The following is a 112,283-nucleotide window of genomic DNA, read 5'->3' as shown; positions in this document are numbered from 1 at the left end:
AGGAGTCATTAGCGCACGGAAAAATAATAAATATTTTCGACATTGCCGTTGGCGATATTGTTTTAAGAGTAGATTATCCCGCCCAGTCTAACGGCAAAAAGCCAGGAGATCACGCCGGGATTTACACAGGTAAAAATAAGGCAGGCATCCCGTTATATATCTCAGGTAACACCGTCTCCACAAATCCTGTAGTCACCGATGAAACTAGCTCATATGTTGATGAACATCAGATGAAGCATTTAATTACGCAGCTCGCTTTTGGTAACGCGAAGTCTTAAAGATGCTTTGAGAAATAGAGACATTGCTATTACCACACCTTCCGGCCGACGACTGTTTCACCAGGCATCGGCCCCTTTCCCCATACCGTCCCTGCCTCCCGCCTTTTCAGCCCGAAGCCGACCTCACCCTGCGCCGGACAGTCCCGCCATATGGACGATAAGCCCTACCGCGGCGGCGGCGGCCAGTACCCAGGTCAGCTTCCACTTATAGCGAAACAGCAGCCCGGCGGCGGCGAGAGCAATGGCCGCAGACCATGGGTCGAAACCGGATGGTCCCCAGACGCTATGCCAGATAAAAAACAGTGCCAGATTCAGGATAACGCCCACCACCGCGGCGGTAATGGCGGTCAACGGCGCGGTAAATCCCATTTTATTATGCGTGGTTTCAATAAACGGCCCGCCGGCGAGAATAAAGATAAACGAGGGTAAAAAGGTAAACCATGTCACCAGGCACGCCGCCGCGATGCCCCCCAGCAGCACATCATCAACGCCCAACACCGCTTTGGTGTAGCCGCCGACAAACCCGACAAAGGTCACCACCATGATCAACGGTCCGGGGGTGGATTCCCCCAGGGCGAGGCCGTCCATCATCTGCCCTGCGCTCAGCCAGCCATAGTGGGTCACCGCCCCCTGGTAAACGTAAGGCAAGACGGCATACGCCCCGCCGAAAGTCATCAACGCGGCTTTGGTAAAGAACCAGCTCATCTGGGTCAGCGGGTGTGCCCAGCCCAGCATTAGCGCCAGGGTGGCCATCGGCACCAGCCACAGCAGTATCCCGGCGATCAGCACCCGGGCAGTGCGCCGCCAGCTGAACAGAGCGTGGGCTGGAATCGGCGTCGCGTCATCAATAATGGCTGCCCCGCCCGGCTGACTCTGCGCGCGATGGGCGTCGGCTTTGCCGAAGGTCGCCGGTGCCACCCGTCCGCCGATAAACCCGACGATCGCCGCGGTCAGGACGATCAGCGGAAAAGGTACGTTCAGCGCAAAAATAGCGACAAAGGCTGCGGCGGCAATGGCCCAGTAGGCGCCATTTTTCAGCGCCCGCGAGCCGATGCGGTGCGCCGCCTGCAGCACGATCGCCGCCACGGCGGGTTTGATGCCATAAAAAATTCCCGCCACCACCGCGACATCTCCCCAGACGAGGTAGATCCACGCCAGCGCGATGAGCAACACCAGCGAGGGCAAAATAAACAGCACCCCGGCGATGATGCCTCCCCAGGTTTTATGCATCAGCCAGCCGATATAGGTCGCCAGCTGCTGGGCCTCCGGGCCCGGCAGGACCATACAAAAGTTGAGCGCGTGCAGGAATCGCCCTTCCGAGATCCAGCGTCGGTTATCCACCAGCTCCTGGTGCATCATGGCGATCTGCCCGGCAGGCCCGCCGAAGCTGATAAAGCCGAGCTTCAGCCAGAAGCGAAATGCCTGCCAGAAGGAGACGGAAGCGACGATGGAAGGGCTGTCAGTCTGCGGAAGAACGACCGTTTTGCTCATGATTACCAGACCTCATTTCACAGGACTTCAGTAAGCCGTCGAACAGCGAGCAGGCTGCCGCCAGCAGTTGGTCATCGTCCGTAATGGTTTCCCGCAGCCCTGCAAGAATGCTTTCCACCCCCGCCGCCTCCGGGGTGGATACCCCACCGACGTCCAGGAAGTGGATCAGCCGGCCCAGAGCGTCGGGGATAGCGGCCTCCAGAGCAAAGCGCCGGACCAGAACTTCGAAGGTCACCCGCGTGCCAACATGGCTGAACGGCGCTCCGTCATAATCAAAACCAACCGCCGTCGCCGGACAGTCCTCAGGCGCGGCCAGCCACAGGAATCGCGCCTCAGGGTCGATAAAGCGCTGAATTAGCCAGGCGCTGGCCAGACGATCGACCCACGGTCGTCGGCGGGTGGCCCACAAACGGCCGCGAAAGTCCTCTCTATCCAGAAGGCTCAGTTCGCCCGCAACCGCCTGCGGCTCGTCCGGCGATAGCCGCTGATTAATCGCTTGCTCGAGGGTGGCCAGTCGCTCAGCGGCCTGCTCCCGGGCGGCCCCCGGGAAAAAATCGATAGCCGCGATCCGCTGGTAGTCACGCTGAATTTTACGCAGCTGTTTGAGCTGAGCCGCCAGTCCGTCGGCGGATAACGCCCCCTGCAGCACCAGCAGATCCTGCAACAGCGCATCATACTGTTCGCGACGATCGAATAGCGGCCTGAGCGCCTCCTCTTCCGCCGACTCAATCGTAAACACATACCCGGCCCCGCCCTCCGCGCGGATCGCCTGGCAGGTGCTGAGGAAAATGTCATAGCCCTGGCGCATGTCGGGCAGCAGATAGACCCCGTCGCGCAGGACCGCCGCCCCGCTCTGCTTCAGGGTTCGCCAGACACGCATGCGCAGCGTGGCTTGAGACGTCGTCAGGTTAAGGATCAAGAGATGCATTGTCATGATGTAGAGATTACTACAGCATGTAGCGTGTGTGACGTTCATTCGCGCGCAGGTTAAGATGAATTTCAGCAATGCATAGCTAAAAAGCACAAAACGAGGGCCCGCGCAGCGGCAGGCCAGGCGCTAAGCGCGGGGCGGCGATAACGGGCGCAGCAGCAGGGTGAACAGCGCCAGCCCCACCGGCGCCAGGGATCCCCACAGCACCGCGTTCCAGCCGAAGGCGTTGAGCAGAACGCCGGACGAAAACGAACCCACGATCATCACGCCGAAGACCAGAAAATCGTTGAGTGACTGAACCTGGGTCTTCTCTTCCGGGCGGTGGAAATCGATGATTTTCGCCGAGGCGCCGGTGAAGCCAAAGTTCCAGCCGATGCCGAGCAAAATCAGCGACAGCCAGTAATGATACACCCCGACGCCGCTGAGACCGACCGCCACCGAGGCGCCGGTGATCAGCAATCCCGCCGCCGCCATGCGCGCTGCGCCGAAGCGCTGGATCAGCCGGCCGGTGACAAATCCCGGACCGTACATCGCCATCACATGCCACTGGATCCCGAGGTTGGCGGCCTGCTGGGAAAGGCCGTGCATATGCATGGAGAGCGGCGCGGCGGTCATCAGAAAATTCATTACCATATAGGCCACCGCGCCGCTGAACACCGTGGTGGTAAAGCCCGGCTGGCGGACAATCTCGCGCAGCGGCCGCCCTCCGCGAACGCTGGCCGCCGCGGGCTCTGCTGGCGTCACGCCTGCCAGCAGAATGGCGGCGAGCGCCGCCACCAGCGCCTGAGCGAGGAAGGTGAAGGCGAAGGTATGAGTCGGCCAGAGGTGCATGGTGCCGGTGACCAGCATCGGGCCAATGATCCCGGCGGCCACGCCGCCGCCCATGACCAGCGACAGCGCGCGGGCGCGACGTTCCGGAGCGACGCCGTCGGTGGCGGCAAAGCGAAAACTGAGCGCCACCGCGGCATAGGCGCCGCCAAGCATCGCGGCGAAGCAAAACAGCAGAAAAGAGCCCAGCACCACCGCCAGAGCGGCCGCCAGACCGGTAACCACCCCGGCGCCGGTACCGGCCATAAACGCGGCTTTGCGGCCCCGCTTACGCGCCAGCGCGCCGAAAGGCAGAATCGAGGCCGCCATCCCCAGCACAAACAGCGTGATAGGCAGCGTGGCCAGCGACGGGCTGGGGGCGATAGTATTGCCGACGATAGCGCCGGTGGCGTAGAACACCACCGAGTTGGCGCCGGCCAGCGCCTGAGCGACGGCCAGGCGGATGATATTGTTGTTCTGCGCCGCCAGCGGCAGCATCTGTTCGCTAGACATCCGTTGTTTTCACCAGTTTGAGAGTGGCGCCAGGCGGGTCGTCTGGCATCGCGCCCTGTTTGTTGGGTTCCCTGACCGTTACCTTAGCTGCAAAATACGCTTTTGCACCATAGTGAATAGCAATATCACCCGGCGACCTGGCCCTCTTCTGCGCCAGATCGCCGGGCCGGGCTTCACAGCCCGCTTTTTTCAGGGGATCAGTCGCGCCGCGCCGCGGCGAATTTAGCCGCAATCATCGCGGCCGTCGGCTGGACGCCCCCCAGGCTCCACTGCTCCGGGTCATGTTCATCAATGCGGATCCACACCGACTGGCGGAACTGCGGATCGCCCTGCCCCTCAATCTCCACCAGCAGATCGGTCATCCGCCGCAGCAGTTCACTTTTCTGTTCCGCGGTCATGATCCCTTTAATGGTTTGCACGTTAACAAATGGCACGCTATGCTCCTTAGCATCTAAGTCTAAATTTCAAACTCAAAGTAGAAGGCCAATCTCATGATGTCAAAAAATAAATCATTGCCCTACCTCGATCCTGAGCTGTGCGGCCTGGCGGAAGGAGCCAAAATACTGGGCGACCGCTGGGTGCTGCTGATCCTCCGCGAGGCGTTTTACGGTGTGACGCGCTTTGAAACGATGCAGGCGCATACCCATATCACCCGCCAGACGCTCACCACCCGGTTGAAAACCATGACCGAAATGGGCTTGCTTCGCAAAGTCCCCTATCGGGAAGCGGGGGCTCGCGAGCGCTATGAATATGTTCTCACCGAAAAAAGCCGTAGCCTGGCGCTGGTGCTGTTCGCCCTGATGGAATGGGGCCACCAGCAGGTGCTGCACAGCACGCCGCATATTGCGCTGGTGGACAGCGCCAGCGGCGAGGCCGTCCATCCCGGGTTCGTCACCGCCAGCGGCAGCGTGGCGAATCCCGCCGCGCTGCAGATCGTTAAGGCAGACGAACGCTGAGAGCGGCGCGGTTGCCCTGATACAGAACTTTCGTAGGCCTCTGGCGGAAGCCGCGACGAGCAGGTATGTTGCATTGCCACGTTACCCGACGACTGGGTGACATTTTGGTTTCATCGAACGGTGCGATAAAGAATGAGGCTCTCTGCCGGGTCCGATCCCGGCTATTATTCGTGGCGCACGCCATGACCGCCCTGGTCCGCCGCTGATCCGCGGATCGTTCATGCTAAAGGAAGAAAATGTCGCTTCGTTCACTGCGGGCTTTATGTTTGACCAGCTTCTTTATCGCCGACGTTCGCGACGGCCTCGGCCCGTTTCTGGGGATCTTTCTCACCCAGCGTCACTGGCAGGCGGAGGACATCGGCCTGTTGATGACCGTCGGCGGCGTGGCCGGCCTGCTGGCGACCCTGCCCGCCGGCTTCATCACCGACACCACGCGGCATAAGCGCGTGCTGTTGGCCGGGGTCTGCCTGGCGATCACCCTGACCACCCTCCTGCTCTGGTTCAGTCAGAAGACCAGCGTGGTAGCCCTTACACAGGTTGCCAGCGGGATCTGCGCGGCCTTTGTCGGACCGTTAATCGCCGGGATCACTCTTGGGCTGACCCGACAGCGCGGCTTTAGCGCTCAGATGGGAAAAAACGAAGCCTTCAACCACGCGGGGAATTTCTTCACTTCGCTGATTGCCGGGGCCATCGCCTGGTACTGGGGCATCGGCGGCATTTTCATCCTGATGGCCTGTACCACCCTGTTTACCCTGATCGCCCTGCTGGCAATCCGCAGCAGCGATATTGACGATGACGCCGCCCGCGGCCTCGAGTCGGCCGTCACGCCCGCTGTGCCTGGGTTTGCCATCCTGTTCCGCCATACGCCGCTGCTGATCGCCGGCGTGACCCTGATGCTGTTCCATCTCGCCAACGCCGCGCTGTTGCCGATGCTCAGCATGCGGATCGCCGCCGCGCCGGGACACCTCAATCCGGGGCTGTTTGCCGCCGCCACGGTGATTATTTCGCAGGTGGTGATGATCCCGGTGGCCATCCGGGTCGCCGGCAGCATCGACAAATATGGTTACTGGCGATGCATTCTGCTGGCGCTGCTGATCATGCCCATCCGCGCGGCGCTGGCGGCCGCCAGCGACGCCCCGGCGATGATGGTCCCGGTGCAAATTCTTGATGGTCTGGCGGCAGGGATTTTGGGGGTGGCGGTGCCCAGCTTTATCGTCTCGCTGCTGCGCGGCAGCGGGCACGTTAACGCAGGACAAAGCGTGGTGATGCTAATGCAGGGCGCCGGGGCGGCGATGAGTCCGGCGTTAACCGGCGCTATCGCCGGGCGCTACTCTTTTGCTACCGCCTTCGGCGTGCTGAGCGTTATCGCGCTGGTCGCGCTGATAGTGTGGTGGCGCAGCGCCCCGCTGCTCACCAACTCGGTGTCGCCGCCGATCGGCGAGAGCGGCCAGTAAAGAAAGGATATCGTCAGGCGGACAACAGCCCCCTGCTGCCTGCCTGACGTGGGAAAGGCGTTAATTCATCTGCGGATTCAAGGTTATTTGCCGCAGAGCGTTCGCCATTTCGAGCTGAATCAGCTCTTTGACACCTTCGCGCTTAATAAACTGGCTGCGGTGTTTACTTTTTACCTCTTCAAGACTTTTTTTGATCTCCTGCGCCGGCAGTTTATACCAGCCGCGAGCCTGTTTCTCTCCGCCCATTTCCAGCCACAGCGATGAATAACTGGCTTTCACCAGATCGCTTTTCACGTGGTAATCGGAATCGATCGCGTAGACCGTAGTGATGCCGAAATAACGCAGGAAACCATACAGCACGCTCATGATGATATTTTTCGGCCGCGCGCCATGCAGCTCTTTGGTCAGCACCTTCACCTCATCATTGGTGATATCTTTCCCGCCCTGTATTCCGCCGATATAAGCGCGGCCATCGTCGGTACAGGAAAAACAGACGCTATAAACGCGCCGGTCGCCGAGAAACAGCTGCAGCATCAGCTCACCCTCCTCCTGAAACGGCGATGCCAACAGCTTAACGTCAAGCTTTTCGCCATTTTTCAGAGGAATAGCAAACATCGTCCGGCCAAAATCCGCCACGTTATAGAGCTGCGGCAGCACATCGGGCTGAAACGTTTTCTCGATAAAATTCAGCGAACCGTGGGCAATATCCAGCTTGCGCCGTTTTGACATCCGTTTATTAAGATAGGCCTTAAAGGGTTTATCCTCGAAAGGCACCAGTCCCTGGGTCACGGCGGTCAATCGTGCGCACTGATATTTGGCGCAAAGTCCTTGATATTCTCTGTATTTACCTCCTGCGAGCGAGAGCTCTCTGCATTTTCGTAAGAATTTTTTATAGCTTATTTTGACCTGACCGATCACTTTATTATGTTTACGCCATTCTTTGATGGCGCCCGTAACAGTATGTTCCATTGATTAAGATCCATAGATTCATCCATAATCGCGGCCATATTAACATAAAAGCCATTCGTCAATGCTTAATTACACCTTCGTTGTCCTTTCATTTAATATTTAGGCAGGAAATTATTCTGGTGAAGATATTTAAAGCTAACGCCATCCTGTCAACGGTTATTTATGGTGGTTTTTGCCTGCTGCCGGCGGACTTAACGCTCTGTGCGTTCGGCGCGAAGAGCGGTTACCTCCGCAGGCGGTTATGCCCTATACTTCACGCTGATTCAAAACCAGCAACGATAGGTAACTTATGGAAATTGATCTCGACAACCTGGTCTTCAGCGGCCTGGATGAAGCGGAAGAGCGCAACGCGGAGCGTCTGGAAGAAGCGGACAAAAAAGCCCAGGCGATCGTTGCCGATGACGATTGCGGCGACGCCTGCAAAATCTGATTATCAAACCGGCCTGCGGGCCGGTTTTTTTTCCCCACGCCCCCTCAGGTGGGTAAATACCCTTTCAACGTATCCAGCAGCGCTTCCGCCGCCTTCGACAGCGGCAGATGTCCGGCATGGATCGCCCCAACGCACTTTTCAATCGGCGGATCGCTGAGCGGAATGCACACCGCCCCCAGCGAGGTCATCTGCGTTTTGCATAGCGCCGGCACCGCGCTGCCTCCCAGCCCGCTGGCTACCATCCTCCCCACCGTCACCAGCTGGTGGCTCTCCAGCGCCACGTCCAGCTGACGCCCGCTGCGCGCCAGCGCCTCCTCCAGCATCAGGCGCACCGCCGAGGGACGCTGGAGGGTGATAAAGTCGAGAGTTAACAGCTCCTGCCAGGTGAGCTTTTTTTTCTTCGCCAGCGGCGATTGCCGGGGAACGATCGCCACGAAGCGGTCCACCGCCAGCGGGGTAAACAGCAGGTTGTGGTTGGGCGATGGCTCGAAAGCGATGCCCATCTCTACCCGCCCCTCACGCACCATCTCGATTACCTGCTCATTGATCACATCATGCACCGTGACGTTCACCCCGGCATAGCGGTCGCGGAAGGCTTTCAGCGCCTCCGGCAGAACGTTGGCGGCGAACGACGGCATCGCGGCGACCGAGATTTTGCCGCGCTGCAGGGTAAAGCTCTGGCGCATCGCCTCCTCAACGTTATCCCAGTCGGCCAGCAGTTGACGGGCCATCGGCAGAAAGAGTTCCCCCTCCTGGGTGAGGGTCACTTTGCGGGTGCTGCGCTGCAGCAGCGCGCCCCCCAGCGCCTCCTCCAACCCTTTGATGGTCAGGCTGAGCGCTGGCTGCGACAGATTCAGCCTTTCGCTGGCGTGGGCGAAATTGAGAGTGTGAGCTACCGCTAAAAACGCGCGTAACTGTTTGACACTCATTCTCATTTTTCATCCTGTTAACTAATTGAAAGAAATTAGTTAACAGGAAATTAATTAAATTTCCAAATGAGTGAGTCACAAATTCAAAATTATCAAATCAGTCGCCCGCGCCAATGATAAGGGTATCGCAAGGCAGGAGAGACAAGATGGCAGGACTGGATAAACGCGTCGCCAGCTACGAAGCGGCGCTGGAAGGGTTAACGGACGGCATGACGCTGCTCGCCGGCGGCTTCGGCCTGTGCGGTATACCCGAGAATTTGATCGCCGAGGTGAAGCGTCGCCAGGTGAAGGGGCTGACGGTGGTTTCCAACAACTGCGGCGTCGATGGCTTCGGTCTCGGCATGCTGTTGGAGTCGCGCCAGGTCAGCAAGGTAGTGGCCTCTTACGTCGGGGAAAACGCGCTGTTTGAACAGCTGGTACTGAGCGGCGAGCTGGCGGTAGAGCTCACCCCGCAGGGAACGCTGGCGGAAAAAATCCGCGCCGGCGGCGCCGGGATCCCCGGCTTTTACACCGCCACCGGCTATGGCACGCCGGTCGCCGAAGGCAAAGAGGTGCGCCAGTTCGACGGTAAAAATTACATTCTTGAACAAGCTATTCGCGGCGATTTCGCCCTCGTGAAGGGCTGGAAGGCTGACTGGTACGGCAATGTGGTTTATCGCCATACCGCACAGAATTTCAACCCGCTGATGGCCACCGCCGGGCGCATTACGGTGGTGGAGGTGGAAGAGATTGTGCCGCCGGGCGAACTGCCGCCCTCCGCCATTCACACCCCGGGGATCTATGTCGACCGGCTGATCGTCGGGCAATTCGAAAAACGCATTGAACAGCGCACCTTGCGCGCCGGAGGGCACTGAGATGTTAACCCGCGAACAAATGGCGATGCGCATCGCCCAGGAGCTGCGCGACGGCGACTACGTCAACCTCGGGATCGGTATCCCGACGCTGGTGGCCAATTACATTCCCGCCGGCATTGAAGTGATGCTCCAGTCGGAGAACGGCCTGCTGGGGATGGGCGAGTTTCCCGATGAGCAAACTCTCGACGCCGACATGATCAACGCCGGCAAACAGACCGTCACCGCGCAAACCGGGGCGGCGATCTTCGATTCGGCCCAGTCGTTCGCCATGATCCGCGGCGGCCACGTCGATCTTACGGTTCTTGGCGCCTTTGAGGTCGACGTCGCAGGGAATATCGCCTCGTGGATGATCCCCGGAAAAATGGTCAAGGGGATGGGCGGCGCCATGGACCTGGTGGCCGGCGCGCAGAACATCATCGTGGTGATGACCCACGCCTCAAAGAACGGTGAATCCAAACTGCTGCCGCAGTGCACCCTGCCGCTCACCGGCGTGGGCTGCATTCGCCGGGTGCTCACCGACCTGGCCCTGCTGGACATTGTCGACGGGGCGTTTGTCCTGCGCGAAGTGGCCCCGGGGGTCAGCCCCGACGAGGTGATACGTAAAACGGCGGGACGGCTGATCGTCGCCGACGACGTGCGCGAAATGCGCTTCAGCTAAGGAGAGACCATGACCGATATTGCCATTGTTGCTGCCGTACGCACCCCGGTCGGCAGCTTTCGCGGCGCCTTCGCCCCGCTTTCCGCCGTCGACCTCGGCGCGGCAGTGGTGCGCAGCTTGCTTGAACGCTGCCAGCTGCCCGCCGCAGCGGTCGATGAACTGATTTTCGGCCAGGTGCTCACCGCCGGCTGCGGGCAGAACCCGGCGCGCCAGACCGCGCTGCGGGCCGGCCTGCCGGTGGACACTCCAGCGGTCACCGTCAATCTGGTGTGCGGCTCAGGGCTGAAAGCGGTTCAGCAGGCGGTGCAGGCGATCCGCTGCGGCGACGCCGAGATCGTTATCGCCGGCGGCCAGGAGAGCATGAGTAATGCTCCCTATCTGATGAATGGCGCCCGCGACGGCCTGCGTTTCGGCCATGCCAGCCTGCAGGACAGCATGATCCAGGACGGCCTGTGGGACGCTTTTAACGACTACCACATGGGCATCACCGCCGAGAACCTCGCCGATGCCTTCGACATCAGCCGCGAGCGCCAGGACGCCTTCGCCGCCAGCTCCCAGCGCAAAGCGGCGGCCGCTATCGCCGCCGGACGCTTTCGCGAGGAGATCGTCCCGGTCAGCGTCCCGCAGGGCAAAAAACCTCCGCGTGTCGTGACCGACGATGAGCAACCGCGCCCGGAGACCAGCGAGCAGCAGCTGGCCCAGCTGCGCCCGGCGTTTCGCCCGGCTGACGGCAGCGTCACCGCCGGGAATGCCTCATCGCTGAACGACGGCGCTGCGGCGGTCCTGCTGATGAGCGTCGATAAAGCGCACGAGCTTGGGCTGCCGGTGCTGGCGCGCATTGTCAGCGCGGCGGTCGCCGGGGTCGACCCGTCGGTGATGGGCATCGGCCCGGTGAGCGCCTGCCGCCAGGCGCTGCAGCGCGCCGGCTGGACGCTGGACGAGGTGGATCTGATCGAAGCCAACGAGGCCTTTGCCGTCCAGGCGCTGGCCGTCGGCCAGCTGCTCGAATGGGACAGCGAGAAGGTCAACGTTAACGGCGGCGCCATCGCCCTTGGCCATCCCATCGGCGCCTCCGGCTGCCGGATCCTCGTCAGTCTGGTGCATGAGATGCAGCGCCGGGGCGCCAGCAAAGGGCTGGCCACCCTGTGCGTCGGCGGCGGACAGGGCATCGCCATGACCCTTCAACGTTAACAGGAGCCACTATGTTTACACCACGCCTGGCGGTACTCGGCGCCGGACTGATGGGCGTCGGCATTGCCTGCCATTTCGCCCGTCACGGTCACGCCGTCCGCCTGTATGACACCGATCCGCAACGTCTCGCCGAGGTACCCACAGTAGCCGGGGCGATCCTGCGCGAGCTGGAGGCGAGCGGTCAGCAGGATCCCGCCGACCGCGACGCCGTGCTGAGCCGTTTAACCCCTACCCCGGCGCTGCAAGCGCTGGCGGACGCCACGCTGCTGATTGAAGCGATCCCCGAACGGCTGGGGCTGAAGCACGCCCTGTATGCCGAACTGGAAACGCTGATCGCCGACGAGGCGATTATCGCCAGCAACACCAGCGGCCTGCCGCCGGATCGGCTGGCGCAGGGCATGCGCCTCCCGGAACGGCTACTGATCGCCCATTTCTGGCATCCGCCGCACCTGATCCCGCTGGTGGAAGTGGTGCCCGGGAGCGCCACCCTGCCTCATCTGGCGCGCCAGGTGAGCGACTTTTGCGCCGCCTGCGCGCTGGAAGCGGTGGTGCTCAACCGCGCCGCGCCGGGCTTTGTCGGCAACCGGCTGCAGTTCGCCCTGCTGCGCGAAGCGCTGCATATCGTCCACAGCGGCATCGCGTCCCCGGAGGTGGTGGACCAGGTGATGCGCGCCTCGCTGGGCCGCCGCTATGCGATGGTCGGCCCGCTGGAGGCAGCGGACATGACCGGCCTGGCGACGGTCCAGGATATCTGCCAGCACCTGCTGCCGGAGCTGGCCAGCGGCACCGAGATGATGTCGCTGGTGGCAGAGAAAGTGGCGCGAGGCGACACCGGCGCCCGCAGCGGGCAAGGCTTTTACCGCTGGGACGAGGCCCGGCGCCAGCGCATCCAGTCGCGCCGGGAACACCAGCTGCGCTTCGCCCTGAAACCCTAGTATCTCGTTCTGTACCCCTACAATAACAATGAGAGTGAGACGTCGTGATGAGTGTGATAATAGCCCTGGCCGCGCTGGCATTACTGATGCTGGCAGCCTACCGTGGATACAGCGTGATCCTCTTTGCGCCGATCGCCGCCCTCGGCGCGGTGCTGCTCACCGACCCGGGCGCGGTCGGCCCGGCCTTTACCGGCCTGTTTATGGAAAAAATGGTCGGCTTTGTGAAGCTTTATTTCCCGGTGTTTCTGCTGGGCGCGGTATTCGGCAAGCTGATTGAGCTGTCGGGATTCTCGCGGTCGATTGTCGCCGCCGCCATCCGCATCCTTGGACGCCGCCATGCGATCCCGGTGATCGTGCTGGTGTGCGCCCTGCTGACCTACGGCGGGGTGTCGCTGTTTGTGGTGGCCTTTGCCGTCTACCCTTTCGCCGCCGAGCTGTTTCGCCAGAGCGGGATCCCCAAACGGCTGATCCCGGCCACCGTCGCCCTCGGGGCCTTCTCGTTTACCATGGACGCCCTGCCCGGCACGCCGCAGATCCAGAATATTATTCCCACCAGCTTCTTCGGCACCAACGCCTGGGCGGCCCCGTGGCTGGGGCTTATCGGCTCGCTGTTCATTATCCTCTTCGGTTTGCTGTGGCTGGAGCGCCAGCGCCGCAAAGCGCAGGCCAGCGGCGAAGGCTATGGGACCGACCTGCAAAATGAGCCGGAGACCCCGGATGACATCAACCTGCCGCATCCGCTGATCGCTATCGCCCCGCTGCTGCTGGTGGGGGTGCTGAATCTGCTGTTTACCCACTGGATCCCGCAGTGGTACGGCGCCAGCCATGAGCTCACCCTCCCGGGTCTGACGAAGCCTGTGGTCACCGAGGTGGGGAAAATCACCGCCATCTGGGCGGTACAGGCGGCGCTGCTCTCCGGCATTGTGCTGGTACTGGTCTGCGGCTACCGCAATATTCGCGGCCGGCTGGCGGAAGGAAGCCGGACGGCGGTGGGCGGGGCTATTCTCGCGGCGATGAACACCGCCTCTGAGTATGGCTTCGGCGCGGTTATCGCCGCCCTGCCGGGTTTCCTGGTGCTGTCGAAAGCCCTCGCGGCTATTCCCAATCCGCTGTTAAACGAGGCGATCAGCGTCACGGTGCTGGCCGGGATCACCGGCTCGGCCTCCGGGGGAATGAGCATCGCCCTGGCGGCGATGTCCGAGACCTTTGTCGCCGCCGCCCACGCCGCCAATATTCCGCTGGAGGTCCTGCACCGCGTCGCCGCCATGGCCAGCGGCGGCATGGATACCCTGCCGCATAACGGGGCGGTGATCACCCTGCTGGCGATCACCGGCCTGAGCCATCGCCAGGCCTACGGCGGCATTTTCGCCATCACGGTGATCAAAAGCCTCGCGGTACTGTTTGTCATTGCCACGTTCTATGTGACCGGCATTGTCTGAGACCCGACTGAAGGAGAAATATGATGAATTTAAACGGTAAAACAGCGCTGGTCACCGGCTCCACCAGCGGCATCGGCTTAGGGATCGCCAAAGTGCTGGCGCAGGCAGGCGCCCAGCTGGTGCTCAATGGCTTCGGCGACAGCAGCCACGCCCGGGCTGAAGTCGCCGCGCTGGGCAAGATCCCCGGCTATCACGACGCCGACCTCCGCGACGTCGGGCAGATCGAGGCGATGATGCGCTATGCCGAAAGCACCTTCGGCGGCGTCGATATCGTGATCAATAACGCCGGCATCCAGCACGTGGCCCCGGTGGAGCAGTTCCCGGTGGACAAATGGAACGACATCATCGCGATCAATCTCTCCAGCGTCTTCCACACCACCCGCCTGGCGCTGCCGGGCATGCGTCAGCGCAACTGGGGGCGCATCATCAACATTGCTTCAGTGCATGGCCTGGTGGCGTCGAAAGAGAAATCGGCCTATGTCGCCGCCAAGCACGCGGTAGTCGGCCTGACCAAAACCGTGGCCCTGGAAACCGCGCGCAGCGGCATCACCTGCAACGCCATCTGCCCCGGCTGGGTGCTGACCCCGCTGGTGCAGCAGCAGATCGATAAGCGCATCGCCGAGGGGGTCGACCCGGAGCAGGCCAGCGCCCAGCTGCTGGCGGAAAAGCAGCCCTCCGGGGAGTTTGTCACCCCGCAGCAACTGGGCGAAATGGCGCTGTTTCTGTGCAGCGACGCCGCCGCCCAGGTGCGCGGCGCGGCGTGGAACATGGACGGCGGCTGGGTGGCGCAGTAAGCCGCTGGCGTCGCGAAGATCAGAACATCGCCAGAAAGCGTTTCACCGTGCGCGAGCGCTCGAAGCGCCGCCAGGCGATGGCGATATCGGTCTTCAGCGGCGCCCCGCTGAGCGGGTGATAGCTGACGTTCGGCTGCTGGATGCAGGTCATTGACTGCGGGACCAGCGCGAAGCCGAACCCGGCATTGACCATGCTCAGCGACGACGAAATCTGCGACGACTGCCAGGCGCGCTCCATATCGATGCCGGCGCGCAGGCAGCTGTTGTACACCAGCTCATACAGCCCCGGAGCCACTTCCCGCGGGAAGAGGATCGGCGCCACGTCGCGCAGCTGCTCCAGGGCCAGGGTCGGCTGCGTCGCTAGCGGGTTATCGCGCGGCAGCGCGATAACCATCGGCTCCTCATCGATAATCCGCAGATTAAAGGCCTTACTGCTCTCGCACGGCAGACGGACGAAGGCAATATCCAGCTCGGCCTCGCTCAGGGCGGTCATCAGATTGGCCATGTTGTCTTCCATCTGGTGCAGGGTCACCCCGGGGTGGTCGAGCTGAAAACGGTGCAGCAGCGTGAAGATTTGCGGGTGGAAAGCATCAGAACTGGTAATGCCTAGCGACAGGCTGCCGTTCATCCCGCGCGCAATGCCCTTGGCCTTCTCCAGCGCCGCATCGCTCATGGCGAGGATCTGGCGGGCATCCTCATAGAACGACTCACCGGCCTCGGTGAGCTCCACCCCGCGGGTCAAACGCCGAAACAGCGGGGTCCCCACCTCGCGCTCAAGCCGCTGAATTTGCTGACTTAACGGAGGCTGTGAAATACCCAGTTCCTTGGCGGCCTGGGTGAAGTGCCGCGTCCTGGCGACGGCGACAAAATAGCGAAGATAACGAAGTTCCATATCGAAAACGTCTCAAACCAGCATGGTTTCTATATTGGAACTGTGAGCTGAATCGGGTCAACATTTATTTAACCTTTCTTATATTTGTTGAACGAGGAAGTGGTATATGAATCATTCTGCTGAATGCACCTGCGAAGAGAGTCTATGCGAAACCCTGCGGGCGTTTTCCGCGCAGCATCCCGAGAGCGTGCTCTATCAGACATCGCTCATGAGCGCCCTGCTGAGCGGGGTTTACGAAGGGAGCACCACCATCGCCGACCTGCTGAAGCACGGCGATTTCGGTCTCGGCACCTTTAATGAGCTGGACGGGGAGCTGATCGCTTTTAGCAGTCAGGTCTATCAGCTGCGGGCCGACGGCAGCGCGCGCAAAGCCCAGCCGGAGCAGAAAACGCCGTTCGCGGTGATGACCTGGTTCCAGCCGCAGTACCGGAAAACCTTCGACCACCCGGTGAGCCGCCAGCAGCTGCACGAGGTGATCGACCAGCAAATTCCCTCTGACAACCTGTTCTGCGCCCTGCGCATCGATGGCCATTTCCGCCATGCCCATACCCGCACCGTGCCGCGCCAGACGCCGCCGTACCGGGCGATGACCGACGTCCTCGACGATCAGCCGGTGTTCCGCTTTAACCAGCGCGAAGGGGTACTGGTCGGCTTCCGTACCCCGCAGCATATGCAGGGGATCAACGTCGCCGGGTATCACGAGCACTTTATTACCGATGACCGCAAAGGCGGCGGTCACCTGCTGGATTACCAGCTCGACCACGGGGTGTTGACCTTCGGCGAAATTCACAAGCTGATGATCGACCTGCCCGCCGACAGCGCGTTCCTGCAGGCCAATCTGCATCCCGATAATCTCGATGCCGCCATCCGTTCCGTAGAAAGTTAAGGGGGTCACATGGACAAACAGTATCCGGTACGCCAGTGGGCGCACGGCGCCGATCTCGTCGTCAGCCAGCTGGAAGCCCAGGGGGTACGTCAGGTGTTCGGCATCCCTGGCGCCAAAATCGACAAGGTATTCGACTCACTGCTGGATTCCTCCATTCGCATTATTCCGGTACGCCACGAAGCCAACGCCGCGTTTATGGCCGCCGCCGTCGGGCGCATTACCGGTAAAGCCGGCGTGGCGCTGGTCACCTCCGGCCCGGGCTGCTCCAACCTGATCACCGGTATGGCCACCGCCAACAGCGAAGGCGACCCGGTGGTGGCCCTGGGCGGCGCGGTGAAACGCGCCGATAAGGCCAAACAGGTCCACCAGAGTATGGATACGGTGGCGATGTTCAGCCCGGTGACGAAATACGCCGTCGAGGTGACCGCGCCGGACGCGCTGGCGGAAGTGGTCTCCAACGCCTTCCGCGCCGCCGAGCAGGGCCGCCCGGGCAGCGCTTTCGTCAGCCTGCCGCAGGATGTGGTCGATGGCCCGGTCAGCGGCAAAGTGCTGCCGGCCAGCGGGGCCCCGCAGATGGGCGCCGCGCCGGATGCAGCCATCGATCGGGTGGCGAAGCTTATCGCTCAGGCGAAGAACCCGATCTTCCTGCTCGGCCTGATGGCCAGCCAGCCGGAGAATAGCGCGGCGCTGCGCCGTTTGCTGGAGGCCAGCCATATTCCGGTCACCAGCACCTATCAGGCCGCCGGGGCGGTCAATCAGGATAACTTCTCTCGCTTCGCCGGCCGGGTCGGGCTGTTTAACAACCAGGCCGGGGACCGTCTGCTGCAGCTCGCCGACCTGGTGATCTGCATCGGCTACAGCCCGGTGGAATATGAACCGGCGATGTGGAACAGCGGCAACGCGACGCTGGTGCATATCGACGTCCTGCCAGCCTATGAAGAGCGCAACTACACCCCGGACGTCGAGCTGGTGGGTGATATCGCCGGCACCCTCAACAAGCTGGCGCAAAATATCGATCGCCGGCTGGTGCTCTCCCCGCAGGCGGCGGAGATCCTCCGCGACCGCCAGCACCAGCGCGAACTGCTGGACCGCCGCGGCGCGCAGCTGAATCAGTTTGCCCTGCATCCGCTGCGCATCGTTCGCGCCATGCAGGATATCGTCAACAGCGACGTCACGCTGACCGTGGACATGGGCAGCTTCCATATCTGGATTGCCCGCTACCTGTACAGCTTCCGCGCCCGTCAGGTGATGATCTCCAACGGCCAGCAGACCATGGGCGTCGCCCTGCCCTGGGCCATCGGCGCCTGGCTGGTCAATCCTGAGCGCAAAGTGGTCTCCGTCTCCGGCGACGGCGGCTTCCTGCAGTCGAGCATGGAGCTGGAGACCGCCGTCCGCCTGAAAGCCAACGTGCTGCACCTGATCTGGGTCGATAACGGCTACAACATGGTGGCCATCCAGGAAGAGAAAAAATATCAGCGCCTGTCCGGCGTCGAGTTCGGGCCGATGGATTTTAAAGCCTATGCCGAGTCCTTCGGCGCCAAAGGGTTTGCCGTGGAAAGCGCCGAGGCGCTGGAGCCGACCTTGCGCGCGGCGATGGACGTCGACGGCCCGGCGGTGGTGGCCATTCCGGTGGATTATCGTGATAACCCGCTGCTGATGGGCCAGCTGCATCTGAGTCAGATTCTGTAAGTCATCACAATAAGGAAAGGAAAATGAAAAAAGTCGCACTTGTTACCGGCGCCGGCCAGGGGATTGGTAAAGCTATCGCCCTTCGTCTGGTGAAGGATGGATTTGCCGTGGCCATTGCCGATTATAACGACGCCACCGCCAAAGCGGTCGCCTCCGAAATCAACCAGGCCGGCGGCCGCGCCATGGCGGTGAAAGTGGATGTCTCCGACCGCGATCAGGTGTTCGCCGCCGTCGAACAGGCGCGCAAAACGCTGGGCGGCTTCGACGTCATCGTCAACAACGCCGGCGTAGCGCCGTCCACGCCGATCGAGTCCATTACCCCGGAAATTGTCGATAAAGTCTACAACATCAACGTCAAAGGGGTGATCTGGGGCATTCAGGCGGCGGTCGAAGCCTTTAAGAAAGAGGGGCACGGCGGGAAAATCATCAACGCCTGTTCCCAGGCCGGCCACGTCGGCAACCCGGAGCTGGCGGTGTATAGCTCGAGTAAATTCGCGGTGCGCGGCTTAACCCAGACCGCCGCTCGCGACCTCGCGCCGCTGGGCATCACGGTCAACGGCTACTGCCCGGGGATCGTCAAAACGCCGATGTGGGCCGAAATTGACCGCCAGGTGTCAGAAGCCGCCGGTAAACCGCTGGGCTACGGTACCGCCGAGTTCGCCAAACGCATCACTCTCGGTCGGCTATCCGAGCCGGAAGATGTCGCCGCCTGCGTCTCCTATCTTGCCAGCCCGGATTCTGATTACATGACCGGTCAGTCCTTGCTGATCGACGGCGGGATGGTATTTAACTAATAAAAAATAAGCTCTGACATGGCTTGCCCCTGCTTTCGCGCAGGGGCTTTTTTGGGGTTGAGAGTAAGCATTCCGGTGAAACGAACCCTCTATTGATAGATAGCGTCCGCTCCTTGCGCTCAGGGGACTTTAACGATGTAGACGATGCGTCAGGGAACTTGTCATTATAAGTTCTTACTGCTTATTTGCGGGACCGCCGTCTGATTTGGGTTGGATCTTGACGACTAATCTTTGCGCTTTTCCTGGTTTCCCCTTTTCAAAACGCCATTTTTTCATCATTTTATCAATGATTTGATGTTCCAACTCCGGAGTCGTTGTCGATTCAAGTATCTTTACATTCTGAACTCTGCCATCTGAATCCACATCGTACTGAAGCCGCAGGAAACTCGGCAGTAGGTTTCCGTTATTATCACGAGTGGTAATTGATGTGTTTGCAGAGGAAATGCTGCCTGAAGGTGTGCTGGCGCTGGCCTCTGTGCCGGCGCAGAGTGCCAGGAACAATGGCAGAATCAGAGTGAATAGTCTGATAGCTTTCATAAATCGTCCGAACTCCAAAATTATTCATGAATCTTCACGTTACCAACGGCGCGAGTGACAGGTTACCAGCTGAGATGATTAGTGAATACCGCGTCTTCAGTAGCAATCACGTTGACCTCCTGACCAGGCGCTTCGTACTACATCCATTCCCGAGGACGTTTCGCTATCAGGACAAGTGGGCGCTGAGCGACTATATCAACGATTCTTTTGCCAGCTGTCAGCAGCGCGATCCGGTTCGCCAGAGAACATGACCGAGCTCCCCCCCCCCCCAAGTGATTAGCATTTATTCGCGTCCCGCGCTGAAGACCTTTAGCTAATCCTTTTTAACTTCGGTACTCGGGATCTCCAGCGCTTGCAGCGTTAAGAGGGTGTTCTCCGCGGGCTTAGCGGCAGCTTGCTGTGATGCTAAGGGGGAGATCCTTCAGTCATTCCTGCGACACCTGGAGATTAACCCGGAAGCGGCTGAGCATAGCGCCCGCAGGGAGAATCCCGGAGAGCGATGCGTGAGACCTTATCCCGGCTACGCTATGGGGCCGCTCTTGTGCCGTATTTTTGCCGGGTGGCGGCTGCGCCTTACCCGGCCTACAAAAACTCGCTAACTGACTGGCTTGCGCCGCGTTGAGTGGTACCTTGTGATGTCAGCGCTTTCCGCTCCTGGCATCAAGCGGACAAACCAAGTGTACACAGGTCCGCCATAAGCGAGGAGCGGGCGTGCCAGATATAATTGGTAATAAAATGAGAGTAGAACTATTCTGATTTGTTTATAAAAAACATTTATACATCCAAGGGCGAAATATTTTTTATGCTTTCTTACATGCTATCTCAATATGCCAAACTACCTGTGCCTGAATTTACCCTACATTCATGGCTAAAACAATGGTTGTCAGAGCAGGAATCGAGGTGTACAGACAGAAGTTTCTCGGCGCGATTTCCCTAGAGAGAAACTGGATAATGTCAGGAATATTTTTTACAACGAAAACTCAAAATTGATGGAAAGCAATTTCTTACTGGCCCCCGTTATCAGGGCGGAAATATTAACAAACCTTTTATTGATATTGTAGGTATGGATTCTGACCTAAATCATACTGCATTAGAACTCATTAGTAAGGAATGGTCACAACTCAGCGCTCAGTATGTCCGCATTCTTGTACCAGGCCAGCACTTCCCGCAGGGTATTCCCGACCAGTATATATATGCCACCTCTTTTTCTGAACCGCCTGAATTCAATGATAAATCTCTTACTTTGCAAGTGGCGACATACGAAGATTTTGACTGGTGTTGTCAGGCTCTGGGCGATGCCTATAAGCATACATGGCAGTCAGTTCGCGAACTGTCTGCAAGCAATTTGGTAGCAGTTGACGACGAAGAGTTGTTTGGCCATATTTCTGAGAAAGAAGTATATATTATCTATGAAAACGATGTTCGCGCTGGGTTGCTAATATGCCAGAAAGGAAACATCGCTTTTCTGAGAGGATATCGTATTACTGACAAAGTAATACTTCCTGCTTTTCGCGGTCGATCATTGTCAGCACGAGCGCAACGCCTGCTGTACCGACTATTAGCTCATTCCGATTCGGAACTATCTTTGTATATGGGCACAGTTATTCCGGAGAATATTCCCTCGATGAAAACTGCCGAAAGAGCGGGGCGAACTTGCATCCTAAGTTATCAATTTCTACCCATCTGCAGAACCCACGAGTAACAGCAATGCTAATTTATCTTCAGCCTACTTCCGTTTCTGGCATAGGGCTGCTGTTGCAGCCCTGACAACCTTAGACTTCAATCGACTCAGAGATCTCTAACGCATCATCGACTTCAATACCCAGATAACGGACTGTGCTTTCCAGTTTCTTATGACCCAACAGAAGTTGGATCACCCGGAGATTCTTGGTTTTCTTGTAGATCAGGTAAGGTTTTGTTCTTCTCATGGAATGTTTGCTGTAAAGCGAATCTTCGAGACCAGGCTTTTCTACCCAACCATGAAAGATTCGGTTGTATTGCCGGGTTGAAATGTGCTTGTTAGTTCCAACTCGAGACCGAAACAAGAAGTCTTTACTACGCAAATTGCCAATCTTTATCAATGCAGTAACAGCTTCTCTTGTCCCTTTGGTTATCTCGAATTGCACAGGGCTACCGGTTTTCTGTTGCAACACTGTTGCTCTGCTTGAAACCGAGCTGCCATATGCCACATCCGATACTTTGAGTTTGACAAGATCACAACCTTGAAGCTTACTGTCCAGGGCCATATTGAACAGAGCTAAATCGCGCGTTTTACCTTCCAGTTCAAGCCGGATTCGGCTCCCCCAGATATGAGATATCTGAAGCGGTCTTTTTTGGCAGATGATACGGTCTTTCTTCCACGGTGACGTGTTCATACTCAAATCTCCTGCAATGCGGGAGATTTGAGTATGGTTGTCCCTTATGAGCGAGAAGGGGACGTCAAGCCCTCAGCCGGCATCAAATTTGCTACGTATCAGAAAAGAAAAAGTCATAGGCGTAAACTCTATGCAGTTTTAATTTTTATATTGAAACACCAATCGGAAGCCTCTAGTTCACTGCAAGAGTTACGTCAGTCATAAAACAATGAAAAAGTCTCAAGTTAAGCTAAGAACTACTTGTCGGACGTAGCTATCCCAATTTTTATAGCATCTAACCGAAGCTGACTTTATACTTGGGGCATCATCTGTAACATCTAGCTTCTGTTTAAGCAACCACATCGATTGTGAAATTTTTTTTATTGTAGGATATGCATCTCGATTAGGGACTATAAACGAATCAAGAAAACCGCGTTGTAAATTTTTTTGGCCACGAGTATTATTTTCAACCCAATACTTCCTTTCCGTATCATTATTTGGTTGTACTGAGCCAGTTTCAAAATCATATGACCAGTTGTTAAAATCGGCTGTAACATTATCAAATAACGATTCTGAAACCACAAATAGGTCTAAATCCGAGTGGCTCCCAAAAACTGTGCCCAGTTTAGCTGGTGCCAATGACTGTCCAATTCTGGCACTTCCAGATAAATGTATTTCTTTTGGATCAACATTAAGTCGAGTCCCTAACCAAACCCTAACGACCTCGTATAGTGCAGGTGATTTCTTGAATGCAAAGGGTATACCTTCTGATAGCCACAGCCTGGCAATAGCTTCTTTGGAAGGGTTTCCACCATTTTTTGCAGCATCAATAATTAGTTGTACATCAGGATAGCTATCCAATAACGTGGATAGATGAGGGGAGACTTTAAATGGTTCCATTATTATCACCTTTTTTCATATTTTTTGGCTGTCTTGCTTCTGTATGTACGATAGCTTGTAAAAGTATATGCTTCGTTCGTGCTAAAATTTTATTATGTCGATTCTGGTTATATTTTTGTGGTTCAGGGTATTTAAGTCGAGCAACTATACTAGCTGCCTCATAATCAGTACAATTAGAAAAATCAATATTTAATCGATTCGATGCCTGAATCAACCCATTCATTCTCCATCCATAATAAGCAACAAATAGATAAAGCCTAGGTATTTCATCCTTATTTATATGTTTTGTTAAACGCATTGCTGCGTACATTTCTAACAATTTTCTACTCAGAGTCCTCTCATAGCGACCAGTCAACACTCTTACAAGTTGCATTGCGATTGTTGAAGCGCCCTCTCTTCTTCGACAAAATAATGTTCTCCATGACGCACGACAGATAGCAATAAAATCTACACCATGATGTCTATTGAATCTATGATCTTCGGCATAAATCAGCATAGTTACGAGATTCGGGGATAAAACCCAACTGTCAGACATATTTTTGATTTTTGTTAATTTCTGCCTTAGGATCAGCCAATCTTCACTTATCGTCATCTGCTTCTCAAATTCTGTACATTTTCTCAAGAGATAGTTATCTCAATTTCCATGAGCAAACTAGTTTAACCTAAGATCTACTTTATTAGTTAAAACGCAACATTTTAGATCTCATGACTTTATAATATTACGACTATCGCCTTTGATAAAGGCTTGTATCAACCTGTTGTCAGTTGATCAATGTACCATAGATGTTGGAGATGTCCGCTCTTGGCACACAGCAGACGTGAAATTCTGCAATAGCATTCGTACCATACAACATCGAGTAGCTTCAGAATGCCGCGTCTGCGGCATGACAGCGCCAGATGATGTGCATGTGACAGTCCAGCCAAATGGCGCCGAAGGCCCGGCGCAGCCGGTTGTCGGATTATAAATGCTGCCGGTCCCCCTGCCCTGATTAGACTTAACTCGCGTTCCCTCTGAAGACCCTTTTAAACTCGTTAATCGAGTTTTACCACGCTTGCGACGGAAAGAGGGGTGTTCTCCACAGCCTAAGTGGCAGCTTGCTGCTGACGCTTAGGAGGATGTACCTCAGTGATGCCAACTACACCTGGGACCCTGGCACGCTAGCGGCTAAGCGTAGCGCCAGCAGAGAAAATCCCGGATGGCGGCGCATGGCGCTACGCTGTTGTGCCTTTATTCTGCCGGGTGGCGCTTCGCTTACCCGGCCTACAAAACTGCCCGCGATTTGGCGCTCTATTCGCGCCCTTCGTAGGCCCGCGCAAGCGCAGCGCCGCCGGGCAAGGACTGCGGGCATGGAGCCGATTTTATGCCGGGTGGCGGCTGCGCCTGACCCGGCCTACAAAACTTACCCGGCCTACAAAAACAGGGCTGCCCGTACCGTCCTCGCGGCAGACCCCACGTTCAGCGCCGCCGGGCAGTTACTGCGCCTGCTGCTGCGCCTGCGCCAGCTGGCGGACGATCGCCTCGCGCCGCGCATCCCCTTCCGGCAGCCGGGCCAGCAGCGCCTGCAGGGCGGCCACGGCTTCGGGGTAATCTTCATTACGCACCGCGCTCAGGGCCAGCATCTCCAGCACCGGCAGGCTGTTCGGCTGTCGCTGATGCAGGTCACGCAGCAGCAGCTCGCCCATCCGAACCTGACCGCTATCTCCCGCCCGCACCAGCGCGCTGGCGTAATCGAAAGCCGCCGCCGGGTCATCCGCCGCCAGAGCATGCGCCCGGCCAAAGGCGCCGATCGCCGTCTCGCCATCGTTTAACAACAGGCCCAGCCGCCCAAGCAGCTGCCAGCCGGCGAGGTCGTTCGGCGTAGTCTGCAGGTGGCTGCGCAGCCCGAGCCGCAGCTCCGCCAGCTCATCCATACGCAGCGGCGCCGCCGTCGGGTCCTTAACCTGCTGCAGCAGCGCAGGATAATGCCGTTCAGCCTGCTGCCAGAGCAGCACCTGGCCAATATCGCTGGTTTTCAGATACAGGCCCAGACTCAGGACCACCAGCAGCAGCGCCCCCGGAAGCAGCGCCCAGCGGCTTAGCGGCCGTTCGCCAGGCTGTGCCTGGGGCGGGATATCGGTCAGCAGCGTGCGCTGCAGCTCGACGACCAGCGCCGGGTTGTCCTCGCCGCGCTCCTGCGTCAGCTCCTGCAGGCGCGACTGATACAGGGCGCGGTTGAGGGTATCGCGGTCCACCGCCCCGTTGCCCGTCCATGGGTAATAAAGCAGTCCCAGCGCGCCAGCTAGCAACAGCCCGGCGATAACCACCAACAGGCTCATCGTTCTTTTCCTTCTTTCAATAATTCCGCCAGCCGCTGGCGCTCTTCAGCGCTGAGCGCCGCGTCAGGGATGTCGCGACGACGCGCGCGGGCGATAATCATCCCGGCGCCCGCCAGCACGAACAGCCCCGGCCCCAGCCACAGCAGCACCGTGCCCGCGGTCAGCGGCGGCTCGTAGCTGACAAAATTGCCGTAGCGGGCCACCATATAGTCAACGATCTGCCCTTTCGTTTTCCCCTGCTGCATCAGCTCGTACACCTTCTGCCGCATATCGGCGGCAATCATCGCGTTCGAGTCGGCGATGCTGTTGTTCTGGCATTTCGGGCAGCGCAGCTGGGAGGTGATCTCGCGAAAGGCCTGCTCCTGAGCCTCATCCTTAAACTGCCAGGTATCGATGGCGGCCCACGCCTGGCCGGTCAGCATCAGCGCCAGCAGGATGCCCATTACCCCTCTCATCAGCCCGCCCCCCGGTTGTATTGATCCCACAGCGGCTGGAGCTCCTCTCGCCACACCCGTTCGTTCAGGTCACCGGCGTGCCGCCAGCGGATTATGCCCTGACCGTCGATGAGAAACGTCTCCGGCGCGCCATAAACCCCCAGATCCAGGCCGAGCATGCCGTTGCCGTCGTACAGGCTCAGCCTGTACGGATTACCCAGGCGCTGCAGCCAGCTCATCGCCTTCTGGCGATCGTCTTTGTAGTTCATCCCCACCACCCGCACCCCCTGCTGCGCCAGGCCGTTGAGAAACTGATGCTCGGCGCGACAGGTTGGGCACCAGGTGGCCCAGACGTTGAGCAGCAGCGGCTTGCCGTCAATCAGCGTCCGCCGGTCCAGCGTCTGACCGGGGGTATTCAGCGCTTCAAGGCGAAACTCCGGCAGCGGTTTGCCGATCAGCGCCGACTCGAGGGTCGTCGGGTCGTCGCCATCGGCGTTGCGCATCAGCTGCCAGAACAGCGCAGCGGCCAGCGCCAGAAACAGCGCCAGCGGGATAAACAGCAGCTTCCGGTTCATGAGGCCTCCTGCAGTTTCTTACGCATCCGATAGCGCGGGTCGAGCATGCAGCACAGACCGCCGAGGGCCATCAGCACCCCGCCGTACCAGATCCAGCGAACGAACGGTTTGTAGTACAGACGTACCGCCCAGCTGCCGTCGCTCAGCTCTTCCCCCAGCGCGGCGTACAGATCGCGGGTCAGCCCGCCGCTGATCGCCGCCTCGGTCATCATCATCCGGCTGGCGGTGTAAAAGCGCTTCTCAGCATACAGCGTCGCTTCCGGGCGTCCGCTGCGGGTCACGGCAATTATGCCTTCGCCGCCGGTCCAGTTGGGGCCGACGATATTGCGCACGCCGTTAAACACAAAGTGATAGCGATGGATATCGATACTGTCGCCGGGGCGCATCCGTACATCGCGCTCCACGCTGTAGTTCTGGCTAAAGGTGATGCCGATAACGGTCACCGCCACGCCGACGTGACCGAGCACCATCCCCCACTGGCTGCGGGTCAGCGTCCGCAGGCCGCGCCAGAAGCCGTGGCGATGAGTGGCCCGTTCGTGAACCTCCAGCAGGGCGAAGATCAGCACCCACAGGGCCATCATCAGGCCAATGACCGCCATCGCGGTGATACGATCCTGCAGCAGCCACGGCAGCGCCAGAGAAAGTGACAACGTCACCACCAGAGCGATAATCAGGCGCTTAATCTGCCTGGCGATGTCATCGCGCCGCCAGCGGATCAGCGGCCCCAGCCCCAGCAGCAGCGCAAACGGCGCCATCAGGGCGGTGAACATGGTGTTAAAGAACGGCTCGCCGATGGAGATGCTGCCGAGGCCCAGCTCTTTATGCACCAGCGGCAGCAGCGTTCCGAGGAGCACCACCAGCATCGCGGCCATCAGCAAAATATTGTTGCCAAGCAGGAACGACTCGCGCGACCACAGGGTATGTTCCACCCGCGCCCGCACCCGGCCGCCCTTCAGGGCGTACAGCAGCAGCGACCCGCCGATGGCGACAATCAGCAGCGCCAGAATAAACAGCCCGCGCGACGGATCCGAGGCGAAGGCATGCACCGAGACCAGCACCCCGGAGCGCACCAGGAAGGTGCCCAGCAGGCACAGGGAGAAGGCTGCGATGGCCAGCAGCACCGTCCAGGCGCGGAAGCTGCCCCGCTTTTCGGTCACCGCCAGGGAGTGCAGCAGCGCGGTGCCCACCAGCCACGGCATAAACGAGGCGTTTTCCACCGGGTCCCAGAACCACCAGCCGCCCCAGCCCAGTTCGTAATAGGCCCACGCCGAGCCCAGCACGATGCCGAGAGTGAGGAACATCCATGCCGCCTGGGTCCAGGGACGCGACCAGCGCGCCCAGGCAGTATCCAGCCGGCCCGCCAGCAGCGAGGCGATGGCGAAGGCGAAAGCCACCGAGAAGCCGACGTAACCCATATAGAGGATCGGCGGATGGAAAATCATGCCGATATCCTGCAGCAGCGGATTGAGGTCGCGGCCGTCAATGGGGTACTGCGGCAGGCCGCGGCTGAACGGATTGGAGGTGAAGAGGATGAACAGCAGGAACCCCAAGGCGATCATCCCCATCACCGCCAGCACCCGGGCGACGGCGTCGAGCGGCATCCGGCGGCTGAAGAGGGCGACGGCGAAGGTCCAGACGCTGAGCAGCAGAACCCACAGCAGCAGCGAGCCCTCGTGCGCCCCCCAGGTCGCCGCCACCCGATACCACACCGGCAGCGCGCTGTTGGAGTTTTCCGCCACATAGCGGACGGTAAAGTCATTGACCACAAAGGCGTGCACCAGCAGCAGGAAAGCGCCGCCGATACAGGCGAATAGCCCACAGGCCAGCGGCCGGGCCAGGGCCATCAGCCGCCGGTCCTGCCGCGCCGCGCCCCACAGGGGATAGACGCTCAGGAGCAGCGCCAGCCCCGCCGCCAGACACAGTAAAAAATTGCCCAGCTCCGGCATCATGGCTGCGCCCCCGTTTTCTCCGGCGTCATGGCGTTTTTCACCTCCGGCGGGGTGTAATTTTCATCATGTTTGGCCAGCACCTGCTGGGCGGTAATATGCCGCTCGCCGTCCAGCACGCCCTGGGCCACCACGCCCTGCCCCTCACGGAACAGGTCCGGCAGAATACCCTTATAGCTAACGTCCACCACCCCGCGGGCGTCATACAGCTTAAAGCGCACGTCGAGAGTTTGCGGGTCGCGCTGCAGGGAGCCCGGCTGAACGTAGCCTCCCACCCGAAGGCGCTGCCCGGTATGGGGTAGCGCCCGGGTTTCCGTTTTGCCGTAGATAATTTCCCCCGGGGTGTAGAACAGATCGATATTGCTGCTCAGGGCGTACAGCGTCAGGCTGACGGTGAGCCCAAGTCCGGCGAGCACCGCCAGCACGATATACAGCCGGGTTTTACGACGCGCTTGCATCCGCGGCCTCCTTGTCATGTTCGCGGGCAGCCGCGATCCGCCGCTCGCGCGCCTGCTGGCGTCGCACTTCATGGAATAGCGCCCGCCGCGCCCACAGGGTGTGCACCGTCAGCAGGCCAAAGGCGGCGACGGCCACCGCCACCGCCAGCCAGACGTACAGGGCATAGCCGCCCATATTCAGGAAGGCGGCGAACGAAGAAAAAGCGGGGCTCATCGGACGGCTCCTTTGTTAGCCAGCGCCACCACCCACGGTCGACGACGCTCCAGCTGCAGGATCAGGTTACGCAGGCGCATCAGGGTCAGGGTGACCGACAGCGCGAGGAAAGCAAAGATACAGATCCGCAGCGGCAGACGCATGCTCGGGTCGATGGTTTGCTGCAGGTTGGTCGAACCCTGGTGCAGAGTATTCCACCAGTAGACCGAGTAATGAATGATGGGCAGATTGACCACCCCGACCAGGACGAGGATCCCCGCCGCGCGCCCGGCCATCCGCCGGTCGTCAAAGGCGTGCCACAGGGCGATGACCCCGGCATAAAGAAACAGCAGCACCAGCTCCGAGGTCAGGCGGGCGTCCCAGATCCACCAGGTTCCCCACATTGGCTTGCCCCACGCCGCGCCGCTGACCAGCGCCACCAGGGTGCAGACCGCCCCCACCGGTGCCAGGCCGGCAATCGCCAGATCGGCCATTTTGATCTGCCAGACCACCCCGATGAAGGCCGCGACGGCCATCGCCAGGTACAGCCCCATCGACCACATCGCCGCCGGGACGTGAAGATACATGATCCGGTAGCTCTCCCCCTGCTGATAGTCCGCCGGGGCGAAGCCAAAGCCCCACCCCAGGCCGATGACCAGCAACAGCGCGCTCAACGCCGCCAGCCAGGGGATCCAGCATCCGCACAGGCGGTACAGCCGCTCGGGGATCGCCAGTTGATGTAACGCTTTCCACATAGACGCTTACTCACACGGTTTTGATGGCCGCACCCGCAGGCGCAGCGAATTATTGCACGGTCAGCCGCAGCGCGGCGGCGGTGGCGAACGGACACAGGGTGGCGCTGGCGGTTAAGAACGCCGCCAGCATCGCCAGATAGCCGCCGACCGGGAGCCCGGCGGCGGCGGCCTGGCAGGCCGCGGTGGCGAAAATCAGCAGCGGCACCGCCAGCGGCAGCACCAGCAGGCTCAGCAGGACGCCGCCGCGCTTCAGGCCGACGGTCAGGCCAACCCCCACCGCGCCAAGAAAACTGAGCGTCGGGGTGCCGAGCAGCAAGGTCAGCGCCAGCACGCCGGCATCGTGCACGCTCATCCCCAGCAGCAGCGCCGCCAGCGGAGAGACGATCAGCAGCGGCAGGCCGCTCATCATCCAGTGGGCGACCACCTTCACCAGCACCACCGCCACCAGCGGCGTCGGCAGAAGCAACAGCTGCTCCAGGGAGCCGTCCTGCCAGTCGTCACGAAACAACCGATCCATCACCAGCAGCGCCGCCAGCAGCGCGGCGACCCACACCACGCCCGGCGCAATCTGCGCCAGCAGCTGCGGCGCGGCGCCGACGCCGAACGGAAACAGCGTGATGACGATCAGAAAGAACCAGAGCGGATTGAGGATCTCCGCCCCGCTGCGCCACGCCAGGCGCAGTTCCCGGGCCAACAGCGCTCGCATCATTGCCCGCCTCCAGCGTCGCCGCCGAGGCGCAGGGTGCGCAACGGGCAGCGCAGCGGCCGCAGAGGCTGGTGGGTAGTGAGGATCGCGCTTCCCCCCTGCCGGGCGTGCTGCTCCAGGCGGCAGGTCAGGGTTTCCATCGCTGTAGCGTCGAGGGCGGTGAACGGCTCATCGAGGATCCACAGCTGCGCGTCGGTTAACCACAGACGGGTCAGCGCCACCCGGCGCTGCTGCCCGGCGGAGAGCTGGCTTAAGGGGAGATCTTCATAGCCCGCCAGGCCGACGGCGGCGAGGGCGCGTTCCCGCTGCTGAAGCCGGCTGGCCGGAAAGAAGAAACGCAGGTTTTCATCGGCGGTCAGCGCCGCGTTGACGCCGGGCTTATGGCCCAGCCACAGCAGCTGACGATGAAATGACTCCCGGACCTTCGCCAGCGGCTGGCCCTGCCAGCTCACCCCGCCGCTTTCCGGGCGCGCCAGGCCACAGAGGATCCGCAGCAGCGAGGTTTTCCCCGCGCCGTTATCACCGGCGACCTGCAGCAGCTCACCGGCAGCAAGGGACAGCGTCAGCTCCGCAAACAGCGGTCGATCGTCAACGATGCAGGTCAGTCGCTCTGCATGCAGCATGAAGGCAAACTCCTTGATTCAGACAGTATTTTACGTCCTGGCTAAGTATGGGTTGCGCCGCGTGGGCGACGCAACCCTGACGGTTACTGTCCGGCCCCCGGCAGCTTCGAGATATCAGCGTTGCCTAACGCCTTCTCATCGTGCGCCGCGGTCTCCTTACGCACCTTCGCCACATCGCTGGCGCTGACCGCCGGCGCGTTGTTGCCCCAGCTGGTGCGGATGAAGTTGACCACATCCGCCACCTGCTGGTCGTCCAGACGCCAGCCGAACGATGGCATGGTCAGGTTGGAGACCGCATCTTTCACCGCCGGCGTGGTGCTCCCGGTCAGAACGATATGGATAAGCGAAGTGGCATCTTCGGTCTGCACCACCGGATTGCCCTTCAGCGACGGGAAGGCGCGTTTATAGCCTGCGCCGTCGGTGCGGTGGCAGGCGGCGCAGTTATCGACGTACAGCGCGGCGCCGGTTTTGCTGTCGTTACCCTTCCACAGATCTTTCGCCACGCTGTCTTCCACCGGGGCTGGGGTCTGTTTGCCGCCGCGCGGCGGGAGCGACTTCAGATAGCGGGCGATGGCGGTGATGTCGTCATCAGAGAGATACTGCAGACTGTGCTCCACCACATCGCTCATGCCGCCGAAGACCACCGATTTATCGTTACGTCCGGTTTTCAGGAACTCGGCCAGCTCGGCTTCGCTCCAGGTCCCCAGACCGTCGCGGTTTTCGCCGCGCAGGCTGGAGGCAACCCAGCCGTCAATCGGCGCATTGCTGCCCGCCAGGTAATCATCGCCTTCGCTTTCGCTGAGCGCTTTTTCCTGCATCGTCAGGCTACGCGGGGTATGACAGGCGCCGCAGTGGCCCAGGCCTTCCACCAGATAGCGGCCGCGCTCCAGCACCGGGTCAACCTGCGGATTGGCGACAAAGTCGCTCGGCGTCGGGGCGAAGATGCCGCGCCAGAACGCCAGCGGCCAGCGCATCGACAGCGGCCACGGGATGTCGGTGTCCTTGTTGGCGACATTCACCGGCTCCACGCCGTGCATAAAGTAGGCGTACATGGCGCGCATGTCCGCTTCGCTGATCCGTGCGAACGAGGGATACGGCATCGCCGGATAGAGCGTGGAACCGTCTTTCCGCACGCCCTTGCGCACCGCGTCGTCGAACTCTTCGAAGGTGTACCCGCCAATGCCGTGTTCTTTATCCGGCGTGATATTGGTGGAGTAGATGGTGCCGATCGGCGTCTCCATCGGCAGACCGCCGGCGAAAGGTTTGCCCGCTTTGCCGTTGGTGTGGCAGGCGACACAGTCCCCCGCCCGCGCCAGATACTCCCCTTGCTTAATCAGATTGCTGTCCGCAGGCGCCTCTTCGGCGAAGGCCGCGCAGCTCAATGCCCCAAGCACCAGGGCCGATAACCATCGCATTTTCATCATCTGCCTTCCTTTATGCCTGCACCAGGGGACCCGGATTTTTCAGATACTGCTCGCGGATCGCCTTCGCTGACCAGTAGGCCAGCGCGGCCACCGTGCCGGTTGGGTTATAGCCCAGCCCCTGCGGGAAAGCGGAGGCGCCGATGACGAAGACGTTATGCACGTCCCAGCTTTGCAGATAACGGTTAACGGCGCTGGTTTTCGGATCCTCCCCCATCACCGCCCCGCCGTTCATATGGGTGGTCTGGTAGGTGGTGGTATCAAAGTGGCTGTTGGCGTTTTTCGGGCTGCCGAGGATATATTTCGGCTTCATCGCTTTGGCGATCGGCGCCATCTTATCGAACATAAACTGCGCCATCTTGATGTCGTTTTCCTGCCAGTCAAAGGTCATGCGCAGCAGCGGCTGGCCAAAGACGTTTTTGTAGTTCGGATCAAGATCGAGGTAGTTCTGCCGATAGGACTGATGCGCGCCGTGGGCATCCATCGACAGGTGATGGGTGTAGGTATCGGCCACCGCCGCTTTCCACTTGCTGCCCCACGCCGGGGTGCCCGGCGGTACCGGGAAACCGGAGATGGGCTTGGTCCCGGCCTGGTTGACCCAGAACGGCGAACCGCCGACAAAGCCGGCCGCGCCGTGGTCGAAGTTGTCGGCGTTGAAGTCATCGACGCCGACGCCGTTGCCGCCCGCGCCGATAAACGGGTTGGTATAGGTGTCTTTGTCGAAAATGGCCTTGATGGTGGTCATGTTCTGGTAGGCGAAGTTACGCCCCACCACCCCTTCGCCGGTCTCCGGATTGTACGGTTTACCGATCCCGGAGAGCAGCATCAGGTGCACGTTATGGAACTGGAAGGCGCCGATGATCACCAGGTCCGCCGGCTGCTCCATTTCGCGCCCCTGGCCGTCGACGTAGGTCACGCCGGTAGCGCGGGATTTGTCGTCGGTCAGGTTGACCTTCAGCACGTTGGCGTTGGTCCGCAGCTCAAAGCGTTTTTCCTGGCGCAGCGCCGGCAGGATGTTCACGTTCGGCGAGGCTTTAGAGTACATGTAGCAGGCGTAGCCGCTGCAGAAACCGCAGAAGTTGCACGGACCCATCTGCGCGCCATAGGGGTTGGTATAGGAGTCGGAGGTGTTGGCCGACGGCAGGTTGTAGGGATGGTAACCCACCTCGAGCGCCGCTTTTTCAAACAGCTGCGCTGACCAGGTGTTTTTCTGCGCCGGCAGCGGGAAGTCGTCTGAGCGGTCCGGGGCGAAAGCGTTGCCGCCGCGGCCTTTACCGACGACCTTGCCTTTGATCGACCAGGCGGTCCCGGAGGTGCCGAACACTTTCTCCGCTTTATCGAAGAACGGTTCCAGCTCGTCGTAGGTGACGCCGAAATCCTGGATGATCATATCCTGGGGAATGAAGTTTTTGCCGTAGCGCTCTTCATAGTGGCTGCGCATCCGCAGTTCGATGGGATCGACGCGGAAATGGACGCCGGACCAGTGCAGCCCGGCCCCACCCACGCCGGTACCCGGCAGGAAAGCCGCCAGCTGGCGATACGGCACCGCCTGCTGGCTGGTGTTATGGCGGATGGTGACGGTGCTTTTCGACAGATCCTGGAACAGCTTGCGGCGGATGTTGTAGGTCAGCTCATCAATCACCTGCGGATAGGCGCCGTCCGGCCAGGTGTCGCGCATCGGGCCACGCTCCAGCGCCACGACGTTGAGCCCGGCTTCGGTCAGCTCTTTGGCCATGATCGCCCCAACCCAGCCGAAGCCGACGATCGCGACATCGGTTTTTTTCAATACGGTGGCCATGATTACGTCCTCTCCCCATTAATTGATACCGGCGGGAAGGGGTAGCGTTCGCCCCGTTCAACCCAGTCCATAAAGTCGGCGCGCGCGCCGGGAAAATTAATCAGCGTCCAGCCGACCATGCCTTTATTACCGCCATGGATCGGGTCGCTGAAGAAGCCTTCTCGGGTGTTCTGCAGCAGATAGGTGAAGAACAGCGAGGCCGGGAGCTGTTTGAACTCGGCTTTGCCGGATTCCCACAGGCCGAGGGCCTCGTCCTGTTGCTCGTTGCTCAGTTCAGCGAAGGTCTTGTGATACTTGTCCTGACACCACGCCTCGGCGTCGGCGATCCCGAGGTTATAGATCTGTTTGGGCACCAGCGGCAGCTGATAGCCCATCTCTTTCGGCACATCGGGGTTGAAGGGCCCCTGCATATACCAGATGGAGCCGGTGGCGTAAGGGGTATTAAGCTGGCGGTCGATAAACTCCGGCACGCCGGCCTCTTTAGCGCCGGGGCCAAGTTCATCCGCTGGGATCAGGCGCGCGACGGCGGCGTTGATAAACGCCCACTCACGATCGTTGAAGAACTGCGGCTTCCAGTCGCTGGCCGCCGCCGTGTTCCCGGAGGCTGGCTCTGAAGCGGGGGCCGCCTGCGCGGTCGCGCTGGTGGCCACGCCAATGGCCCCTGCTCCCGCGCCGCCGATCACCACCGTCGGGATCAGCGCCATCGACTTCACCAGGAAATCACGCCTGGAATTGTTAGTTTTCTCGCTCGACATCATCACATTCCTGTCATTGAAAATTACTGTTTTTGTCGCTGACAAAACCAGTGAATGTCGTGCTGGAACCGATACCATTGCGCTTTTAAACCGCTTAGCGTCTGGCCCGGCCCGGCAAGTCGGATAAAACATCGCCAGAGGCGATATCATTTATAGGGTTATCGTTTGGATAGTAGACGATTCTCAACGAAACGCGGGAAATCGGAGAGAAATTCACCGGAATGTCATCGTGAGAAGGGTGCTGCCATAACCTTGAGGCGGTAAACCGGCGGCGTTCACACCGCGCTGAGCTTACCCATGCGCCAAAAAAGAGTGACTTGTATCACAAATGTTATTTTTTGTTTATGGTACATGGCAGATTAAACGTCTGTAAATACTCGTATTAGGAATAATTAAACATTTTGAGCTGTTAAAAAAGTTAATAACCGTTGTTAACTATTTTGCATCTATTTCCCGGCTAACGCGTTCGGCTGGCGATATCCCGTCCACAGGAGAAGAGAAGATATGTTCGATCATGTGAAATTCGGCGTCAGTGATTATGCCGCGAGCAAAGCGTTCTTTTTACAAGCCCTTGCCCCGCTTGGCGTAACGCTGGTCGGCGAAGGCGAGCCGACCTACGGCGCAGAGCTGGCCGGCAGCGGCGATGTCTCTTTGTGTCTCTATCAAAGTGCGGACAAACCGGCGCCGCTGCATATCGCCTTTCGCGCCGACAGCCGCGAACAGGTCGACGCCTTCTGGCAGGCGGCGCTGGCCGCCGGAGGAAAGGACAACGGCGCACCGGGGTTACGACCAAACTACCACGCCAGTTATTACGCCGCCTTTGTGATTGCGCCAGACGGGCACAATATTGAAGCCGTGTGCCATCTGGCGTCTTAACCAGCGGTCACCGCTGCGGAAAAACCCACACATCCTCCGCCGGTAGCGTCAGATGACAGTGTTCGGCATCGCGCAGCGCCGTTCCGTAGGCGCGCAGCGGGAAATCGTCGCCTTCGGTGCGGAACAGGTACTCCCAGCGGTCGCCGAGGTACATGCTGGTCAGCAGCGGTAGCTGGAGACTGTTATCCTGCGCCGCGCCGTCCAGACGCAGGCGCTCGACGCGGATCACCGCCGTCGCCGGCTCGCCGACGCTAACCCCCTCGCCCGCTCGCCCCCACAGGCTCCAGCTGGCGCCTTCGATCCGCGCCCTGCCGTTCTCCAGCGCCATTACCTTGCCGTGCAGGCGGTTATTGCTGCCCATAAACTCAGCGGCGAACAGCGTCGCCGGGCTGCCGTACATCTCCTGCGGCGTCCCCTGCTGCTCAATGACGCCATTGTTCAGCAGCAGAATACGATCGGAGATGGCCATTGCTTCATTCTGATCGTGGGTGACCATCAGCGCCGACAGGCCCAGCTTAATGATCAGCTCGCGCAGAAACACCCGCGCCTCTTCGCGCAGCTTGGCGTCAAGGTTGGAGAGCGGCTCATCCAGCAGGATCACCGGCGGGTTGTAGACCAGCGCCCGGCCGATGGCCACCCGCTGCTGCTGGCCGCCGGAGAGCTGGTGCGGATGGCGGTTGCCAAGGTGCCCGAGCCCCAGCTGATCCAGCACGCGCTGCACCCGCTCTTTTATCTCCCCGGCGGCGACTTTACGCAGCTTCAGCGGATAGGCCACGTTGTCGAACACCGTTTTGTGCGGCCACAGGGCATAGGACTGGAACACCAGCCCGAGGTTACGCTCTTCGGCCGGGATTTCGCTGCGCGGCGTGCCGTCGTACACCGTGCGGTTGCCGATGGCGATCCGTCCGCTCGTCGGCTTCTCCAGCCCGGCCACCGCCCGCAGCAGCGTGGTTTTGCCGCTTCCCGACGGCCCCAGCAACGACACCACCTCTCCCCGGCCGAGCGTCATCGACACCCCTTTCAGCACCGGGTTGTCGCCATAGGTGAGATGCAGGTTTTCTACCGATAACTCAATCATGTAATTTCACTCCAAAGCGCAGGGCGATGCCAAGGCCAATCACCACCAGCAGAATATTGATAAAGGAGAGCGCCGCGACGATATCGATGGCCCCCGCCGCCCACAGCGACACCAGCATCGAGCCGATGGTTTCGGTACCCGGCGACAGCAGATAGACGCCAGTGGAATATTCGCGCTCAAAGATCAGGAACATCAGCAGCCAGGAGCCAATCAGCCCATAGCGCGACAGCGGGACGGTGACGTGGCGGGTGATCTGCCCCCGCGAGGCGCCGGTGCTGCGCGCCGCCTCCTCCAGCTCCGGGCCCACCTGCAGCAGCGTCGAGGAGATGAGCCGCAGGCCGTAGGCCATCCATACCACGGTGTAGGCCAGCCAGACGCTGAAGATGGTGTTGCGCAGCGCGCGCAGCTGCACGATAAGGTGCTCCCGCAGCCAGTCGGCCACCGGCAGCGCCGAGAGCCAGCCGTGCTTCAGCGACTGATCGAGCCACATTGGCACAAACAGGAACACCCACAGGAAGGCCAGACCGGCCAGCAGCCCCGGGACCGCGCGCGGGACCAGCACGCTGTAGTCAAGAAAACGGGTGACGTTGTCCGCTTTGCGGTGCATGGCGATACCGACAAACAGATAGCAGATCACCGCCAGCGCGCCGCCGACGATGCCGATAGCCATCGAGTTGACGATCGCCCGCAGCAGGTTGGGCTGCTGCCAGATATTGTGGAACGTCGTCAGCGACAGCTCATCCCACAGCGACACGCCGACGCCCCAGTTGGAGATAAAGGCCCGCAGCGCCACGCCGAGCAGCGGCACGCCGATGGTCACCGTCAGCCAGGCCACCACCACCGCCCCGGCCACCCAACGCCATTTACCCAGCGGCAGCGCCCGCGCCTGCGACGCCTTGCCCTTCATGGTGACAAAGCGGTTGGCGGTGCGCATCAGCCGCCTCTGGAGCATCACCAGCGGGATGGTGATGCAGATCAGCACCACCGCCACCGCCGCCATCAGATGGTAGGAGGGGGTGCCGAGCTTGTTGGTCAGCTTGTAGAGATAGGTCGCCAGCACCATGTTGCCCTCGGGGTCGCCCAGCACCAGCATCAGACCGAAAACCTCCAGACCGAGGAAGAAGAGCAGCACGCAGGCGTAAAGAATGGACGGCCGCACCATCGGCAGACTCACCGAGGTCATCACCTGCAGCGGTGTGGCGCCGACGGTGCGCGCCGCCTCTTCCACGTCGGAACCGACGCTGCGCAGCGCCGAAGAGATATAAAGATAGGCGTGCGGCACGTGGGTTAAGCCGGCGATGACCACAATGCTGAACATCGAGTAGATATTCCACGGCACAAAGCCGATCAGCTGCTGCGCCCACTGGGAAAAGAAGCCTACCGGCCCGGCGGCCACCACGTAGCCAAAGCCCAGCACCATCGGCGAGACGAAGATCGGCACCAGGATCAGCGGCTCAATAAACCGCCGGCCGGGTAAATCGGTGCGTACCATCAGAAAGGCCAAAATACCGCCCAGTGGAATGGCGATAATCACCAGACCAAAGGCCAGAATAAAGCCTGACCTTAACGCCAGATAAAAATCCGGGTCGGTAAAAATAAAGGCGAAGGCTTCCAGGCTCCAGGATTTGGAGCGGGAAAAGAACGGCGCGGAGAGAAAACTCTGCACCACAATAAATAACAGCGGGACGTAAATCACCAGCGCCGTGATGCACACCACCACGCCGCGCGGCAGCCCCTGCCACTTTCTGCGTAATACATTCATGGTTCATCCCTTTGGTCAGGTGAATAAACCCGCCGGGTGTGAATAAGGGGCATCGGCGATGCCCCGGGGGAGGATTATTTCGCGGCGGCGCTGCGCCATTGTTTAATAAACTGCAGACGTTTTTGCGGCTGTAAATAATCCAGCAGCGTTTCGTTGACCGGGATCGGTTTTAACGCTTTGCCCAGCAGCGCGGTCATGCCGTCGATATCATTTTTACCTTCAATATCGCGACGAATAGAGGGAATATCCGCCTGGCTGGCGAGGATCTGCTGGCCTTTTTCAGACAGGACATAGTCCAGCCACAATTTTGCCGCATTGGGATGTTCGCTCTCCTGGCTAATAAACGAGACGCGGGAGAGCACCAGCACGTAATCTTTCGGATAGGCAATGCCTAAAGAGGGATCGTTTTTCGCCCGCGCTTCCGCATAGGAGCCAAGGATGTTATAGCCGATCAGGTTTTCGCCAGAGGAGACGCGCTCCATCATCGTGCCGGTGGAAGACTGCACCGTCAGGCCACCTTTGGCGATATTCGCCAGGTCGGTAAAATAGTTCGCGTCGGCCTGGCTGTCCTGCACCGCCAGCATAAAGCCGAGGCCCGATTTTTCGATATCGTAGGTGGTGACTTTGCCTTTAAATTTATCGGCCTGGCTGGCGATCAATTTTGCCAGCGCGGTATGCGAATCCGGAACCTCATTCTGCGGGATCAGCCGTTTGTTATAGATAAATACCACCGGCTCGTAGGTGGTGCCATAGGCTTTCTGCTGCCACACCGCCCAGTCGGGCAATTGCTTCACCTCCGGCGAGGCATATTGTTCCGCGTATTCGGTGGCTAATTTCAGCGCCGTATCCATCGATGAGCTCCACACCACGTCCCCGCTGCCGCCCCCGGCGGCCTGCTCGCTGATATAGCGGTTATACAGCTCGGTGCTGTTCATGTCGTTATATTCGACTTTGACGCCCGGATATTGCGCTTCGAATCCTTTAATTAACGGCCCGGCGGCTTTGGTATCGGTTGTGGAATAGATCACCACCTTGCCCTCTTTGACGGCGGCATCAACCGTTTTTTGATAATCCGCCGGATAGCCCGCAGGCACCTCCGCCCAGGCGGCACAGGCGAAAACGGCCGTCAGTGAAACCACTAAACCACTTATTTTCTTATACATGACACCAACCTTTAATCATCAATTAATAAACACAAATTTAACATATAGTGGTATCAGCTGCCCTTGCAACGCCGGGTCTGGCTTTTTTCTGGCTTTTGTGACAGTGGCAGAATTTAAAAATGTGGTGTTTATGACGTTAATTAAAACGCGATCGCGGACCGGTTTTTTATCGTCTGGCGTATAACGCAGACGCTGGCGCAGTGGCGTGACGCCCGGAGCCCCCGCCCTTGACCTTCTGCGCCGGGCGGCGCAGCATAAAACGGCAAACATAACAAAATAACAACAGACTACAGGAGAGAATCAGTGCCAACAGGACACCGCTTTCTGGCGACGGATCTGCATCAGTTTGTCGTCTCACTGTTTACCCATCTCGGCAGCCGCTCAGAAGAAGCGACGCTGGTCGCCGACCACCTGATCGCCGCCAACCTGGCCGGGCATGACTCCCATGGCGTCGGGATGATCCCAAGCTATGTGAAATCCCATGCCGGCGGTTTTCTGCAGCTCAACCGCCACGCCACGGTCACCAAAGATGCCGGCGCCGTGGTCACCCTCGACGGCAACGCCGGCTTCGGCCAGGTAGTCGCCCACGAAGCGATGCAGTTAGGTATCGAAAAGGCGAAGCAGCACGGCATGGCGGCTATCGCCCTGCGCAATGCGCATCACGTCGGGCGCATCGGCTACTGGGCCGAGCAGTGCGCCGCCGCCGGACTGATCTCCATTCACTTCATCAGCGTGATCGGCGACCCGATGGTCGCTCCGTTCCGCGGAAAAGACAGTCGCTTCGGCACCAACCCCCTGTGCGTGGTGTTTCCGCGAGAGGGCCATCCGCCGCTGCTGCTGGACTACGCCACCAGCGCCATCGCCTTTGGAAAAACCCGCGTCGCCTGGCACAAAGGGGAAGCCGTGGCCCCCGGCTGCCTGATCGACGCCGAGGGGTTGCCCACCACCGACCCGGCGGTGATGCAAACCTCGCCGCTGGGCGCCCTGCTCACCTTCGCCCAGCACAAAGGCTATGCCCTGGCGACGCTGTGCGAAGTGCTCGGCGGCGCGCTCTCCGGGGGGCAAACCACCCATCAGGAAAGCCTGCAGACCAGCGTCGACGCCATCTTTAACTGCATGACCACCGTGATCCTGCGCCCGGACGCGTTCGATGCCCCGGACAGCCAGGCGCAGACGGAGGCCTTTATCGCATGGTGTAAACAGTCGCCGCACGATCCCGATGCCCCGGTGCTGGCCCCTGGCGAATGGGAAGCCGCCAACCGCGAAGCGCGCCTGGCCGAGGGGATCCCGCTGGATACGGGCAGCTGGCAGGCAATCTGCGCCGCCGCACGCGACGTCGGCCTGAGCGAGTCGCATATCACCCGCTGCCGCCCTCTCGCGTAGCGGCGTTTTCCCCCGCAGAGCGTCTGACGTCGGCGCTCTGCGTCATCGTCATTAGTGACGAGGTCACGCTCCCGTCATCATCCATCTGAAGTTTTTCATTATAAATCAACACATTAAAATCTGGCACGAGACCTGCATAGCGCAGCGGGCCTGCGTCCGCATCACCACCAGGCGATACCGCGATCGTTGCCCGTCGGGCCCGGCGCGACAGCGATCCTCTGTTCACTGTTAACAGGTCTGTTACTGATGAAAAAAATCACGAGCGTGTGCCCCTACTGCGGGGCGGGTTGCAAACTTAAGCTGGTTGTCGACAACAATAAAATCATTCGCGCGGAAGCCGCCGACGGCGTCACCAACCAGAACCAGCTGTGCCTGAAAGGCTATTACGGCTGGGATTTTCTGAACGACACGCAGCTCCTGACGCCCCGTCTTAAACAACCGATGATCCGCTACCAGAAAGGCGGCGCCTTTACGCCGGTCAGCTGGCAGGAGGCGATTCGCTATACCGCCAGCAAGCTCAGGGAGATCAAAGAGAAGCATGGCCCGCGCGCCATCATGACCACCGGCTCCTCGCGCGGCACCGGCAACGAAACCAACTATGTGATGCAAAAGTTCGCTCGCGCGGTGCTGAACACCAATAACGTCGACTGCTGCGCCCGCGTCTGCCACGGCCCTTCCGTCGCCGGGCTACAGCAGGCGCTGGGCAACGGGGCGATGAGCAACTCGATAAGCGACATCGAAAACTCGAAGTGCCTGCTGGTCTTTGGCTACAACTGCGCCGACTCCCATCCCATCGTCGCCCGCCGGGTGATCAAAGCCCGGGAAAACGGCGCTAAGATCATCGTCTGCGATCCGCGACGCATTGAAACCGCACGCATAGCCGACCGTCATCTGCAGCTCAACAACGGCAGCAATATGGCGCTGGTGAACGCCTTCGGCTATGTCCTGCTGGAGGAGGAGCTGTACAACAAAGCCTATGTCGAACGCTACACCGAAGGGCTGGACGCCTACCGCGAGGCGGTGAAGGATTACGCCCCGGAAGCAGTGGAAGAGATTGTCGGGGTCAGCGCGCAGGCAATTCGCGAGGCGATGCGCATGTTTGCCGCCGCTCCTTCCGCCACCATTATGTGGGGCATGGGGGTCACCCAGTTTGGCCAGGCGGTGGACGTGGTGCGCGGCCTGGCAAGCCTGGCGCTGCTCACCGGCAACCTGGGGCGGGCGAACGTCGGCGTGGGCCCGGTTCGTGGGCAAAACAATGTGCAGGGTGCCTGCGATATGGGCGTGCTGCCGAACCTGTTCCCCGGCTATCAGGAGGTCACCGACCCCGCCGTGCGGGCCAAATTCGCCGCCGCCTGGGGGATCGACCCGGCGCAGATGGATGACCAGGTCGGCACCCGCATCACCGAAGTGCCGCATAAAGCGCTGACCGGCGAGATCAAAGCCTACTACATCATGGGCGAAGATCCGCTGCAGACCGAAGCCGACCTCGGCCTGGTGCGCAAAGGCATCGAGGCGCTGGACTTCGTGGTGGTGCAGGATATCTTCATGACCAAAACGGCGGAGATTGCCGATGTCCTGCTGCCGGCCACCTCCTGGGGCGAGCACGGTGGCGTCTTCACCTGCGCCGACCGCGGGTTTCAGCGGTTTGAACAGGCAATCCCTCCGGCGGGGAATGTGAAGCGCGACTGGGAGATCATCAGTCTGCTGGCCAGCGAAATGGGCTATCCGATGCACTATGAGAACAACCAGCAGATCTGGGACGAGATGCGCGAGCTCTGCCCGCTTTTCTACGGCGTGACCTGGGAGAAAATGGGCGATATGGGCCATGTTCAGTGGCCGTGCCCGACCCTCGACCACCCTGGCACGCCGTGGCTGTATAAAGACAACCGCTTCGACACCCCATCGGGTAAAGGGCAGCTGTTCGCCACCGCCTGGCGCGCGCCGGCGGAGCGTCCGGATGATGAATGGCCGCTGGTGCTCTGCACGGTGCGGGAGGTGGGGCACTACTCCTGCCGCTCAATGACCGGCAACTGCGCCGCGCTGCAGTCGCTGGCCGACGAGCCGGGACGGGTGCAGATGAATCCGGTGGATGCGCAACGGCTGGGGATCGCTGACAAACAGCTGGTGTGGGTCAGCTCCCGACGCGGGAAAGTCATCACCCGCGCCGACCTCAGCGATCGCATCAACCCGGGCGCGGTCTATATGACCTATCAGTGGTGGGTGGGCGCCTGCAATGAGCTGACCCAGGATAACCTCGATCCGATCTCCAAAACGCCGGAAACCAAATACTGTGCGGTGAAAGTGGAAGCGATAGCCGACCAGCAGTGGGCGGAGCGCTATGCCTGGACGGCCTACAGCGACATGAAGGCGCGACTGAAAGCCGCCGCCGACGTCTGACCTCAGGGAGCGCGCGCTCCCTGCTGCCGCTGCCGGTGGGTTACGCCGCCGGCAGCTGTTTCTCCACCAGCGCCACCCACATCGCCACCCCGTGGCTAATCAGCGCATCGTTAAAGTCATAGCTGGCGTTATGCAGCGGCTTCGACGGCGTTTCGCCATCGGTGCCGATCCAGAAATAGGCCCCCGGACAGGTCTCCAGCATGCAGGCAAAATCCTCAGAGGCCATCGACGGCGCCTGGTTCCAGCGCACCGCCTCCGCGCCAAGGGTGGCGACCGCCACCTCGCGCAGCAGCTGCGCCTGCGGCGCATGGTTTTTGGTCACCGGATACCCCGGAAACCAGCTAATCTCGCCCTGCACATCGGACACCTGCGGCTGGGTCGCCACATAGCTTTCGATAAGCTCCCGCACGCGGGCGCGAACGCGATTGCTCAGGCAGCGGAAGGTGCCGCGCAGCACCACGGTGTCCGGCAGGACGTTGATCGCCTCGCCGCCGTTTATCTGGGTGATGCTGACCACCGCCGAATCCTGTGGCGACAGGCGGCGGGAGGGAATGGTCTGCAGCGCCATAATCAGCTGCGCCGCAGCGACGATCGGATCGGCCCCGCTCTCCGGCATCGCCGCATGGCAGCTTTTGCCGCGCAGGGTGATCTCGAAGGCGTCGAGGGAGGCCATCATCGCGCCATCGCTAAGCGCCACTTCGCCAAGCGGGATCCCCGGCCAGTTATGCAGCGCGTAAATCGCATCCATCGGGAAGCGCTCGAACAACCCCTCTTCCACCATTTTGCGCGCGCCGCCGAGGTTCTCTTCCGCTGGCTGGAAAACAAAGTGGACGGTGCCGCTGAACTGACGGGTCTGCGCCAGATGGGCGGCGGCCGCCAGCAGCATCGCGGTGTGGCCATCGTGGCCGCAGGCGTGCATGACCCCGACGCGGCGCGAACGGTAGCTGACGCTCCCCAGCTCGGTGATCGGCAGGGCGTCCATATCGGCGCGCAGGCCGATGACCGGCCCGGGGCCGTTTTCCAGCGTCGCCACGACGCCGGTGCCGGCCAGCCCGCGATGAACCTGCAGGCCAAATGAGGCCAGCAGCTCGGCGACGCGGCGCGAGGTCTCCTGCTCCTGATATCCGAGCTCAGGCGCGGCGTGAAACTCACGTCGCCAGCCTGTGGCTTCGGCGATCAGTGACGGCGATACGGCCATGTATTACTCCTTTCCTGCATAGCGTAATGCTGAATAATTTGGTCAAGCGTTGCGTTTTTACCCGTCGCTCACCGGCGTCGGGTCGCTGCCGCTCCCTCCGTTATATCCTGTCGTTAACACGCTGACAACGTCACGAAATGCGGCGGCGGCGCGGCGTACAGGCCTGCCGTCGCCCGGCAGTCCTTTTTTGGTAGTGATTTCAACGGTGACAACGGCCAGGCGATTAATTATTATGCAGCTCAGGACGGCAATTTGCCGAAGGATCCACTACTGACCTCTCCGTCATCGGAAATAAAATGTTTAACCCAGACCAGAATCGTCTTGCTCCCACGCTGGCGATGATCATGGCCGCGTCGCTCGTGGGATTTATCACCGGCTATACGGTGCCGTTAATCAGTCTTGAGCTGGCGCAGCAGCAGATCGCGCCGCTGTATGTCGGCCTGCTGGCCGCCCTGCCGCCCGCCGGCATGATGATCTCCTCTTTCCTCTCTCCTGCGCTGTGCCGGCGCGTTGAGATGGGCGTGCTGCTGAGCGGCAGTTTGATCCTGCTGGCGCTGGCGACCATCGCCTCATGCATGACCACCGATATGACGCTGCTTCTGCTGCCGCGCTTGTTGACCGGCCTGGCCTCCGGGGTCATTATCGTTCTCGGTGAAAGCTGGATCACCGGCGGCGCGGCAGGCAGCCAGCGCGCCACCCTCACCGGTATCTACGCCTCGGCCTTTACCGGCTGCCAGCTGGCCGGGCCGCTGCTGATCTCCGTCGGCCCCGCCTGGCAGGCTTCGGCGCTGATGGCGATCGTCGCGGTCACCGCCGTCTGCCTGCTGATGCTGCGCCATCTGCCCACCGGCACCCGCGAAAGCCTTGGGGAGCGCGCCAGCTGGCGCAGCCTCGGCGCCTTCCTGCCGGTACTGGCCTCCGGGGTCTTCTGCTTCGCCTTCTTCGACGCCAGCATCCTCGCCCTGCTGCCACTGTACGGTATGGATAAAGGGCTTAATGAAGGAATGGCGGTGCTGCTGGTGACCGTGGTGCTTACCGGGGATGCGATGTTCCAGACCCCGCTCGGCTGGCTGGCCGACCGGGTCGGCATTCGCCGCGTGCATCTGGCCTGCGCGGTGGTCTTCAGCCTGTCGCTGCTGGCCCTGCCGCTGATGCTCGGTTCGCGCATTCAGCTGATGGCCATTTGCCTGCTGCTGGGCGCCGCGGCGGGGGCGCTTTATACCCTGTCGCTGGTGCGGGCGGGGAAAACCTTCAGCGGACAGAAGCTGATTATGATTAACGCCCTGTTCGGCTTTTTCTGGTCCGCCGGCAGCGTCGCCGGGCCGGTAGTCAGCGGCATGCTGATCGGCATCACCGGCTACGATGGCCTGATCGCCACCCTGGTGGCCAGCGGCGTGCTGTTCCTGCTGATTCAGTGTCTGTGCAAAAACGAGAAAACCCTGCTCGCCAGCGAGCAGGAAGACGACATGGACGAAGCGACGGAGTCCGCACAGTAGTCCTGACGGGCTGGCCTGGCGCCAGCCCTTTTTTTATGGCCCTTACCTGAGGGTATCCTGTTCCTGCTGGCTCACTGCTGTAACCATTGCCGGCCCCCTGCCGAGAGGAAATTCCATGGAAAGCATGACGTTACATCGTGGCAGATTGATCGATCATATCCTGCTGGTTGTCGAAGACTTTGAGGCAAGCAAAGACTTCTATACCGCCGTACTGTCGGCGCTGGAGATCCCGGTTATTACCACCGCTAATGACTACTTGCTGGCCGACGAACTGGTGGTGGCCTCACGCCACAGCCCGGAGGCTGCCGGGAAACTGACAGGACGCCACCACCTGGCGTTCCAGGCCAGAGATCGTGACAGGGTGGACGCTTTTTACCATGCGGCGCTGACCCATGGCGGCCGCGATAACGGCGCGCCTGGCGAACGACATTATCATCCTGGTTACTATGCCGCTTTTGTGCTGGATCCGCAGGGGAATAATATTGAGGCGGTCTACCATGGCGAGGCTGAGCGCAGCGCCGGGTCTGTTGCGATCAGCTTCACGCAGTAAGCGGGCGAAAGTCACATTTTCTTACCTACGCGATTCCCATAATAAATGTGGGTGTTATCATTTCCTTAATAAATAATTCATACCCATAGCTGAGGCGTCGATGCTGGAAAACCTAATCATCTGATAATCAGACTTCCGACCATGACTGGCCGGACTGATTATCACTGCGCTGAAATCGAATGCGGACACTGGCGAATGTTCGCCTATTTTGCCCATGATGATACAGGTTTCCCGGTATGAATGTTTTCCGTCAGGAGCAAGCGACTTTATTCATTCTCGTCCCCTGCGGACAAACGCTCCACATCCACGCGATGGCAGCGAGCCCCCTCCCTCGCATAAGAAACGTCCCCCCCAGCCAGTTCACCCGGTGCGTTATCCCTCTGCCATGCTCGATCACTCCCTCTGCATGCCGTTGCGTTGCCGTACCCAATGACAGTCGCCAGGCGAATTTTATCTTTCGGTTTGTCATTCCCCGGCCAGCCTGTGACGACAGCCGCAAGGGATCCACATCAACCAGGCCCCGATACCAGGGAAACCGTCACCGACCAGGGAGTCTTCGAGTATGAAATTAGCGTTGGAACCGCATATCCGTTTTAGCAGAATCTTGTTGTTTCCGCTGGCGATGGTTATCTATGATTTTTCTGCTTATCTGACTACCGATCTCATTCAACCTGGTATTATCCACATCATCCGGGAATTTGAGGCTGATGTTGCGTTAGCCCCGGCTTCTGTCAGTCTCTATTTAGCCGGGGGGCTGGCATTACAGTGGCTGCTGGGGCCGCTCTCCGACCGCATCGGTCGCCGCCCCGTACTACTGACCGGAGCCATCATCTTTGCTTTGGCCTGCTTCAGCATGATCTTTGTCACTTCGATTGATCAATATCTTATCGCCCGCTTTATCCAGGGAACCAGTATCTGCTTCATTTCGACAGTCGGCTATGTCTCCATCCAGGAGGCTTTTGATGAAAAAGAGTCTATCCGCATTATGGCGGCGCTGACATCCATCGTTTTGCTGGCGCCGGTAATCGGGCCCCTGGCGGGCGCTGGCCTGATGAATTTCCTGCACTGGAAGTTATTGTTTGCGATCATCGGCGCAATGAGCTTACTGGCCTGGGCGTTACTGATTTTTAACATGCCAGAGACGGTCACCCCTCAGGGCCGGGGGTTTCGTCCGGAAGAGGTATTTTCCGATTTTGTCCGCGCCTTTAAACAGCCGGTAGTGCTGACTGGCGCGCTGGCGTTGTCATTCAGTAACCTGCCGATAATCACCTGGGTAGCACTCTCTCCGGTGATCCTGATCGATGACGGCGGGATGTCGCGCGGCGCCTATGCCTGGACCCAGGTGCCTGTCTTTAGCGGCGTTATTATTGCCAGTATCATCGTGGCCCGTTTTATCAAGGATCCGACTTCTCCCCGCTTTATCTGGCGCACTATCCCGATACAACTGACCGGGTTGTTGGTATTACTGGTGGGAAATATTGCGTGGCCCCATACCTGGTGGTGGTCCGTTTCAGGGACAAGTCTCTATGCCCTCGGAACAGGCCTGTTGTTCCCCGTATTATTCCGTTTTGCGCTTTTTTCCCACTCCCTGCCGAAAGGGACGGTTTCAGCCACCATCAACATTGTGGCGCTCAGTTTTATGGCAGCCTCGGTGGAAGTAGCGCGCTGGGTTTACTTCCAGGCTGGCGGCAGAATAGCTTTTCACTGCCTGGCGCTGATAGCGGGAATCGTCGTCATCATGCTGGTCTCGCGCTTGTTAAAACTCCGTCAACAACATCTCCTTCAGCCAGCCTGAAGGTTTACGCCTTTTTGCCCACAACAGGAGAACACTATGTTTTCATACATAATGCTGGGAACGAACGATCTACCACGCGCCATCGAATTCTATGACCCGTTAATGGCATTGCTGGGGCACCCCAAAGCCGGCCGTAACGAACAGGGGGCGTCCTGGGGCACCTTCAACGACAATCACACCTGTGGGCTGTGCGTGGGTATTCCTTTTGACCTGCAGCCTGCCGGGGCGGGTAATGGAACGATGGTGGCGCTTAACGCCCGCTCCGTCGAACATATTGCGGAACTGCATGCCCTCGCCCTGCAACTCGGCGGACGTGACGAAGGCGCTCCCGGTCATCGCCCACAATATGGCAACGGCTTTCACAGCGCCTACGTCCGCGATCCCGACGGCAATAAGCTGGCGTTTGTTTATTATGCGTCGGCAGCTTGAATGGCTGCTGCGGAAGTGCCTTTTTCAGGCAGTAATGCGTCATTCAGGACGGCCGACTTCGCCGTCCTGATTTCATTGATAATCACGAAAAACCGCGGTTAAAGCGCTACGACTTCTCTCCCCGACGAGTTATCTACCGCGAAGTGATAACGTAATCCGGCGTCGCGCATACAGCGTTTCCGCCGCCAGCTGAAAATGATATTCCATCGCCTTCAGCTTTTTCGTCTTGAGCTGTTTTAGTGGAATACCCTCGATATGCCCTGTCGCGACCAACCACCGGATTTCAGCCGTACTCAGCTTGAGCTGTTTTTTCAGTATTGATAGCAGGCTGATGCGAAATGGCTGACTGACTCTGACGCGCACCGTTATCCGCGGGCACGCCATCAGCGTCACCGACCATTGCTCATGAATACGAAAATTGCGATGCCCCGACGGCTCGGCGCCGTTGCGCTTCAGCGTCGCGAGGTCAGCGGCGTAATAGTGGACCATAGCTGCATCGTTCTGCATCAAGCGCTGAAGCAGTTTACGGTTTATCTTGCTGACATGCAGCCTGGAAAACAGGGCGATATTCCATGTGTAATCGCAGTGCGTGCATTTATAGATGCTCCAGATATCCAGCAGCTTCTTTTGCGAATTCACCCGGATGGCGCCGGAAGGTGCGAAGTCGCGTTTTACATTGCAGGCGGGGCAGCGTTTGGCAATGTGCTGATACCCCACGGGCGTGACCGTCCATGTAACTGTCATAACGTACCTTTTTTAACCCATACGAAACCGAGTCCGTCATTAACGGACCATGATTTTTGGCGTATGAAAAATAGTTAGTCGCTATTTTTCAGTGGGTTAAAAAAAGATTTCCAACGTTATATTCCTGGAGAAGCCCAAAGCGATACCCGGAGATTAACAAAGGGGTTATCGCGGGATATATGAGTTCAGTCAATGTTTATACTGATGATGAAAAACATCATCAATATATTTGACAACACTCAGCGGGCTGGCCTGGCGCCAGCCCGCTCGGTTTACAGCACCTTGCTGAGGAACGCGGCGGTGCGTGGGTTGCTCGGCGCGCTAAAGATCTGCCCCGGCTTGCCCTCTTCCTGAATCACGCCCTGGTCGATGAAGATCACCCGGTCGGCCACTTCGCGGGCAAAGCCCATTTCGTGGGTCACGATCACCATGGTCATCCCCTCGCTGGCGAGGTTTTTCATTACCTCCAGCACGTCGCCCACCAGCTCCGGATCCAGCGCCGAAGTGGGCTCATCAAACAGCATTATCGACGGCTTCATCGCCAGCGCGCGGGCAATCGCGACGCGCTGCTGCTGGCCGCCGGACAGGCTCGAGGGCCAGGCGTCGCGCTTATCGCTTAACCCCACCTTCGCCAGCAAGGCTTCCGCCAGGTCGACCGCCTGCTGGCGCGGCATATTGCGCAGGTTCATCGGCGCCATAATCAGGTTTTCCAGCACCGTCATGTGCGGGAACAGGTTAAAGCGCTGGAACACCATGCCGACGCTTTCGCGCATCTTGTTGAGGTCGGTAGTGCGGTCGTGAGCGGCAAAGCCGTTGACTACCACCTCGCCTTCGCTGACCGTCTCCAGGGCGTTCATACAGCGCAGGAAGGTACTTTTCCCCGAGCCGGACGGGCCGATGATGCACACCACTTCCTGCGGTTTAATATCGCAGCTGATGCCGCGCAGCACGTGGCTGTCGCCGAAGCGCTTATGTAAGTTATTAATGTGAATCACTTTTGCCAAACCTCTTTTCCAGACGGTTAACCAGCTGCGCCAGCAGGAAGGTGATCACCCAGTAGACCAGGGAGATGGTCAGGTAGGGTTCCCAGTAGGTGGCGTAGGCGCCGGAGACGGTGCGCGCGGCGTAGGCCAGATCGGCCAGGCCAATCGCCGAGGCCAGCGAAGAGTCCTTAACAATGGCGATGGCGTTGTTGCCCAACGGTGGCAGAATGCGGCGAAACGCCTGCGGCAGGATAACCTTGCGCATGGTTTTCCACCACGGCATGCCCAGCGCGCGGGAGGCCTCCATCTGCCCTTTGTCGATCGACTGGATGCCGGCGCGGAAAATCTCCGACACATAGGCCCCGGCGTTAAGGGTGATCGCCACGATGCAGGAGAGGAACGCCCCGTAGCTGGCGCGCAGCTCGCGGGCAAAGTCGGCGCTCATCAGGCCGCAGGTCACCAGCAGGCCGTCGCGCGGGTTGATAAATAGCGGCACCAGCGCAAAGTGCACCACCATGATCTGCACGAACAGCGGCGTACCGCGGAAGGCGCTAACGTAAAAGCGCACCGGAAACTGCACCAGGTAGCGGAGAATATATTTCCACGGCCCGTGCTCGGCCTTCGCCATCCGTCCGAGACCGAGGGTTAACCCCCACAGCGTCCCGAGGATCACGCAGATAATGGTACATTTAATCGTCATCAGGGCGCCGTCCACAAACAGCGGACCGTACTCCTCGATGATCTCCCAACGGAATCCCGTCATAGTCCTTCCCTAAAAAATACGGCTATCGCCTGGGCGATAGCCGTGGTCACTGAAAAAGGTGGGTTATTGCGCTGGCAGCGTCGGCACGTTGTCGTCGAACCAGGTTTTATAGATTTTGGCGTAAGTCCCGTCGGCAACGATCTTCTGCAGACCGGCGTTGATTTTGCCCAGCAGTTCGCTGTTGCCTTTCGCCACCGCGATACCGAAATACTGACGTTCGAATTTGGCATCCGGCACCAGCTTGAACTGCTTCTCCGGGTGCTGTTTGATGTAGTACTTCACCACCCCGACGTCACCCACCGCGGCGCTGACGCCGTCCTCGAACAGTTCCTGGAGCATCAGCGGGGTATTGTCGAAGCGCTTGATCGCCGTGCTGTTCTTGCCCAGCACCTCAGAAACCACGATATCGCCGGTGCTGGAGTTCACCACCCCGACCTTCTCGTTTTTCAGGGCCGCCAGCGAATCCACCTTCGAGTCCTGGGCGACGACGATAGACTGCTCAGCCGGGAAGTACGGCGCGGAGAAATCGACCATCTGTTTGCGTTTATCGGTGATGGTGATCCCGGAGATGATGATGTCGCGGTCGCCGGTGTTCAGCGTGGCGAAGATGCCTTCCCATGGGGTATTGACCAGCTTGACGTCAAAGCCTTCGGCTTTGGCAATGGCCTTGATGATGTCGATGTCGAAACCTTCCAGCTGTTTCTGGCTGTTTTCAAATTCAAACGGCCGGTAGGTGCCGCCGGAGCCTACAGTATAGGTTTCCGTAGCCGCCTGTCCGGCTGCCGTCAGCGCGGCCATCATGAAACACGCTTTGAGCAAATTCTTGACCATGAGATTTCCTTTTTATGCATTTATTTTGCATAAAAATACACACACTGACTTTTATATGCAACCGGAAACCTTCCCGCTGGTGAATTATCTTATCAACTGCCGCGTTTACCGCCGGATTTACCAATGGCCCGGTGCAGGTCGTTGATTCGCTTCAGGGATTTCACCGTTTTTTGTGGCGTGGTGGAGGCCACCGACAGAACAATCATCTCCAGACAGACCAGCACCGTGCCGTGCAGCGGCATCCGGCTACTGTCCCCGCCGCGCGGGACGTCAATCACCACCTGCGCCTCCTGGCTGAAGCGCGAGTCCACCGCCTGGGTCAGCAGGATGGTCGGAATACCCAAGCGCTTCGCCTCGCGCAGGGTGGTCATCCCCTCACGATGGGGCGATTTTTGCCCCATCATGATCAGCACATCGCCGCGCTGCAGGCCGATGAGCTGCTCGGCGAGGCTGAAACCCGTGCGGTTCATCACATACGCCGGCAGGCCAATGCGGCTGAACAGCCGGGCGGTGTACTCGGCGAGGATCCCCGAGGCGCCGATACCGAAGATCCCCACCTGGCGTGCGTCGCTGAGCAATGCCACCGCCTGAGCCACCGCCGCGCGGTTGTCGGCCCGCGACAGGACCTCGCAAACCCGTTGATGGCCTTCCAGCACAAAATCAATACTGGAATTGACGTCGCTGGAGAGCGCGGTGACCGTGGTGCGCATCTTTTCCGCCGAGGTGACCGAGGTGCCGAACCAGCGCTCCATGGTCTGCTTAAGCTCGCGCAGCCCGGCGAAGCCCAGCGCCTGGATGGCGCGCACCACCGTGGCGTCGGAGGTCTGGGTCGCGGTGGCGATCTCCATCGCCGTCTGCTCCAGCACCACCTCGCGGTTGTCGTTGATATAGCTGACCACGGCCCGCAGTCGCGGAGAGAGCTGATGCGCCCGGGCGCGATAGCGTTCGCCGAACAGGTCGACCCGCCCCTTCTCTTTTTTTACCGCGCTTTTCATTTGGCCTCCGCCGGGAGCGGCCTGCCGGCAATATGCGACTGCACCTGGGCCACCATCAGGGAGAGCGCGGCGTAGGAGTTGGAGATCACCTCCTCCCGCGGCAGCAAAATATAGTGCCCGGTGCGGCAGGCGCGCATAAAGTCGCACCAGCCGGGCATCACCGCTTCCATCGCCTGCAGCTCATCCTGCAGCTTACCGCCGGTATCCGACCGCCAGGTGGCGAAGACAAAATCGGCGTCCAGCTCCGGCAGCTGTTCCGCGCTGACGTCAATGCGCTGGCCGTCGGGGATCCGCTCAATCAGCGGCGGAAAGCGGAACCCGGGGTCGCGCAGCACCCGGCCCAGGGCATGATACGAATGATGCACCGTGACCTTGCCATTGTTCGCCTGGATCACCGAGACGGTGTACTGAGAAGGGTTGACCATCGCTTTCAGCTGCTTGATTTGTTCCTGATAGCGACGCTCAAGGATCGCCAGCCGCGGCTGGGTGCTGGTCAGCTGGGCCAGCTTGCGGTAAATCTCCGGGGCGCTGCCCTGTAGATGGTCGATACTCACCGTCGGGGCAATCTTCTCCAGCTGCTCCACCGACACGTGGCGGCTGGGCTCGGTGATGATCAGATCCGGCCTGACGGCAGCCACCGCTTCCAGATCGATATCGGCGGTGCCAATAAAGCGGATATCGCTGTTATCGAAATCGACACCGGTGAGCTGGGCGCTGGAGCGCAGATAGTGGCTGCCGTCCGGGCGCGTGCGGCCGTGGCTGGCGATCGGTGGCGCCCCGAGCTCAATCAGCGGAATAGTAATATCGAGATCGTGCATCGAAACAATGCGCTGCGGATGCAGCGGGACGGTGACCGTGCGGCCTAAATCATCGGTAAAAGTTTGAGTATGTGGGTCGGCGGCGCTGACGGCCCCCGTCAGCAACAGCAGCAATGAGACGAACCAACGCATAATACCTTCCTGATTAAAGGGCATCACGGCGACGCCAGAGCAAGACAACAAAGAACGGGCAGCCCACCAGGGCAATCACAATCCCCGCCGGGATCTGCAGCGGCGCAAACGCCAACCGGCCAAGGGTATCGGTCGCCAGCACCAGCAAGGCGCCAATCAGGGCGCTGCCGCTCAGCAGCGAGACCTGGCCGCCGCGCAGCACGAAACGCGCCATATGCGGCGCCATCAGGCCCACAAAGCCCAGGCTGCCGACGCAGGAGACGCTGGCCGAGGTCAGCAGCACCGGGGCGAAAAAGCGCAGCAGAGTCAACTGCTGCAGACGCACCCCGAGGCCGATGGCGGTTCGGTCGCCCAGCAGCGCCGCGTCCGCCGCCCGGGCGGTACAGAACAGGATGATGGCCCCGGGCAGCGCCCAGCAAAAGGCCACCGCCAGCAGCGGCCAGGTGGCGGCCTGCAGGCTGCCCGCCAGCCAGATCATCGCCGTCTGCACGTCGCGTACGTCGGCGGTGGTCATAAAGATGCCGACCGCCGCCGCCAGGGTCCAGGAGACGCCGATGCCAATTAAAATAAAGCGCGGCCGCGAGCAGTCGCGGGCCAGCGTCAGGACCAGCAAGGCCACCGCCACGCCACCGACCATCCCCGCCAGCGGCCGCCAGACCAGGCCTACCGCCGGGAAAAACAGCACCAGCGCCAGGACCACGATGCTGGCCCCCTCTTTAACGCCGATCAGCCCCGGGTCGGCCAGCCCGTTGCGGGTGATACTCTGCATCGCCGCGCCGGCCAGCCCCAGCATGGCCCCGCACATCAGCGCCATCAGGATCCGCGGCAGGCGGATATCAAACAGAATAAAGCGCGGCTGCTCGCCCATCTCCTGTGGCGCCAGCAGGGCCCGCGCCAGCGTCGATGCGGGCAGCGGATAGCTGCCGCGGCTGAGGCTGTACAGCCCGAGCGCCAGCAGCATCAGCAGCATAAAGGCGGCAATTTTCAGCGCCGCCGGGCGCAGCAGCAGCTGGCGGGAAGCGAAAAGCAGCGGCCGAAAACCGGCCCGGTGAACGGCGCGCGTCATTTAAAAAACCTCGCGGCGATAAAGATAAACAGCGGTGCGCCCACCAGGGCGGTCATCGCCCCGGTGGCCAGCTCCTGCGGCGCGACCAGCGTCCGGGCGGCGATATCCGCCAGGAGCAGCACCAGCGCCCCCACCGGCGCCGCCAGGGGCAGCGCCAGGCGGATATCTTCCGTCACCAGACGGCGCACCACGTGCGGCACCACCAGCCCGACGAAGCCGATCGGTCCGGCCACCGCCACCGCCGCGCCGCAGAGCAGCGCAATCGCCAGCAGGCCCAGCAGCCGCGTCTGGACGAGGTTCACGCCGAGGCCCAGCGCCACCTTATCCCCCAGAGCCAGCACGTTAAGGCGCGGGGCAAGGAACAGCGCGACGCCAAGGCCGATCAGCGCCGGGACCAGCGCCGTCCACAGCGTGCTCCAGTTCAGCCCGGCCAGATCGCCCGCCAGCCAGGTGCGCATCGCCAGCAGCGTTTGTTCATCGAGAATTAATATCGCCGCCGTCACCGCCGACGCAAACGCCGACAGCGCTACCCCGCACAGCGTGATGCGCAGCGGCGTCGCTCCGCCGCGACCGGCAGAGGCCAGCACCATCACCCCGCCGAACAGCAGCGCCGCGCCGCAGGCGGCGGTCAGCGGCCGCGCGGCGGGGAAAGCGCCGAGAGAGAGCCCCAGCGCGGAGGTCGCCACCACTGCCAGCGACGCGCCGGCGTTAAGGCCGAGGATATGCGGCTCGCCCAGCGGGTTGCGGATCACCGTCTGCAGCAGCAGCCCGGCGACGCCGAGCGCCGCGCCGGTCAGCAGCGCCGCCGCCAGCCGCACCAGGCGCAGTTCGACGATAATCCGCTGCTCGAAATTGCGCGGATTGTACTCCAGCAGCGCCTGCAGCACCGTCTGCGGGGCGATCCAGCGGGCGCCCAGGCCAAGATGCACCAGCGAACCGGCGATAAGCAGCAGCGTAAGCAGGAGCAGTGCCAGTCGGGGACGGGCGCGCCGCCGCGCGGAATGCAGGATAGTCACGCTCATTGCGCCGCCGCCTGGCGGGCGCGAAACGGCATAAAGAAGGGTTTGCCGGTTTGCGGGTTAATCGACATCTGCACGTCAACGTCAAACACGCGTTTAATCAGCTCAGGGCTACAGACTTCGTTGTCGCTAATCGTACCGGCGATGCGCCCCTGTTTGAGAAACACCAGCAGATCGGCGTAGTTCACGGCAAAGTTGAGGTCATGGAGCACCGTCACCACCGTGCGGCCATGTTCGCGGGTCAGGGTCTGGAGCAGCTCGAGAATATCGACCTGATAGCGCAGGTCGAGCCAGGTGGTCGGCTCATCGAGCAGAATGGTGGCCGTTTGCTGGGCCAGCGCCATGGCGATCCAGCAGCGCTGACGCTGGCCGCCGGAGAGGCTGTCCACCGGCAGATGAGCGAACTCGCGGGTGCCCGTTAAGCGCAGCGCCTCCTCCACCGCCAGCTCATCGGCGTCTGACCACTGACGCATCAGCCCCTGCCACGGATAGCGCCCACGCGAGACCAGCTCGAAAACCGTTAACCCTTCCGGGGTCAGCGGCGATTGCGGCAGGATGCCGAGCTGGCGCGAGACGGCCTTCGTCGGCATCTGATGAATGGCTTGCCCGTCCAGACGCACGCAGCCGCCGAGCGGCTTCAGCATCCTGGCGATAGTCGATAACAGCGTGGATTTGCCGGAGCCGTTCGCCCCTGCCAGCACCGTCATTTTGCCGCTGGGGATGGTCAGGTTGATGTCGTCAACGATCAGGGTCTGGCCGTAGCCGGCTGACAGGGCATCCAGTACGATCCCCTGCTCTGCAGGTGTCACCCGCTGTGGCATAACTCGCTCCTGCACCGCAGCGTTCCAGGCGATGGCTGGACATTCTGCAGTCAAATCAAAATAAATCTCATTCTCTTTTGATCATGACGGGGATGAATGTAGTAGTCAATAGTCGCCATCGTCTTCCTGCGGAGACGCTGACTACAGCGAGGCTGCGCCAACACAACATAATTTAAATAAAACAATATCAAATAGATAAGTGCATAACGCTCCCTACTGGAGGCGTTTAAAACGTCCTGTTCCTCGCCGCTGAAATTTTATCTTGCATAACGTTTACTACTACATTCCTTCATGGTTGAATGATTCTCAATTACACATATAAAGGCGCATTCAGACGCTAAACCACGTGTTTTTATTATTCAGGGCAATGATTTTATTGGCTTTATCTGACCGCAAAGGCAGATTCGTTCACGAGAAAAAGATAATGACTCAACCCCATGTCGCCTTCACCTCGTTGCAAGGGCGGGCGCTTTTTTCGCTTCTTTTTTTAGCCTCACCGGGATTAATGGCCGCGGAAAATCACGCGGCGAAAGATAACAACGATGCGGAAGAGACCATCACCGTGGTGGCCAACGACGCCCAGCAGAGCGCCACCAGCGGCTATCAACCGCTCAGCTCCTCTACCGCGACGTTGACCTCAATGCCGCTGCTGGATATTCCGCAGGTGGTGAATACCGTCAGCGATCGGGTTCTCGAAGATCAGCACGCCACCTCGCTCGATGAGGCGCTGTATAACGTGGCCAACGTGGTGCAGACCAACACCCTTGGCGGCACCCAGGACGCTTTTACCCGCCGCGGCTTCGGCGCTAACCGCGACGGCTCGATCATGACCAACGGCCTGCGCACCGTGCTGCCGCGTAGCTTTAACGCCGCCACCGAACGGGTGGAAGTCCTGAAGGGACCCGCCTCGACGCTGTACGGTATTCTCGATCCCGGCGGGCTGATCAACGTCATCACCAAACGTCCGGAGCGGCAGTTCTCCGGTTCGGTTTCCGGGACGTCCACCAGCTTTGGCGGCGGCACCGGCAGCGTCGACGTCACCGGCCCCATCGAAGGCACGAATCTGGCGTACCGGCTGATCGGCGAATATCAGAATGAGGATTACTGGCGCAACTTTGGTAAAAACAAAAGCCGCTTTATCGCCCCTTCCCTGACCTGGTTTGGCGACCGGGCGACGGTGACCGCGTCCTATTCGCACCGCGACTACAGCGCCCCCTTCGACCGCGGCACTATCTTCGATCTCAATACCGGGCATGCGGTGAACGTCGATCGCAAAACCCGCTTCGACGAAGCCTTTAATATTACCGATGGCTATTCCGACCTCGCCCAGCTCAACGCCGAGTATCGCCTTAACGACGCCTGGACCGCGCGCTTCGATTACAGCTACAGCCAGGATCACTATAACGATAACCAGGCGCGGGTGATGGCCTATGATTCGGCGACCGGCAACCTCACCCGCCGGGTTGACGGTACCCATGGCTCCACGCAGAAGATGCACTCGACCCGCGCCGACCTGCAGGGCAACGTGGTGGTGGGTGGCTTTTATAACGAACTGCTGACCGGCGTCGCCTATGAGAATTACGATCTGCTGCGCACCGATATGCTGCGCTGCAAGAACGTGAAAGGCTTTAACATCTATCATCCGGTCTACGGCACCCTCGACACCTGCAATACCGTCTCCGCGTCCGACAGCGATCAGCGGATCCAGCAGGAGAGCTATGCCGCTTACGTGCAGGACGCGCTGTACCTCACCGACAACTGGATCGCCGTCGCCGGCGTGCGCTACCAGTATTACACCCAGTACGCCGGTAAAGGCCGACCGTTTAACGTCAATACCGACAGCCGCGATGAGAAATGGACGCCGAAAGCCGGCCTGGTCTACAAAGTGACGCCGAACGTGTCGCTGTTCGCCAACGTCGCCCAGTCGTTTATGCCGCAGTCGTCGATCGCCAGCTATATCGGCGAGCTGCCGCCGGAAGAGTCCACCGCCTACGAAGTGGGCGCCAAATTCGACCTGCTGGAGGGCATAACCGCCAATATCGCGCTGTTTGATATCCATAAGCGCAACGTGCTGTACACCGAGAGTATTGGTGATGAGACGGTGGCGAAAACCGCGGGCAAGGTGCGTTCCCAGGGGGTGGAGGTGGATCTGGCCGGGTCAATTACCGATAACCTCAGCATGATTGCCAGCTACGGCTATACCGACGCCAAAGTGCTGGAAGATCCGGATTACGCGGGGAAACCGCTGCCGAACGTACCTAAGCACACCGGTTCGCTGTTCCTGACCTATGACATTCATAACGTCTACAACAGCAACACCCTGACGGTCGGCGGCGGCGGCCATGCGGTCAGCAAGCGCTCCGGCACCAACGGCGCGGATTATTATCTGCCGGGCTATGCGGTGGCAGACGTGTTCGCCGCCTATAAGATGAAGCTGCAGTATCCGGTGACGCTGCAGGTGAACGTGAAGAACCTGTTTGATAAGACCTATTACACCTCTTCCATCGGCACCAATAACCTCGGTAACCAGATTGGCGATCCGCGTGAGGTGCAGTTCACGGTGAAGATGGATTTTTAACCCTTACCCTGGCAACGGATGTCGATTGCCGGGCGGCGCTGCGCTTGCACCGGCCTACGGACCTTCCCCTCGAGTTCGTAGGCCCGGTAAGGCGCAGCCGCCACCGGGCATTGCGTTCACCTTACCAGTCCTCCTCCTGGCCGAGGATGCGCAATATATCCTGACGATGCTGCAGCAGCTGCGGGTTATCGCGATGGCGGGGAAAGTCCAGCGGCAAGGCGAACTCGGCGATAATCCGCCCCGGACGCGGCGACATCACCAGCACCCGCTCGCACAGCAGCAGCGCCTCTTCGATATCGTGGGTCACCAGCAGGCTGGTATAACCCTGCTGCTGCCAGAGGGCGATCAGCTCCCGCTGCATACTGATGCGGGTCAGCGAGTCCAGCTTGCCCAGCGGTTCGTCGAGCAGCAGCAGGCGCGGCTCGTTCAACAACGCGCGCGCCAGCGCGGCGCGCTGCGCCATCCCCCCTGACAGCTGCCGCGGCCACGCCTCGCTGAAGGCCTGCAGCCCGATGCGGTCAATCAGCGCGTCGGCCTTTGCTTCCAGCCCCCTTTTGCCCTGCGCCTGCGGGCCCAGCAGTACGTTCTGCCGCACCGTCAGCCACGGATAGAGCGTCGGATCCTGAAATACCAGTATGCGCTCCGGCCCGGGAGCGCCGAGCGGCGCGCCGTCGAACTGCATCTGTCCGCTCTGCGGCGCTTCCAGCCCGGCCAGCAGCCGCAGCAGGGTGGATTTACCGCAGCCGGAAGGACCCAGCAGCGCCACGCTTTCCCCCGGCCGCAGCTGCAGGCTGATATTCTCCAGCACCGGCACCGCCTGTTTGCCGAGCGTAAACGCGTGATGAAGATGGCTTATCGATACCGCCGCGCCGCGCGCTATCGTCTGCGAACCTGATGTCGCGGTTACCATTGCATCCCTCCCCGCTGCCAGCTCAGCAGCTTATCGCGCAGCATAAATAATCCGCTAATCAGGCCGGAGCACAGCAAGGCCATCACCAGCAGCGCGGCGTACATATTGGGATAGGCCGCCCAGCCCTGGGCCCACTGGAGGTAAAAGCCGATCCCCGACTTCACCCCGACCATTTCAGCCACAATCAGCACCGAAAACGACGCGCCAAGCCCCATAAACAGGCCGACAAAGACGTTCGGCAGCGCGGCGGGGATCGCCACCCGCAGGATCAGGAAACGCTGGCTGGCGCCGAGGGTCCGCGCCACGTCGTACCATGCCTTGTCAATGCCAATGACCCCGGACCAGGTCAGCACCGTGACCGGGAACCAGGTGCTCAGCGCAATCAAAAACACACTGGCGCCGAAGCTTGACGGAAAAATAAACAGGCACAGCGGCAGCAGCGCGGTAGACGGCACCGGCCCCAGCAGGCGTAACACCGGATGGACCCAGTAGCCAATCCGTTGCGACCAGCCAATGGCCAGACCGGTGATGAACCCGCTGCTGGTGCCGAGCAGCACGCCGAGCCCCAGCAGCCCCAGGGAGTGCAACAGGCTGTCGAGCAGACGCGGCCAGTCATCATGCAGCACCTCGATCAGCGCCTGCGGCGGCGCGAAAAACGGCACCGGCAGCACGCCGCTCTTGGCGGTCAGCCCTTCCCAGACAGCGAACAGCACCGGCAGCAGCGCCAGCCACTTGCCGGCATGCCGCACGCGCGCGCCGCGCGCTCGCCAGTAGCGATAGCTCAGCGCCAGCAGCAGCAAGCCGCCGCCGAAGGTGAACTGCGCCAGCGCCCAGCCCTCGCTAAACGGCCAGCGCCGCCCGGCATCGGGCCAGGTCAGAGTAAACAGACCGCCCAGCAGCCACAGCGCGGCGGCCAGCAGCCCTTCTCCCCACAGCGGCGCGCGGCCGGTGGGGCGCGCCAGAGCCTGCTCAAGCGAAGACGTTGGCATAGATACTCTCCGCAAACTGATGGGGATCGGTGCCCGGTTTGATCACCTGCACCCGCTGCAGGTCGACCGCGTACTGCGTCAGCTCTTTCACGAACGCCTCACCCACCGCGTGGTGGCCGTGCCCCTGCCCGTGCAAAATGCCGCTCACCTCCGCTTCATTGGTATTGAGCGCATGGGCAAGGAAGGATTGCGCCACGCTTTCCGGGTGTTCTGCGGCATAGCTGTGCGCTTCAAGGATCGCCTGAGTGAGCGCCGCGGCGGCCGGTTTATGGTCCCGCGCCAGGCTCCCGCTCACCCCCAGCACGCAGCAGCTGAGGTTGGCATAATCTCCGGTCATATTGCTGGCGACAAGCTGATACTTGCCGGTCTCCAGCAGCCGATAGCTGAATGGCTCGCTGCCGCTGATGGCGGCGATTTCGCGTTTGTCCAGCGCCACGCTGAGCAGATCCGCCGGGTAGACTTTCCACTGCACGTCGCTGATCGGGTCGATACCGTGGCGCTTAAGCAGAATGGCGAAGAAATTTTTATCCGGCCCGGCCATGTCGGTGACGCCGATGGTTTGTCCCTTCAGGCTCTCGAGGCCGCCGAACGGCGAGTCTTTGGCCGTCAGCAGGTTCAGACAGCCGCCGTGGGTCCCGGCGGTGAGCTTGACGTCAAAACCCTGCTCCAGCGCCTTCAGCCAGCGCAGCGCCATCCCCACCCCGGCGTCGGCCTTGCCGGTGGCGATCGCCTCCAGCAGCACATCGGTGGAGTTGCCGAAGTTAACAAACTCAACGTCGAGGTTATATTTACTGAAAATCTTCTGCTGCTCGGCGACGGCGACCGGCGCGAGGCATACCGCACTTTTGTTGATCGCCAGCTTGATCTTGTACGGCTCTGGCAGGCGCAGCGCCGGATGGGCATCGCCGCTGGCCATCTCCGCCATATCGTGAGCCCACAGCGGCAGGGAGACCCCGGCCAGCGCCAGGCCGCCGCTAAGCTGTAAAAAACGGCGGCGGGAAAAAGCGGATCGGCTCATGGCGTCACCTCCGCGTGGACCGGCGCGGCGGGCACGCTAAAGCTGGGGTCAAAGGTCGGCTTCACGTCCAGCCGGGTGCGGATCAGGCCGTTGGCGAGATAAAAGTCCGCCGTCGCCTGCTGTTGGGTCACGGTTTCCTCTGCCAGCGGTTGCCACTGCGACTGGCGGTTGGCAAACTGCGCGCGGGCGATCTCCGCCGGGAAGCGGATGATCTCCCCCAGCGTTTTGCCGTAGCTGTCGAGATTGGCGTAGGCCCAGCGCTCGGCGCCGGCCAGGCGCTGGAGATAATCCTGCAGCGCGGCGCGCTTTTGCGGATCGTTAAGCGCGGAATCCGTTGCCGCAAGGAAGGTATTCCCCGGCAGCAGCCCTTTGCCGCTCGCCAGGATCTGCCCCTCGTTGGTCTTCACCATCTGGGTGGTGTAGGGTTCCCAGGTCGCCCAGGCGTCCACCGAACCGTTAAGCAGCGCCACTTTGGCGTCCACCGGGCCGAGGAACACCCACTGCACCTCCTTCGGCGAGATGCCCGCCTGCTCGAGCGCTTTCAGCGCCACGAAATGACCAATCGACCCTTTGCCGGTGGCAATGCGCTTGCCTTTTAACCCGGCGGCGGTTTTTATCGCGCTGCCGGGGGAAACCAGCACCGCGGTCCCCGCCGGGTTGCTTTTGTCCACGGCAATCGCTTTTACCGGCGCGCCGTTAGCCAGGGCGAAGAGCAGCGGCGCATCGCCGATGATCCCCGCGTCCACGGCGCCCGCGTTAAGGGCTTCCGCCAGCGGTGCGGCGGCCGGGAACTCGGCCCACTTAATGTCGTAAGGGAGATTTTGCAGGGCGTTGGCCGCCTCCAGCTGCGAACGCATGCCGCCTTTTTGATCGGCAATGCGCAGGGTAAGCCGCTCCTGCGCCGTCGCGTAACCGCCCAGCGCCAGCAGCATCAGCGCTGCCGCCACCCGGCCTGAGAATGATAGACGCATCGTGATTATCCTTGTGATTGAAAGACGAAGTGGCCGGCTGCCAGCCAGGCGCTGTCGCTCTGCGGGGTATGCACCCGGCCGCAGAGCACATTGCGGTAGTGGCGTTCCAGCGGGTTCTGTCGGCTGAGGCCATGATTGCCGGTCAGCTCGAGCGCGATATTCACCGCCTGAATGGCGTTGTCGGTAATAGTGACTTTCGCCAGATTGGCCTCGATGGCGGAAAAGCGCAGTGCGGCGGCCTGCTCCAGCAGGCTGCGGTTCACCAGCAGCAGCCCGGCGATCTGCCCGACCTTCTCCTGCACCCGCGGCAGGCGGGAAAGCGGATGGCCGAGGCCCGCGGGCACCCGCCCCGTCAGCCACCTCACCAGCCAGTCGTGAGCGGCGCGGGCGATGCTGTCATAGATCGCCGCCAGCAGCGCCGTCTGCCGGTTGGCGAACAGGCGCAACGGTTCCGCCTGGGCAGAGGGTGGTGAATCGACCGGCCAGACATCCACTGCGTGCTCTGCCGCCACCCGCACGTGGCGAAAAATCACCTCATGGCTGCCGGTGGCCCGCATCCCGGCGTGATCCCAGCTTTTCACCACGCTAATCCCGGCGCTGTCGCCAGGCACCAGCCAGGTGCCCACCCGCGGCGGGTTATCATCGCTTCTCGCCCATACCGCCAGCCAGCGTAGCCCTTCAATGCCGGTGGTATAGATTTTATGACCGTTGATGTCCCAGCCGTCCGCGCAGCGGCTCGCCACGGTGTCCGGCAGGCCGCCCCGCGCCGGGGAACCCAGCTCCGGCTCAACGCGCAGGCTGTTGATCAGGCCACCGCGTTCGACGGCGTCGTGAAAAACCTGCTGGCGCAGCGGCGCGTGCCAAGCGTCGTTTTCCGCCAGCCGCAAATGGTGCAGATACTGCATGCAGACGATCAGCGCCGTCGCCGGCTCACCCCAGGCGATGGCGGCGATGGCCTGCTGCAGCTGGGCCAGGCTGGCGCCCGCGCCGCCGTAAGCACGCGGCACGGCGAGGCTTAACCAGCCCCCCGCGCGCAGGTGGTCGATATTGTGCCAGGGAAAGTCGCCGCTGGCGTCGAGGCTGGCCGCCTGCTCCGCCATCTGTTGGCGTACCGCCGTCAGCTGCTGCGCCCAGTCGTCGCGCTCAGGATGGATCACGATGCGCGCTCCGCCGCCGCACGCCGCGCGGCTTTTTCACGAGCGATCGGCAACAGCGCCCGGCCGTAGTCTGCCGCATCGTTCAGCGGGTCGAATCCGCGGATCAGGAAGTTGCGCACCCCGAGGTCGTAGTAATCGAGCAGCGCATCGGCCACCTGCTCCGGGGTGCCCACCAGGGCGGTAGAGTTATGCCCGCCGCCCACCAGCTGGGCGATGCCGGTCCACAGGCGTTTGTCCACCACTCTGCCCTGCGCGGCGGTGGCCCGCAGCCGCTGGGCGCCGATGCTGTCCGGTTTGGCCTTGAAACCGCCCCCGCGCTGCGCCGCCTGCTCGGTGGCGACATGCAGGATATGCTCGGCTTTCTCCCAGGCCTCGGCTTCGCTGTCGGCGATAATCGGCCGGAACGAGACGCTGAAACCGATGTCACGCTGGTGTTTCGCCGCTTCGGCGCGCACGCGCTGGATGGTCTCGCCGGTTTGCGCCAGCGACTCGCCCCACAGGGCGAAGACGTCGGCGTGTTTGCCGGCGACGGCGATGGCCGCTGCCGACGAACCGCCGAAGTAGATGGGAAGATGCGGCTTTTGCAGCGGACGAATAGCTGACCAGGCCTGTTCGGCCTGATAAAAATCGTTGTGAATATCGACAGGCTGCTCGCTGGTCCACACCTGGCGCACCACGTCGAGGAAGGCGTCGGTGCGGGCATAGCGCTGGTCGTGGTCGAGGTAATCGCCGTCCCGGCGCTGCTCGGCGTCATTGCCGCCGCTGATGATATGCACCGCCAGCCGGCCCCCCAGCAGATGCTCAAGGGTGGCGAATTTGCGCGCGGCGAGGGTCGGCGATACAAAACCGGGGCGATGGGCCAGCAGGTACTGAATTTTCTGCGTCGACAGTCCGGCCAGGGCGGTTACCAGAAAGCCGTCGGGTTGATCGGACCAGTGACCCACCAGCAGGCGATCGAACCCGGCGGCTTCATGGGTTTGCGCGAAGCGAACAATATAGTCGCGGTCAAAGATCGGCCCCACCGGGGCAATCGTTTCGGAAGAGAGGCGGTGGCCAATCATGCCAAGAAACTGAATGCTCATGAACAACTCCTTGCGTCAGGGTAATGGAGTGGCCGCGACGGCGGCGCTGGTCATTACCCTATACAGAGTGTGTTAATGAACAAAATGCATTTTTATCATATCTTAATATGCAAGACTTGCATTAAGATAAAATGAGTACTGTTTTCAGTCGGATACTGTCAGCTGCTGCACCACTTTGCTGGCGAAAAAGATCAGCGGCGACTGCAGGTTGGCCAGATACTGAGCGTGGATCAGCCACAGCGACACCGCAGGCTGAAAATTGCTGAGGTTGACGACCTCGATCTCGTCCCGCCACGGGCTGGCCGCCAGCGCCGCCCGCGGCACCAGACCCAGCCCCAGTCCCTGCGCCACCAGCGCCATCTGCAGCTGGGCGCCCGCGCTCTCGACGTTAAGCTTCAGGCGCAGGCCCTGGCTTTGCAGCTCGCGGATGAGCCCGGCGCGCAGGCCACAGCCATCGGGGTTAAGGATCCAGCCCTGTTCGACGCACTCCCGCAGCGACGACGCCCGCAGATTCAGCCGCCGGGCGGCAATCGGCACCACCTCCAGGGGGCACAGCAGACGCCCGCTGTAGCCCTCGGCGAGGGTCTGCTGGGCGGGGCCCATCGCCAGCATCCCGTCCAGTTCGCCGTTTTCCAGCCGGCGCTGCAGCTCTCCGCTCCAGCCGCAGGTGACCTGCGGGGACAGTGCGGGAAACTGCTGGCTCAGCGCCGACAGCGCCGTCGGCAGCGCGATCTCGCTGATACTCTGCGGTACGCCGAGACGCAGCGCGCCGCGCGGCTCGCCTTGCGGATCCAACAGGCTGTAGAGCTTTTTCGTCTCGCGCTTAATGCTCAGGCACTGCTCGTACACCCGCTGACCGGCGGCGGTCAGGGTCAGCGGGCGGGTCTGACGCGCTAACAGCGTGACGTTCAGCTCCTGCTCCAGACGCTGCAGGCGCCGGGTTATCGCCGACTGGGTGATCCCCAGATAGTCCGCCGCCTGATTGAGGGAAGAAAACTGCACTGTGGCCAGCAGAGCGTCAATATCGTCGATGCGCATAGGATCCTTATGTGAAATTTGCATATTAATATATGCGTAAATTGCATTTAAATAATATTAACGCCTCTGTTAGCGTTTTGACCAGTCCCTCTGACAGGAAGCGCACATGACTGCACCACGACTGGAAAAATTACGCCATTTTATTCATGAGGTTGACCGTCTGCACCGGGAACACCACTCGACCGCGCCGCTGCTTGACGCCGTGGCGCAGCGGCTGGCGGCGCTGGTGCGTCACGACGACTGGCTGCCGGAAGAGTACACCCTGCCGCACCCACACCATTACCAGCAGTATCTGCTGCATGCCGACTCCGGCGAGCGCTTCTCGATCGTCAGCTTCGTCTGGGGGCCGGGACAGGCGACGCCGATCCATGACCACCGGGTGTGGGGCGCCATTGGGATGCTGCGCGGCGCGGAGGAAAATCAACGCTACCAGCTGGATGCCGATGGCATACCGCGCGCGCTGGGCGCCGCCACGCTTCTGCAGGCAGGTCAGGTGGAGAAAGTCTCCGCTGACGATGGCGACATTCATCGCGTCAGCAATGCGCTGGCGGATCGCGTCTCCATCAGCATACATGTTTACGGCGGCAACATCGGCGCGGTGAAGCGCGCAGTGTATACCCCGGAAGGCCAGCAAAAACCGTTTATATCCGGCTACTCCAACCGCCATTTACCCAATATCTGGGATTCCTCCCGCGAACACCAAGGATAACCATTATGTCCACTTACGCTTATCGCCAGGCCGCCGCGATCCGTCAGGCGCTGCTCGACCGTCGTGAACTGGCGCTGATCGACGTCCGTGAAGAGGCCGATTTCGCCACCGCTCATCCACTGTTTGCCGTCAATCTGCCGCTCAGCAAACTGGAGCTGGAGGTCCGCCGGCGGATACCGCGCTTCACCACCCCGATCACCGTCTACGACAACGGCGAAGGGCTGGCGGAGATCGCCGTCGAACGACTGCGGACCTGGGGCTATCAGGATGTGGCCCTGCTGGCCGAGGGTCTCGCCGGCTGGCGCCGCAGCGGCGGCGAGCTGTTTCAGGACGTCAACTCTGCCAGTAAAGCTTTTGGCGAGCTGGTGGAAAGCGTGCGTCACACGCCGTCGCTCAGCGCCCAGGAGGTTCAGGCGCTCATCGACAGACGACAGGAGGTGGTGATCGTCGACGCCCGGCGCTTCGATGAGTACCAGACCATGAGCATCCCCGGCAGCATCAGCGTGCCCGGCGGCGAGCTGGTCCTGCGGGTGGAGAGCCTGACGCCCTCCCCGCAGACGCCGATCATCGTCAACTGCGCCGGACGCACCCGCAGCATCATCGGCACCCAGTCGCTGATCAACGCCGGGGTGCCGAACCCGGTCCATGCCCTGCGCAATGGCACTATCGGCTGGACGCTGGCTGGTCAGACGCTGGCGCACCAGCAGCAGCGGCAATACGACCCCTCCGCCCGCGCCTCTGGCGTCCGGGCCGCCGAGGCGGCGCATCTCGCCGAACGGGCCGGGGTGGCAGTCATCGATGAAGCGACGCTACAACGCTGGCGGCAGCAGAGCGACCGCACCACCTTCCTGTTTGATGTCCGCAGCCCCGAGGAGTACGCGGCGGGCCACTATCCTGGCAGCCTGAGCGCGCCAGGCGGCCAGCTGGTGCAGGAGACCGATCACTTCGCCAGCGTGCGGGGAGCGCGGATAGTGTTACTGGATGACGATGGCGTCCGGGCGGCGATGACCGGCTCGTGGCTGGCGCAGATGGGCTGGGAGACGGCGCGGCTGAGCGCGCTGTCGGCCAGCCAGCTGAGCGAGCGCGGGGTGCCGGCCGCCGAAGTGCCCCCCGCCCCGCCGGCGGAGGAGATAAGCCCGGCGCAGCTGGCGCAACAGCTGGAGGAGCCCGGGACGGTGGTGCTCGATTTTACCACCAGCGCCAACTTTGTCGCCCGCCATATCCCCGGCGCGTGGTGGCTGACCCGCTCGCAGCTGCGCCAGGCCCTGGAAGCGCTCCCTCCCGCGCAACGTTACGTGGTGACCTGCGGCAGCAGCCTGCTGGCCCGCTACGCGGTGCCCGAAGTGGCGGCCTTAACCGGTAAGCCGGTACAGGTATTGCGCGGCGGGACGCTGGCGTGGATCGCCGCCGGTCTGCCGCTGGCCCATGGCGACGACGGCCTCGCCGTCGAGCGCCGGGACCGCTATCGTCGTCCGTACGAAGGGACCGATAATTCCGCAGAGGCCATGCAGGCCTATCTGGAGTGGGAGTACGGCCTGGTGGATCAGCTGGCCCGCGACGGCACCCACGGTTTTCGGGTGATCTAACTCCAGCGCGCCTCAGGCCTGACGCATGATCCACGAGTACTGAAAGCTCTTCGGCGCCGGAAAATGGGTCCGGCGCCGGTAGGAGCCCAGCGATTGCGGCGTGCAATAGGTGCAGCTCCCTAGCCATTCAACGCTCGCCGGCGCCACCCCCCCCTCTACGAAGATCGCTTCAGCGAAAGCGCGCAAATCAAACCACAGATTATCGCTGCCGCGCGCTGCGGCTTTAAGCGGATCGCTGACCGGGCCCGAACGGGAATGGAACAGCCGCTGGCGGTGCCGGGCCACCCGGTCACCGCCGGGCTGGTCCAGCAGTTGCTGATAAAATCCGGCGGAGACTTCGTAACAGCAAGGGTGAATATGCGGCCCCACGGCGATGACCAGATCGGTCAGCGCCACCCCCTGCTGGCGAAAAGTCGCCAGACTGTTGTCGACAATGCCGCTGGCCAGCCCCTGCCAGCCGGCATGGACGCTGCAGACGAAGCGACCGTCTCGCGAGGCGATCAGTATCGGCAGGCAGTCGGCGGTCACCACCCCCACCTTTTGCCCGGCCACGGCGGTAAACACCGCGTCGGCGTGCGGCCGCGTCGGCAGCGGCTGCTGATAGTGATGCACCTCATTGCCATGGACCAGCTTCACCGGGGCCAATTCGGCATAGGGAAAAGCGGCGGTTTCGTGGACATCGAGAAACGCGTGGCGGATGCCAGGGATAGCGTCGAGCAAGCGGGAGCGGTAAGCCATAGAGACGATAAACGACAGGGAATGATGTCTTACCTTAGGCCAGGACACGCGGAGAGGCAAGGCGGCGGCCCGGCATTTTTCCGCCAGACCGCCGGACAGCATCAGACCATGGCCGCGCGCTGCTGGTGATGCATCAGCCAGAACACCGCCACGCCGGCCAGCACGATGCCCGGCGCTGAGGCTGCCATCACCCCGACGGTGCCGGTGCCGAGGGCCAGCATCTTGCCGGCCAGCAAAGGGCCGCTCATCGCCCCGAGGCGGCCCACCGCCACGGCGGTGCCGACCCCGGTAGCGCGGATCGCCGCGGGATAGAAGAGCGGCGCCAGCGCGTAGAGCACACTCTGGCCGCCGGTGGCGAACAGCCCGGCGACAAACCCCGCCAGCAGCATCCCGCTCAGCGTCGACGCACTGCCCAGCGCCAGCAGCGATGCCAGAATGCCGCTGTATATCAGCAGCGACATGCGCAGCGGAGTAAGCTTATCCATCAGCGCGCCCAGCAGCAAAGTACCGCAGGCGGCGCCGATCTGCAGAGAGAACATCACCCCCGCTGCCTGGCTGGCGCTGAACCCCTGGCCCACCAGCAGCATCGGCAGCCAGTTGATGAGCATATAGACCACCAGCAGGGTGAAGAAATAGCCCAGCCACAGCAGCAGCGTGGCGGCAGCATGTCCCGGGGCAAACAGGGTGCGCAGCGGTACGCTGGTCTCCACGCGCTGAAACGCCTGCGACTCCGGCAGCCAGCGCATCAACAGCGGGATCAGCAGCAGCGGGACCACGCCGCCAATCCAGAAGATGGTCTGCCAGGCCGCGGCGAGGCCAGAGAACCCCAGCGCCGCCGCCAGCGCGGCGCCAATGGGCACGCCGCAGTACATCAGGCTCACCGCCCGGCCGCGAAAGCGTGGGCCAGCGGCTTCCGAGGTTAAGGCAATCAGGTTCGGCAATGCCGCCCCCAGCCCGACGCCGGTGAGCAGGCGCGCCAGCAGCAGCGTCGGGAAGCTCCAGGCCACCGCGGTGGCCAGCGAGAACAGGCCAAACAACAGCACCGAGCTCAGCAGGATGCGTTTGCGCCCGTGGCGGTCCGCCAGCATGCCGCCCACCAGCGCGCCGGGCAGCAAGCCGAGGATCCCGGCGCTGAAGATCCAGCCCATCTGCATTTTATCCAGCGCAAAGGCCTGCGCCATGCCGACGGCGGCGATCCCCGCCGCCTGCAGATCCAGCCCCTCCATCAGGGCCACCATAAAACAGAGCCCGATGGTGACCATCAGGCGCGAGGAGTTTGTGGTCGTTATCTTGGTCATAGGGTACCTTGGCGATAGCCGGACAAGCGGATCAGGTGATGGGCGGCTGATGCGTGGTCAGCCGCGCGTTGTTATTTTTGGCGGTTAAGCAGATCCAGCGCGACGTCGACGATCATATCCTCCTGGCCGCCGACCATCCGCCGTTTGCCCAGCTCGACGAGAATATCCACCGCGCTGAGGCCATAGCGCGCCGCCGCCGCTTCGCTGTGGCGCAGGAAGCTGGAGTAGACCCCGGCGTAGCCCAGCGCCAGCGTTTCGCGGTCGACGCGCACCGGGCGGTCCTGCAGCGGCCGCACCAGCTCGTCGGCGGCGTTCATCAGCGCATAGAGATCGGTGCCATGTTGCCAGCCGAGCTTGTAGGCGGCGGCAATAAACACCTCCAGCGGCGCATTGCCCGCCCCCGCCCCCATCCCGGCCAGGCTGGCGTCTATGCGATCGCAGCCCTCTTCCACCGCAGCGATAGAGTTGGCCACCCCGAGGCTCAGGTTATGGTGGGCATGCATCCCGGTGGCGGTCTCCGGCTTCAGCACCGCCTTCAGCGCGCGGAAGCGGTCGCGAATGTCGTTCATGTTCATCGCCCCGCCTGAATCCACCACGTAGATGCAGGTCGCCCCATAGGATTCCATCTTCAGCGCCTGCTGCGCCAGCGCCTGCGGGGAGATCATATGGCTCATCATCAGAAAACCGACGGTGTCCATCCCCAGCTCGCGGGCAAAGGCAATATGCTGCGCCGCGACGTCCGCTTCGCTGCAGTGGGTGGCGACCCGCACCACCCGCGCCCCGGCCTGATACGCGGCTTTCAGGTCGTGCAGCGTGCCGATGCCCGGCAGCAGCAAGGTGGCGATTTTCGCCTGGCTGACCACCGCCGCCGCCGCTTCAATCCAGGCGATATCACTGTGGGCGCCAAAGCCGTAGTTGAAGCTGGATCCCTGCAGCCCATCGCCGTGGGCCACTTCGATGGAGTCGACCCCCGCCTTATCCAGCGCGCCGGCAATCTGCTGCACCTGCGCCAGGGAATACTGGTGACGAATGGCGTGCATGCCATCGCGCAGCGTCACGTCCGAGATATAAAGTTTTTTACCGTTCATGCTGTCGCTCCCGCCGCGCTGTTCATTGCCCCGGCCATTTGCTCCGCCGTCGCCAGCGCCGCTGAGGTCATAATATCGAGGTTGCCGGCGTACGCCGGCAGATAGTGCGCCGCCCCTTCCACTTCGAGGTAAACCGCGGTTTTCAGGCCGGAAAAACGGCCCACACCGGGGAGGTTGACCGGCTTATCCTCGGGGATAACCTCAAACTGCACCTGCTGCTTCAGCCGGTAGCCAGGTACGTAAGCCTGCACCGCCGCCGCCATCTCGGCGATCGAGGCGGCAATCGCCTCCTGGGACGCCATCTCGCTCAGCACATACACGGTATCGCGCATCATCAGCGGCGGCTCCGCCGGGTTGAGCACGATAATCGCCTTGCCCTTGCCCGCGCCGCCCACTTTTTCAATCGCCTGCGAGGTGGTTTCGGTGAATTCGTCGATATTCGCCCGCGTGCCCGGCCCGGCGGATTGACTGGCGATGGAGGCCACGATCTCTGCGTAATGCACTTTCGCCACCCGCGAAACCGCGGCGATCATCGGGATGGTCGCCTGGCCGCCGCAGGTCACCATATTGACGTTGCCCTGGTGGAGGTTGGCCGCGAGGTTGACGACCGGCACGCAGTATGGGCCAATCGCCGCCGGCGTCAGGTCGATGACGCGGATCCCCGGCTTCGCTTCGCGCAGCGCGGCATCGTTTTTGATGTGCGCCCCGGCGCTGGTGGCGTCAAAAACAAAATCGATGTCGGCAAATTCCGCCATCTGCATCAGGCCGCCCACCCCTTCGTGGGTGGTCGCGACGCCCATGCGCCGGGCGCGGGCCAGGCCATCCGACTGCGGGTCGATGCCGACCATCACCGCCATCTCTAGATGCTGGCCGTGGCGCAGGATTTTAATCATTAAATCGGTGCCGATATTCCCGGAGCCGATAATGGCGACTTTACGTTTACGCATCACGATGTCCTTCTCCGGCGGCGACGAAGCGTGCCGCAACTGAGCCAATACCTTCGATATGGGCGACAAAGCTGTCCCCCTCGTTAATCGCCACCATCGGGCCTAACGCCCCGGTCAGCACGATATCCCCCGCCCGCAGCGGTTCGCCGAGACTCGCCAGCTTGCGCGCCAGCCAGACCGCGGCGTTCAGCGGATGCCCCAGGCACTCGCTGCCCCGGCCGCTGGAGACCAGCTCCTGGTTGCGGGTCATCCGCATGGCGCACTGCTTCAGATCCAGTCCTGCCGGGCGCTGCGCCGGGCCGCCAATGACGTACAGGCCGCAGGAGGCGTTATCGGCGACAGTGTCGACAAAGCCGATTGACCAGTCGCGAATGCGGCTGCCCACCACCTCCAGCGCCGGCAGCACCCATTCGATGGCGTTATACAGCTCATCAAAGGTGGTATCGGCATGCGGCAGATCCTGCTTCAACACCAGGGCGATCTCGGCTTCCACTTTGGGCTGCAGCACGCGGCCAAACGGCACCTCGGCGTTGTCGCCGTAGCACATGTCGGCAAACAGAGTGCCGAAGTCCGGCTGATTGACGCCCAGCTGCTGCTGCACTTTGGGATGGGTCAGGCCCACCTTGCGACCCACTACCCGCCGGCCATGGGCCACGTGGTGCTGGACGTTCAGACGCTGGATGGCATAGGCGGCGTCGGCGTTGTCGACGCCGAGGATATCGCGCAGCGGGGCGATCGCCTGGCCGGTCCGTTCGGCGTCGCGCAGCTGCTGCGCCAGCGCGTCAAGAGAAAAAGTCATCATCACTCCTTAGGCTCGTGCGAGGAAATTGAGCACCAGCTGATTAAAACTGTCGGCATGTTCCCACTGCGCCCAGTGGCCGCAGTCGCGGTAAATATGCAGCTCAGAGTCGGCGATCCCGGCGAGCAGGCGCAGCCCGGCGTCCATCGGCACGAAGCGGTCGTTGCGTCCCCAAACGATCAGAGTTGGCGCAGCGATCTCGCCGAGCCGCGGGCCAAAGTCAGGGAACTGCTTCGGGTTGGCTTCGAGGCTCTTGACGAAGTTGTCCAGATGGTCGCGGCGCGACAGCATATTGTTCAGCCGCGCCTCGAACAGCGCGTCAGTGAGGTCGCGGGTGTCAAAGACGAAAATGCTCATCATCTTCTTCAGGTTTTCAATGGTCGGCTCGCGGTACAGGGCGTTCAGCAGCTTGATGCCCTCCGTCGGCATCGGCGTGAACAGGCTCATGCCGCCGGTCCCCCCGCCCATCAGCACCAGCTTAGCCACCCGCTCCGGCCAGCTCAGGGTGAAGGCCACTGCGCTGTGGCCGCCCATCGAGTTGCCCAGCAGATGGACTTTATCGATCCCCAGCTGATCGACCACGCTTTTCAAAATGCGGGCGTTGAGATCCGAACGCGAGCCGCTGTTGATGATCGAATCGCTCTTCCCCCACCCCGGACAGTCGAGGAGCAGCACGCGATAGCCCGCCTCGACCAGCGGGTCAATATTGCGGCTGAAGTTGGCCCAGCCGGTAGCCCCCGGCCCGGAGCCGTGGAGCATCACCACGGTCTCTTTCCCGTCGCCGCAGTCATTGATATGGATACGCAGCGTGCGCCCCCCTTCGTCGACGTTGAGGAATCGGCTGGTGGCGGCTTCGGTTTGCGGTTGATAGCTCATGTTAGTCTCCCGGTTAATCAAATCTCGGTGGTGGCGCTCAGCGAGCCGAATCCGGCGATCCACTCGGGGATCGGCCGGTAATAGCGGCCTTCGCTACGCCAGCGGCCAAAAGCGGATAGCGCGGCAAAGGCGGCCACCCAGGTCTTAATTTCGTGCGTCGATTTGCCGGCCATCGCCGACAGCTCGTCGTTGCCGATCGCGTCCAGTTCGCTCAGCCGCCCCTGCTCCAGCAGGCTCATAAAGCGGTTGTCCCACACCGGATTAAGGGGATGGAGCGAGCGCGGGTCTTCGGTAAACCGGCGGGCGGCGCTGATCACCCGCTGCTGGCGCAGCTCGCGTTCGTCCGGCGGTAGCTGTTTACCGCTGCCGAGCAGGCGGTCGCGCAGATGGGCGTCGGCCTTCGCCAGCTCCGGCACCGGCGGCTGGTGCGACAGCCCGCCCGATCCGAGGATCAGCACCCGCTTATTGAGGGTGTTGAGGAAGCGGCCCATCGCCTCGCCCAGCTGCCGGGTGCGCTGAAAACCCGGTAGCGGCGCGGCGACGCCGTTAATAAACACCGGCAGCACCGGCAGGCGATCCAGCCCACCCAGCAAAAACTCCAGCGGCTGGGCGAAGCCATGGTCCACCTGCATGTTGTACGACACCGCCAGGTCGATACCGCTGTTGAGCACGGCGTGAGCGCAGGCTTCCGCCAGCTCGGTGGGCACCGGCAGGTCGCCGGCGGCGCTGGCGAAGTCGCCGATGGCGGTGGCGCCGACGCCGAGGCAGAACGGCGGCATCACGTCATAGAAAAAACCGTTGTAGTGATCGGGGGCGAAGAGCACCACCAGTTCGGGATCGAATTCAGCGATCCGCCGCCGGGCGTCGGCAATCACCCCGTTGACTTCATCAAGGACCGCCTGTTCAGGGTCAACGAATCCCACCAGCGGGGTGTGCGACAGACAGTGCAGATAGGCATGCATATCAGGCCACCTTCTCTTCAGCGTGGGCGGTATCCCCGGCTGCGAGGGTCATTTTTTCCGCCAGGGCGGTCAGCTGCGCGCCGAGGGTTTGCGGGATAGCGAGGGCGGCGACAAAGCGGTCCGGCCTGACCACGGCGATGGCGGTATGATGTTGCGCAAACCAGCTCTTCAGTCGGTTTTGCTTATCCCCCACCCGCAGCGTGCCCGGAGCGTTATCCTGCTCGCGGTGGATCTGCACCTCCGGCACCACCTGAATAAAGCGCACCCCTATCGCGCGCCAGCGAGCGATCTGCCCGGCGTCGAGCCCCCACTGCGGGTTGCAGCCCCAGCCGATAATGGCGAAATTCGCCCCGATAACCTCGTCGAGCAGGAGGCTCTCGCCATTCTCCAGCGTCACCTGCGGTTGAATAAACATTTTGCCCACCGGCGAGGATTTATCTGCGCCATCGGTCAGCAGCGCCCCCTCGCGATACTGCGGCATCGGCTTAAAGCGCATTTCGAGGAAGTAACGTTTCACCGGCGGCAGGTAGTTCAGCAGCCACGAGAGGCCATCGCGCACGGCCCCCTGCCAGCGCTTCGGCGGCGCCAGCACGTGGCCGGCGGTCACCGACAGGTCAATCATCGCCTTCGCGTGGTCGCGACGCTCCTGCTGGTAGCTGTCAAGCAGCGCCTCTCCCGCTTTGCCGTTGACCACCAGCGCCAGCTTCCACGCCAGGTTGAAGGCGTCGCGCATGCCGCTGTTGTATCCCTGGCCCTGCCAGACCGGCATGATGTGCGCGGCGTCGCCGGCCAGCAGCACCCGATCAATGCGAAAGCGCTCGGCAAGGCGCGCGTTATGGGTGTAGACCCGCTGGCGGATCAGTTCGACGCGATCCGGGTCCGGTAGCACTTTGCTCAGCAGGCGGCGCATATTGTGCGGCTCGCTGAGCTGGGCTTCGGTTTCCCCGGGCATCACCATAAATTCAAAGCGGCGCACGCCGTGTGGCAGCGCAGCGGAAACATAGGGCCGCACCGGGTCGCAGCACAGATAGACGTGCGGGGTGGCCAGCGGGTCGTTGGCAATATCGATGACAATCCACTGATTCGGCGCGGTCTTGCCTTCAAAGGGAACGTTCAGCATACGGCGAATAAAGCTGGCGCCGCCGTCGCAGGCCACCAGCCAGTCCGCGCGCACCGTCTCCCGCTCGCCGTCCGGTCCTTTGATATTTAGCGTGACACTGTCACTGCTCTGACTAAAGGCTTCCACCTCGCGGGAGAAGAGGCAACGGACCTGTGGGAAACGCTGCAGGCCGTGATACATCACCGCATCCACCTGCGGCTGGATAAAGGCGTTGCGCCGCGACCAGCCAAACTCATCGGTCATCGGCTGGATGTCGGCAAAGCAGCGGCCCTTCGGGGTCAGAAAGCGCATGGCGTGCCACGGCGTGGTGTGCGGCAGCACGTCATCCACCAGCCCCACCGCCTGCATCGCCCGCAGCGATTCATCGTCAATACCGATGGCCCGCGGGTAATCGATCAGTTTGTCGAGCTTTTCCACCAGCAGCACGCTGATGCCCATCTGGCCAAGGTAGTTGGCCATCATCAGGCCTACCGGACCGGCGCCGGCGATGGCGACCTGGGCGGTATGCTGCACGGCGGGTTGAATATCGGGTGTAGATGTTGTCATTCTCAGCGACCTCACGACTCGGAAACGGCCAGACCGGCAGGCCATTTGTTAATCATGTGTAAACGTATTTTTATAATGGGCTGAGTATAGGGCGGGGGTTTTCGGCTACAATCAAAACATCATCGAATGTGCACCAGGTGCACAGCGCTGTTTATAAAGCGTTTTCAGGAGGGTTTGATGCATGACGATGGGTCCACAGCGTACAAAACGGTGCGCGGATTAAGCCGGGGTTTATTGTTATTAAAATTGTTAAATAAATTCGACGGCGGCGCGACGCCGGGCCTGCTGGCGGAGTTTAGCGGCCTGCATCGCACCACCGTGCGCCGGCTGCTGGAGACGCTGCAGGAGGAGGGTTTTGTCCGCCGCAGCCGCTCCGATGACAGCTTTCGTCTGACCATTAACGTCCGCCAGCTGAGCGACGGATTTCGTGACGAACATTGGATTTCTGCCCTCGCCACGCCGCTGCTCGGCGAGCTGCTGCGCGAAGTACAGTGGCCGACGGACATCACCACCCTCGACGTCGACGCCATGGTGGTGCGCGAAACCACCCACCGTTTCAGTCGGCTGTCGTTTCACCGGGCGATGGTCGGACGGCGACTGCCGCTGCTGCTCACCGCCTCCGGTCTGACGTGGCTGGCCTTTGCTCCCGACGCGGAGCGCGACGCCATTCTCAGCATGCTGGCAGCCCGTCCGGAAGCGGAGTATCAGCTGGCCCGTGAGCCGGAGCGGCTGGCGGCGATCCTCGCCCGCACCCGCCAGAACGGCTATGGAGAAAACTTCCGCGGCTGGCGGCAGGAGGAGAAAATCGCCTCTATCGCCGTGCCGGTCTGCAGCCAGCAGCGGGTCATCGGCTGCCTCAACCTGGTCTATATCGCCAGCGCCATGACCATTGAGCAGGCGGCGCAAAAGCATCTCTCTACGCTGCAGAGGGTGGCGGGCCAGATAGAGGCGCGCATGGAGGATCAAGAAGTGTGGTACGAAATGCCTTGATCGTAGTGAGGGTAAACGCGATCAACCATTGCGCCCGGCGTCGTTATATAATTTAATACACAACGAATTTTTCACGCCATTCGGGCCAGATCATGCCAAAACACCCCTTACTGCTGGGCCTGACGCTGCTCAGCGCCAGCCTGTTCACCGGTCAGGCCTTCGCCGACCGCACTGTCACCGACCAGCTGGGTCGCCAGGTCACCCTCCCCAACCACGTCACCCGCGTCGTGGTTCTGCAGCATCAGACGCTCAACCTGCTGGTGCAACTGCATGCCGCTGAGGATATCGTCGGCGTCTTAAGCAGCTGGAAGAAACAGCTCGGGCCGCAGTTCGCCCGCTTTATGCCCGAGATCGGGCAACTGGCGACCCCGGGCGATCTCACTCAGGTCAATATTGAAAGCCTGCTGGCGCTGCGTCCGCAGGTGGTTTTCGTCGCCAACTATGCGCCGCCGGCGATGATCGCGCAGATCCAACAGGCGGGGATCCCGGTGGTGGCCATTTCGCTGCGCCAGGATGCCGCTGGGGAAAAAAGTAAAATGAACCCCACCATGGCTGACGAGGAGCAGGCCTATAACGCCGGACTGGTTGAGGGGATCCGTCTTATCGGCGAGGTCGTCGAACGCCAGCCCGAGGCCGAGGCGCTGATTCACTACACCTTTGAGGCGCGTAAGCAAGCCAATGCGCCGGTGGCCGATATTCCCCAGAACCAGCGGGTGCGGGTGTATATGGCCAACCCCGATCTGAATACCTACGGCGCCGGCAAATACACCGGTCTGATGATGGCGCACGCCGGGGCGCTGAACGTGGCGGCCGCCAGCGTAACAGGCGCCCGTCAGGTGTCGCTGGAGCAGGTGCTGGCGTGGAACCCGCAGGTGATCTTCGTCCAGGACCGTTATCCGCAGGTGGTCAAACAGATAGAGAACGACCCCCAGTGGCAGGCGATCGATGCGGTGAAACATCACCGCGTGTGGCTGATGCCGGAGTACGCCAAAGCCTGGGGTTACCCGATGCCGGAGGCCCTGGCGCTGGGCGAGCTGTGGATGGCGAAAAAACTCTACCCTTCGCGTTACCAGAACATCGATGTGGACAGTAAAGCCAGGGATTACTACCAACGCTTTTACCGCGTAGCGTGGACGCCAGATGCCCGCTAACCACCGTCCCTGGCTGTTGCAGGGCAGCCTGGCGCTGGCGACGCTGGCGATCGCGGTCGCCTCGCTCTGTTTCGGCCAGTTCCCGTTAAGCCTGAGCGCGGTTGGCCACACCCTGATCCATCTCCCGCCAGGCGAAGGGGTGATCGGACAGATCGTCTGGTCGGTTCGCCTGCCGCGCGTGGTCATGGCTCTGCTGGCCGGGGGCGCGCTGGGGCTGTGCGGCGCCACCTTACAGGGCGTGTTCCAGAACCCGCTGGTCGACCCGCACATCATCGGAGTGACCTCTGGCTCCGCCTTCGGCGGCACGCTGGCGATCCTGTTGGGCGTCGGCGGCCTGCTGATGATGGCCTCGACCTTTTTCTTTGGCCTCGTCGCGCTGGGGCTGATTTACGCCCTCGCCGCCCTGCAGGGGCGGGACAGCACGCTGGGGCTGATTCTGTCCGGGATCATTCTAAGCGGCTTCTTCGCCGCGCTGGTCAGCCTGATGCAGTACCTCGCCGATAGCGAAGAGACGTTACCAAACATTGTCTTCTGGCTGCTCGGCAGCTTCGCAACCGCCAGCTGGCATAAGGTACTGCTCATGATCCTGCCCATGGCGGTGGCCGCCGGGGTGTTGTGGAAGCTGCGCTGGCGAATCAATCTGTTGGCGCTGGAGGAGCGCGATGCCCGCAGTCTTGGCGTTCCGGTGGCCGCGCTGCGTCGCGCCGTGCTGGTCTGCTGCGCGGTGCTGGTGGCAGCGCAAGTGGCGGTCAGCGGTAGCATCGCCTGGATGGGACTGGTGGTCCCGCACCTCGCCCGTCTGCTGGTGGGCGCCGACCATCGTCACCTGCTGCCCGCCGCCTTCTGGCTCGGCGCCGCCCTGATGCTGGTGGTGGACGATCTGGCGCGCACGCTGACGCAGGCGGAGATCCCGATCGGGATCATCACAGCCCTGCTCGGCGCGCCGCTGTTTACCTTGTTGCTGGTGCAATCCCGACGCCGGAATACGCTCCAATGAACCGCTCATTGTCGCTGGAAGCGCTACGTTACGGCCACCGTCAGCCGCTCTTCGCCCCGCTCACGCTGGCCTGCCGTCCCGGCGAGATCTGGGCGGTGCTGGGCGCCAATGGCCGGGGAAAAAGTACTCTGCTGGATACCCTGACCGGCGTGCTGCCGCCGCTGAGCGGCCGGGCGCAGTGCGAGGGCGGCGTCGCCCTGGTTCCGCAGTCCTTTCGTCCCGCTTTCCGCTGGCGAGTGAGCGATGTGGTGCTGATGGGCCGCGCCCGGCACGTGGATCTCTTTGCCCAGCCGGACGAGGAGGATGCCCGGCGGGTTGAGCAGGCGCTGACGCAGCTGGGGATTGCCGCCCTGGCCGGGGATGACTTCGACGCGCTCTCCGGCGGCCAGCAGCAGCTGGTGCTGATTGCCCGCGCGCTGGTCAGCGCCAGTCAGAATATCCTGCTGGATGAGCCCTGCTCGGCGCTGGATCTCGGTAACCAGCAGGTGGTGCTCCAGCTGATCGACGACCTCGCTCACCGCCAGGCGCGCACCGTCCTGTTCACTACCCATGATCCGAATCATGCGCTACAGGTGGCCAGCCATACGCTGCTGCTTCTGCCGGAGGGCCAGTGGCTGGCGGGCGAGACTGCCGAAGTGCTGAGCGAAACGCACCTCCGGCAAGCGTACGGCCTGCCGGTACGTCTGATCTACCATCCCGCGTCCGCGTCCCCTCTGCTGGCGCCGGGGTTTACTCTGCGTCGCTGAACGGCATAAAACCCGCCTGCCGGAGATACCCCTGGCCAACGTCGCCGAGGATAAAGCGATACAGGGCCAGCGCGGCGGGATCGGCACTGAGGCGCGCCAACTGGTAATCGCAGCGAATATTCCACGCTGCCGGGATGGTCAGGGTACGCAGATCGTCGCAGGAGGCCAGCGCGGGGGCATAGTGCGCGTAGCCGATAAACAGATCCGCCAGATTCTGGCGAATGAGCCACGCGCCGGCTATCTCTCCCGGCGGCACGCTCAGTGAGTCTCTGCCGCCGACCAGCGGCTGCGCCCGCCCGGCCATCGCGTTGCCCAACCCAGGACAGCGCGCCTCGATTCGGGCAAACAGTTGCCAGGTGTAATCTCCTGACGGATCGCATCCCGGCGTGGAGGTCGCCAGCCGCAGGCGGGGCGTGCTGAGCAGCGCCAGCCAGTCCAGGCCATCGTTGTCCGGCGACCGCCTGGCGGTCAGCATCAGCTGGTTGCCGGCAAATCCCTGGCATTCCTGCGCCAGACCCGTCTGGAGCAGCGCCTGCGGGTGCGCCGCGTTGGCGGAAGCAAAAACCGCGCACGGGGTCCCGGCCTCGATCCGCTCGCGCAGCAGGCCGGCAGGGCCAAACTGCGCATCGACCGCCAGGCCAGTCTGCTGCTGAAAGTACGCCACCAGCGGCAGAAAAGCGCTTTTCAGGCTTCCCGCCGCTAGCAGCGTGAGAGGAGTGGACATTATAGATCGTCGCTATAAACCGGATAATATAGCGCTATATTACCCGGTTTGCCGCCACGTCAGTAGCGAATTTCCGCCAGCGCCCGGAGCTGTTCAGGGGTGGCTACAGGCAGGTCGAAAAAGCGCAGATAGGCGGGGATCATTTCAAACAGCATGTCGGTCCCGCGCTGGATGGGGCACTGACGCTCCTGGGCTGCCCTCAGCAGCGGGGTATACTCCTGGGTCATCACCACCTCCCCCACCCAGGTGCCAGGCGCCAGACGGTCCACGTCCAGCGGCAGCGGATCGCTGACCTTCATCCCCAGCGGCGTGGCGTTAACCACCAGCTCGTGTCCGGCCGGATCGCGCTGCATCAGGGTGATATCGAGCTGCGGATAGTGCTGATGCAGCCGTCCGGCGAGAGCGTGCGCCACCTCCGGTCGGGTATCGTACAGGGTCAGAGCGCTAACCCCTGCCGCCGCGAGAGAGGCGGCGATAGCCGACCCCACTCCGCCGTTGCCGACCACCAGCGCCCGCGTCCCCTCAGGATGAAATCCTTTGCGGCGCAGGCCCAGCACAAAGCCGTCACCATCGAACATGTCCCCGGAGAGGCTGCCGTCCGCCTCGCGACGGATGGCGTTACAGGCGCCGGCGATAGCCGCCGTCGGGCTCAGGCGCTGCACCAGCTCGCAGGTGGCGATTTTATGCGGCATCGTCACCAGCGCGCCGATGATGTTGGTCATCGTAAACAGCGGCGGAATAAACGCGGCATAGTCCTCCGGTTTGACCCCCATCGGCACCACCTTCACGTCCACCTGCTGGTCGACAAACCACGGGTTGTAGATCATCGGCGCCTTAAAACTGGCGGTCGGATAGCCAAGATGCGCTATCAGCCGCGTATTCCCACTAATCACCATGCCTTGCTCCTTTGTTTACTGCGATAACTCGATACGTTTGACGTCGCCGAGGATAAACAGATAGGCCACCACACCCAGCAGCGCGGCGCCGCCGATGTAGATCAACGCGTAGAAGAAATTGCCGAACCCGGCGACGATAAAGCCGATCACCAGCGGGGTGAGGATCCCCGCGAGGTTGGCGCAAAAGTTGAACAGGCCACCGGTGAGTCCGCCCAGCCCCTTCGGGGCGATGTCGGAGATCAGCGTCCAGCCGAGGCCCACCATCCCCTGGCCAAAAAAGGCAAACGACATCACCAGGATCACCGCCAGGTCACTCTGCAGCCAGTTGGCGGAGATGATACAGCTGGCCATCAGCAGGCCAGCGACGATCGGCAGCTTACGCCCCAGGTTGGCCGACCCGGTGGCTTTGAGCAGCTTGTCGGAGATCCAGCCGCCAAACATCACCCCACCGGCGGCGGCGACAAACGGCAGGATGGAAAAGAAACCGACCTTCAGCCACGGCATATGGCGTTCGGTGGCCAGCCAGGTCGGGAACCAGGTGAGAAAGAACACCAGCACGGTATTGCCGGCAAACTGACCGATGCTGGCGCCGATGATCTGGCGTTTGCTCAGCAGCTGGCGGACCAGCGGCCAGCTGAACGCCACCTGCTGGTCCGTCGGGGCGCTCAGGCCGCCGCCGTTTTCGATATGCTCACGCTCCTGCTGGCTGAGACGAGGATCTTCATGCGGTTCGCGGTAGCAGCGCCACCAAACCAGGGCAAACAGAATGCCAACCGCGCCGACGCTGACGAACAGCACCCGCCAGCCGAAGCCATCCATGATCCAGAACAGCAGCGGGGCAAAGCAGGCCAGCCCAAGATACTCCCCCACGGTGTACACCGCCGTGGCCTTCGCGCGCTCCTGCTGCGGGAACCAGGCGCTGACCACCCGGCTATTGACCGGAAAGCACGGCGCTTCGCTGACGCCAAGCCCGAAACGGCACAGCAGCAGCGTTTTCAGCCCCACCGCCATGCCGTGGAACAGGGTAAACAGCGACCACAGGGTCAGCGACAGAAAATAGGTGACTTTGTTGCCAAAGCGGTCAAGAAACAGCCCGCCGGGGATTTGCGCCAGGGCGTAGGTCCAGGCGAAAGCGGAGAAAAGTATCCCCATGATCGCTGGATCGATCCCCAGCTCAGCGGTGAGCTTTGGGGCGGCGATCCCCAGCACGGTGCGGTCGAGGTAGTTGATCATGGTGCCGATGGCCAGCAGCGCAAGAATGCCGATGCGCCGCCGGGAGCGGCGCACGGTGACGGCCGGCTGGGCGGCAGCCGTCGGGTTAGGGCTATATGAGCTCATAGTCAGTTCCTGTCTCGGGTACAGAGGGTGTTGTTATTGTGTTTCAGGCATAATGAACCATTTGATTCAGGCTAACAATACTGCATCGCCGCCAGGCGGACGGCCGCATTCGCCGCGCCATAGAGCGCGTAGCCTGCCCGTCGTTCGGTTAATTCAAAGAAGAAGCGCCCGGCGGTGAAGGGCCGGGTATACAGGTGCAGGAACGCCCCGCCCTGCGGATCGCGGTCGTAGAGAAGCTGCCGCCGCTGGAGCTGCCCGACGTCCAACTCGCCGCCAAAACGCGCCAGCAGATCGTCATAGTAATTGGCCGGGATCGGCAGCGCATGGCCGGCAACCGCGGCGAGCTGGTCGCAGGTGGCCGGCAGATCGCGGCAGGCAAAGGCGGCATGCTGCAGCCCTGCCCCCTGGTAGCAGGCGACCGATCGGGCGATCTGCGTCGCCCGGCTCTGGGAGATATTCAGCGCCAGGCGGATATCGCCCTGCGGGCTGCGCACCGCCAGACTGCGCACCAGTCCATAGGGGTCCGGCAGCGTCTGCTCATGTTCAAGGGTAAAGCCAAACACCGTGCGGAAGAACATCACCCAGTTGTCGCGGCTGTCTGCCTCCATCCCCAGCGCCAGATGGTCGATACCGAGGTAATCTTCGCGCACCGTCAAACCGTCGCGCAGGAGAAAATCGCGCTCGTAGATCGCCTCTCCGGCGTCGATCAGATAGACCAGGCTGCCGTCAGGGGCGCAGATCGCCGGGATCGGCGTCTCGTTCGGCCCGGCGTCGCCCTGCCAGGTGGCATACCCCAGCGCGTGGGCGCGAGCGACAATCGGCGCACTGCTGTCGACCCGCAGCGCCATCGCACAGAGCGATACCCCATGGCGTTGATAAAAGTGATCGGCCCAGCTGTGGGGCTGATGGTTAATCACGATCCGCGCCCCGCCGTTGCGCCACAGCGTGACCTGTTTGGAGCGGTGGCTTCCCTCGTGCTGAAAACCCAAAGCCTGCAGATGCTGCCCCAGGCGCTGCGCCTCGGCGACGCTGGCGGAGAATTCAATAAACTCCAGCCCGTGATAGTTCGGCAACGGCGGCGGTGAAAACAGATCGGCATCGCACGCCGGGAGCCGGCGACGAGTCTGCTCCTCCAGCCACAGCAGCGAACGATAACCATCTTTGGCCGTCGCGCCGTTTGGCGAGGCGCGAAAACCGTCATTAAAGATCTCCAGCGACCAGGGACCGCGATAGCCGCAGCGGGTGATCTGCTCGGCAAACGCCTCCAGCGGCAGCTCCCCCTGCCCGGGGAAGCAGCGGAAATGGCGACTCCACTCCAGGAGATCCATTTTCATATACGGCGCATCGGCGAGCTGAACGAAGGTGATTTTCTCCACCGGCACCGATGGCAGCGCGTCGAGGGTGTCGCCCCGGGCCAGGATATGGAAGCTGTCGAGCACCAGGCCCAGCGCCGGGCTGTCCACCTGCTGCACCCGCTCCCAGGCCTGCTGCCAGCGGTTCACATGGGTTCCCCAGGCCAGCGCCTCATAGCCGATTACGATCCCCTCCTCTTCCGCCAGCGTGGCCAGCGCCCGCAGGTCCGCCACCTGCAGTTCGCTATCCGCCGAGCAGTCCGGCTGCACATTGCTGCACAGCAGCAGCGTGTCGCAGCCCAGCTCGCGCATCAGCGCAAATTTGCGTCTGGCGCGGGTCATATTGGCCGCAAACTGCGCCCGGCTGGCGCCTTCAAAATCGCGAAAGGGTTGAAAAAGCGTGATTTTTAACCCTAAATCGGCGGCCAGCTGGCGGATTTCCGCCGGCGTCCCCGTATAATAGAGCAGATCGTTCTCGAAAATTTCCACACCCTGATAGCCTGCCGCCGCAATAGCGTGCAGCTTCTCTGGCAGGGTGCCGGAAATCGAAACGGTGGCGATAGAGCGCAGCATAAGGTCCTCGGGTCAATAGCTGACGTGAGTCTTGAATATGTATCATTTGGTTCATTTGCGCCATACCAGGTTGCTAAATTGTGATCATTATGTGTATTTTTTGTCACCCAAGAAAAAGGAGTTGCCATGACCGTCGTTGCTCATGATGAAGCACAATCTCTGAAGGAGCGGATCTTCAGCGCCGCTATCGCCGTCTTTGCCGAACACGGGCTGTCAGGCGCCCGCATGGAGCAGATCGCCACCGAGGCGCAGACCACCAAGCGCATGGTGGTCTACTACTTCAAAAGCAAAGAGCAGCTCTATCAGGAGGTGCTGCAGCATGTGTATGCGCGGATCCGCGAAACCGAGCAGCAGTTGGGGCTGGAGAATGTGCCGCCGGTAGAGGCGCTGGTGCGGCTGGTGCGCTGGAGCGTGCGCTATCACGCCACCCATGCGGACTATATGCGGGTGATTTGCATGGAGAACATGCAGCGCGGCAAGTGGCTGAAGACCTCAGGGGATCTGAAGCCGCTGAATCGAACCGCCCTGTCGATTCTGGAAGACATTTTGCAACGCGGCCAACAGCAGGGCGTCTTTCAGGCGGGGCTGGAAGCGCGCGATGTCCACCGGTTGATCAGCAGCTTCAGCTTTTATCAGGTGTCGAATTTCTACACCTTCAGCAGTCTGTACCTTGACGATCCGCTGCCCGCCATTGACGATGAAGCGATGGTGGCCCACCACTGCGACATTGCCGTCCGGGCGGTGGTCCGCTTTGTGATTTCCTGACCCGCCGGCGAAAGGCGTCAGTGTCCGGAGAGGGCGTGAATGACCTTCGCCATCGCCTCCTCGGTGAGCGGTGAACGCTGGATTTTGCTGTTCGCCAGCGAGGTGCGCAACACGCCGGCGATGACAATGTGTTTCGGCTCCTGACCAAGGTCACGCATCTCCAGCACCACTTTGCCCACCACGCGGCACATTTCCTGGTACAGCTCGTCGTCTTTCGCTTTATTTCCCATTGAGTCTGGCTCGCATTTTCTCATTATCAATCAAATCATTATTGATAGATTTTTCCGGCAACGCAAATCATCCCACCGTTAACGGCTCAATGGGGTATTTTAGCGCCTCATGATGTCAGTAAAATCCCATTCTTACGCCCCTTTTCATGCCGCCTGATGAAATATTGTGTTGCGTAGTTTTATGCATAACGTGCCGGTTTTGTTACGCGTTTTGTCCATAATTTGAAACGAGGTTTTTATTTTCCTTTTTGATTTCGGCAGCGTATAATGCGCTTCGATTCTTTCTTGAATGGTTTCAGCGCATTGGACTGCATGATAAAACGCATAACACCTTGCCACATTTCATGGGCTGAACCGCCAGCACACATTCTTCTGCACGCTTCAGGGTTGTCACCTATCCTTAGGGCGTGGCTTAGCAACTTTCGTAATACAGGTTTGGCTCCCCGGCAGTGCGCCCGCGGAGCGAGAATTCCATATCCTTCACAACTTAAAGACTAAAACTGTCATGAAAAAGACCAAAATTGTTTGCACCATCGGTCCGAAAACCGAATCTGAAGAGATGCTGACCAAAATGCTGGAAGCCGGCATGAACGTGATGCGTCTGAACTTCTCTCACGGTGACTATGCGGAACACGGTCAGCGCATCCAGAACCTGCGCAATGTGATGAGCAAAACCGGTAAGAAAGCCGCTATTCTGCTGGACACCAAAGGACCGGAAATTCGTACCATCAAGCTGGAAGGCGGCAACGACGTCTCCCTGAAAGCGGGCCAGACTTTCACCTTCACCACCGATAAATCCGTTATCGGCAACAGCGAAATCGTAGCAGTAACCTATGAAGGCTTCACCTCTGACCTGAGCGTCGGCAACACCGTTCTGGTGGACGATGGCCTGATCGGCATGGAAGTGACCGCTATCGAAGGCAACAAAGTTATCTGTAAAGTGCTGAACAACGGCGACCTTGGCGAGAACAAAGGCGTGAACCTGCCGGGCGTCTCCATCGCCCTGCCGGCGCTGGCGGAAAAAGACAAACAGGATCTGATCTTCGGTTGCGAACAGGGCGTGGACTTCGTCGCGGCCTCCTTCATCCGTAAGCGTTCCGACGTCGTCGAGATCCGTGAGCACCTGAAAGCCCACGGTGGCGAAAATATCCAGATCATCTCCAAAATCGAAAACCAGGAAGGCCTGAACAACTTCGACGAAATCCTCGAAGCCTCTGACGGCATCATGGTTGCTCGTGGCGACATGGGCGTTGAGATCCCGGTTGAAGAAGTTATCTTCGCGCAGAAAATGATCATCGAAAAATGTATCCGCGCGCGCAAAGTGGTTATCACCGCCACCCAGATGCTGGACTCCATGATCAAGAACCCGCGTCCGACCCGCGCTGAAGCCGGCGATGTGGCCAACGCCATCCTCGACGGCACCGATGCGGTGATGCTGTCCGGCGAATCCGCGAAAGGTAAATACCCGCTGGAAGCGGTCACCATCATGGCGACTATCTGCGAACGTACCGACCGCGTCATGACCAGCCGTCTGGATTTCAACAACGACAACCGTAAACTGCGCATCACCGAAGCGGTGTGCCGCGGCGCGGTAGAAACCGCTGAGAAACTGGAAGCACCGCTGATCGTCGTCGCCACCCAGGGCGGTAAATCCGCACGCGCTGTGCGCAAATACTTCCCGGATGCCACCATCCTGGCGCTGACCACCAACGAAACCACCGCTCGCCAGCTGGTGCTGAGCAAAGGCGTTGTGCCGCAGCTGGTGACAGAGATTGCCTCTACTGATGACTTCTATCACCTGGGCAAAGATCTGGCGCTGAAGAGCGGCCTGGCGCGCAAAGGCGACGTGGTAGTGATGGTCTCTGGCGCATTAGTCCCGAGCGGCACCACTAATACCGCTTCCGTGCACGTGCTGTAATAATTTACAGGTTAATTGGTTTTTTTTAATAAAGCGCCTCTCGGGGCGCTTTTTTTTTATTCATCGGCTAGCTCTTCCTATTAAAAATGCAAATCGGAATTTACTATTTAATAAGAGATTATCTAAGATGAATCCGATGGAAGCGCGCTGTTTTCACTCGCCTTTTTCAGCGATTTTGACCAATTCGATGCTTCTTTGAGCGAACGATCAAAAATAAGTGCGTTCAGGTAAAAAAAATATTCTCATCCCAAAAAAGTTTGTGTAATACTTGTAACGCTACATGGAGATTAACTCAATCTAGAGGGTATTAATAATGAATCGTACTAAACTGGTACTGGGCGCGGTAATCCTGGGTTCTACTCTGCTGGCTGGTTGCTCCAGCAATGCTAAAATCGATCAGCTGTCTTCTGACGTTCAGACTCTGAACGCTAAAGTTGACCAGCTGAGCAACGACGTGAACGCAATGCGTTCCGACGTTCAGGCTGCTAAAGACGACGCAGCTCGCGCTAACCAGCGTCTGGACAACCAGGCTCACTCTTACCGTAAGTAAGAGTTCTGGTAATAAAAATGGCGCACTCAGTGCGCCATTTTTTTTGCCCTCGCGCTGACGGCTACTGGGTGAGCAGGCCGTTATCAGACGAACTGTTCTGCGCCGACAGCGACGTCGCCGCGCTCCCCGCCCCCGTCGATACCACCACCGGATAGCCCGCCCTTCTCGACATCGCTTTTTTCAGCTGCTGGTCATCCACCGCTTTATCCTCTGCGAAGGCGTGAAACGCCGCTGGCAGCGTGTAAGCGATGGTCCGGGTGTTTTCCCCTTCCGTCTGCGACAGCGGCCTGTGGACCTCTACGTAGCGTTTACCATCCGGTTCGACGGCAAACTTCACCGGCTGATTGATGATCCGCACCGGCGTCCCGGTTTTCACCTGACTGAACAGCGCCTTGATGTCATCAGCGTTCATCCGCATACAGCCCGAGCTGACGCGCAGCCCAACGCTGTCCGGGGCGTTAGTCCCGTGGATGAGATATTCGCCGTTACCGTAGGCCAGACGCAGCGCATAGCGACCCAGCGGGTTATTCGGCCCGGCCGGCACCACCGCCGGCAGCGTCACCCCTTTCTCCAGCGAGCGCGCACGGATGCCGGCGGTGGGTGTCCAGGTCGGGTTAGGGATCTTCTGCCCGACGCGGGTGGTCATCTCCGGGGTTTCCAGTCCTAACTGGCCGATGCCCAGGGGATAAACCTGGACCTGATTCTCTCCCGGCGGGAAGTAGTACAGCCGCAGCTCCGCGAGGTTGACGACAATCCCCTCCCGCGGCGCGTCAGGCAGCAGCATCTGCGAAGGGATCAGCACCTGGGTCCCGGGCTTCGGCTGCACCGGCGCAATGGTATCGTTGGCTTCGAGGATCAGCATCGCCGCGGTATCGAAATGGCGGGCAATCGCCTGCAGGTTGCGATCGCTCTCCTGAACCGTCCAGTACTGGTTCTGGCCAATCAGCCGGCTGTTAGCCGGAGGCAGCGGGTAGTCGACGGCCCAGGCGGCCGGGGAGGCGCCAAGGGCGCTGAGAAGGGCTAAGGTGATCATCGTTTTGCGTTTCATACTGAGATTCCTTCTTTCGCTGATAAAACGCCAGGAGACTGAACGGCGGCAGGGTCAGCGCCCTGCCGGACGTAACAGAATGAAATCTACCTGTTTATTCTAGCTAATATTTGCGGCTTTCGCGCGTATCGCGCGGATCATGGCTTCGAGGCCCTGCGAGCGGGAGGGGGTAAGATGCTGGGTGAGAGCCATTTTTTCAAACCACGGGCGGACGTCGAACTCGACGATGTCCTGGGCGGTCATCCGGTCATAAAGGATAAACACCACCGCAATCAGCCCTTTGACAATCGCCGCATCGCTGTCGCCGCGCAGGGTGACAACGCCGGAAGGATCCTGCGCCATCACGATCCATACCTGGCTTTGACAGCCCTGAATAATATTCTGCGGGCTGTGCTCCGCGTCGCTCAGCGGCGCCAGCCGCTGGCCCAGCTCAATGATATAGAGATACTTCTCTTCCCAGTTGGCGCAACGGCTAAAATTGCGCAACAGTTTATCTTTGTCCGGTAATGCCGTCATCGTCACGTCCTTTACCCTAATAGTTTGTGGATCCGCTGGAGGCCAGCCACCAGGCGGTCCACCTCTTCCGTGGTATTGTACATGGCCAGCGACGCCCGACACATGGCCGGTACCTGATAGCGGGCCATCAACGGCATGGCGCAGTGGTGCCCGGTCCGCACGGCGATCCCGTAGTTATCGAGGAAGCTGCCGACGTCATAGGCGTGATGCTGGCCGAGGTTAAAGGCAATCACCCCTTTGCGCTGCGCCGGACCGTAGAGGATCAGGTCCGGCACCGCGCGCAGGGCCTCCAGCGCGTAGCGCATCAGCGTCTGTTCGTATTCGGCGATCTGCGTCAGTCCCAGTTGGCTGACGTAGCTCAGCGCCGCGCCGAGGCCAATGATCCCGCCGGTATTCGGCGTGCCGGCCTCAAAGCGCCACGGCGCCTGGTTCCAGGTGGTGCCCTCCGTCAGGCTGACGGTGGCGATCATCGACCCGCCCCCTTCCCAAGGCGCCATGGTCTGCAGCAGCTCGGCCCGGGCGTAGAGCACGCCGATCCCGGTCGGACCATACAATTTGTGGGCGGAGAAGACATAAAAATCACAACCCAGCGCCTGAACGTCCACCGGGTGGTGCATCACCGCCTGAGCACCGTCCACCAGTACTTTCGCGCCATGCTGATGCGCAAGGGCAATCAGCGCCGACAGCGGGTTTTCGGTGCCCAGCACGTTGGAGACTTCGGTGATCGCCAGCAAGCGGGTACGCTGGTCAAACAGCCCGGGAACCACGTCCAGCTGCAGGGTGCCGTCCGGGTTGAGGGGAATCACCCGCAGCTCAGCCCCCACCCTGGCGCAGAGCATCTGCCACGGTACGATGTTGGCGTGGTGCTCCATCTCGCTGATGATGATGTTATCCCCGGCGCCGACGTTGGCATTTCCCCAGCTGTTGGCCACCAGGTTAATGCCCTCGGTGGTGCCGCGCACGAATACCAGCTCCTCCGCCGATCCGGCGTTAAGGAAAGTGGCCGCCTGCTGGCGCACCGCTTCCATCCGCGCGGTGGCTTCCGCGCTGAGGGTATGGATCCCACGATGCACCGCCGCGTAGCCGTGACGATAGAATTCCGCTTCGGCGCCGATCACCGCCTCCGGTTTTTGGGCGCTGGCGGCGCTGTCAAGATAGACCAGCGGCTGGCCGTTGACCTCCCGGCTCAGTACCGGAAAATCGGCGCGAACCCGTTCTACTGAAAATGTCATGCTGTGCCTCCCGGCAAACGCTCTCCAATTCGCGCCAGCACCTGCTCTCTGAGCGCGTCGCTGCGGATAGCTTCGGTAAGCTCGGCGGCGAAGGCGTAGAGGATCATCTGCTGCGCCGCCTGCTGTTCAATTCCGCGCGAGCGCAGATAGAACAGCTGTTCTTCGTCTATGCGCCCGACCGTCGCCCCGTGGCTGCATTTCACGTCATCGGCGTAAATCTCCAGCTGCGGTTTGGTGTCGACTTCCGCCAGCCGCCCGAGCAGCAGATTGTTGTTGGTCATCTGGCCGTCGGTTTTCAGCGCGTGCGGCGCGACGTTGATCAGCCCGTTAAACACCGCCCGGCCCTTATCGCTGACGATGGTTTTGTGCAGCTGGCGGCTGGTGCAGTACCCCACCTGGTGATCCAGCCAGGTGCGGCTGTCGCAGACCTCATTTTTTACCGGCATCGCCAGCGAATTAAGGCGCAGGTCGCTATTTTCGCCGCCCAGACGCGTGCTGGTGTGGTGACGCAGCACCTGGCCGCCGAGCAGGAAACTGCTGCTGAAGGCCGAGGCGTCGCGGCCCAGCTGCAGGTCGTTATGGGCGAAGTGGTAGCTATGCGCGTTCTCGAACGCCAGCTTGATGTGCTGCAGGTGTGCGTTGTCAGCCACCGTCATGGTCAGCCGCCCGCCGGTGAAGTGCGGTTGCTCATCGAAACTGAGGTAATGCTCGACAATCGTCGCCTCCGCCCCGCTCTCCAGCGTCAGATGGTGACGATAGTGGGCGGTATTCAGCGCATCGCCGGCCAGGCCGCGGGTGATATGCATCAGCAGCAGCGGCTTATCCAGGCGACGGTTGCGCGGCACGCGAAGGCGGGTCACCGACTGCGCCAGGCTTTCGGTCAGATGGAGAAACACTTCCGGCTGCAGGGCATCCGGCAGATGCTGGCGCTGGTTATCAACGCTAACCTCCACGCCGCTGGCGGCGAGATCGTCGCTCAGCTCAGGATGATAGCGGCCGTCGATAAACACCAGACGCCAGGCGTCCAGCGGCAGCGCCAGCGCGTCACGCTGTTCGGCGCTGAGCGACGCCCCCTCCTCGGCGACGAAGCGGCCGTTAAGTAGCGCGTCCAGCGGGGTGTATTTCCAGTCCTCCTGCTTGCGCGTCGGCAGCCCCAGGCGCAACAGCTGCTGCAGATGCTGGCTGGCCTCCGGCGTACGCTGGTCGCCCTGCGCTTCAAAGAGATGGTGCCACTGCTGCAGCGCGTTACTGCTGTTCGGTAAGCCAGCCATAGCCCTGCTCCTCCAGCTGTTTGACGAGGGTGAAATCCCCCGACTTCACAATCCGCCCCTGATAGAGCACATGGACATAGTCCGGCTTGATATAGTCAAGGATGCGCTGATAGTGGGTGACGATGATGAAGGCGCGTTTGCCGTCGCGCAGCGCGTTCACGCCCTGGGAGACGATTTTCAGAGCATCAATGTCCAGCCCGGAATCCGATTCATCGAGAATGCACAGCTCCGGCTCAAGCACCGCCATCTGCAGAATGTCGTTGCGCTTTTTCTCGCCGCCGGAGAAACCCACGTTCACCGAACGGGTCAGCAGATCTTCCGGCATCTGCAGCAGCTTAATTTTCTCTTCCATCAGGTCCTGGAAATCGAAGCGATCCAGCGGCTCCTGGCCGCGATAGCTGCGTACGGCATTCAGCGCAGTCTGCAGGAAGAACTGGTTGCTGACGCCGGGGATCTCCACCGGATACTGGAAGGCCATAAAGATGCCTTCCCCGGCGCGATCTTCCGGGGCGAGCTCCAGCAGATTTTTGCCCTTAAATTCGACGCTGCCGCCGGTGACCTCGTAATCTTCGCGCCCGGCCAGAGTGGCCGAAAGCGTACTTTTCCCCGAGCCGTTTGGCCCCATAATGGCGTGGACCTCCCCCGGACGCACCTCAAGGTTCAGCCCGCGCAGGATCGCTTTATCTTCGACGGCGACATGTAAATCTTGAATACTTAACATCTTTTTTCCTTAATTATCAGCCGACGCTATGCTCAAGGCTAATGGCCAGCAATTTTTGCGCCTCTACGGCGAACTCCAGCGGCAGTTCGGAGAAGACGTCTTTACAGAAGCCGTTGACGATCATCGAGATGGCATCGTCTTCGCTGATCCCGCGCTGCAGGCAGTAGAACAGCTGGTCCTCACCGATCCGTGAGGTGGTCGCTTCGTGTTCCAGCTGAGCGCTGTTGTTGCGACATTCGACATACGGGAAGGTATGCGCCCCACAGTCCGGGCCGATCAGCATTGAATCGCACTGGGTATAGTTGCGGGCATTGGTGGCGGTCGGCATGATTTTGACCAGCCCGCGATAGCTATTCTGGCTGTGTCCGGCGGAGATCCCTTTCGAGATGATGGTCGAGCGGGTGTTCTTGCCGATATGGATCATTTTCGTGCCGGTGTCCGCCTGCTGATGGCCGCTGGTCAGCGCCACCGAAAAGAATTCGCCGATCGAGTTATCGCCGCGCAGGATGCAGCTGGGGTATTTCCAGGTGATGGCCGAGCCGGTTTCCGACTGGGTCCATGACATTTTGCTGTTCTCCCCTTCGCACAGGGCGCGCTTGGTGACAAAGTTGAGGATCCCTCCGGTGTTGTTGTCCCCCGGGAACCAGTTCTGCACCGTGGAGTATTTCACTTCCGCGTCTTTATGGATGATGACCTCCACCACCGCGGCGTGCAGTTGATAGCTGTCGCGCACTGGCGCCGAGCAGCCCTCGATGTAGCTGACGTAGCTGCCTTCATCGGCCACCAGAATGGTGCGTTCAAACTGGCCGGTCTTTTCGGCGTTGATGCGGAAATAGGTCGATAGCTCCATCGGACAGCGGACGCCCTTCGGCACATAGATAAAGGTGCCATCCGAAGCCACCGCGGCGTTCAGCGCGGCAAAGAAGTTGTCATTGCCCGGCACCACGGTCCCCAGATACTTTTTCACCAGTTCCGGATGGTCGTGGATCGCCTCGCCGAAAGAGCAGAAGATGATCCCCTGCTCCGCCAGCTTTTCACGGTAGGTGGTCGCCACCGACACCGAGTCGAATATCGCGTCCACCGCCACCTCGCGCCCTTCGCGCACCGGTACGCCCAGCTGGTTAAAGGCTTCTTCCACCTCGCTGGTCAGAAAGGTGTTGGCCCCGGTCTGCTGCACCGCGCCGGGCTCGGAGGCGCAGGTCTCATCGCAGTTGCCGCAGGAGGGGGCGGAATAGTAGCTGTAATCCTGATAATTCAGCTTATCGTAATGCGCCTTCAGCCAGTGCGGCTCTTCCATCTCCAGCCACGCCCGGTAGGCATTGAGCCGGAACTCCAGCATCCACTGCGGCTCATTGCGGCGGGCGGAGATGGCGCGAACCACTTCTTCATTAATGCCTTTGGCCAGCTCATCGGTCTGCAGGCGAGTGAAAAAGCCCTCTTTATAATTGAGCGGGCCGCCGGTCCAGGTTTTGACATCGTCTGTTGCTTCAGTATTACGCGACATAGTTACTCCGCCTGCACCCCAAAACTTTCGCCGCAGCCGCATTCGTGCTGCGCTTTCGGGTTATGAAATTTAAAGATTTCATTTAATCCTTCCCGGACGTAATCCAGCTCCGTACCGTCAATGAACGGCATCGCCTGCAGCGGCGCGTACAGCTTCGCCCCTTCAGATTCAAAGAGCAGATCGTCGGGCGCCGGCTCGGCAATCATTTCGAGCACATAGCCAAAACCGGCGCAGCCGCTGGTTTTAATACCCAGCCGTAGCCCCTTTTTATCCGGTTGCTTGCGCATCAGATCGCGAATATGCGCGGCAGCGGCCGGCGTCATGGTCAGTCCCTGCCAGCTGAAATCGGCGGGATTAAAGGTTCCTGCTTGTACTTCCATCGATAGACCTCCAGGTTGGCGCCATCAAGGCATACCGCCATGTTAGTGATAATGATTATCACTTCAACCCTTCTCCAGCAGGGGTATTGCCCCAATTAGCGCTTTTTATAAGCATAGACCCTTGGCCGGGGATTATCAGGGTGCGCAAGTTGAACCTAATTATATGATTTATAATATTTTATTCTGATATCGTTCTATCACCGCACGCAATGGCAAAGATGTATCGAAAATACCGATTTATGCGATAGCAGCAGACCACCTTCCTGATTAACCTTGTCGTAGAAACCAAAAAAGTGACGGCGTCACTAAGCAGCCATGCGCGCTGAACAGGCGCTGGCCTGCGGAATGAGAAAGCGTAAGCAGAAAGCGTCAAGGCGCAACGCTTTCGGCAGGGGCGGTCGCGGCCTGGCGGGGGACGTGGCCGCGATCGGGGGGAGATAAACCGCGATAAAACGGGTAGCCAGGAAGGCTATCGGTTGGCTAAGTTCCTTTTCTCACCAGGCGGGCGGCCTGGACAAAAACTTCATCCTCCACCCCATCCCCCTTCTGTCTGCCCAGCCGCACCAGCTCATCCACGATACTCCCCTGATTAATCTGCTTTTGGGTCGCCACTAAGCTAATGACCGCCGCGCCGATAGCCATGCCAATCAATGCCGTTTGTTCATCTTTATCTTTCATGGTGTCGCTCCGTCTGTCCTCCTCAGAAAGGCTAGCAAAAGATAGCATCTGCTCAATTTCAAAATCACCTTCTTTACGCCATGAGAAAAGTGCGCGAAAGGCATCACGGCCTGGATAATTCAAACTAATTTGTTGATTTAAATAAAATAACACTCACGGACAATTAACAGACTTGTTAGTCTTATAATTATTTCTTAGACTCCGCGGTCTGTTAATTCACATTTGCGTAAAATCTCATGACTGATTCAACCTCATTTTTCATTACTCTCTGTCTCTCCCGCGTCCTGGTGACTTTTTTCTTCTGGATGGCTGGCGTCTACGGCGTCTTTCATTTCACGGAGATCGTTCGGGAGATGTTGGCCGTTGGCCTGCCATGGCCAGTATTGTTCGCGGTTGGTACGATTGGTTGCCAGCTGGCGGGCTCCGCGCTGATCGTTTTTAATCCTGCCGGCTACGGCTGGATTGGATCGCTGATGCTGATTGTGTTTACATTACTCACCATTCCGCTGGGACACGCTTTCTGGGCCTTTAGCGAGCCCCGGCGCACAGAGGAATTCCACGTTGCGCTTGAACACATTACCGTGGTGGGAGGATTAATCATGAGCGCGTTGTTTGCAGGTTATCGGCGATGAGCGATACCCCTCGTCAGAAAGGACGGCCAAAAGATCCGCTGAAAATGCAGGCCATCCTTCAGGCCGCCCGTAAATTGTTCCTTGAACAAGGCCTGGAGGTCACGACGGCTGAAATCGCCCGGGTGGCAGGGGTGGCGAAAGCCACCTTGTATGCCAATTTCAGCGATAAAGAACAATTGATAGAGGCGGTATTGCGCCGGGAATCAGATCTCACCATCAGCGACCACGATTTCGCCCAGCGCCATCACCTGCCGCTGGTCGAGGTGCTGACCGCATTTGGCAATCGCTTTGTCCGCTTTATCAATCAGCGGGAACTGACCGGCTGGGACCGGCTGATTGCCTCCGCCGCCCTGCGTCATCCTGAACTGCCCGGCCGCTTTTACGCCGCCGGGCCGGGGCGGGCACAGCAGATGCTGGAGGTGATTATCGCCGAGGCAATCGAAGCCGGTGCTCTGCGGGCATGCGATCCGCAGGAGGCTGCCGACGATCTGGCCGGTTTATGGTTGGGGATGACCAGCCTGGCAATAAAGCTTGGCGCAAGACGGCCTTTATCCGACGACGAAATCAAACTGCGGGTTGAGCGCGCGCTGGAGGTTTTTCTACGCGCCTATTCGCAGGCGCCGAGCTGACCACGCTTCCTTGCTATGGCGATAGCGCAAAACGCCGTTGCACCACATCGGGTCTTTTATTTGGCCCGAATTCACGTTTCGTGGAAATAAATAAAAATAACGCGCGTGCCCAAGGCAAAAAAAAGAAATAACCATTTAAGCGACAAATCCAGTTTATTCCGTTAGGGAATGGCTTGGATGCTAATATTTCATTTCCCCACCGCCTTTTAGAAGCCTATAGTTTTTTTGCCTGCAGAACATCCACTTAGGTTAAAAGACATAAGGATATAATCATGATTGTTTCAGCCCCCAGCGATTATCGCGAAGCCGCTCGTCGCCGTCTGCCACGTTTCCTTTTTGACTATATTGACGGTGGCGCGGTGGCGGAAAATACCATGAACGCTAATGCCGCCGAGCTCGCCTCGGTAGCCCTTCGCCAGCGCGTGCTGTGCGGAGCGGGTGAGCCGACGCTGGCCACCACCATCCTTGATGCCCCATGGGCAATGCCCGTGGCGCTGGGGCCGGTCGGGGCCACCGGAATGTACGCCCGCCGCGGCGAAGTCCAGGCGGCCCGCGCCGCCTCCCGCGCCGGGATCCCTTACACTCTGTCCACCGTGTCGGTCTGCTCCATTGAGGAGGTGGCGAGCCACGCCAGCGGCGCGCTCTGGTCCCAGCTGTACGTACTGAAAGATCGCGGCTATATGCGTAATGCCCTGGAACGCGCCTGGGCTGCCGGCATGAAAACCCTGGTATTCACTGTCGATATGCCGATCCCCGGCTCACGGTATCGGGACAACCGTTCAGGAATGTCCGGGCCGCACGCCACCTTGCGACAGTATCTTCAGGCCTGCACCCACCCGCGCTGGGCATTGAACGTCGGCCTGGCGGGCAGACCCCTGTCGTTCGGTAACATCGAAGCTTATACCGGCCACAAAATGACCATGGACGACTATATGGGGTTCATCAGCAACAACTTCGACCCGTCCATCGCCTGGCACGATCTGGAGTGGATCCGCGACAGCTGGCCAGGAAAGCTGATCATCAAAGGGATCCTCGATGCCGACGATGCGCGCAATGCCGTGCGGCTGGGCGCCGATGGCATTGTGGTCTCCAATCACGGCGGCAGACAGCTCGATGGCGCCATCCCCACCGCCCGGGCGCTGCCGCGGGTGGCGGATGCGGTCGGCGACGATCTGACGGTCCTTGCCGACTCCGGAGTGCGCTCCGGCGTGGACGTTATTCGCCTGCTCGCCCTCGGCGCGAAGGGAGTCCTGCTTGGTCGGGCCTATATTTATGCCCTCGCCGCCGCAGGCGAAGCGGGGGTGGCACACCTGCTGCGCTTATTTGCCGAGGATATGAAGGTCACCATGACCCTCACCGGCGCCACCTCGCCCTCCGCCATCAGCCTCGATTGCCTCGACCGGCTGGAAAAAGATCAACAGCGCAGCCGCGCGGTCCCGGTATCCTTATCTGCCTGACGCAGCCCGGGGCCGGGCCTGACCGCGTGTCCTGGCCCGGTCCGGCAAGGGGGAGTTACCCCTGAGGGTCCAGCGCCGGACGTTGCGCTGCGTCAGCCGGTCGCTCGGGGCGGATGCGGAACCAGATCGCATACATGGCCGGCAGGAAGATAAGGGTCATGATGGTTCCCCCCAGCGTCCCGCCAATCAGCGTATAGGCGAGCGTCCCCCAGAAAACCGAATGCGTCAGCGGAATGAACGCCAGGATCGCCGCCAGCGCGGTCAGCAGAACCGGACGGGCTCGCTGCACCGTCGCCTCCACCACCGCGTGGAACGGATCGAGCCCCGCCTGCTGGTTATGGTGGATTTGACCAATCAGGATCAGCGTATTTCGCATCAGGATCCCTGACAGGGCGATCAGGCCCACAAGGGCATTGATGCCAAACGGCTGATTGAACAACAGCAGCGTCGGTACCACGCCAATCAGCCCCAGCGGCGCGGTCAGGAAAACCATGACCATCGCCGACAGGGAACGTACCTGCAGGATAATGATCAGCAGCGTGAGGGCGATCATTATCGGAAATAACGGCACCATTGCCCGGGTGGCTTTGCCTGACTCCTCGATCGAGCCCGCCGTCTCGATGCGATACCCAGGCGGCAGGGAGTCGATAATGGTCTGCAGCGGCTTCATCAGCGCGCTGGAGACATCCGGCGGCTGCAGGTTATCCGCGACATCTCCCCGGACGGTAATGGTCGGCGTGCGGTCGCGACGACGGAGCAGGGGTTCTTCCATCCTGACGTCGACTTCACCGATCTGCGACAAAGGAACCCGCTGCCCGCCGCTGCCTACGAGAGTGAAGTCGGCGATTTTCGCCGGGTCCAGACGGATATCGCCCGCCGCGCGGCCGATGACCTGCACCGCGCGAATATCCTCCCGGACGGTGGTAATGGGGATCCCTGACAGCAGGAACTGCAGCTGCTGGGCGACGGCCTGGGAGCTGAGCCCACTCGCCTGCAGCCGGTCCTGATTGAGGCTGAAATGCATCACCGGTACCCGCGATCCCCAGTCGCTATTGACGGTGCGCATCAGCGGACTGGCCTGCAGCACCGCTTTCACCCGATCGGCGATGTCGCGCAGGGTGTGCGGATCGGGCCCCATCACCCGCCAGGCGACTGGATAAGGCGAATAAGGGCCAAAGACCAGCTGCGTGACGCGCACCCGCGCCTGCGGCGCAAGGCCATTGGCCACCGCCTCCCGCAGCCGCAGCTTAAGCGCCTCGCGCGAGGCCGGACCGTCGGTCAATACCACCAGCTTGGCAAATGAGGGATCGGGCAATTCCGGAGCCATCGCCAGGTAAAAGCGCGGCGCGCCCTGGCCGATATAGCTGGTGACAATCTTCGCCTCCGGCTGCTGCTGCAGCCAGCGCTCAATTTTCGCCGTCGCGGCGCTGGTCTGGATAATCGACGACCCGTAAGGCATCTGCACCTCAACCAGCACTTCCGGGCGGTCGGAGGTGGGGAAAAACTGCTTTTTCACCACGCTCATTCCCAGTAACGCCACCATAAACAGCACCACCACCCCGGCGGCCACGCGCCATTTGCCGGCGATAACCCGGGTCAGCAGCCAGCGGAAGCGCTGATAGCGCGGGGTGTCATACAGCGCGGCGTGGCCTGCCGCCGCGGACTTCCTCTCCGGTAACAGGTGTACGCCCAGCCAGGGGGTAAAAATCACCGCCACGATCCAGGAGGCAATCAGCGCGATACCGACGATCCAGAACACGTTGCTGGCATACTCCCCGGCGGTGGATTGCGCAAACCCGTTAGGCATAAAGCCCACGGCCGTCACCAGGGTACCGGCCAGCATGGGCGCCGCGGTGTGGCTCCAGGCATAGGCGGAGGCTTTGAGGCGGTCATACCCCTCCTCCATTTTGACCACCATCATTTCAATGGCGATAATGGCATCATCCACCAGCAGCCCCAGGGCGAGGATCAGCGAGCCGAGGGTGATGCGGTCGAAGTTTTTACCGGTGGCGGCCATCACCACAAACACCACGGCCAGGGTGAGCGGCACCGCCGCCGCGACCACCACCCCCACGCGCCAGCCCATGCTGACAAAGCACACCGCCATCACCACCAACAGAGCGACAAAAAATTTGATCATGAACTCATCGACCGCCGCGCTGATATTCACCGACTGATCGGTCACTTTGGCCAACGACATGCCGAGCGGCAGGCTCTGATTGATGCTGTCCGTTTCGGCGTCCAGCGCTTTCCCCAGCGCCAGACCATTCCAGCCCTCGCGCATCACCACCCCCAGCAGCAGCGCCGGTTCGCCCTGATTGCGGATCAGGAAGGTAGCAGGATCTTCATACCCCCGCTCAACCGTGGCGACATCGGCGAGTTTCAGCGTTCTGCCCCCGGCAATAATCGGCGTGTCGCGGATCTGCTGCAGGCGGTCGAACGCCCCGTCGAGGCGGATAAAGATCTGCCCGCCACGGGTCTCAATGGCCCCGGCGGCGGTCAGCACATTCTGATTGTTCAGCGCGGCAAAAATCGCCTCCGGCGAGAGCCCCAGGGTGGCGAGACGGTCATGAGAAAAGGAGAGATAAATGCGCTCCGCCTGTTCGCCGAGAATATTCACTTTTTTCACCCCAGGTACATGCAGCAGCTGCTGGCGCAGGGCTTCGGCGTCACGCACCAGCTGCCGCGGCGGCTCTCCCCGCGCTTTCAGGGCAAAGAGGGCAAAGGTGACATCGGCGAATTCGTCATTCATCATCGGGCCGGAGACGCCGGCAGGCAGGTTATTCGCCTCATCCCCGAGCTTTTTGCGCGCCTGATAAAACTGCTCCGGCACCTCGGAAGGCGGCGTCTGATCCTGCAGCGATAAGGTGATTAACGCCATCCCGGGACGGGTATAGGTCTCGGTGCGATCGTACCACTTCAGCTCCTGGAGCCGTTTTTCCAGCGGCTCGGCGACCTGATCCTGCATCTCCTGCGCGGTGGCGCCCGGCCAGACGGTGATGACCGTCATTTGCTTGACCGTAAAGGGCGGGTCTTCCGCCCGCCCGAGCCCGAAGAAGGCCACCAGCCCGGCGACCGAGATAAGGATAATTAAAAACAGGGTTACCGACCTCTCGCGGACGGCCAGCGCGGAGAGATTAAAACGCCCGCCGCTCATGGCTGACTCCCGTCGGCATCATGCTCGCGTCGGTCCGCCAGCCGCACCGTCTCGCCCTGGTGCAGAAGATGGGCGCCCAGGGCGACGATGGGCTCCCCGGGCTTCAGCGGGCCGGTCACCCGCGCCGTTTCATCATTCAGGCCGATCACCGTCACCGGTTGCCAGGAGACGGTGGCCGGGCGCGATGCAATGCGCCAGACGCCAGGGCCGTTGCCCGGATCGTAGACCGACGCCAGGGGCACCTCCAGCACCTCGCCTGGCCCCTGGTCGCTGCTGATACGCAGGGTCACAGTAGACCCCAGCGGCGCATTCGCCAGCGCGCCGTTCAGCACATAGCGCGCTTCAAAGGTGCGGGTGGCGGCGTCAGCCGCGTCCGAAAGCAGCCGCAGGGTCGCGGTGACCGGCTGAGATTCGCTGCCATAGCGTGTCGCCAGCGCCTCGCTGCCGACCGCCGGGCGCAGCGTCTCCGGAAGCTGCACCCGCGCTTCGCGCTGCCCTGCCCGCGCCAGGCGGATCACCACCTGCCCGGCGCTGACCACCAGTCCCGGCTCGGCGAGCGTTTCCACCACCACGCCGTCGGCATCCGCCAGCAGTCCGGCATAGTCGGTGGCGTTTTGCGCCACGTTTGCCTGCGCCTGGGCCGCGCGGAGGTCGGCTCTCGCCGCCTCTGCCGTCGCGTTGATCTGGTCGAACTCCGCCGCCGAGACGGCGCCGCTGGCCACCAGGCCGCGATAGCGGGCCAGATCGTTGGCCGCTTTTTTGGCTCGCGCCCGCGCGGCGTCGACCGCCCGCTGTTGGGACTGCGCCTGCAAGGTTAGATCAGCCGGATCCAGGCGCAGCAGCAGTTGACCGCGCCGGACGCTCTGCCCGGTCTCCACCAGCCGGGCAAGGATTTTTCCCGATACCCGGAAGCCGAGATCGCTTTGGGTACGAGCGACCACCACGCCGGTAAAGGCCCGCGAGCTGGCCTCCGCGCGCTCGACGGTCGCCACCCGGACCAGCGGCGGCCGGGTGCGGGGATCGTCATGATCGGCAGGTTCGCCGCAGCCCGCGAGGGCCAGCGGCAGGAGGCAGACGGCAAGATGGACGGCGTTGGGCCTGAGCATGGGTCACCTTAATGAAAAGACCGGTTGGTGACTGCATTCTCAGACTAGTGACCAATAAAGTCAATGGTCACAAATCAGGGGGAGAGACTTCTCAGGATCAGGGAGGCAAGCAGCACCGCCGCGGTGGGCGCGGTGTCGAGATTGTATTGCAGCTGCACCGGGTTGATGAAAGGACACATCACCATATAGACCGCCAGGGTCGCCTCATCCAGCGGGGTTTTGCGCTCGAACTCACCCGCCTGGCGGCCTTCGACCAGGATTTGACCAATCAGCTGCTGCAGATGACCGGCATACTGCTCCGTTGAGGGCCATTTATCGCGCGCCGCGACGGCGGCGATATCGTACAGTTTGCGATCCTCGAAAAACAGTTCACTGCCGGCCTCGGTCAGCGCCCGGAACAGGCGGCGCAGCTTCTCGCTGGCGGAGGGTGCATCGGCGATGGCCTCGCTCACGGCCACCATGATCTTCTCCAGCCGGCTGGCGCAGATTGCCTCGCCAATCGCCTGCTTGGAGTCAAAAAACTTGTAGATATAGGCTTTGGAAAAGCCTATTGCTTTGGCAAGATCGGTGACCGTGGTCTTTTCATAGCCATAGCGACTGAAGTGCGCCATGGCCGCGTCAAGAATCTGGTCCCGAACGCTGTGGTCAACGGGGCCACGGCTTGCTGGGGTGGGGGTATTTTTCGTCATCCGTTTAGCTTAATGCGATCGCTATCGTTTGACAACGAGTGACGTTATTATGATTTGGTCACAATAACCCCCCACCCTGCTCACCTCTCTCGCCGCGTTATGCCTCACGCGCCTCATGGTTAATCGCGCCGGCGGGCAGACAGCCCAGGCCTTGCAGCGTCAGATGTACGGCACGATCGAGCGGGGTATGCGGCTCCGCGCCTAAAAAAGCCACCAGCTTATCGTTGCGCAGGCGTACCGGTAGACGCCAGAGATAGTGCATCTCGACCATTTCGCGCAGGGTGGCGTTGAAGGGCGCCGCCAGCTTCACCAGCCACCAGGGAAAGGACTTCACTACCGCCCTGCCGCCATAGCGGGCGACCACCCGCTGGATCGCCTGGCTCATTTCGCTGCCGTCCGGGTCCCAGTGGCCCTGCATATGAAAGCGGGCAAACGGTTCAAGCTCATGCATGCGGGCCAGCAGCGCGGCGATGGTGGCGGCAACGTCGGGCAGCCAGGCCCACTGATGCCCCACGCCGATCGCCCCTGGTAGGCTGATAGTCCGGGGAAGCTGACCTGGCTTGACCAGCCCCTGGGAAAACCAGTTATTTCCGGCGCGCGGACCAAAATAATCGCCCGCCCGGACAATCAACGCCCTGCCGCCGCGCTGTACGTAATCCTCCAGCGCCTGCTCCATTTCCACCCGAATGGCGCCTTTGCGGGTCACCGGCCGTTGCACGGCCGCTTCGTCAATCAGCGGAAAGGCATCCGGTCCATAGTTGTAAACCGTGCCGGGCAGGACAACTAACGCCCGCTGCTGGGCGGCGGCCTGCAGGGTGTTGCGCAGCATAGGTAGTACCTGCTGCCGCCAGTGCCGGTAGCCCGGCGGATTGACCGCATGGACGATCACGTCGCAACCGGCAGCCGCCGCCGCCACCTGCCCGGCATCCAGCGCGTCGCCGGCAATCCACTGCATGCCCTCTTCGGGCCCATGAAGCTGGGCGCCGCGCTTCAGCGCCCGAACCTGCCAGTTGTCCGCCGCCAGCCGACGCGCCACTTCCCCGCCTATGCCCCCGCTTGCTCCCAAAATCAGGACTTTGCCGCTGCTGTTCATCGTCTTTCCCCGTTCGCTAATGGATGCTTGACAGCCTACCTGCGGCTCATATCAAATGAAATTGCATACCATCATCGAGCGGCTATACATTTTTGTATGAATACCTCTATTCCCTGGGAGTGGTACCGAACCTTTCTCGCCGTCCTGCAGGAAGGCTCTTTATCGGGCGCATCGCGCACCCTGAACATCACTCAGCCGACGGCGGGACGTCATATCGCCGGCCTGGAGGCCGCCCTCGGCCAGGCCTTATTTACCCGCTCGCAAACCGGCCTGCTGGCGACCGACGCGGCGCTGGCGCTGCAGGCGCACGCCGAGGCGATGGACAATACCGCCCGGGCGCTGGAACGCACGGCGGCTAACTTTAGTCGCAACAGCACCGATCTGCGTGGCGTGGTGCGGGTGGCCGCCAGCGAGGTGGTCGGCGCTGAGGTGCTGCCGCCGCTGATTGCCCGGCTCAGGCAAGCGTGCCCGAGTATCGTCATCGAATTAATGCTCTCCAATCGGTTTCAGGATCTGCTTCACCGGGAGGCGGACATCGCGGTGCGGATGGTCGCTCCGCAGCAGGAGCAGCTTATCGCGCGGCGTCTCGGCAGGATCGAGCTTGGGCTGCATGCTACCGATGCCTATCTGATCCGCCAGGGTCGGCCCGCTACGCCTGAGGAGCTTGACGGCCACGCGCTGATTGGTTTCGACAGCGCCACGCCCCTCGTTCGCCGGGCTCTTGCGCGCTATCCCCGTTTTCAGCGCGAGGTCTTCGCGATGCGCACCGATAGCGACCTCGCCCAGCTGAGCCTGATCCGCGCCGGGGCAGGGATCGGCATCTGCCAGGCGCCCCTCGCCGACGGCATTATTCCCCTGCAGCGAGTGCTGGCGGCAGACTTTTCTCTGTATCTCGATACCTGGCTGGTGATGCATGAGGATCTGCGCCACAGCCCCGCCTGTAAGCGGGTATTTAATTTCCTCGCCGAGGGGTTGCAGACGTATATTCGCGGCCCTCTGGCGCGCTGACCCACCCGCCTCGCGGGTAATCCCTTCCCTGCTGAAATAGTCACTCATTGACACTGTAAATATGGCATTGTATAAAACCCCGCCCCAATAATGAGTTTCATTTGCATTACTCCCATTTGCTGGTCATCCACTCGCCTGTTTACAAGGATAGCGTTTAATGAAGAAGGTCCTCTGCGCGTTAGGCTTGATGTTCACCGCCGTCAGTTCCGCGCTGGCAACAACCTACCCCCTGACGATTGAAAACTGTGGCTATCAGGAGACCTTCACCCGGCCGCCGGAGCGCGTGGTCGCGCTGGGGCAAAATACGGTCGAAATTCTGCTGCTGCTTGGGCTGCAAAAGCAGGTGGTGGCCAGCGCCTTTTGGCCGACCAGCGTTTTACCGCAGCTGGCTGAGCAAAACGCGAAGATTAAAACCCTGACGGTGGAAATTCCGAGCCTGGAATCCGTGCTGGCGCAAAATCCCGATTTCGTTCCCGCCCAGTTACCTCTGCTACTGGGGCCGGAAAGCAAAGTCGCCAGGCGTGAAGATCTCGCTACCGTCGGCGTAAACAGCTACGTCTCACCGGGGATGTGCGCCACCAAAAAGGCCACCGGCGATATGTACGGCAGCCGACAAAAGCTGTGGGATATGACCTGGCTGTATCAGGAAATTAGCGATTTTGCCCGCATTTTCAACGTCGAAGATCGTGGTCAGGCGCTGATTGCCGATTTCAAAAAACGTGAAGCCGACCTGCGCCAGGAGTTCGGTAAAAGCAAAAAGGATCTCTCCTTCGTCTTCTGGTTCTCCAGCGCCTCACCTTCGGCCGATGCCTATGTCGGCGGTAAAAACAGCGCCTCCGGATTTATCGCCAGTGTGCTGGGCGGACATAATGCGATTACCTCCGAAACCGAGTGGCCCACGGTGAGCTGGGAGAGCATCATTGCCGCCAACCCGGATGTGATCGTGGTCTCCAGCCTGGATCGTAACCGCTGGGCGCTGGATAAGGCCGAGGAGAAGATCAGATTCCTCAAAAGCGATCCCGCCGTCAGCCAGCTGGAGGCCGTGAAAAAAGGCCATATCGTGGTCATGGACGGTCAGGCGATGAATCCGACCATTCGCACGCTTTATGGCGCGGAACAGGTGGGCGAACAGCTGAGAAAAATGGGGCTGAACTGATGAGCGTCGCCGTGCTTCAGACGCGCCGCAGCATGCTGCTCACCGGCTGGTGTTTACTGGCCGTGATCGTGCTGGCGCTGGTGATAGCGGTGGGCGTCAGCGTCGGCGAACTGCCCATCCCGCTGCAGAACGTCTTTTACGCTATCAGCAATAAAACCGGCTTAACCGCGGTGCCTCTCAATCGTATCTCCGAGAGCGTTATCTGGGATTTCCGCCTCAGCCGCGCGCTGGTCGCCGCCTGCTGCGGCGCCGGCCTCGCTATCTGCGGCGCCGTGCTGCAAAGCCTGCTCAAGAACGCCCTCGCGGAACCTTACGTCCTCGGCGTCTCCGCCGGGGCCTCCACCGGCGCGGTATCGATTGTGGTGCTGGGCCTTGGCGCCGGGGCGATCTCCCTCTCCGTCGGGGCGTTTGCCGGAGCCTTCGCCGCCTTCGCCTTTGTTGCCTTTCTGACCAACGGCGCGCGCGGCGGCAATGAGCGCACCATTCTGGCGGGCGTCGCCGCCTCGCAGTTATTTAACGCCCTCACGGCCTACACCATCAGCACCTCCGCCAGCGCGCAGCAGGCGCGCGATGTGATGTTCTGGCTGCTGGGCAGCTTCAGCGGCGTCCGCTGGCCCGAATTCCAGCTGGTTCTGGTGGTGGTCCTCGCGGGCCTGGCGGTCTGCCTGTGGTATGCCCGGGCGCTGGACGCGTTCACCTTCGGCGACGATGCCGCCGCTTCGCTGGGCATTGCCGTGCCGCGCGTGCGCCTGATCCTCTTCACCACCGCGGCGGTGATTACTGCCACCATCGTCAGCATGGCCGGCTCGATCGGCTTTGTCGGCCTGGTGGTGCCGCACGTGATGCGCTTCTTCTTTGGCCCGCTGCACCGGACGTTGCTGATCGCCAGCGCGCTGGCGGGGGCGATCCTGATGGTGCTGGCGGACATTGCCTCGCGCCTGCTGATTGCCCCGCAGAGTCTGCCGGTCGGAGTGGTGACCGCCCTGGTTGGGGTGCCTTTCTTTGCCGTGATTATCTACCGCTCAAGGAATAAGTGATGAGTATTTGCGCTGAAAATATCACCTGGAAGGCAGGCAAAAAGGTCATCGTCAATAATGTCTCGCTGCGGGTGTCGCGCGGCGAAACGGTGGGTCTGCTGGGCCCCAACGGCTGCGGCAAATCCTCGCTGCTGCGGGTTCTGGCGGGCCTGCGCCGCCCGGATGCGGGTCGCGTCACCCTCGACGGCCACGACATCGCCCGGATGGCTAAAAAGCAGCTCGCCCGCCGGGTGGCGTTCGTCGAGCAACACGGCATGACCGAGGCCAATATGCGGGTGCGCGACGTCGTGCGGCTGGGACGTATTCCGCACCACTCGCCGTTCTCCAACTGGAGCGCTCAGGATGACGAGGCGGTCACCGCCGCGCTGCAGCGGGTGGCGATGCTGGAGAAAAGCGACCAGGGGTGGCTGAGCCTCTCCGGCGGCGAGCGGCAGCGGGTGCATATCGCCCGCGCGCTGGCGCAGAACCCGAGTGAGATCCTGCTGGATGAACCTACCAACCATCTGGATATTCACCATCAGATGCAGCTGATGCAGTTGATCAGCGAGCTGCCGGTGACCAGCATTGTGGCCATTCACGATCTTAACCATGCCGCGATGTTCTGCGATTCGCTGATCGTGATGCAGCAGGGGCAGATCCTCGCCAACGGGACGCCGGAGGAGATTTTGTCCGAAGCGCTGCTGTGGGACGTTTTCCGGGTGAAAACCAAAATCGAGATCTCCCCGTACCACGGTAAAAAGCACATTCATTTCATCGTTTAGGTTGGGCGAGTATGCCTCTCTTCCCCCTGCGCCCTGCCGCGACGCTCTGGCCTCCCGTTTTACTGGGAAGCCAGTTCGTTTTTAATATTGGCTTTTATGCGGTCGTCCCTTTCCTTGCCCTCTTCCTGCGCGACGAGATGCTGCTTTCCGGCGGGCTTATCGGCCTGATCCTCGGGCTGCGCACCTTCTCTCAGCAGGGCATGTTTATCATCGGCGGGACGCTGGCCGACCGATATGGTGCTAAGGCGATCATCCTCGCCGGCTGCGTGGTTCGCGTCGCCGGCTATCTGCTGCTGGCGTGCGGCACAACGCTGGAGCCGATTATCCTCGGCGCCTGCCTGACGGGCGTCGGCGGGGCGCTGTTTTCCCCGTCGATCGAGGCCCTGCTGGCGCGAACCGGGACCCACAGCCAGGCCAACGGAAAACGCAGCCGCGCAGAGTGGTTTGCGCTGTTTGCGGTGTGCGGTGAGCTGGGAGCGGTTATCGGCCCGGTGGCCGGAGGGTTACTGAGCGGGATCGGCTTTAGGCATATCGCCCTCGCCGGCGCGGGGATATTTCTTCTGGCGCTGCTGGTGCTCTTTTTCTGTCTGCCCGCCGACGGGCAGAGGCCCCAAACGCGCAGCCGGGTTCCGTGGTGGACCCCTTTGCGCCAGCCGCGCTTTGTCGCGTTTATTATTGCTTACAGTTCATGGCTGTTGAGCTACAACCAGCTGTATCTCGCCCTGCCGGTGGAGATCCAACGCGCAGGCGGCCGTGAGCAGGATCTGGCGCCGCTTTTTATGCTGGCCTCGCTGTTGATTATTACCCTACAGCTTCCTCTCGCCCGCTTCGCCCGTCGTATTGGCGCCGTGCGCATTCTGCCGGTGGGCTTTCTGCTGCTGTCGGCTTCCTTCGTCAGCGTGGCGTTATTCGCCGCCTCGCCGCCCGCCGCCGGCTGGCTGCGATTATTGCCGTCGGCCTGCTTTGTCACACTGCTCACCCTCGGCCAGATGCTGCTGGTGCCCTCAGCCAAGGATCTGATCCCGCTGTTTGCCGAGGAGTCGACGCTGGGCGCCCACTACGGGGCGCTCGCCACTGCGGGTGGGTGCGCGGTGTTAGCCGGGAATTTGCTGCTCGGCCATTTGCTTGACCAGGCGCTCACCCCCTCGCCGCAGGCGGTCTATCCCTGGCTTCTGCTGGCGCTGTTTCCGTTGTGCAGTGCCGTCGCCCTGCGGGCGATCTGCCGCCCGCTGGCGGCAACCTGACGCTGAGCGGGTAACGGCCCGCTCAGGAGGTTAACCGGGAGAAGCGCACGAAAGCCAGTCCGCCTTATTTTACCGCCAGCTCGCGGCGAACGATCTCGGCACCGGCGCTTAAGGCGTGCAGTTTGCCGGTCGCGACCTGGCGCGGCAGCGGCGCCATACCGCAGTTGGTGGAGGGGTAGAGCTTGTCGGCATCGACGAACGCCAGCGCCTTGCGCAGGGTAGCAGCCACCTCTTCCGGAGTTTCAATCGCATGGCTGGCGACATCGATCGCCCCGACCATCACCTTTTTACCGCGGATCAACTCCAGCAGATCCATCGGCACCCGCGAGTTGTGGCACTCGAGAGAGATAATATCGAGGGACGATTTCTGCAGCTGTGGGAAGGCCTCCTCATACTGACGCCACTCTGAGCCCAGCGTTTTTTTCCAGTCGGTATTGGCCTTGATGCCGTAGCCGTAGCAGATATGCACTGCCGTCTCGCACTTCAGCCCTTCAGTGGCTCGTTCCAGCGCGGCGATCCCCCAGTCGTTCACCTCATCGAAGAAGACGTTGAAGGCCGGCTCATCGAACTGAATAATATCGACCCCGGCGGCCTCTAACTCTTTCGCTTCCTGATTGAGGATTTTGGCGAACTCCCAGGCCAGCTTTTCCCGGCTTTTATAGTGATTGTCATACAGCGTGTCGATCATGGTCATGGGGCCCGGTAACGCCCATTTAATCGGCTGACTGGTGAGCTGACGCAGATAGCGCGCGTCCTCAACGAAGACCGGTTTCTGGCGCTCCACGGCGCCCACCACGGTTGGAACACTGGCCTCATAGCGGTTACGAATTTTCACGATCTCGCGTTTGGCAAAATCAACGCCGCTGAGGTGTTCAATAAAGGTGGTGACAAAGTGCTGCCGCGTTTGCTCGCCGTCGCTGACAATATCGATCCCGGCCCGCAGCTGGTCGTCGAGGGACAAACGCAGGGCGTCGCGCTTGCCGGCCAGTAATTCTTCGCTGGACAGTTTCCAGGGCGACCACAGGGTCTCTGGCTGCGCCAGCCAGGAAGGTTTCGGTAAACTGCCAGCGGTGGAGGTCGGAAGCCATGTTTTCATAATAAGTAGCCTTTTATATTGGTTTAGCAACGCGCGAAGTTAGCAGACCATTGCTCAAGCAACGTCTTGTGCGGGTCGATAAAATGTTGTTGTGTAAATTTACCCTGCTCTATCGCCAACAGGCTGCGCTCTTCCCGGTCATACACAATTTTGGTGACGGAATGATCCAGGTGATTGAGATTGGGCTGATAGTATTGCCCCGCCGCGGAATTCGCGTTGTAAATCTCCGGACGATATATTTTTTGAAACGTCTCCATCGTGCTGAT

At 61.1% G+C, this 112,283-nt stretch carries 108 protein-coding genes and 3 pseudogenes (2 of these 111 running past the window's edge); 40 read left to right on the top strand and 71 right to left on the bottom strand.

Annotation, left to right across the window (positions count from 1 at the left end; translation table 11 throughout):
• Nucleotides 1-278, top strand: the 3' portion of a protein-coding gene (locus ABLU50_RS12150; RefSeq protein WP_227665585.1) for a hypothetical protein. It extends 133 nt beyond the left edge of the window; 278 of the gene's 411 nt are visible here — the last part of the coding sequence; the start codon falls outside the window, past its left edge; the stop codon is at nt 276-278.
• Between the two features lie 123 nt (nt 279-401).
• Here ABLU50_RS12150 and chrA read toward each other — a convergent pair whose 3' ends face one another.
• The 4 genes from chrA to ABLU50_RS12130 form a co-directional block, all read right to left on the bottom strand.
• The gene (chrA, locus tag ABLU50_RS12145) at nt 402-1,769 is read right to left on the bottom strand and encodes a chromate efflux transporter (protein WP_087832990.1); all 1,368 of its coding nucleotides are present in this window, start codon (nt 1,767-1,769) and stop codon (nt 402-404) included.
• Nucleotides 1,738-2,697, bottom strand: coding sequence for a chromate resistance protein ChrB domain-containing protein (locus tag ABLU50_RS12140; RefSeq protein WP_087832989.1), 960 nt, complete (start codon nt 2,695-2,697; stop codon nt 1,738-1,740). Before ABLU50_RS12140 ends, chrA begins: the two co-directional genes overlap by 32 nt.
• A 129-nt stretch (nt 2,698-2,826) precedes the next feature.
• Nucleotides 2,827-4,020, bottom strand: a complete 1,194-nt coding sequence (locus tag ABLU50_RS12135) for an MFS transporter (RefSeq protein WP_227665584.1) — start codon at nt 4,018-4,020, stop codon at nt 2,827-2,829.
• 197 nt (nt 4,021-4,217) lie between these two features.
• Entirely contained in the window at nt 4,218-4,454 is a 237-nt protein-coding gene (locus ABLU50_RS12130; RefSeq protein WP_004202976.1) for a tautomerase family protein, read from the bottom strand.
• Nucleotides 4,455-4,514: 60 nt separating this feature from the next.
• On the opposite strand from ABLU50_RS12130, the gene ABLU50_RS12125 reads away from it, so the two are divergent.
• On the top strand, nt 4,515-4,976 hold the full coding sequence (locus ABLU50_RS12125; RefSeq protein WP_032456203.1) for a helix-turn-helix domain-containing protein: 462 nt from the start codon (nt 4,515-4,517) through the stop codon (nt 4,974-4,976).
• Between the two features lie 236 nt (nt 4,977-5,212).
• A complete protein-coding gene (locus ABLU50_RS12120; RefSeq protein WP_087832988.1) occupies nt 5,213-6,430 on the top strand; it encodes an MFS transporter in 1,218 nt (405 codons plus the stop codon).
• Between the two features lie 60 nt (nt 6,431-6,490).
• On the opposite strand, the gene ABLU50_RS12115 is transcribed toward ABLU50_RS12120, so the two are convergent.
• Nucleotides 6,491-7,399: a DUF535 family protein gene (locus ABLU50_RS12115; RefSeq protein WP_004202981.1), complete on the bottom strand. Its 909-nt coding sequence runs from the start codon at nt 7,397-7,399 to the stop codon at nt 6,491-6,493.
• A gap of 289 nt (nt 7,400-7,688) precedes the next feature.
• Between ABLU50_RS12115 and ABLU50_RS12110 the strand changes: the two genes are divergently transcribed.
• On the top strand, nt 7,689-7,829 hold the full coding sequence (locus ABLU50_RS12110; RefSeq protein WP_002908189.1) for a hypothetical protein: 141 nt from the start codon (nt 7,689-7,691) through the stop codon (nt 7,827-7,829).
• 44 nt (nt 7,830-7,873) lie between these two features.
• Here the strand turns inward: ABLU50_RS12110 and ABLU50_RS12105 are convergent, their stop codons facing one another.
• Nucleotides 7,874-8,764 carry a LysR family transcriptional regulator gene (locus ABLU50_RS12105; protein WP_176391546.1) on the bottom strand — a complete coding sequence of 297 codons (891 nt, stop codon included), beginning with the start codon at nt 8,762-8,764 and terminating at the stop codon, nt 7,874-7,876.
• 140 nt (nt 8,765-8,904) lie between these two features.
• Here ABLU50_RS12105 and ABLU50_RS12100 point away from each other — a divergent pair, with 140 nt between their 5' ends.
• The 6 genes from ABLU50_RS12100 to ABLU50_RS12075 are packed head-to-tail and all read left to right on the top strand — an operon-like array spanning nt 8,905 to nt 14,629.
• Entirely contained in the window at nt 8,905-9,612 is a 708-nt protein-coding gene (locus ABLU50_RS12100) for a CoA transferase subunit A (RefSeq protein ID WP_004202983.1), read from the top strand.
• Between the two features lies 1 nt (nt 9,613).
• Nucleotides 9,614-10,270, top strand: coding sequence for a CoA transferase subunit B (locus tag ABLU50_RS12095; protein WP_087832986.1), 657 nt, complete (start codon nt 9,614-9,616; stop codon nt 10,268-10,270).
• A gap of 9 nt (nt 10,271-10,279) precedes the next feature.
• On the top strand, nt 10,280-11,461 hold the full coding sequence (locus ABLU50_RS12090) for an acetyl-CoA C-acetyltransferase (RefSeq protein ID WP_017899572.1): 1,182 nt from the start codon (nt 10,280-10,282) through the stop codon (nt 11,459-11,461).
• 11 nt (nt 11,462-11,472) lie between these two features.
• Complete coding sequence (locus ABLU50_RS12085; RefSeq protein ID WP_087832985.1) at nt 11,473-12,396, top strand: 3-hydroxyacyl-CoA dehydrogenase family protein; 924 nt, start codon at nt 11,473-11,475, stop codon at nt 12,394-12,396.
• A 44-nt stretch (nt 12,397-12,440) separates the two neighbouring features.
• Nucleotides 12,441-13,835 carry a GntP family permease gene (locus ABLU50_RS12080; protein WP_217490474.1) on the top strand — a complete coding sequence of 465 codons (1,395 nt, stop codon included), beginning with the start codon at nt 12,441-12,443 and terminating at the stop codon, nt 13,833-13,835.
• A 23-nt stretch (nt 13,836-13,858) separates the two neighbouring features.
• Nucleotides 13,859-14,629 carry a 3-hydroxybutyrate dehydrogenase gene (locus ABLU50_RS12075; protein WP_004202988.1) on the top strand — a complete coding sequence of 257 codons (771 nt, stop codon included), beginning with the start codon at nt 13,859-13,861 and terminating at the stop codon, nt 14,627-14,629.
• Between the two features lie 19 nt (nt 14,630-14,648).
• Here the strand turns inward: ABLU50_RS12075 and ABLU50_RS12070 are convergent, their stop codons facing one another.
• The gene (locus ABLU50_RS12070) at nt 14,649-15,521 is read right to left on the bottom strand and encodes a LysR family transcriptional regulator (protein ID WP_004145376.1); all 873 of its coding nucleotides are present in this window, start codon (nt 15,519-15,521) and stop codon (nt 14,649-14,651) included.
• Between the two features lie 106 nt (nt 15,522-15,627).
• On the opposite strand from ABLU50_RS12070, the gene budA reads away from it, so the two are divergent.
• Genes budA through ABLU50_RS12055 form a run of 3 tightly spaced genes read left to right on the top strand, consistent with a single transcriptional unit; the run spans nt 15,628 to nt 18,890 of the window.
• Nucleotides 15,628-16,407, top strand: a complete 780-nt coding sequence (gene budA / locus ABLU50_RS12065) for an acetolactate decarboxylase (RefSeq protein WP_002908205.1) — start codon at nt 15,628-15,630, stop codon at nt 16,405-16,407.
• 9 nt (nt 16,408-16,416) lie between these two features.
• Nucleotides 16,417-18,096: an acetolactate synthase AlsS gene (alsS, locus tag ABLU50_RS12060; RefSeq protein WP_043519886.1), complete on the top strand. Its 1,680-nt coding sequence runs from the start codon at nt 16,417-16,419 to the stop codon at nt 18,094-18,096.
• A gap of 23 nt (nt 18,097-18,119) precedes the next feature.
• Nucleotides 18,120-18,890, top strand: coding sequence for a (S)-acetoin forming diacetyl reductase (locus ABLU50_RS12055; protein ID WP_004151179.1), 771 nt, complete (start codon nt 18,120-18,122; stop codon nt 18,888-18,890).
• 174 nt (nt 18,891-19,064) lie between these two features.
• Here the strand turns inward: ABLU50_RS12055 and ABLU50_RS12050 are convergent, their stop codons facing one another.
• The gene (locus ABLU50_RS12050; protein ID WP_087833080.1) at nt 19,065-19,427 is read right to left on the bottom strand and encodes a TonB family protein; all 363 of its coding nucleotides are present in this window, start codon (nt 19,425-19,427) and stop codon (nt 19,065-19,067) included.
• 802 nt (nt 19,428-20,229) lie between these two features.
• Between ABLU50_RS12050 and ABLU50_RS12045 the strand changes: the two are divergent.
• A pseudogene (locus ABLU50_RS12045) lies at nt 20,230-21,129 on the top strand (hypothetical protein).
• Nucleotides 21,130-21,199: 70 nt separating this feature from the next.
• Here the strand turns inward: ABLU50_RS12045 and ABLU50_RS12040 are convergent.
• From ABLU50_RS12040 to ABLU50_RS11970, 15 genes are all read right to left on the bottom strand, one after another.
• Nucleotides 21,200-21,802 carry a tyrosine-type recombinase/integrase gene (locus ABLU50_RS12040; RefSeq protein ID WP_087832252.1) on the bottom strand — a complete coding sequence of 201 codons (603 nt, stop codon included), beginning with the start codon at nt 21,800-21,802 and terminating at the stop codon, nt 21,200-21,202.
• A gap of 219 nt (nt 21,803-22,021) precedes the next feature.
• A complete protein-coding gene (locus ABLU50_RS12035; protein WP_165453209.1) occupies nt 22,022-22,681 on the bottom strand; it encodes a hypothetical protein in 660 nt (219 codons plus the stop codon).
• Nucleotides 22,668-23,273: a biosynthetic peptidoglycan transglycosylase gene (locus tag ABLU50_RS12030; protein WP_071592544.1), complete on the bottom strand. Its 606-nt coding sequence runs from the start codon at nt 23,271-23,273 to the stop codon at nt 22,668-22,670. The genes ABLU50_RS12035 and ABLU50_RS12030 overlap by 14 nt, the downstream gene beginning before the upstream one ends.
• Nucleotides 23,274-24,154: 881 nt before the next feature.
• Nucleotides 24,155-24,997: a c-type cytochrome biogenesis protein CcmI gene (ccmI, locus tag ABLU50_RS12025; protein ID WP_087832253.1), complete on the bottom strand. Its 843-nt coding sequence runs from the start codon at nt 24,995-24,997 to the stop codon at nt 24,155-24,157.
• Nucleotides 24,994-25,440 (bottom strand): cytochrome c-type biogenesis protein, encoded by a 447-nt coding sequence (locus tag ABLU50_RS12020; protein ID WP_074377610.1) that lies wholly within the window; start codon nt 25,438-25,440, stop codon nt 24,994-24,996. Before ABLU50_RS12020 ends, ccmI begins: the two co-directional genes overlap by 4 nt.
• Nucleotides 25,441-25,451: 11 nt before the next feature.
• On the bottom strand, nt 25,452-26,006 hold the full coding sequence (locus ABLU50_RS12015; protein WP_087832254.1) for a DsbE family thiol:disulfide interchange protein: 555 nt from the start codon (nt 26,004-26,006) through the stop codon (nt 25,452-25,454).
• Nucleotides 26,003-27,955, bottom strand: coding sequence for a heme lyase CcmF/NrfE family subunit (locus ABLU50_RS12010; RefSeq protein ID WP_048324532.1), 1,953 nt, complete (start codon nt 27,953-27,955; stop codon nt 26,003-26,005). Before ABLU50_RS12010 ends, ABLU50_RS12015 begins: the two co-directional genes overlap by 4 nt.
• Complete coding sequence (gene ccmE, locus ABLU50_RS12005; protein ID WP_004143391.1) at nt 27,952-28,410, bottom strand: cytochrome c maturation protein CcmE; 459 nt, start codon at nt 28,408-28,410, stop codon at nt 27,952-27,954. The genes ABLU50_RS12010 and ccmE overlap by 4 nt, the downstream gene beginning before the upstream one ends.
• Nucleotides 28,394-28,624 (bottom strand): heme exporter protein CcmD, encoded by a 231-nt coding sequence (gene ccmD, locus ABLU50_RS12000; protein ID WP_004203001.1) that lies wholly within the window; start codon nt 28,622-28,624, stop codon nt 28,394-28,396. The genes ccmE and ccmD overlap by 17 nt, the downstream gene beginning before the upstream one ends.
• Entirely contained in the window at nt 28,621-29,358 is a 738-nt protein-coding gene (locus ABLU50_RS11995) for a heme ABC transporter permease (RefSeq protein WP_087832255.1), read from the bottom strand. The genes ccmD and ABLU50_RS11995 overlap by 4 nt, the downstream gene beginning before the upstream one ends.
• A gap of 49 nt (nt 29,359-29,407) precedes the next feature.
• Nucleotides 29,408-30,067, bottom strand: a complete 660-nt coding sequence (gene ccmB, locus ABLU50_RS11990; protein ID WP_017899585.1) for a heme exporter protein CcmB — start codon at nt 30,065-30,067, stop codon at nt 29,408-29,410.
• On the bottom strand, nt 30,064-30,687 hold the full coding sequence (gene ccmA, locus ABLU50_RS11985; protein ID WP_048963677.1) for a cytochrome c biogenesis heme-transporting ATPase CcmA: 624 nt from the start codon (nt 30,685-30,687) through the stop codon (nt 30,064-30,066). Before ccmA ends, ccmB begins: the two co-directional genes overlap by 4 nt.
• An 83-nt stretch (nt 30,688-30,770) precedes the next feature.
• A complete protein-coding gene (locus tag ABLU50_RS11980) occupies nt 30,771-32,111 on the bottom strand; it encodes a cytochrome c (RefSeq protein WP_176391517.1) in 1,341 nt (446 codons plus the stop codon).
• Nucleotides 32,112-32,121: 10 nt separating this feature from the next.
• Nucleotides 32,122-33,906 (bottom strand): GMC family oxidoreductase, encoded by a 1,785-nt coding sequence (locus ABLU50_RS11975; RefSeq protein WP_002908285.1) that lies wholly within the window; start codon nt 33,904-33,906, stop codon nt 32,122-32,124.
• A gap of 2 nt (nt 33,907-33,908) precedes the next feature.
• A complete protein-coding gene (locus tag ABLU50_RS11970; RefSeq protein WP_165454890.1) occupies nt 33,909-34,664 on the bottom strand; it encodes a gluconate 2-dehydrogenase subunit 3 family protein in 756 nt (251 codons plus the stop codon).
• 501 nt (nt 34,665-35,165) lie between these two features.
• Here ABLU50_RS11970 and ABLU50_RS11965 point away from each other — a divergent pair.
• Nucleotides 35,166-35,537, top strand: a complete 372-nt coding sequence (locus tag ABLU50_RS11965) for a VOC family protein (RefSeq protein ID WP_004203014.1) — start codon at nt 35,166-35,168, stop codon at nt 35,535-35,537.
• Between the two features lie 7 nt (nt 35,538-35,544).
• Here ABLU50_RS11965 and ABLU50_RS11960 read toward each other — a convergent pair whose 3' ends face one another.
• The 3 genes from ABLU50_RS11960 to ABLU50_RS11950 form a co-directional block, all read right to left on the bottom strand.
• Complete coding sequence (locus ABLU50_RS11960; RefSeq protein WP_087832257.1) at nt 35,545-36,615, bottom strand: ABC transporter ATP-binding protein; 1,071 nt, start codon at nt 36,613-36,615, stop codon at nt 35,545-35,547.
• Nucleotides 36,608-38,377, bottom strand: coding sequence for an iron ABC transporter permease (locus tag ABLU50_RS11955; RefSeq protein WP_004189548.1), 1,770 nt, complete (start codon nt 38,375-38,377; stop codon nt 36,608-36,610). The genes ABLU50_RS11960 and ABLU50_RS11955 overlap by 8 nt, the downstream gene beginning before the upstream one ends.
• A gap of 74 nt (nt 38,378-38,451) precedes the next feature.
• Nucleotides 38,452-39,540 carry an ABC transporter substrate-binding protein gene (locus ABLU50_RS11950; protein WP_004203017.1) on the bottom strand — a complete coding sequence of 363 codons (1,089 nt, stop codon included), beginning with the start codon at nt 39,538-39,540 and terminating at the stop codon, nt 38,452-38,454.
• A gap of 303 nt (nt 39,541-39,843) precedes the next feature.
• Between ABLU50_RS11950 and ABLU50_RS11945 the strand changes: the two genes are divergently transcribed.
• Entirely contained in the window at nt 39,844-40,923 is a 1,080-nt protein-coding gene (locus ABLU50_RS11945; RefSeq protein ID WP_087832258.1) for a malate/lactate/ureidoglycolate dehydrogenase, read from the top strand.
• A gap of 246 nt (nt 40,924-41,169) precedes the next feature.
• Nucleotides 41,170-43,320 (top strand): formate dehydrogenase subunit alpha, encoded by a 2,151-nt coding sequence (gene fdhF, locus ABLU50_RS11940; protein ID WP_060655977.1) that lies wholly within the window; start codon nt 41,170-41,172, stop codon nt 43,318-43,320.
• Between the two features lie 40 nt (nt 43,321-43,360).
• Here the strand turns inward: fdhF and ABLU50_RS11935 are convergent, their stop codons facing one another.
• Entirely contained in the window at nt 43,361-44,518 is a 1,158-nt protein-coding gene (locus tag ABLU50_RS11935; protein ID WP_087832259.1) for a M20 aminoacylase family protein, read from the bottom strand.
• Nucleotides 44,519-44,814: 296 nt separating this feature from the next.
• On the opposite strand from ABLU50_RS11935, the gene ABLU50_RS11930 reads away from it, so the two are divergent.
• The 4 genes from ABLU50_RS11930 to ABLU50_RS11915 all read left to right on the top strand — a co-directional run bounded on the left by ABLU50_RS11930 (nt 44,815) and on the right by ABLU50_RS11915 (nt 48,788).
• Nucleotides 44,815-46,014, top strand: a complete 1,200-nt coding sequence (locus tag ABLU50_RS11930) for an MFS transporter (RefSeq protein ID WP_023318505.1) — start codon at nt 44,815-44,817, stop codon at nt 46,012-46,014.
• 115 nt (nt 46,015-46,129) lie between these two features.
• Nucleotides 46,130-46,564, top strand: coding sequence for a VOC family protein (locus tag ABLU50_RS11925; RefSeq protein ID WP_017899595.1), 435 nt, complete (start codon nt 46,130-46,132; stop codon nt 46,562-46,564).
• 562 nt (nt 46,565-47,126) lie between these two features.
• Nucleotides 47,127-48,359, top strand: a complete 1,233-nt coding sequence (locus ABLU50_RS11920; RefSeq protein WP_060655980.1) for a multidrug efflux MFS transporter MdtM — start codon at nt 47,127-47,129, stop codon at nt 48,357-48,359.
• A gap of 36 nt (nt 48,360-48,395) precedes the next feature.
• On the top strand, nt 48,396-48,788 hold the full coding sequence (locus ABLU50_RS11915; RefSeq protein WP_087832260.1) for a VOC family protein: 393 nt from the start codon (nt 48,396-48,398) through the stop codon (nt 48,786-48,788).
• Between the two features lie 129 nt (nt 48,789-48,917).
• Here ABLU50_RS11915 and ABLU50_RS11910 read toward each other — a convergent pair whose 3' ends face one another.
• The 9 genes and pseudogenes from ABLU50_RS11910 to ABLU50_RS11870 form a co-directional block, all read right to left on the bottom strand.
• Nucleotides 48,918-49,505 carry a DUF1062 domain-containing protein gene (locus ABLU50_RS11910; protein WP_074194094.1) on the bottom strand — a complete coding sequence of 196 codons (588 nt, stop codon included), beginning with the start codon at nt 49,503-49,505 and terminating at the stop codon, nt 48,918-48,920.
• Nucleotides 49,506-49,804: 299 nt separating this feature from the next.
• Nucleotides 49,805-50,527, bottom strand: a complete 723-nt coding sequence (locus tag ABLU50_RS11905) for an amino acid ABC transporter ATP-binding protein (protein ID WP_002908374.1) — start codon at nt 50,525-50,527, stop codon at nt 49,805-49,807.
• Complete coding sequence (locus tag ABLU50_RS11900; protein WP_087832261.1) at nt 50,514-51,278, bottom strand: amino acid ABC transporter permease; 765 nt, start codon at nt 51,276-51,278, stop codon at nt 50,514-50,516. Before ABLU50_RS11900 ends, ABLU50_RS11905 begins: the two co-directional genes overlap by 14 nt.
• Nucleotides 51,279-51,341: 63 nt before the next feature.
• Nucleotides 51,342-52,109, bottom strand: a complete 768-nt coding sequence (locus ABLU50_RS11895) for a basic amino acid ABC transporter substrate-binding protein (RefSeq protein WP_087832262.1) — start codon at nt 52,107-52,109, stop codon at nt 51,342-51,344.
• A 92-nt stretch (nt 52,110-52,201) separates the two neighbouring features.
• A pseudogene (locus ABLU50_RS11890) lies at nt 52,202-53,135 on the bottom strand (MurR/RpiR family transcriptional regulator).
• On the bottom strand, nt 53,101-54,078 hold the full coding sequence (locus tag ABLU50_RS11885; protein ID WP_176391519.1) for an ABC transporter substrate-binding protein: 978 nt from the start codon (nt 54,076-54,078) through the stop codon (nt 53,101-53,103). The pseudogene ABLU50_RS11890 and the gene ABLU50_RS11885 overlap by 35 nt, the downstream one beginning before the upstream one ends.
• A complete protein-coding gene (locus ABLU50_RS11880; RefSeq protein WP_057215818.1) occupies nt 54,068-55,120 on the bottom strand; it encodes an iron ABC transporter permease in 1,053 nt (350 codons plus the stop codon). Before ABLU50_RS11880 ends, ABLU50_RS11885 begins: the two co-directional genes overlap by 11 nt.
• Nucleotides 55,117-56,142, bottom strand: a complete 1,026-nt coding sequence (locus ABLU50_RS11875) for an iron ABC transporter permease (protein ID WP_087832264.1) — start codon at nt 56,140-56,142, stop codon at nt 55,117-55,119. The genes ABLU50_RS11880 and ABLU50_RS11875 overlap by 4 nt, the downstream gene beginning before the upstream one ends.
• Nucleotides 56,139-56,960 carry an ABC transporter ATP-binding protein gene (locus tag ABLU50_RS11870; protein ID WP_004203036.1) on the bottom strand — a complete coding sequence of 274 codons (822 nt, stop codon included), beginning with the start codon at nt 56,958-56,960 and terminating at the stop codon, nt 56,139-56,141. The genes ABLU50_RS11875 and ABLU50_RS11870 overlap by 4 nt, the downstream gene beginning before the upstream one ends.
• A gap of 505 nt (nt 56,961-57,465) precedes the next feature.
• Here ABLU50_RS11870 and ABLU50_RS11865 point away from each other — a divergent pair.
• Nucleotides 57,466-59,538 carry a TonB-dependent siderophore receptor gene (locus ABLU50_RS11865; protein ID WP_072206859.1) on the top strand — a complete coding sequence of 691 codons (2,073 nt, stop codon included), beginning with the start codon at nt 57,466-57,468 and terminating at the stop codon, nt 59,536-59,538.
• A gap of 121 nt (nt 59,539-59,659) precedes the next feature.
• Here the strand turns inward: ABLU50_RS11865 and ABLU50_RS11860 are convergent, their stop codons facing one another.
• The 7 genes and pseudogenes from ABLU50_RS11860 to ABLU50_RS11830 form a co-directional block, all read right to left on the bottom strand.
• Nucleotides 59,660-60,448 carry an ATP-binding cassette domain-containing protein gene (locus tag ABLU50_RS11860; protein WP_048324560.1) on the bottom strand — a complete coding sequence of 263 codons (789 nt, stop codon included), beginning with the start codon at nt 60,446-60,448 and terminating at the stop codon, nt 59,660-59,662.
• Nucleotides 60,442-61,437: an ABC transporter permease subunit gene (locus ABLU50_RS11855; protein ID WP_087832265.1), complete on the bottom strand. Its 996-nt coding sequence runs from the start codon at nt 61,435-61,437 to the stop codon at nt 60,442-60,444. Before ABLU50_RS11855 ends, ABLU50_RS11860 begins: the two co-directional genes overlap by 7 nt.
• Nucleotides 61,418-62,455: an ABC transporter substrate-binding protein gene (locus ABLU50_RS11850; protein WP_032456230.1), complete on the bottom strand. Its 1,038-nt coding sequence runs from the start codon at nt 62,453-62,455 to the stop codon at nt 61,418-61,420. Before ABLU50_RS11850 ends, ABLU50_RS11855 begins: the two co-directional genes overlap by 20 nt.
• The gene (locus tag ABLU50_RS11845) at nt 62,452-63,426 is read right to left on the bottom strand and encodes an ABC transporter substrate-binding protein (protein WP_057215827.1); all 975 of its coding nucleotides are present in this window, start codon (nt 63,424-63,426) and stop codon (nt 62,452-62,454) included. Before ABLU50_RS11845 ends, ABLU50_RS11850 begins: the two co-directional genes overlap by 4 nt.
• A gap of 5 nt (nt 63,427-63,431) precedes the next feature.
• Nucleotides 63,432-64,583 carry an acyl-CoA dehydrogenase family protein gene (locus ABLU50_RS11840; RefSeq protein ID WP_176391518.1) on the bottom strand — a complete coding sequence of 384 codons (1,152 nt, stop codon included), beginning with the start codon at nt 64,581-64,583 and terminating at the stop codon, nt 63,432-63,434.
• Nucleotides 64,570-65,665: pseudogene (locus ABLU50_RS11835) on the bottom strand (LLM class flavin-dependent oxidoreductase). The gene ABLU50_RS11840 and the pseudogene ABLU50_RS11835 overlap by 14 nt, the downstream one beginning before the upstream one ends.
• Nucleotides 65,666-65,809: 144 nt before the next feature.
• Nucleotides 65,810-66,703, bottom strand: a complete 894-nt coding sequence (locus ABLU50_RS11830; protein WP_087832266.1) for a LysR family transcriptional regulator — start codon at nt 66,701-66,703, stop codon at nt 65,810-65,812.
• 106 nt (nt 66,704-66,809) lie between these two features.
• On the opposite strand from ABLU50_RS11830, the gene ABLU50_RS11825 reads away from it, so the two are divergent.
• Both ABLU50_RS11825 and ABLU50_RS11820 read left to right on the top strand, forming a co-directional pair.
• Complete coding sequence (locus tag ABLU50_RS11825; protein ID WP_004203047.1) at nt 66,810-67,412, top strand: cysteine dioxygenase; 603 nt, start codon at nt 66,810-66,812, stop codon at nt 67,410-67,412.
• A gap of 5 nt (nt 67,413-67,417) precedes the next feature.
• A complete protein-coding gene (locus ABLU50_RS11820) occupies nt 67,418-68,998 on the top strand; it encodes a rhodanese homology domain-containing protein (RefSeq protein ID WP_087832267.1) in 1,581 nt (526 codons plus the stop codon).
• A gap of 12 nt (nt 68,999-69,010) precedes the next feature.
• Here ABLU50_RS11820 and ABLU50_RS11815 read toward each other — a convergent pair whose 3' ends face one another.
• The 8 genes from ABLU50_RS11815 to ABLU50_RS11780 all read right to left on the bottom strand — a co-directional run bounded on the left by ABLU50_RS11815 (nt 69,011) and on the right by ABLU50_RS11780 (nt 77,372).
• Entirely contained in the window at nt 69,011-69,736 is a 726-nt protein-coding gene (locus ABLU50_RS11815) for a polyphenol oxidase family protein (RefSeq protein WP_087832298.1), read from the bottom strand.
• 101 nt (nt 69,737-69,837) lie between these two features.
• Complete coding sequence (gene mhpT, locus ABLU50_RS11810; protein WP_087832268.1) at nt 69,838-71,034, bottom strand: 3-(3-hydroxy-phenyl)propionate transporter MhpT; 1,197 nt, start codon at nt 71,032-71,034, stop codon at nt 69,838-69,840.
• Between the two features lie 71 nt (nt 71,035-71,105).
• Entirely contained in the window at nt 71,106-72,122 is a 1,017-nt protein-coding gene (gene mhpE, locus ABLU50_RS11805; protein ID WP_087832269.1) for a 4-hydroxy-2-oxovalerate aldolase, read from the bottom strand.
• A complete protein-coding gene (gene mhpF / locus ABLU50_RS11800) occupies nt 72,119-73,069 on the bottom strand; it encodes an acetaldehyde dehydrogenase (protein ID WP_087832270.1) in 951 nt (316 codons plus the stop codon). The genes mhpE and mhpF overlap by 4 nt, the downstream gene beginning before the upstream one ends.
• The gene (gene mhpD / locus ABLU50_RS11795; RefSeq protein WP_087832271.1) at nt 73,062-73,868 is read right to left on the bottom strand and encodes a 2-keto-4-pentenoate hydratase; all 807 of its coding nucleotides are present in this window, start codon (nt 73,866-73,868) and stop codon (nt 73,062-73,064) included. The genes mhpF and mhpD overlap by 8 nt, the downstream gene beginning before the upstream one ends.
• A gap of 9 nt (nt 73,869-73,877) precedes the next feature.
• Nucleotides 73,878-74,744 (bottom strand): 2-hydroxy-6-oxonona-2,4-dienedioate hydrolase, encoded by an 867-nt coding sequence (mhpC, locus tag ABLU50_RS11790; protein ID WP_087832272.1) that lies wholly within the window; start codon nt 74,742-74,744, stop codon nt 73,878-73,880.
• Between the two features lie 17 nt (nt 74,745-74,761).
• The gene (mhpB, locus tag ABLU50_RS11785) at nt 74,762-75,706 is read right to left on the bottom strand and encodes a 2,3-dihydroxyphenylpropionate/2,3-dihydroxicinnamic acid 1,2-dioxygenase (RefSeq protein ID WP_023318525.1); all 945 of its coding nucleotides are present in this window, start codon (nt 75,704-75,706) and stop codon (nt 74,762-74,764) included.
• A 1-nt stretch (nt 75,707) separates the two neighbouring features.
• Entirely contained in the window at nt 75,708-77,372 is a 1,665-nt protein-coding gene (locus ABLU50_RS11780; protein WP_065904612.1) for a bifunctional 3-(3-hydroxy-phenyl)propionate/3-hydroxycinnamic acid hydroxylase, read from the bottom strand.
• 177 nt (nt 77,373-77,549) lie between these two features.
• On the opposite strand from ABLU50_RS11780, the gene ABLU50_RS11775 reads away from it, so the two are divergent.
• The 4 genes from ABLU50_RS11775 (at nt 77,550) to ABLU50_RS11760 (ending at nt 81,256) form a co-directional block, all read left to right on the top strand.
• On the top strand, nt 77,550-78,362 hold the full coding sequence (locus ABLU50_RS11775; RefSeq protein WP_023318526.1) for a DNA-binding transcriptional regulator: 813 nt from the start codon (nt 77,550-77,552) through the stop codon (nt 78,360-78,362).
• A gap of 92 nt (nt 78,363-78,454) precedes the next feature.
• Nucleotides 78,455-79,513, top strand: a complete 1,059-nt coding sequence (locus tag ABLU50_RS11770; RefSeq protein ID WP_049003488.1) for an ABC transporter substrate-binding protein — start codon at nt 78,455-78,457, stop codon at nt 79,511-79,513.
• Complete coding sequence (locus tag ABLU50_RS11765; protein ID WP_087832273.1) at nt 79,503-80,510, top strand: iron ABC transporter permease; 1,008 nt, start codon at nt 79,503-79,505, stop codon at nt 80,508-80,510. Before ABLU50_RS11770 ends, ABLU50_RS11765 begins: the two co-directional genes overlap by 11 nt.
• Complete coding sequence (locus tag ABLU50_RS11760) at nt 80,507-81,256, top strand: ABC transporter ATP-binding protein (RefSeq protein WP_087832274.1); 750 nt, start codon at nt 80,507-80,509, stop codon at nt 81,254-81,256. The genes ABLU50_RS11765 and ABLU50_RS11760 overlap by 4 nt, the downstream gene beginning before the upstream one ends.
• Here the strand turns inward: ABLU50_RS11760 and ABLU50_RS11755 are convergent.
• The 4 genes from ABLU50_RS11755 to ABLU50_RS11740 all read right to left on the bottom strand — a co-directional run bounded on the left by ABLU50_RS11755 (nt 81,240) and on the right by ABLU50_RS11740 (nt 86,139).
• Entirely contained in the window at nt 81,240-81,983 is a 744-nt protein-coding gene (locus ABLU50_RS11755) for a substrate-binding domain-containing protein (RefSeq protein ID WP_057215859.1), read from the bottom strand. The genes ABLU50_RS11760 and ABLU50_RS11755 overlap by 17 nt on opposite strands.
• 56 nt (nt 81,984-82,039) lie before the next feature.
• Entirely contained in the window at nt 82,040-82,876 is an 837-nt protein-coding gene (locus tag ABLU50_RS11750) for a shikimate dehydrogenase (RefSeq protein WP_048324588.1), read from the bottom strand.
• Between the two features lie 15 nt (nt 82,877-82,891).
• Complete coding sequence (locus tag ABLU50_RS11745; protein WP_087832275.1) at nt 82,892-84,214, bottom strand: MFS transporter; 1,323 nt, start codon at nt 84,212-84,214, stop codon at nt 82,892-82,894.
• Nucleotides 84,215-84,285: 71 nt separating this feature from the next.
• Nucleotides 84,286-86,139: a sugar phosphate isomerase/epimerase and 4-hydroxyphenylpyruvate domain-containing protein gene (locus ABLU50_RS11740; protein ID WP_087832276.1), complete on the bottom strand. Its 1,854-nt coding sequence runs from the start codon at nt 86,137-86,139 to the stop codon at nt 84,286-84,288.
• 126 nt (nt 86,140-86,265) lie between these two features.
• On the opposite strand from ABLU50_RS11740, the gene ABLU50_RS11735 reads away from it, so the two are divergent.
• Nucleotides 86,266-86,904: a TetR/AcrR family transcriptional regulator gene (locus tag ABLU50_RS11735; RefSeq protein ID WP_017900845.1), complete on the top strand. Its 639-nt coding sequence runs from the start codon at nt 86,266-86,268 to the stop codon at nt 86,902-86,904.
• A gap of 17 nt (nt 86,905-86,921) precedes the next feature.
• On the opposite strand, the gene fumD is transcribed toward ABLU50_RS11735, so the two are convergent.
• On the bottom strand, nt 86,922-87,134 hold the full coding sequence (gene fumD / locus ABLU50_RS11730) for a fumarate hydratase FumD (RefSeq protein WP_004203074.1): 213 nt from the start codon (nt 87,132-87,134) through the stop codon (nt 86,922-86,924).
• 236 nt (nt 87,135-87,370) lie between these two features.
• Nucleotides 87,371-87,502: a hypothetical protein gene (locus ABLU50_RS11725; RefSeq protein ID WP_004217210.1), complete on the bottom strand. Its 132-nt coding sequence runs from the start codon at nt 87,500-87,502 to the stop codon at nt 87,371-87,373.
• A gap of 137 nt (nt 87,503-87,639) precedes the next feature.
• Here ABLU50_RS11725 and pykF point away from each other — a divergent pair, with 137 nt between their 5' ends.
• Together pykF and ABLU50_RS11715 are read left to right on the top strand one after the other, a co-directional pair.
• A complete protein-coding gene (pykF, locus tag ABLU50_RS11720; protein WP_004203076.1) occupies nt 87,640-89,052 on the top strand; it encodes a pyruvate kinase PykF in 1,413 nt (470 codons plus the stop codon).
• A 313-nt stretch (nt 89,053-89,365) separates the two neighbouring features.
• On the top strand, nt 89,366-89,602 hold the full coding sequence (locus ABLU50_RS11715) for a major outer membrane lipoprotein (RefSeq protein WP_002908860.1): 237 nt from the start codon (nt 89,366-89,368) through the stop codon (nt 89,600-89,602).
• A gap of 61 nt (nt 89,603-89,663) precedes the next feature.
• On the opposite strand, the gene ABLU50_RS11710 is transcribed toward ABLU50_RS11715, so the two are convergent.
• From ABLU50_RS11710 to ABLU50_RS11675, 8 genes are all read right to left on the bottom strand, one after another.
• Nucleotides 89,664-90,650, bottom strand: a complete 987-nt coding sequence (locus tag ABLU50_RS11710) for a L,D-transpeptidase family protein (protein ID WP_004203079.1) — start codon at nt 90,648-90,650, stop codon at nt 89,664-89,666.
• A gap of 99 nt (nt 90,651-90,749) precedes the next feature.
• Nucleotides 90,750-91,166: a cysteine desulfuration protein SufE gene (gene sufE / locus ABLU50_RS11705; RefSeq protein WP_004203081.1), complete on the bottom strand. Its 417-nt coding sequence runs from the start codon at nt 91,164-91,166 to the stop codon at nt 90,750-90,752.
• Nucleotides 91,167-91,177: 11 nt separating this feature from the next.
• Nucleotides 91,178-92,398: a cysteine desulfurase SufS gene (gene sufS / locus ABLU50_RS11700; protein WP_032456245.1), complete on the bottom strand. Its 1,221-nt coding sequence runs from the start codon at nt 92,396-92,398 to the stop codon at nt 91,178-91,180.
• Nucleotides 92,395-93,669 carry a Fe-S cluster assembly protein SufD gene (gene sufD / locus ABLU50_RS11695; RefSeq protein WP_087832277.1) on the bottom strand — a complete coding sequence of 425 codons (1,275 nt, stop codon included), beginning with the start codon at nt 93,667-93,669 and terminating at the stop codon, nt 92,395-92,397. The genes sufS and sufD overlap by 4 nt, the downstream gene beginning before the upstream one ends.
• Entirely contained in the window at nt 93,644-94,390 is a 747-nt protein-coding gene (gene sufC / locus ABLU50_RS11690; protein ID WP_004203085.1) for a Fe-S cluster assembly ATPase SufC, read from the bottom strand. The genes sufD and sufC overlap by 26 nt, the downstream gene beginning before the upstream one ends.
• Nucleotides 94,391-94,406: 16 nt before the next feature.
• Complete coding sequence (gene sufB / locus ABLU50_RS11685) at nt 94,407-95,894, bottom strand: Fe-S cluster assembly protein SufB (protein ID WP_002908877.1); 1,488 nt, start codon at nt 95,892-95,894, stop codon at nt 94,407-94,409.
• 2 nt (nt 95,895-95,896) lie between these two features.
• Nucleotides 95,897-96,274, bottom strand: a complete 378-nt coding sequence (sufA, locus tag ABLU50_RS11680) for a Fe-S cluster assembly scaffold SufA (protein WP_004203089.1) — start codon at nt 96,272-96,274, stop codon at nt 95,897-95,899.
• A 480-nt stretch (nt 96,275-96,754) separates the two neighbouring features.
• Entirely contained in the window at nt 96,755-96,952 is a 198-nt protein-coding gene (locus ABLU50_RS11675) for a hypothetical protein (protein WP_004203090.1), read from the bottom strand.
• Here ABLU50_RS11675 and ABLU50_RS11670 point away from each other — a divergent pair.
• The 4 genes from ABLU50_RS11670 to lldD all read left to right on the top strand — a co-directional run bounded on the left by ABLU50_RS11670 (nt 96,951) and on the right by lldD (nt 99,670).
• A complete protein-coding gene (locus ABLU50_RS11670; RefSeq protein ID WP_032456247.1) occupies nt 96,951-97,070 on the top strand; it encodes a hypothetical protein in 120 nt (39 codons plus the stop codon). The two genes, ABLU50_RS11675 and ABLU50_RS11670, sit on opposite strands and share 2 nt — an antisense overlap.
• Nucleotides 97,071-97,188: 118 nt before the next feature.
• Nucleotides 97,189-97,584, top strand: a complete 396-nt coding sequence (locus ABLU50_RS11665; protein WP_087832278.1) for a DoxX family protein — start codon at nt 97,189-97,191, stop codon at nt 97,582-97,584.
• Nucleotides 97,581-98,213, top strand: a complete 633-nt coding sequence (locus ABLU50_RS11660; RefSeq protein WP_032456249.1) for a TetR/AcrR family transcriptional regulator — start codon at nt 97,581-97,583, stop codon at nt 98,211-98,213. The genes ABLU50_RS11665 and ABLU50_RS11660 overlap by 4 nt, the downstream gene beginning before the upstream one ends.
• A gap of 272 nt (nt 98,214-98,485) precedes the next feature.
• On the top strand, nt 98,486-99,670 hold the full coding sequence (lldD, locus tag ABLU50_RS11655; RefSeq protein WP_323084004.1) for an FMN-dependent L-lactate dehydrogenase LldD: 1,185 nt from the start codon (nt 98,486-98,488) through the stop codon (nt 99,668-99,670).
• A 55-nt stretch (nt 99,671-99,725) separates the two neighbouring features.
• Here lldD and ABLU50_RS11650 read toward each other — a convergent pair whose 3' ends face one another.
• The 4 genes from ABLU50_RS11650 to ABLU50_RS11635 all read right to left on the bottom strand — a co-directional run bounded on the left by ABLU50_RS11650 (nt 99,726) and on the right by ABLU50_RS11635 (nt 105,715).
• Nucleotides 99,726-102,827, bottom strand: a complete 3,102-nt coding sequence (locus ABLU50_RS11650) for an efflux RND transporter permease subunit (RefSeq protein ID WP_087832279.1) — start codon at nt 102,825-102,827, stop codon at nt 99,726-99,728.
• Entirely contained in the window at nt 102,824-103,933 is a 1,110-nt protein-coding gene (locus ABLU50_RS11645) for an efflux RND transporter periplasmic adaptor subunit (RefSeq protein ID WP_087832280.1), read from the bottom strand. The genes ABLU50_RS11650 and ABLU50_RS11645 overlap by 4 nt, the downstream gene beginning before the upstream one ends.
• A gap of 74 nt (nt 103,934-104,007) precedes the next feature.
• On the bottom strand, nt 104,008-104,622 hold the full coding sequence (locus tag ABLU50_RS11640) for a TetR/AcrR family transcriptional regulator (protein ID WP_004203096.1): 615 nt from the start codon (nt 104,620-104,622) through the stop codon (nt 104,008-104,010).
• Between the two features lie 97 nt (nt 104,623-104,719).
• Entirely contained in the window at nt 104,720-105,715 is a 996-nt protein-coding gene (locus ABLU50_RS11635) for an NAD-dependent epimerase/dehydratase family protein (RefSeq protein ID WP_087832281.1), read from the bottom strand.
• 96 nt (nt 105,716-105,811) lie between these two features.
• Between ABLU50_RS11635 and ABLU50_RS11630 the strand changes: the two genes are divergently transcribed.
• The 5 genes from ABLU50_RS11630 to ABLU50_RS11610 all read left to right on the top strand — a co-directional run bounded on the left by ABLU50_RS11630 (nt 105,812) and on the right by ABLU50_RS11610 (nt 110,921).
• Nucleotides 105,812-106,723 (top strand): LysR family transcriptional regulator, encoded by a 912-nt coding sequence (locus ABLU50_RS11630; protein WP_087832282.1) that lies wholly within the window; start codon nt 105,812-105,814, stop codon nt 106,721-106,723.
• A gap of 157 nt (nt 106,724-106,880) precedes the next feature.
• Nucleotides 106,881-107,879, top strand: a complete 999-nt coding sequence (locus ABLU50_RS11625) for an ABC transporter substrate-binding protein (protein ID WP_087832283.1) — start codon at nt 106,881-106,883, stop codon at nt 107,877-107,879.
• Nucleotides 107,879-108,916 (top strand): iron chelate uptake ABC transporter family permease subunit, encoded by a 1,038-nt coding sequence (locus tag ABLU50_RS11620; protein ID WP_087832284.1) that lies wholly within the window; start codon nt 107,879-107,881, stop codon nt 108,914-108,916. Before ABLU50_RS11625 ends, ABLU50_RS11620 begins: the two co-directional genes overlap by 1 nt.
• Nucleotides 108,916-109,677 carry an ABC transporter ATP-binding protein gene (locus ABLU50_RS11615; RefSeq protein ID WP_004203103.1) on the top strand — a complete coding sequence of 254 codons (762 nt, stop codon included), beginning with the start codon at nt 108,916-108,918 and terminating at the stop codon, nt 109,675-109,677. Before ABLU50_RS11620 ends, ABLU50_RS11615 begins: the two co-directional genes overlap by 1 nt.
• An 11-nt stretch (nt 109,678-109,688) precedes the next feature.
• Nucleotides 109,689-110,921: an MFS transporter gene (locus tag ABLU50_RS11610; protein WP_060656019.1), complete on the top strand. Its 1,233-nt coding sequence runs from the start codon at nt 109,689-109,691 to the stop codon at nt 110,919-110,921.
• A gap of 64 nt (nt 110,922-110,985) precedes the next feature.
• On the opposite strand, the gene ABLU50_RS11605 is transcribed toward ABLU50_RS11610, so the two are convergent.
• Entirely contained in the window at nt 110,986-112,017 is a 1,032-nt protein-coding gene (locus ABLU50_RS11605) for a methionine synthase (RefSeq protein WP_004203106.1), read from the bottom strand.
• 23 nt (nt 112,018-112,040) lie between these two features.
• Nucleotides 112,041-112,283, bottom strand: partial view of a DUF1852 domain-containing protein gene (locus tag ABLU50_RS11600; protein WP_087832285.1) — the end only. 735 nt of this gene lie beyond the right edge of the window; 243 of the gene's 978 nt are visible here — the last part of the coding sequence; its start codon lies off the right edge, out of view; it ends in the stop codon at nt 112,041-112,043.

Source organism: Klebsiella sp. GG_Kp173, from assembly GCF_040062415.1.
Classification (GTDB): domain Bacteria; phylum Pseudomonadota; class Gammaproteobacteria; order Enterobacterales; family Enterobacteriaceae; genus Klebsiella; species Klebsiella quasipneumoniae.
This window is presented reverse-complemented; position numbering and strand designations above follow the sequence as displayed.

Coding starts and splice junctions, on each gene's coding strand:
- ABLU50_RS11625 (WP_087832283.1), top strand. CDS start 106,881: ATGAAGAAGGTCCTCTGCGCGTTAGGCTTGATGTTCACCGCCGTCAGT.
- ABLU50_RS12110 (WP_002908189.1), top strand. CDS start 7,689: ATGGAAATTGATCTCGACAACCTGGTCTTCAGCGGCCTGGATGAAGCG.
- sufB (WP_002908877.1), bottom strand. CDS start 95,894: ATGTCGCGTAATACTGAAGCAACAGACGATGTCAAAACCTGGACCGGC.
- ccmD (WP_004203001.1), bottom strand. CDS start 28,624: ATGAGCCCCGCTTTTTCTTCGTTCGCCGCCTTCCTGAATATGGGCGGC.
- ABLU50_RS11660 (WP_032456249.1), top strand. CDS start 97,581: ATGAGCGATACCCCTCGTCAGAAAGGACGGCCAAAAGATCCGCTGAAA.
- ABLU50_RS11645 (WP_087832280.1), bottom strand. CDS start 103,933: ATGCTCAGGCCCAACGCCGTCCATCTTGCCGTCTGCCTCCTGCCGCTG.
- mhpD (WP_087832271.1), bottom strand. CDS start 73,868: ATGACTTTTTCTCTTGACGCGCTGGCGCAGCAGCTGCGCGACGCCGAA.
- ABLU50_RS11715 (WP_002908860.1), top strand. CDS start 89,366: ATGAATCGTACTAAACTGGTACTGGGCGCGGTAATCCTGGGTTCTACT.
- ABLU50_RS12125 (WP_032456203.1), top strand. CDS start 4,515: ATGTCAAAAAATAAATCATTGCCCTACCTCGATCCTGAGCTGTGCGGC.
- ABLU50_RS11770 (WP_049003488.1), top strand. CDS start 78,455: ATGCCAAAACACCCCTTACTGCTGGGCCTGACGCTGCTCAGCGCCAGC.
- ABLU50_RS11855 (WP_087832265.1), bottom strand. CDS start 61,437: ATGCCAACGTCTTCGCTTGAGCAGGCTCTGGCGCGCCCCACCGGCCGC.
- ABLU50_RS12085 (WP_087832985.1), top strand. CDS start 11,473: ATGTTTACACCACGCCTGGCGGTACTCGGCGCCGGACTGATGGGCGTC.
- ABLU50_RS11875 (WP_087832264.1), bottom strand. CDS start 56,142: ATGAGCGTGACTATCCTGCATTCCGCGCGGCGGCGCGCCCGTCCCCGA.
- mhpC (WP_087832272.1), bottom strand. CDS start 74,744: ATGAGCTATCAACCGCAAACCGAAGCCGCCACCAGCCGATTCCTCAAC.
- ABLU50_RS12105 (WP_176391546.1), bottom strand. CDS start 8,764: ATGAGAATGAGTGTCAAACAGTTACGCGCGTTTTTAGCGGTAGCTCAC.
- ABLU50_RS11735 (WP_017900845.1), top strand. CDS start 86,266: ATGACCGTCGTTGCTCATGATGAAGCACAATCTCTGAAGGAGCGGATC.
- ABLU50_RS12115 (WP_004202981.1), bottom strand. CDS start 7,399: ATGGAACATACTGTTACGGGCGCCATCAAAGAATGGCGTAAACATAAT.
- ABLU50_RS11935 (WP_087832259.1), bottom strand. CDS start 44,518: ATGGCCGTATCGCCGTCACTGATCGCCGAAGCCACAGGCTGGCGACGT.
- ABLU50_RS11745 (WP_087832275.1), bottom strand. CDS start 84,214: ATGAGCTCATATAGCCCTAACCCGACGGCTGCCGCCCAGCCGGCCGTC.
- ABLU50_RS11895 (WP_087832262.1), bottom strand. CDS start 52,109: ATGGTCAAGAATTTGCTCAAAGCGTGTTTCATGATGGCCGCGCTGACG.
- ABLU50_RS11975 (WP_002908285.1), bottom strand. CDS start 33,906: ATGGCCACCGTATTGAAAAAAACCGATGTCGCGATCGTCGGCTTCGGC.
- ABLU50_RS12010 (WP_048324532.1), bottom strand. CDS start 27,955: ATGATGCCGGAGCTGGGCAATTTTTTACTGTGTCTGGCGGCGGGGCTG.
- ABLU50_RS11860 (WP_048324560.1), bottom strand. CDS start 60,448: ATGGTAACCGCGACATCAGGTTCGCAGACGATAGCGCGCGGCGCGGCG.
- mhpT (WP_087832268.1), bottom strand. CDS start 71,034: ATGACCAAGATAACGACCACAAACTCCTCGCGCCTGATGGTCACCATC.
- ccmE (WP_004143391.1), bottom strand. CDS start 28,410: ATGCAAGCGCGTCGTAAAACCCGGCTGTATATCGTGCTGGCGGTGCTC.
- ABLU50_RS11850 (WP_032456230.1), bottom strand. CDS start 62,455: ATGAGCCGATCCGCTTTTTCCCGCCGCCGTTTTTTACAGCTTAGCGGC.
- ABLU50_RS11995 (WP_087832255.1), bottom strand. CDS start 29,358: ATGTGGAAAGCGTTACATCAACTGGCGATCCCCGAGCGGCTGTACCGC.
- ABLU50_RS11955 (WP_004189548.1), bottom strand. CDS start 38,377: ATGAATGTATTACGCAGAAAGTGGCAGGGGCTGCCGCGCGGCGTGGTG.
- ABLU50_RS11775 (WP_023318526.1), top strand. CDS start 77,550: ATGCATGACGATGGGTCCACAGCGTACAAAACGGTGCGCGGATTAAGC.
- ABLU50_RS11640 (WP_004203096.1), bottom strand. CDS start 104,622: ATGACGAAAAATACCCCCACCCCAGCAAGCCGTGGCCCCGTTGACCAC.
- ABLU50_RS11635 (WP_087832281.1), bottom strand. CDS start 105,715: ATGAACAGCAGCGGCAAAGTCCTGATTTTGGGAGCAAGCGGGGGCATA.
- ABLU50_RS11900 (WP_087832261.1), bottom strand. CDS start 51,278: ATGACGGGATTCCGTTGGGAGATCATCGAGGAGTACGGTCCGCTGTTT.
- ABLU50_RS12035 (WP_165453209.1), bottom strand. CDS start 22,681: ATGGAACCATTTAAAGTCTCCCCTCATCTATCCACGTTATTGGATAGC.
- ABLU50_RS12090 (WP_017899572.1), top strand. CDS start 10,280: ATGACCGATATTGCCATTGTTGCTGCCGTACGCACCCCGGTCGGCAGC.
- ABLU50_RS12020 (WP_074377610.1), bottom strand. CDS start 25,440: ATGGGCATCCTGCTGGCGCTGATGCTGACCGGCCAGGCGTGGGCCGCC.
- mhpB (WP_023318525.1), bottom strand. CDS start 75,706: ATGCATGCCTATCTGCACTGTCTGTCGCACACCCCGCTGGTGGGATTC.
- budA (WP_002908205.1), top strand. CDS start 15,628: ATGAATCATTCTGCTGAATGCACCTGCGAAGAGAGTCTATGCGAAACC.
- ABLU50_RS11960 (WP_087832257.1), bottom strand. CDS start 36,615: ATGATTGAGTTATCGGTAGAAAACCTGCATCTCACCTATGGCGACAAC.
- ABLU50_RS11710 (WP_004203079.1), bottom strand. CDS start 90,650: ATGAAACGCAAAACGATGATCACCTTAGCCCTTCTCAGCGCCCTTGGC.
- sufD (WP_087832277.1), bottom strand. CDS start 93,669: ATGGCTGGCTTACCGAACAGCAGTAACGCGCTGCAGCAGTGGCACCAT.
- ABLU50_RS12100 (WP_004202983.1), top strand. CDS start 8,905: ATGGCAGGACTGGATAAACGCGTCGCCAGCTACGAAGCGGCGCTGGAA.
- ABLU50_RS11620 (WP_087832284.1), top strand. CDS start 107,879: ATGAGCGTCGCCGTGCTTCAGACGCGCCGCAGCATGCTGCTCACCGGC.
- ABLU50_RS11930 (WP_023318505.1), top strand. CDS start 44,815: ATGTTTAACCCAGACCAGAATCGTCTTGCTCCCACGCTGGCGATGATC.
- ABLU50_RS12070 (WP_004145376.1), bottom strand. CDS start 15,521: ATGGAACTTCGTTATCTTCGCTATTTTGTCGCCGTCGCCAGGACGCGG.
- chrA (WP_087832990.1), bottom strand. CDS start 1,769: ATGAGCAAAACGGTCGTTCTTCCGCAGACTGACAGCCCTTCCATCGTC.
- ABLU50_RS12135 (WP_227665584.1), bottom strand. CDS start 4,020: ATGTCTAGCGAACAGATGCTGCCGCTGGCGGCGCAGAACAACAATATC.
- ABLU50_RS11750 (WP_048324588.1), bottom strand. CDS start 82,876: ATGGTGATTAGTGGGAATACGCGGCTGATAGCGCATCTTGGCTATCCG.
- ABLU50_RS11915 (WP_087832260.1), top strand. CDS start 48,396: ATGTTTTCATACATAATGCTGGGAACGAACGATCTACCACGCGCCATC.
- ABLU50_RS11925 (WP_017899595.1), top strand. CDS start 46,130: ATGGAAAGCATGACGTTACATCGTGGCAGATTGATCGATCATATCCTG.
- lldD (WP_323084004.1), top strand. CDS start 98,486: ATGATTGTTTCAGCCCCCAGCGATTATCGCGAAGCCGCTCGTCGCCGT.
- ABLU50_RS11830 (WP_087832266.1), bottom strand. CDS start 66,703: ATGCGCATCGACGATATTGACGCTCTGCTGGCCACAGTGCAGTTTTCT.
- ccmI (WP_087832253.1), bottom strand. CDS start 24,997: ATGAGCCTGTTGGTGGTTATCGCCGGGCTGTTGCTAGCTGGCGCGCTG.
- ABLU50_RS11825 (WP_004203047.1), top strand. CDS start 66,810: ATGACTGCACCACGACTGGAAAAATTACGCCATTTTATTCATGAGGTT.
- ABLU50_RS11815 (WP_087832298.1), bottom strand. CDS start 69,736: ATGGCTTACCGCTCCCGCTTGCTCGACGCTATCCCTGGCATCCGCCAC.
- ABLU50_RS11675 (WP_004203090.1), bottom strand. CDS start 96,952: ATGAAAGATAAAGATGAACAAACGGCATTGATTGGCATGGCTATCGGC.
- ABLU50_RS11920 (WP_060655980.1), top strand. CDS start 47,127: ATGAAATTAGCGTTGGAACCGCATATCCGTTTTAGCAGAATCTTGTTG.
- ABLU50_RS11665 (WP_087832278.1), top strand. CDS start 97,189: ATGACTGATTCAACCTCATTTTTCATTACTCTCTGTCTCTCCCGCGTC.
- ABLU50_RS11630 (WP_087832282.1), top strand. CDS start 105,812: ATGAATACCTCTATTCCCTGGGAGTGGTACCGAACCTTTCTCGCCGTC.
- ABLU50_RS11950 (WP_004203017.1), bottom strand. CDS start 39,540: ATGTATAAGAAAATAAGTGGTTTAGTGGTTTCACTGACGGCCGTTTTC.
- ABLU50_RS12120 (WP_087832988.1), top strand. CDS start 5,213: ATGTCGCTTCGTTCACTGCGGGCTTTATGTTTGACCAGCTTCTTTATC.
- ABLU50_RS11610 (WP_060656019.1), top strand. CDS start 109,689: ATGCCTCTCTTCCCCCTGCGCCCTGCCGCGACGCTCTGGCCTCCCGTT.
- ABLU50_RS11870 (WP_004203036.1), bottom strand. CDS start 56,960: ATGCCACAGCGGGTGACACCTGCAGAGCAGGGGATCGTACTGGATGCC.
- ABLU50_RS11740 (WP_087832276.1), bottom strand. CDS start 86,139: ATGCTGCGCTCTATCGCCACCGTTTCGATTTCCGGCACCCTGCCAGAG.
- fumD (WP_004203074.1), bottom strand. CDS start 87,134: ATGGGAAATAAAGCGAAAGACGACGAGCTGTACCAGGAAATGTGCCGC.
- ABLU50_RS12095 (WP_087832986.1), top strand. CDS start 9,614: ATGTTAACCCGCGAACAAATGGCGATGCGCATCGCCCAGGAGCTGCGC.
- ABLU50_RS12040 (WP_087832252.1), bottom strand. CDS start 21,802: ATGAACACGTCACCGTGGAAGAAAGACCGTATCATCTGCCAAAAAAGA.
- ABLU50_RS12140 (WP_087832989.1), bottom strand. CDS start 2,697: ATGCATCTCTTGATCCTTAACCTGACGACGTCTCAAGCCACGCTGCGC.
- ABLU50_RS11615 (WP_004203103.1), top strand. CDS start 108,916: ATGAGTATTTGCGCTGAAAATATCACCTGGAAGGCAGGCAAAAAGGTC.
- ABLU50_RS12030 (WP_071592544.1), bottom strand. CDS start 23,273: ATGACGATAAGTGAAGATTGGCTGATCCTAAGGCAGAAATTAACAAAA.
- alsS (WP_043519886.1), top strand. CDS start 16,417: ATGGACAAACAGTATCCGGTACGCCAGTGGGCGCACGGCGCCGATCTC.
- mhpF (WP_087832270.1), bottom strand. CDS start 73,069: ATGCGTAAACGTAAAGTCGCCATTATCGGCTCCGGGAATATCGGCACC.
- ABLU50_RS12015 (WP_087832254.1), bottom strand. CDS start 26,006: ATGAACCGGAAGCTGCTGTTTATCCCGCTGGCGCTGTTTCTGGCGCTG.
- pykF (WP_004203076.1), top strand. CDS start 87,640: ATGAAAAAGACCAAAATTGTTTGCACCATCGGTCCGAAAACCGAATCT.
- sufC (WP_004203085.1), bottom strand. CDS start 94,390: ATGTTAAGTATTCAAGATTTACATGTCGCCGTCGAAGATAAAGCGATC.
- ABLU50_RS11885 (WP_176391519.1), bottom strand. CDS start 54,078: ATGCCCTTTAATCAGGAAGGTATTATGCGTTGGTTCGTCTCATTGCTG.
- ABLU50_RS11605 (WP_004203106.1), bottom strand. CDS start 112,017: ATGAAAACATGGCTTCCGACCTCCACCGCTGGCAGTTTACCGAAACCT.
- ABLU50_RS11880 (WP_057215818.1), bottom strand. CDS start 55,120: ATGACGCGCGCCGTTCACCGGGCCGGTTTTCGGCCGCTGCTTTTCGCT.
- sufA (WP_004203089.1), bottom strand. CDS start 96,274: ATGGAAGTACAAGCAGGAACCTTTAATCCCGCCGATTTCAGCTGGCAG.
- ABLU50_RS11970 (WP_165454890.1), bottom strand. CDS start 34,664: ATGATGTCGAGCGAGAAAACTAACAATTCCAGGCGTGATTTCCTGGTG.
- ABLU50_RS11765 (WP_087832273.1), top strand. CDS start 79,503: ATGCCCGCTAACCACCGTCCCTGGCTGTTGCAGGGCAGCCTGGCGCTG.
- ABLU50_RS11725 (WP_004217210.1), bottom strand. CDS start 87,502: ATGTGTGCTGGCGGTTCAGCCCATGAAATGTGGCAAGGTGTTATGCGT.
- sufE (WP_004203081.1), bottom strand. CDS start 91,166: ATGACGGCATTACCGGACAAAGATAAACTGTTGCGCAATTTTAGCCGT.
- ABLU50_RS11820 (WP_087832267.1), top strand. CDS start 67,418: ATGTCCACTTACGCTTATCGCCAGGCCGCCGCGATCCGTCAGGCGCTG.
- sufS (WP_032456245.1), bottom strand. CDS start 92,398: ATGACATTTTCAGTAGAACGGGTTCGCGCCGATTTTCCGGTACTGAGC.
- fdhF (WP_060655977.1), top strand. CDS start 41,170: ATGAAAAAAATCACGAGCGTGTGCCCCTACTGCGGGGCGGGTTGCAAA.
- ABLU50_RS11760 (WP_087832274.1), top strand. CDS start 80,507: ATGAACCGCTCATTGTCGCTGGAAGCGCTACGTTACGGCCACCGTCAG.
- ABLU50_RS12050 (WP_087833080.1), bottom strand. CDS start 19,427: ATGAAAGCTATCAGACTATTCACTCTGATTCTGCCATTGTTCCTGGCA.
- ccmA (WP_048963677.1), bottom strand. CDS start 30,687: ATGCTGCATGCAGAGCGACTGACCTGCATCGTTGACGATCGACCGCTG.
- ccmB (WP_017899585.1), bottom strand. CDS start 30,067: ATGATGCGAGCGCTGTTGGCCCGGGAACTGCGCCTGGCGTGGCGCAGC.
- ABLU50_RS11845 (WP_057215827.1), bottom strand. CDS start 63,426: ATGCGTCTATCATTCTCAGGCCGGGTGGCGGCAGCGCTGATGCTGCTG.
- ABLU50_RS11980 (WP_176391517.1), bottom strand. CDS start 32,111: ATGATGAAAATGCGATGGTTATCGGCCCTGGTGCTTGGGGCATTGAGC.
- mhpE (WP_087832269.1), bottom strand. CDS start 72,122: ATGAACGGTAAAAAACTTTATATCTCGGACGTGACGCTGCGCGATGGC.
- ABLU50_RS12075 (WP_004202988.1), top strand. CDS start 13,859: ATGAATTTAAACGGTAAAACAGCGCTGGTCACCGGCTCCACCAGCGGC.
- ABLU50_RS12055 (WP_004151179.1), top strand. CDS start 18,120: ATGAAAAAAGTCGCACTTGTTACCGGCGCCGGCCAGGGGATTGGTAAA.
- ABLU50_RS11670 (WP_032456247.1), top strand. CDS start 96,951: ATGGTGTCGCTCCGTCTGTCCTCCTCAGAAAGGCTAGCAAAAGATAGC.
- ABLU50_RS11650 (WP_087832279.1), bottom strand. CDS start 102,827: ATGAGCGGCGGGCGTTTTAATCTCTCCGCGCTGGCCGTCCGCGAGAGG.
- ABLU50_RS11780 (WP_065904612.1), bottom strand. CDS start 77,372: ATGACAACATCTACACCCGATATTCAACCCGCCGTGCAGCATACCGCC.
- ABLU50_RS11865 (WP_072206859.1), top strand. CDS start 57,466: ATGGCCGCGGAAAATCACGCGGCGAAAGATAACAACGATGCGGAAGAG.
- ABLU50_RS11965 (WP_004203014.1), top strand. CDS start 35,166: ATGTTCGATCATGTGAAATTCGGCGTCAGTGATTATGCCGCGAGCAAA.